Raw genomic sequence first — 115343 nt, 5'->3', positions numbered from 1 at the left:
CGAGCGCCGGGCGCACCGGCATCCACTCGAAGTAGGCCTGCTTGGCGGCTGCCTGACGGGCCGACCAGGCGCCCTCCGCACCCTCGGTGTGGTTCTCGGCACCGCCCGACCAGGCGTCGTTGGCGAACTCGTGGTCGTCCCAGATCGCGACGACCGGGGCGACCGCGTGCAGCGCCTGGAGGTCCGGGTCCGTCTTGTACTTGCCGTGCCGGATCCGGTAGTCGGCGAGGCTGAGGATCTCGTGGGCCGGCGCGTGCTGTCGTACGACGGTGTCGCGCGTGCCGTACTCGCCGGTGCCGTACTCGTAGATGTAGTCGCCCAGGTGCAGCCAGGCGTCCAGGTCGCCGCGGGCCGCGAGGTGGCGGTACGAGGAGAAGTAGCCCGCCTCCCAGTTGGCGCAGGAGACCACGCCGAAGCGGAGGTTCGCGACGGCCGCGTCCGGTGCCGGCGCGGTGCGGGTGCGCGCCGCCGGGGACTCGGTGCCGCCCGCCGAGAAGCGGAACCAGTAGTCGGTCGCGGGGGCGAGGCCGCGGACGTCCGCCTTGACGGTGTGGTCGGAGGCGGCCGTCGCGGTGACGGACCCCTTGGCGACGACGGTCGTGAAGGCCTTGTCCCTGGCGACGACCCAGCCGACCTCGGTGTCCGGACCGAGCCCGGAGCCGGGCACGGCCTCGGTGGTCGGGGTCACCCGGGTCCACAGCAGGATGCCGTCCGGGAGCGGGTCGCCGGAGGCGACGCCGTGCAGGAAGGCGGGGGTCTCGTCGGCGGCTCGAGCCGGCAGGGCGGCGGCGAGCGGGGCGGCGAGGACAGCGGTGGCCGCCGCGGCCTTGACGACCGTACGGCGGCGCGGGGACAGGGAGTTGCTCTCGGCTGATCTCTGTCTACTGGTCACGGCCGATCAGGTTACTGACCGGTATGAACGAGAGCGGGCGAACTCGTGAAAGTTCGCCCGCTCTTTGCCTGAAGAGTGCGGGGATCAGGCCTTCAGGGCCGCCTCGAGCGCCGTGTTGAAGTCGGCGACCGTCATCGGCGCGCTCTTGCCGTCGGAACCGGTCAGCGTCTTGCCGTCCATCTTCAGGGTCGGTGTGCCGGTCACGCCGTCCTTGTTGAACTTCTCGGACATGTCCAGGGCCCACTTGTCGTAGGTGCCGCTCTTCACGGCGTTCTGGAAGGTCTTGTTGTCCTTCAGCTCCGGGACGGTCTGCGCGATCTTGATGAGGTAGGCGTCATCTTTGAATTTGTCGGGGCCGTCCTCGGCGGGGTGCCACTTCGTGGAGTACATCGCGGTCTTGTACTTCAGGAACGCCTCGGGGCTGACGTTCAGCGCCGCGCCGAGGGCGCTGAGACCGTTCTTGGAGCCCTCGCCACCGAGGTTGCCGTCGAGGAAGCTGGCGCCGATGTACTGGATCTTGAACTTGCCGTCCTCGACGTCCTTGTCGACGGTCGAGCCGACGGTCTGCTCGAACTGGGCGCAGACGGGGCAGCGCGGGTCCTCGTACATGACCAGGGTCTTCTTGGCGGTGCTCTTGCCGATGACGACCGTCGTGCCGTTGGTGCCCGTGCTGTTGGCCGGCTTGACGAGCTTGTCGTTCTTGGCCTCTTCCCAGTAGCTGGGCTTGTTGTTCTGGACGACCGCGTAGCCGATGCCGCCGGCTATCGCCAGGACGCCGACGACGGAACAGGCGACGATGACCTGCCGCTTGACCTTGTCGCGCTTGGCCTGGCGCTCGCGCTCCTGCCGCAGCCGCTCACGGGCGGCGGTCTTCGAGGCCTGGCTGTTCCGCTTGCTCATGGTGGTGTTCTCCATCAAGGGGACGCGCACACGTCGTGTGCGGGGGGATACGTGGATCGGGACTCGTGGTGCTCAGGTGCTGTTCCGGTTCAGGCGACAGCGGCCGAGCACGGCGGTCCACGCCGTCCCAGGGAGTACACGAGGATCTTGTCGAGAACGACGGCCGTACGGCGGCCGGGGCGTACCGGGCGGGCCGGCTCCGGCTCCGGCCGCGCGGTCAGCGCGGCGGCCACGAGGTGGAGCGGCCGGAAGGTCGTGGCGGCCACGGCCCGCAGCAGCTGGGCCAGGGCCCGCTCGCCGCGGCGCAGCCAGGCGGCCGCGAGAAGGCCGACACAGAGGTGCGCGCCCAGCAGCAGCCAGGCGGTCTGCGGGTCGGCGTGCGCGAGCAGGCCGCCGAGGCGGTCCGGATCGGTGCCGGTCATACGGGCCAGTGGCGAGCCCACGCTGGTGCCGTCGCCGCAGAACACGTCCCAGCCGACCGAGCGCAGCGGGCCCGCCACCGGGCCGCCCGCGGCGCCGTAGCAGACGTGCTGGCCGGTGGTGAAGACGGTGTCGGCGGCCAGCTCCAGCGGGATCAGCATGGCGGCGATCCGCCCGAAGCCGCGCTCCCGGCCGGCCAGCGCGTAGGCGAGCGCGAACACGGCGACGGCGACCGCCGCCACCGTGTTGAGCGGCAGGGGAGCCCGGGACAGCAGCACGTGCGACGCGGTGCTGAGCGTCACGACGAGTGCCGTGAACAGCGCCGCGCGGAGCGCTCGTGGCTGGGTCCCGGATATGTCCATAGCGTGGAGAGTGTGTCACGCGGGCCTGTAAGGGACCCCTAAAGGATTCCTGTGAGCGGCCCTATCGTTATGGGCAGCGTCATGAGCCCTGTCACAGACCCGGAATCCGGCCGTTGCGGAAGAGGTCGACGAAGGTCTGGTGGTCGGCACGCGCGCGTGCGCCGTAGCTGTGCGCGAAGTCGACCAGGAGGCCCGCGAAGCCATCCTCGTCCGCCGCGATCGCCGCGTCGATGGCCCGCTCGGTGGAGAAGGGCACCAGGGACTCGCCGGAGGTGTCGTCCGCCGCCGCGTGCATGGTGGCCGTGGCCCGGCCGAGGTCGGCGACGACCGCCGCGATCTCCTCCGGGTCGTCGATGTCGCCCCAGTCCAGGTCCACGGCGTACGGCGAGATCTCGGCGACCAGCTGGCCCGCACCGCCCAGCTCGGTCCAGCCGAGCCACGGGTCGGCGTGCTGCTGGAGGGCGCGCTGGGAGATCACCGTGCGGTGGCCCTCGTGCTGGAAGTAGTCGCGGATCGCCGGGTCGGTGACGTGGCGCGAGACGGCCGGGGTCTGGGCCTGCTTGATGTAGATCACGACGTCGTTCTCCAGGGCGTCGGTGTGCCCCTCGAGCAGGATGTTGTACGACGGCAGACCGGCCGATCCGATGCCGATGCCGCGGCGGCCGACGACGTCCTTGACGCGGTAGGAGTCCGGGCGGGACAGGGAGGCCTCCGGGAGAGTCTCCAGATAGCCGTCGAAAGCAGCGAGCACCTTGTAGCGGGTGGCCGCGTCCAGCTCGATGGAGCCACCGCCCGGCGCGAAGCGGCGCTCGAAGTCGCGGATCTCCGTCATCGACTCCAGGAGGCCGAAGCGGGTCAGGGAGCGGGCGTCGCGCAGCGCGTCCAGAAGGGGGCCCTGGGCGGTGTCCAGGGTGAAGGGCGGCACCTCGTCGCTCTTGGCGCCGGTGGCCAGGGCGTGGATCCGCTCGCGGTACGCGCCCGCGTACACCTCCACCAGCTCGGTGATCTGCTCGTCGCCGAGGGCCTTGGCGTACCCGATCAGCGCGACCGAGGCGGCGAAGCGCTTGAGGTCCCAGGTGAAGGGGCCGACGTACGCCTCGTCGAAGTCGTTGACGTTGAAGATCAGCCTGCCGTTGGCGTCCAGGTAGGTGCCGAAGTTCTCCGCGTGCAGGTCGCCGTGGATCCACACGCGCGAGGTGCGCTCGTCGAGGTACGGGCCGCCCCTCTTCGAGCCGAACTGATTATTTGCCGTCAGGTCGTGGTAAAAGAGGCACGCCGTGCCCCGGTAGAACGCGAACGCGGAGGCCGCCATCTTCCGGAACTTCACGCGGAACGCTGCCGGGTCGGCGGCCAGGAGCTCGCCGAAGGCGGTGTCGAAGACAGCGAGGATCTCCTCGCCGCGGTGCTCGTCGTTGAGCTGCGGAACCGACATCGCGGGGTGCCTCCTGGTGCATGTGTACGACAGCGTTTCTGTCGTCAGTCCAACGGGCGGGCCCGGGTGAAAGTGCCCGCGGCCCTCGTTGTGAAGGTACGCGGGGCGACCCCCGGAGTGTCAGTGCCGAGGCATAGACTTCGACGCTGTCCCCCGAACTGTCCGTCCGCCTGTCGTCGAGTGTTTTCCATGGAGGCCACGCCGTGTCAAAGCCGCCGTTCACGCACCTGCACGTCCACACCCAGTACTCCCTGCTGGACGGTGCCGCGCGGCTGAAGGACATGTTCAACGCGTGCAACGAGATGGGCATGACCCATATCGCCATGTCCGACCACGGCAACCTGCACGGGGCGTACGACTTCTTCCACTCCGCGAAGAAGGCCGGAGTCACTCCGATCATCGGGATCGAGGCATATGTCGCCCCCGAGTCCCGGCGCAACAAGCGGAAGATCCAGTGGGGCCAGCCCCACCAGAAGCGTGACGACGTCTCGGGTTCGGGTGGTTACACCCACAAGACGATCTGGGCGGCGAACAAGACCGGCCTGCACAACCTCTTCAAGCTCTCCTCGGACGCGTACGCCGAGGGCTGGCTGCAGAAGTGGCCCCGCATGGACAAGGAGACCATCTCCCAGTGGTCCGAGGGGCTCATCGCCTCCACCGGCTGCCCCTCAGGCGAGCTCCAGACCCGGCTGCGACTCGGTCAGTTCGACGAGGCGCTGAAGTCCGCGGCCGAGTACCAGGACATCTTCGGCAAGGACCGCTACTTCCTGGAGCTGATGGACCACGGCATCGAGATCGAGCACCGGGTCCGCGACGGCCTTCTGGAGATCGGCAAGAAGCTCGGCATCCCCCCGCTGGTCACCAACGACTCGCACTACACGTACGCGCACGAGGCGACCGCTCACGACGCGCTGCTGTGCATCCAGACCGGCAAGAACCTCTCCGACCCGGACCGCTTCAAGTTCGACGGCACCGGCTACTACCTGAAGTCCACGGACGAGATGTACGCCATCGACTCCTCGGACGCCTGGCAGGAAGGCTGCCGCAACACCCTCCTGGTGGCCGAACAGGTCGACACCGAGGGCATGTTCGAGGCCAAGAACCTGATGCCGAAGTTCGACATCCCCGACGGCTACACCGAGGTCACCTGGTTCAAGGAGGAGGTCCGCCGCGGCATGGAGCGCCGCTTCCCGGGCGGCATCCCCGAGGACCGCCAGCGGCAGGCCGAGTACGAGATGGACGTCATCATCCAGATGGGGTTCCCGGGCTACTTCCTGGTGGTCGCCGACTTCATCATGTGGGCCAAGAACAACGGCATCGCGGTCGGTCCCGGCCGAGGTTCCGCGGCCGGCTCGATCGTCGCCTACGCCATGGGCATCACCGACCTCGACCCGATCCCGCACGGTCTGATCTTCGAGCGGTTCCTCAACCCCGAGCGCGTCTCCATGCCCGATGTCGACATCGACTTCGACGAGCGCAGGCGCGTCGAGGTGATCCGGTACGTGACCGAGAAGTACGGCGCCGACAAGGTCGCCATGATCGGCACGTACGGCAAGATCAAGGCGAAGAACGCCATCAAGGACTCCGCGCGCGTGCTGGGCTACCCGTACGCGATGGGCGACCGGCTCACCAAGGCGATGCCCGCCGACGTCCTCGGCAAGGGCATCGACCTGAACGGCATCACCGACCCCTCCCACCCGCGCTACAGCGAGGCCGGCGAGATCAGGTCGATGTACGAGAACGAACCGGACGTGAAGAAGGTCATCGACACCGCCAAGGGCGTCGAGGGCCTGGTCCGGCAGATGGGTGTGCACGCGGCCGGCGTGATCATGTCGAGCGAGCCCATCGTGGACCACGCCCCGATCTGGGTGCGCCACACCGACGGCGTGACCATCACGCAGTGGGACTACCCGCAGTGCGAGTCGCTCGGCCTGCTGAAGATGGACTTCCTGGGCCTGCGCAACCTCACGATCATGGACGACGCCATCAAGATGGTGAAGGCCAACAAGGGCATCGACCTGGAGATGCTCGCCCTGCCGCTGGACGACCCCAAGACCTTCGAACTGCTCTGCCGCGGTGACACCCTCGGTGTCTTCCAGTTCGACGGCGGCCCGATGCGCTCGCTGCTCCGCCAGATGCAGCCCGACAACTTCGAGGACATCTCCGCCGTCTCGGCCCTCTACCGGCCGGGTCCGATGGGTATGAACTCGCACATCAACTACGCCGAGCGCAAGAACGGCCGCCAGGAGATCACGCCGATCCACAAGGAGCTGGAGGAGCCGCTCGAAGAGGTCCTCGCGGTCACCTACGGCCTGATCGTCTACCAGGAGCAGGTGCAGAAGGCCGCCCAGATCATCGCCGGCTACTCGCTCGGCGAGGCCGACATCCTGCGCCGCGTCATGGGCAAGAAGAAGCCCGACGAACTGGCGAAGAACTTCACCATCTTCCAGGCCGGCGCCAAGAAGAACGGCTACAGCGACGAGGCGATCCAGGCCCTGTGGGACGTCCTGGTCCCCTTCGCCGGCTACGCGTTCAACAAGGCGCACTCCGCCGCGTACGGACTGGTCTCCTACTGGACCGCGTACCTCAAGGCCAACTACCCGGCCGAGTACATGGCCGCGCTGCTCACCTCGGTGAAGGACGACAAGGACAAGTCGGCGGTCTACCTCAACGAGTGCCGCCGCATGCGCATCAAGGTGCTCCCGCCGAACGTCAACGAGTCGGAGCACAACTTCGCCGCCCAGGGCGACGACGTCATCCTCTTCGGGCTCGAAGCCGTGCGCAACGTCGGTACCAACGTGGTCGAGTCGATCATCCGCAGCCGCAAGGCCAAGGGGAAGTACGCCTCCTTCCCCGACTACCTCGACAAGGTCGAGGCCGTCGCCTGCAACAAGCGCACCACGGAGTCGCTGATCAAGGCGGGCGCGTTCGACACGATGGGGCACACCCGCAAGGGCCTCACCGCGCACTTCGACTCGATGATCGACAACGTGGTCGCGGTCAAGCGCAAGGAGGCGGAGGGCCAGTTCGACCTCTTCGGCGGGATGGGGGAGGAGGACACCAGCGAGCCCGGCTTCGGCCTGGACGTGGAGTTCACCACCGAGGAGTGGGACAAGACCTATCTGCTCGCCCAGGAGCGGGAGATGCTCGGTCTGTACGTCTCCGACCACCCGCTCTTCGGGCTGGAGCACGTGCTGTCCGACAAGGCCGACGCGGGCATCGCCCAGCTCACCGGCGGTGAGCACGCCGACGGCGCGGTCGTCACCATCGGCGGCATCATCTCGGGCCTCCAGCGCAAGATGACCAAGCAGGGCAACGCCTGGGCGATCGCCACCGTCGAGGACCTCGCCGGTTCCATCGAGTGCATGTTCTTCCCGGCGACCTACCAACTGGTGTCGACGCAACTCGTCGAGGACGCCGTGGTGTTCGTCAAGGGCCGCCTCGACAAGCGTGAGGACGTGCCCCGGCTGGTCGCGATGGAGCTCCAGGTCCCCGACCTGTCCAACGCCGGCACCAACGCACCCGTGATCCTCACCATCCCGGCGCTGAAGGTGACCCCGCCGATGGTCAGCAGGCTCGGCGAGATCCTCAGTCACCACAAGGGGGAGAGCGAGGTCCGCATCCGGCTCCAGGGCCCCAGCAAGACCACGGTCCTGAGGCTGGACCGGCACCGCGTGAAGCCGGACCCGGCGCTCTTCGGGGACCTGAAGGTGCTGCTCGGACCGTCCTGCCTGGCGGGCTGACCCACCGGGGCTCGGACCATGCAGAGGGGCGCACTCCTGACGGGGTGCGCCCCTCTGTGTACCCGGGTCTCAACAACCCTTTATGCAGATGTCAGTTGTGACCGAAGCTCTTCTGCCGGCCCTTGCGGGCGACATCGCCGGGGGTCACCTGCGGGGCACGCTGTTCGGCCTGTGCCTCCATCGAGGAGTGCTGGGCCTCCTGCCGGCCACGCTCGGACTGCGGCTGCTTTCGGTTCTGCTTCTTGTTCTTGGCCATGGTGATCTGCCTCCTGAGGGGGATCTAGGGGCCAGGGCCGGGACCAGATTCACATAGGCTGGCAAGAGGCGCATTTCGGATAATTACCGTGTGTGACAGGGAATGTCGCCGCGCGACGCCTCGAAACGCCACGCCGAAGATCGAGTTCCGGCCGTTAACCCCCGCGCGGTCGGGCAGACTCGAAGGAAGCCCGAAGCAAACCTCCCGGAAAGAGGGTGGATCGCGTGGACCGCTGCATCGTCCTGGTGGACGCCGGGTATCTGCTGGGGGCCGCCGCCAGTCTCCTTGCCGGGGAGCCTTCCCGTTCCCGTATCACCGTCGACCACGCCGCCCTGGTCCAGGGGCTGCGCGACCGGGCCGAGTCCGACACGGAACGGCCCCTGCTGCGCATCTACTGGTTCGACGGCGCCCCCGACCGCGTCCCGCAGCCCGAGCACCGCAGACTGCGCGTGATGCCCCGGGTCACCGTCCGGCTCGGCGCCCTGACCCGCAGCGACGGACGCTGGGCCCAGAAGGGCGTGGACGCCGCCATGCACGCCGAGCTCACCGAGCTGGCCCGCAACCGCGCCTGCTCCGACATCGTGCTCGTCACCGGCGACGGGGACCTGCTGCCGGGCATGATGGCCGCCAAGGAGCACGGGGTCGCCGTACACCTGTGGGCCGTGCAGGCCGCCGACGGGGACTACAACCAGTCGGAGGACCTGGTCGCCGAGGCGGACGAGCGGCGGGTGCTGGACCGTGCGTGGATCACCAAGGCCGTACGCGCCAAGGAACTCGGCGGGATCTGCGCGCCGCCGCCCGTGCCGCGGCCCGAGATCGCCGCGATCCTCTCGGCGCCGCTGCCCGAGTCCGCGCCCGAGCGGACCGGGGAGGAGCGCGAGCACGCCACGGCCGCCGCCTCGGAGAACGGCACGCAGGAGCGGGTGCCGGCGTCGAAGGGGGTGCCGACGCCCAAGGACCTCGCCGCGCTGCGGGCGCCCGGTACCCAGGCCGCGCAGCACCCCGCGAGCGCGACCCTGCGGTGGTCCTCCGACAAGGGATGGGTCGACCGGCCCGGTGGTGCCGCCGAGCCGCCCGAGGTCGCCTCCATGCCGACCCTCGCGCAGCTGACCACGGCGGAGCAGCGGTGGGCCGACCGGGAGGAGGACATCACCACGGTCGGCGGGGACCCTTTCGAGGTGGGGCAGGTCTTCGCGCGGCGGTGGATGGAGCGGCTGGGGGACCAGGTGCATCTGCAGCGGTTGTCCGGGATGTATCCGCGGGTGCCGCACCGGATCGACGGGGAACTGCTCAGGTACGCGGCGCGGTTCGGGCTGCTCGCGCACAAGGACGACCAGATCGACGAGCACGACCGTTATGCGATCCGCGCCGGGTTCTGGCGGGAGATCGACGTGCGGACGGCGGCGGAGCACGCGCCCGCCGGGGAGTGAAACGGCACATACGCCGCCCCGAGGAGGAACACGGCGCCCCGACGCCGTAGTCTCGTCTTTTGTGAGTACGCGCGCGGCACAGGCACTTCGGCACGGTGGTGATGTCGTGTGTGCGGTGCGCGGGCTGACCAAGACCTATCCCGCGGTGCGCGGGCGGCGCGGGACCCCGGGGACACCCGAGGTGCGGGCCACCGACGACGTGGGGCTGGACATCCGGCGGGGTGAGATCTTCGGCCTGCTCGGGCCGAACGGCGCCGGGAAGACCACGCTCGTACGACAGTTGACCGGGCTGATGCGGCCCGACCGCGGCAGCGTCGAGATCCTGGGTCACGACATCGTGCGCCACCCGGACCGGGCCTCGCGGATCCTCGCCTACCTCGGCCAGGAGTCCACCGCCCTCGACGAACTCACCGTCTCGCTCGCCGCCGAGACCACCGGGCGGCTGCGCGGCCTGGAGGCGCGGCGGGCGCGGGCCGAGCGGGACGCCGTACTCGAGGAGCTGGGGCTCACGCCGATCGCCGGGCGGCCGCTGAGGAGGCTGTCCGGCGGGCAGCGGCGGCTCGCGTGCTTCGCGTCGGCGCTCGTGGGGGAGCGGCCACTGCTCGTGCTCGACGAGCCGACCACCGCGATGGACCCCGTGGCGCGCCGCGCGGTGTGGTCCGCCGTGGACCGGCGGCGGGCGGAGCGGGGCACGACCGTGCTGCTCGTCACCCACAACGTCATCGAGGCGGAGACGGTCCTGGACCGGGTCGCCGTCCTCGACCAGGGCCGGGTGATCGCCTGCGACACACCTACCGGCCTCAAGGAACAGGTCGCGGGCGAGGTCCGTGTCGACCTCGTGTGGCGCGAGGCGGCCCCGCTGCACGTGCCCGAGGTCGCCGCGCTCCAGGACCGTGCCGTGGCCTCCGGGCGCCGCTGGACGCTGCGGCTCGCCCCCGAGGAGGCCCGCGCGGCCGTGGCCACCGTGACCGGCGGGGCCGCGTTCGCCGCGCTGGACGACTTCACGCTCGCCACACCCAGCCTTGAGGACGTGTACCTCGCGCTGGGCGGGGCCGCGCGGCAGGGACTGGTGAAGGCTTGAGCACTTTGAGTACGCGGACGGCCGTATCCGTACGTCACTGGGCGACATCCGTACGTCACAGGGCGACCGCCGGAGCGAAGAGGAGCAGAGCCACGTGAGTGTCGTACCCGCCGAGGTTCTGCCGGGCGGCGCGTCGGCCGTCGGGGCGACGGGCCGGGACGCGGCCGCCGAGCTCGGGCCGCGCGCGCGGCTGTGGCCGTCGCTCGCGGCCGTCTACCGGGCGCAGCTGTCCCGCGCGCGGGTCGCGCGCATCCCGCTGCTGTTCGTGGCGACCTTCCAGTCGATCGGCATCATGATCCTGATGCGGGGGGTCGTGGACGGTGGGGGCGAGGCCCAGTCCGTGGTCGCCGGGGCGTCCGTGCTGGTCGTCGCCTTCGTCGCGCTCAATCTGCTCGCGCAGTACTTCGGTCAGCTGCGGGCGAGCGGCGGGCTCGATCACTACGCCACCCTGCCGGTGCCGCCGGCCGCCGTGGTGCTCGGCGCAGCGGGGGCGTACGCCTCCTTCACCGTGCCCGGGACCGTGGTGACCGCCGTGTTCGGGTGTGTGCTGTTCGGGCTTCCGCTGGCCCATCTGTGGGTGCTCGCGGCGGTGATTCCGCTGGCCGGTGCGGCCCTGGCGGGGCTGGGCGCCGCGCTCGGGCTGCTCGCGCCCCGGCCGGAACTGGCCACCCTGCTGGGACAGCTCGGGATGTCCGCCGCGCTACTGCTCGGGGTGCTGCCCGCCGAGCGGATGCCCGAGGCGGTGCGGTTCACGCGGGACCTGTTGCCCTCGACCTACGGCGTCGAGGCGTTCGCACGTACCTTCGGGCCGCATCCCGACTGGGCCTTCGTGCTCGGTGACCTCGCCGTGTGCGGGTGCGTGGGCGTGGTCTCGCTGGCCGTCGCCACCTGGGCCTATCGCCGGGCGGCCGTCCGGTGACGCGCCGCACAGGCGGGCCTGGCACGATGTCAGGGTGACCGCACCGTTGACTCCTCCTCCGCCGCCCCACGAACCCTCCTCGCACGATGCGTGGCAGGCCCCTGATGCCCGGTACCCGGCTCCCGCCGAAGTCCGGTACGGGCAGGACGGGCCCGGCATGAAGACCGAACTGCTGGAGGCCGTGGTGGTCACGGTCGCCGTGGCGGTCGTCGGGGCCCTGCTCGGGGTGCTGTGGTGGCGGCTGGCGCCGCATGTGCCGCTGGTCGGGGATGTGGACGGGCAGGGCAGCTGGGCCGTCTATCTCAAGGACACCGAGGGCGAGCAGGCGGTGGGAGTGGACGGGACGTTCACCCTGCTGGCGCTGGCCTTCGGCTTCGTGAGCGCGCTCGTGGTGTTTCTCTGGCGGCGGCGGGGCGGGGTGCCGTTGGTGGTGGGGCTGGCCGTCGGAGGGGTGCTGGGGTCCTTGCTCGCCTGGCGGGTGGGGACGTGGCTCGGTCCGTCGTCGGATGTGCTCGCCCATGCCAAGGCTGTGGGCAAGGGGGTCACGTTCTCCGCGCCGCTGAAGCTCGGGGCCAAGGGGGCGTTGCTGGCCTGGTCGCTGGCCGCGCTTGTGGTGCATCTGGGGCTGACGGCGTTGTTCGGGCCCCGGGATCCTGAGCCCATATACGGCGACGCGGTCCCCAAGGACGGGTACGGGGCGCCGGCGCAGTAGGGCGCCGGGATCGAGCCGTGATGTCCCGTCGCGGCCCTACGCCGGTCGCCTGCCGTGGTTCGAGCGGCCCTTCTTGGTGCGCCCTTTGCGTTTCCGTGTTTTCTTCGACATGCCCCTTCTGCTTGACCGAGGAAGAGGGGCCCGTCGAGGGGTCACGCGCGGGCGATGGGCGCCAGGACCGCTTGCGTGAGGTGGGCCAGGTCGGTCGGCGCCAGTTCCACCTCAAGGCCCCGACGGCCGGCCGAGACACAGATCGTGTCGTGGGTGGAGGCGGAGGCGTCGAGGACCGTGGGGAGCTTCTTGCGCTGGCCCAGGGGGGAGATGCCGCCGCGGACGTAGCCCGTGGTGCGTTCGGCGAGGGCCGGGTCCGCCATCGCCGCCCGTTTGCCGCCCGCCGCCGTCGCCAGAGCCTTCAGATCCAGTGAGCCCGCCACCGGTACCACCGCCACCGTGAGGGCACCGTCCACGTCCGCCACCAGCGTCTTGAAGACACGGTCGGGGGAGACACCCATCGCCTCGGCCGCCTCCTCGCCGTAGGAGGGGTGGGAGGGGTCGTGTTCGTAGGCGTGCACGGTGAAGGGCACGCCTGCCGCGGTCAGGGCCACCGTCGCGGGGGTGCCTCCCGACTGCTGTTGCTTCTTCGGCTTCTTCGGCATCTGGCGGTTCCGGCCTCAGTTCAGACTCGTCGGGCCGAGCGTCAGTTCCGACGCCGGCAACGACGGAAGATTACGGATGATCGCCGTCTCCGCGCGCAGGAGTTTCAGTTCGTCCCGGAGACGGGACGCGGTGTCGGGGGCCTGGAGCAGTCGCTGCTTCGTGGGGGTGTCCAGCATCATCGCCGCCGCCACCAGGTACGACACCACGGACGGTTCGTCCGGGAGGTCCGTGCCGGACGACAGGGTGCGTTCCCTGGCCCCCGCCAGGCGTTTCTGGTACTGGAGGAAGGCGCGCAGGACTCCTTCCGCCAGGGGACCGGACTCCTCGCCCGCCTCCTCCGGCAGCTCCTCCAGTTCGGCCGTCAGATACGGGCCCGACGCGTCGACGGACAGCAGGCGCACCCGGGTCGTGCCCGTCGCCAGGACCTCGAACGTGCCGTCCGCCCGCTCCCGTACCGTCGCCGCGTCCGCCACGCAGCCCACCGCGTGGAACGCCTTGACCGGGTCGTCGCCGAAGCCGGCCGCGGGGCCGCGCTGGGGGCACGGCCGTCTGGTCCGGCAGGCCGGGTGCGCTGGGCGCCACCTCGTGGCCGTCGCGGATCGCCACGACGGCGAACCGGCGCGGTTCCTCGTCGGGGGTCTTCAGCAGGTCGCGCATCATGGCGCGATAGCGCTCCTCGAAGACGTTGAGAGGAAGCACGAGCCCCGGGAACAGTACGGAGTTCAGGGGGAAGAGCGGGAGCCGCACGGTGGTCACGGCGCCAAAGCCTAATGGCCTCCGGAGCGGACACGTCCCCCGTGCCCACTCCGTGGATGGATCAGGGCGTGCCGCCGGACCTCCTCGCGGACCTCCAGGAAGCGGCCCAGCGGGTCCTCGGACTCCCGGCCCCACGGGAACGAGGTCGCGTACGGGCCGATCATGCGCAGCTGCTCCAGAGCGTCCGTCCAGCGGCCGAGGCGCACCAGGACGTACACCAGCTTGTTGCGGACCTCGGCCGGCCAGAGGTCGGCCGCCGCGAACGTGGCGGACAGTTCGATCGCCCGGTCCGCCGCCGCGTCCAGCCGCTCGCGCGGCACGGCGGTGCCGCCGCCCTCGGTCAGACAGGCGAGGGCCGCCCGCGCGGGCAGCGCCTGGATGAGAGAGCCGGGCGGGGCGTCCTGCGCGGCCCGGTCGGCGAAGTCGAAACACTCGCGGTACGAGCCGCGCCAGGACGTCGCCAGATAGCGCAGAGCGGCGACGTGGCAGCCGTAGTGGAGCGGGGCGCGCCTGAGGGCCGCCTCCCACAACTCACCGAAGTAGGTGTGCCCCGCCTGCGAGCCGCGCGCGTGGTCCAGAGCGATGCGCCACGGCACCGGGTCGCGGTCCTCGCCGCGCGCCGCGGCCGTGATCAGCGGGCTCACCTCGCGCAGCAGTTCCCTCCGGGCCGGTGAGTCCCAGACACGGTCCACCGCGAGCTGGGCGCCCAGCAGCAGCTGGTCCGGGTCGTACGGGGCCTCGGCGCGCCAGGCGTCGTACCACTCGGGGCGCGAGCGGGCGAAGGCGGAGAGCCGCCGGACGTACCGGTCGCGCAGCTCCCAGGCGGCGCTGTCGCGGGTTGCGGCGAGCAGCTCGGCCGCGCGCCCGTACGCGCCCTGCCCGGCCGCGACCAGCGCCGGCCCGAGCCGGTCGTCGGGCGCGTCGAGCAGTACCTCGTCGTCGGCGGACAGTCCGCCGGTGAGGTGGTGGGGGGGTATCCGTGACGCGCGGATGAAGGGGGGCAGCAGAGCCATGGTGTCGACCATTGAAAGTCCGCGGCTCAGCGTTGCGCCAGTGCGCACGTGCAACTCGTGGAAAGTTGTACGGTCGACGGTCAAGCCACGGTAAAGACGTGACCTTCGTTCACCTTCTGCACCATGGACCTCCCTAATTTCGCCGCAACAGCCTCGTGGCCCCCGCCGCCACGGTGGTCGCCAGGATCCAGCCCAGGAGGACCATGGCGGCCGCCAGCCATTGCCAGCCACCGCGCAGCTGCCAGAAACCGACCTGTCCCAGGTCGATCACCGGGAGCAGGAGGTCGAGGGCGAAGAGGGCGGGGTTCCAGACCGGATGGTCGCCGCCCTTGAGCGGTGGATGGCTCGCGTGTGCGAACGCCATGGAACCCGCCGCCCACAGCACCGCCATCCACACGGCGGCCCGGCCGGGCCGGTACCCGTAGGCGACCGTCCAGTCCTGCACGTATCCCCACAGCTTGGCGGCCAGCGGCAGGCTCTCGCGGCGCCGGCGCTGCTTGGCGAGCAGCACCTCGCGTGCGTCCTCGTCCTCACCACCGGCCCGCAGCACGGCCGCGAGCCTCTCGTACGGCTCCGGGTTGTACTCGGCGGTCGCGGCCGCCACCCACTCCAGCCGCTCGGCCAGCGGGAAGGGACCGTGCGGTACGAGGTTCTCGTAGACGAAGCCGCCCATGTGGAGGTTGCCCGGCCCCGGCCAGGCGCTCGCCCGGTCCACGAGGTTGCCGACCCGCGCTCCCGAGAGGACCACCTTGCCGCGCTGCGGCTTCTCACCCAGGAAGCGCAGCTCCGGGGCCTGGATCCGGCGCAGCGACAGCTCCTGCTCCTCCGTGAAGGTGAAGCGGGCCCGCTCCAGGTCGACCGCGTCCCCGAACCGCCCGTCGTCCAGCCGCACGCCGCCCACGCACTCGAAGCGCTGGATGCGTGTCCCGCGCGCGGGGGTCGCCCCGCTCAGCATGGAGGCGCCGACGCCCGCCGGGGTCAGGTACAGCGTGCGCTCCACGGTCAGCTGGGGGGCGTTCAGCGCGAGCCGGGTGTACGGGTTGTTCAGCCGGGCGCCACGCAGGCTCAGGGAGACGCCGACGGTGGCGCTGCGCAGGCTCAGCTCGCCGTGCGACTCCAGGAGCTCGGCCTGCAGGTCCTGGCCCACGGTCATGCCGTCGGCGGCGATCGAACGGCCGCTGCGGTCGCGGTAGACGATCGCCTGGTTCATCAGCAGATCCGTGCCGATGTGCGCGTCGGTCAGCCGTACGCCGTTGTGGAAGCGGCAGCGCGGCAGATGCAGATCGCCCTCCGTGTGCACCCTGGCGGCCTCCAGGCGGGGCACCGAGCAGTCCACGAACCGCGCGGTGGTGAAGCGGGCCTCCGGGAGCAGGATCTCCCGCTCGAAGCGGCAGCCCTTCATCTCCAGGTACGGCACGACCGTGCCGCCCGCGAGGTCCAGGGTGCCGCTGATCTGCACACCGGTGAGCTTCAGGGACGAGACCCGGCCGGCTAGCGCGGGCGGACCGTCCAGGAGCAGCCAGCACACGATACGCGCGCGTACCGTCCGCTCGGGACCCCAGGGGTGCCCGCCGTGCGGATCGTCGACGACGGTGTCGCCGCTGCTCAGGTCGTACACGGTGCCGTTGCGGAAGGCCTGCCACATACCGGCTTCCGCGGCGGTCAGATCGTCCGGCAGGTCTCCTTGGCGGATCCCGGCCCCCTCGGTCACGGTTCTTCCAGCCCCTCGGTCACTTGTGATTCGTACAGCTGTTCATGCCCGCTGAGTAACCCACTGAACGCTAGACGTGAGGGCGATCTTCCGGGTTGCGTATCAGCCATTGGAATGCGCGAACGGGCCCTGACGAGGGTCTGAGAGAATTGACGACGTGATCTCCCGAATCGATCTGCGCGGCGACGCCCTCCCCGAGGGCCCTGCCCTGCGCGACCTGCTGCCCCGAGCCGACTTCGACGTTCAGGCCGCCCTGGAGAAGGTGCGTCCGATCTGCGAGGCCGTGCATCATCGGGGTGACGCGGCGCTGATCGACTTCGCCGAGAAGTTCGACGGGGTGCGGCTGGAGTCGGTACGGGTGCCGGCCGCCGCTCTGGACAAGGCGCTCGAAGAGCTCGACCCCGCTGTGCGCGCCGCCCTGGAGGAGTCCATCCGCCGCGCCCGTCTCGTCCACCGCGAGCAGCGCCGTACGACCCACACGACCCAGGTCGTGCCCGGCGGTTCCGTCACCGAGAAGTGGGTGCCGGTCGACCGGGTCGGGCTGTACGCGCCCGGTGGCCGGTCGGTCTACCCGTCGTCCGTGATCATGAACGTGGTGCCCGCGCAGGAGGCGGGAGTGGAGTCCATCGCGCTCGCCTCGCCCGCTCAGGCCGAATTCGGTGGCCTCCCGCACCCGACGATCCTCGCCGCGTGCGCGCTGCTCGGCATCGACGAGGTCTACGCCGCCGGCGGCGCGACCGCCGTCGCCATGTTCGCGTACGGCACCGAGTCCTGCCCGCCCGCCCCCATGGTCACCGGCCCCGGCAACATCTGGGTCGCCGCGGCCAAGCGCTACTTCACGGGCAAGATCGGCATCGACGCCGAGGCCGGACCGACCGAGATCGCGGTCCTGGCGGACTCCTCCGCCGATCCGGTGCACGTGGCCTCCGACCTGATCAGCCAGGCCGAGCACGACCCGCTGGCCGCCGCCGTCCTGGTCACCGACTCCGTCGAGCTCGCGGACGCGGTCGAGGCGGAGCTGGAGCCGCAGGTCGCGGCCACCAAGCACATCGACGACCGGATCGTGCCCGCCCTGAAGGGCAGGCAGTCCGCGATCGTCCTCGTCGACGGCATCGACGAGGGCCTCAGGGTCGTCGACGCGTACGGCGCCGAGCACCTGGAGATCCAGACGGCCGACGCCGCGGCGGTCGCCGACCGGGTCCGCAACGCGGGCGCGATCTTCATCGGGCCCTGGGCCCCCGTGTCGCTCGGCGACTACGCCGCCGGGTCCAACCACGTGCTCCCGACCGGTGGGTGTGCCTGCCACTCCTCCGGACTGTCCGTGCAGTCCTTCCTGAGGGGCATCCACATCGTCGACTACACGAAGGACGCGCTCGCGGACGTGGCGCACCACGTGGTGACGCTGGCGGAGGCGGAGGACCTGCCCGCCCACGGGGCGGCGATCAAGGCCCGGTTCGGGTGGAAGGTGCCGACGAGCAAGTGAACTTCGGAATCGACGATCTTCCCGTACGGGACGAGCTGCGCGGCAAGTCCCCCTACGGCGCGCCCCAGTTGGACGTCCCCGTACGGCTGAACACCAACGAGAACCCCTACCCGCTGCCCGAGCCGCTGGTCGAGCGCATCGCCGAGCGCGTCCGCGAGGCCGCCCGCGATCTCAACCGCTACCCGGACCGCAACGCGGTCGAGCTGCGCACCCAGCTCGCCAAGTACCTCACCGACACCTCGGGGCACGAGGTCGGCCTCGCCAACGTCTGGGCGGCGAACGGCTCCAACGAGGTCATCCAGCAGCTGCTCCAGACCTTCGGCGGACCGGGCCGTACGGCGATCGGTTTCGAGCCGTCGTACTCGATGCATGCCCTCATCGCGCGCGGCACCGGCACGGGCTGGATCTCCGGTCCCCGGGGGGAGGACTTCACGATCGACCTCGCCGCCGCCGAGCAGGCCGTCGCCGAGAACAAGCCGGACGTCGTGTTCATCACGACCCCCAACAACCCCACGGGAAACGCGGTCCCGCCCGAGACGGTCCTCGCGCTCTACGAGGCCGCGCAGGCCGCGAAGCCCTCCATGGTCGTGGTCGACGAGGCGTACGTCGAGTTCAGCCACGGCGACTCGCTGCTGCCGCTGCTCGAAGGACGGCCGAATCTCGTCGTCTCACGGACGATGTCGAAGGCGTTCGGGGCCGCGGGCCTGCGCCTCGGCTACCTCGCGGCGCACCCGGCGGTCGTGGACGCCGTGCAGCTGGTACGGCTGCCCTACCACCTGTCGGCCGTCACACAGGCGACCGCGCTGGCCGCTCTGGAGCACACCGACACGCTGCTGAAGTACGTCGAGCAGCTGAAGGCCGAGCGGGACCGGCTGGTGAGCGAGCTGCGCGTGATCGGCTTCGAGGTCGTGGACTCGGACGCGAACTTCGTGCAGTTCGGGCGGTTCGATGGCCCAGGGGGCTCGCACGCGGCCTGGCAGAAGATCCTCGACCAGGGTGTCCTGGTCCGGGACAACGGCATCCCGGGGTGGCTGCGGGTCAGCGCCGGAACCCCGCAGGAGAACGACGCGTTCCTCGACGCGGTACGTGAGTTGCAGTGTCTTGTGGGGGACACCCCCACACCCCCGAAGGAGCAGAGCACATGAGCCGCGCAGGACGTGTGGAACGAGTGACCAAGGAGACCTCGGTCCTGGTCGAGATCGATCTCGACGGGTCCGGGAAGGTCGAGGTGTCGACGGGCGTCGGCTTCTACGACCACATGCTCGACCAGCTCGGCCGGCACGGTCTGTTCGACCTCACCGTGAAGACCGAGGGCGACCTGCACATCGACTCCCACCACACCATCGAGGACACCGCCCTCGCGCTCGGGGCCGCCTTCAAGCAGGCGCTCGGCGACAAGGTGGGCATCTACCGCTTCGGCAACTGCACGGTCCCCCTGGACGAGTCCCTCGCCCAGGTCACCGTCGACCTCTCCGGCCGCCCCTACCTCGTGCACACCGAGCCCGAGAACATGGCGCCGATGATCGGCGAGTACGACACCACGATGACCCGGCACATCCTGGAGTCCTTCGTCGCCCAGGCGCAGATCGCGCTGCACGTGCACGTGCCCTACGGGCGCAACGCGCACCACATCGTGGAGTGCCAGTTCAAGGCGCTGGCCCGGGCCCTCAGGTACGCCAGCGAGCGCGACCCGCGCGCGGCCGGCATCCTCCCCTCCACGAAGGGCGCGCTGTGAACGGCCTCTCGACCCTCCTGATCGTCGTCGGCCTCTTCCTGGCCGGCGGCATCTACTCCTTCGTCAAGCAGCAGATGCCGAGGAGCCTCATCGTGCTGCTCTCCATCGGCGCCGCGATGTGTCTGGTCTCCGGCGTCCTGAGGCTGGAGGTGTGGAATTGAGCGCTTCGTCGACAAGCACGAAGAAGGTCGTCGTCTTCGACTACGGCTTCGGCAACGTGAGGTCCGCCGAGCGCGCCCTCGCGCGTGCAGGAGCCGACGTCGAGATAACGCGTGACTACGACAGGGCCATGAACGCCGACGGTCTGCTGGTGCCGGGCGTCGGTGCCTTCGCCGCGTGCATGAAGGGCCTGCACGAGGCCCGCGGCGACTGGATCATCGACCGCCGGCTGTCCGGCGGGCGCCCGGTCATGGGCATCTGCGTCGGCATGCAGATCCTCTTCGCGCGCGGCATCGAGCACGGGGTGCAGACCGAGGGGCTCGACGAGTGGCCCGGCTCGGTCGAGCCGCTGAAGGCCGACATCGTGCCCCACATGGGCTGGAACACCGTCGACGCGGCGGCCGGCTCCCAGCTGTTCGCGGGCCTGGACGCCGACGCCCGCTTCTACTTCGTGCACTCCTACGCCGTTCACGACTGGTCGCTGGAGACGCACAACAAGGCGATGACGGCTCCCAAGGTCACCTGGTCGACGCACGGCAAGCCCTTCGTGGCCGCCGTGGAGAACGGCGCGCTGTGGGCCACGCAGTTCCACCCCGAGAAGTCCGGCGACGCCGGTGCCCAGCTCCTCACCAACTGGATCGGAACACTGTGAGCAAGCTCGAACTCCTTCCCGCCGTCGACGTCCGCGACGGCCAGGCCGTCCGCCTCGTGCACGGCGAGTCCGGGACCGAGACGTCGTACGGCTCCCCCCTGGAGGCCGCCCTGTCCTGGCAGCGGGCGGGCGCGGAGTGGCTGCACCTGGTCGACCTGGACGCGGCGTTCGGCACCGGCGACAACCGTGAGCTGGTCCGGCAGGTCACCGAGGCGATGGACATCAAGGTGGAGCTGTCCGGCGGCATCCGGGACGACGCCTCGCTGGCGGCCGCCCTCGCCACCGGCTGCACCAGGGTGAATCTCGGCACCGCCGCCCTGGAGAGCCCGGAGTGGGTCGCCAAGGTCATCGCCGAGCACGGCGACAGGATCGCGGTGGGCCTGGACGTCCGCGGTACGACCCTGAAGGGCCGCGGCTGGACCCGCGACGGCGGCGACCTCTACGAGACGCTGGAGCGGCTCGACTCCGAGGGCTGCGCCCGGTATGTCGTCACCGACATCGCCAAGGACGGCACGCTCCAGGGCCCGAACCTGGAGCTGCTGCGCAATGTGTGCGCGGCGACCGACCGCCCGGTGGTGGCCTCCGGCGGCGTGTCCTCGCTGGACGACCTGCGGGCCATCGCCGAGCTGGTGCCCCTCGGTGTCGAGGGCTCCATCGTCGGGAAGGCCCTGTACGCGAAGGCGTTCACCCTGGAAGAGGCCTTGGAGGCGGTGGCTCAGTGAGCGATCTGCGACGCGTCACGACCGGTGCGCCCTGGGAGGACACCTTCGGGTACTCCCGAGCGGTGGAGTTGCCCAACGGCCTGGTGCTGGTCTCCGGCTGCACGTCGATCGTGGACGGCGAGATCGCCGGAGGCGACCCGTACGAACAGACGGTCAACTCCTTCGGCGTCGCCTTCGCGGCGCTGGAGCAGCTGGGCCTGGGCCGGGACGACGTGGTGCGGACCCGCATGTACATCACCCACGCCCGGGACGTGGACGATGTCGGACGCGCCCACAAGGAGCTGTTCGACGCCGTCCGGCCCGCCGCGTCCATGATCATCGTCTCCGGCTTCGTGGACCCGAGTCTGGTCGTCGAGGTCGAGGTGGAGGCGTTCCGAGGAGTGTCCTCATGACACTGGCCGTACGAGTCATCCCCTGCCTGGACGTGGACAACGGCCGGGTCGTCAAGGGCGTCAACTTCCAGAACCTGCGCGACGCGGGCGACCCCGTCGAGATGGCCAAGGTGTACGACGCCGAGGGCGCCGACGAGCTGACGTTCCTGGACATCACCGCCTCGTCGGGCAACCGTGAGACGACGTACGACGTGGTGCGCCGCACCGCCGAGCAGGTGTTCATCCCGCTGACGGTCGGCGGCGGTGTCCGCACGGCCGAGGACGTGGACAAGCTGCTGCGGGCGGGGGCGGACAAGGTCGGGGTGAACACCGCGGCCATCGCGCGCCCCGAGCTGATCAAGGAGATCGCCGAGCGGTTCGGCCGGCAGGTGCTGGTGCTGTCGGTGGACGCGCGACGCACCGCTGCGGGGACCTTCGAGGTCACCACCCACGGCGGTCGTCGCGGTACCGGCATCGACGCCGTGGAGTGGGCGCACCGGGCGGCCGAGCTGGGCGCCGGCGAGATCCTGCTCAACTCGATGGACGCGGACGGCACCAAGGACGGCTACGACCTGGAGATGATCGAGGCCGTCCGCAAGCACGTGACGGTGCCGCTGATCGCCTCCGGCGGCGCGGGCAGACTCGACCACTTCCCGCCGGCGATCGGGGCGGGCGCGGACGCGGTGCTGGCGGCCTCGGTGTTCCACTTCGGTGATCTGCGGATCGGCGAGGTGAAGGAGACGCTGCGGGGGGCGGGGCACCCGGTGCGGTGATGCCTTTGTCCGGCTGAGCCCCGGTCGCCGAGACGGCCGGGGCTTTTCCATGGACAAACAGGAAAGAGAAGTTGCGCAAAATATATTGCGCAAATTTCCTTGCGTACCTACGGTGAGGGCATGTCACGCGAGCAGAACCGCCCGATCACCGACCTCGGCACGCTCAAGGCACTCGCGCACCCGCTGCGGATGCAGCTCTACCGGGGGCTGTGCGTGTCCCGGGTCGCCACCGCCTCCCACCTCGCCGACCAGGTCGACGAGGCCGTGTCGCTGGTCAGCTACCACCTGCGCAAGCTGGCCGAGCACGGGCTGATCGAGGAGGCCGAACCGCAGAGCGGGGACGGCCGGGAGCGCTGGTGGCAGCCCTCCTCCCAGGGCGTGAGCATCCGCGACCGGGACTTCCGGGACGCGCCGGAGCGGGCGGCCGCGCATCTGGCGGCCACGCGGCTCTTCCACGAGCAGCGCGCCGACATGTACCGCCGCTACCTCGACGAGCGGCCGACCTGGAGCGCCGAATGGAACGCTGCCGCCCCGGACAGCGAGTCCCTGCTGCGGCTGACCTCGGCCGAACTGGACGAACTGCGCGAGGAGTTGCTCGCGATTGCCAGGAAGTACGACGAGAAGGGCCGGGCCGCCGAAGCCGCAGGCGACACCGAGGGCCGCGAGAACGTCGCGCTGCACATGTACGGATTCCCGTTCCGCGTCTGAGAGGGCTCCCTTCAGTGACCGCCACGCTCGCCACCCCGGCCGACCCCGTCGACACCCCCGCCCACCGTGACGGCAACGTCCTGCGCTGGCTCGGCGGCTACACCGCGTCGATGATCGGCGACAGCGTCTACTACATCGCCTTGTCCTGGGCGGCTGTCCAGACCGGTACGCCCTCGCAGGCAGGCGTCGTGATGGCGGTCAGCGCAGTGCCGCGTGCCGTGCTCATGCTGGGCGGGGGAGTGATCGCCGACCGGTTCGGGCCGCGCAGGGTCGTCATCATCAGTGACACGGTCCGCTGTGCCGCCGTGCTCGCGGTGGCGGGGCTGCTCTTCCTCACCGGCCCGGGCCTGTGGCAGCTGGCCGTGCTCGCCCTCGTCTTCGGCACCGTCGACGCGGTGTTCCTGCCGGCCGTGGGGGCCCTCCCCGCGCGCGTGACGAGCCGCGGGCAACTCGCGCGCGTGCAGGGCATGCGGGGCCTCGGCATCCGCTTCGCGAGCGTGGTCGGCGCGCCGCTGGGCGGACTCGCGGTGGCGGTCGGAGGCGCGGCGGCGGCGTTCACCTTCGCGGGGGTGCTGATCGCGGTGTCGGTGCCGCTGCTGATATCGGTACGACTGCGGGAGCTGCCTGCCGGCGACGGGTCCGGGGAGGGAGCCGGGGCGGTCGACGGAACGGTCGACGGAGCTGAGGGCACGGGGGTCTTTGGCGCGGGGTACGGAGGCGCAGGAGAAGCGGTCGGTGCGGACGCGGGGAAGCCGGGCCACGGCGGCGAGCGGGTGGTTGGTGAGCGCGGTGGACGGTCGGTCCGCGAGCGGTTGACTGGTCGTGGTGGTGGGGCGGGTGCGGCGGGTGGGGACGGTGGGCGGTCGGTCCGCGAGCGGTTGACTGGTCGTGGTGGTGGGGCGGGTGCGGCGGGTGGCGGTCGGATGGTTGGTGGTGACGGTGGACAGTCGGTCCGCGAGCGGTTGGTCGGCCGTGGTGGTGGGCTGGGTGCGGCGGGCCGCGGCCGGGTGGCTGGTGAGGGCGGCAAGCGGGAGGGCCGTCGAGGCGGCCGTGTGGGCGCGGTGGTCGACAGCGGCGAGCGGGTGGTCGGGGAGGCCGGGGGAGGCGCCCTCGGTCCTGGTGGTGCCGCCTGGCAGGACCTGGTCGTCGGGCTGCGCTACATCCGCCGTCACCGTGTCCTCGCCCCGCTGATGCTGGCCATCGCCCTCGGTGACCTCGGGTTCGTCGGACCGCTCAACATCGGGCTGACCCTGCTCGCCGACGAGCGTGGCTGGGGCGCCTCCGGAATGGGCTCGGTGCTCGCCGGGTTCGGGGTCGGCGCCGGGGCCGCCTCCCTGCTGCTCGCCGTGCGCGGGCGCGTGCCGCACGCCGGACACGTGATGGTGTACGCCTGCCTCGGCGGGGCGGTCGCGATCGGTGCACTGGCCTTCGTCCCAGGGGTCCTCGCGGCAGTCGGGGTCGCCCTGCTGATCGGACTGCTCGCCGGACTCAGCGGTGCCCTGTGCGGCGCCCTGTTGCAGACCCAGGCCGATCCCGGCTACCTGGGCCGCGTCACCGCCGTCGCCTCACTGGTCAGTCTCGGTTTCGCACCGCTGAGCATGCCCCTGTCGGCCGCCGCCATCGGCGCCTGGGGCACCGGACCGGTCTTCGTGGTCAGCGCGGCGGTGTGCGGGCTCGGCGGGGTGGTCGCGCTGTGCGCACGGAACCTGCGCCGCGCCGAGCTCCCCACGTGACCTCAGATCCCGAGCTCCTTCGCCTCGTGCAGCTTGGCGATCGCCTCCTTGTCGCCGTCCAGCTCCACCTTGGCCGCGCTCTGCCGGCCGTACAGGAACAGCAGCAGCTCCGACGGCTCACCGGTCACCGTGACGACCGGTGTGCCGCGGTGGGCGACCGCCGTCTGGCCGTCCGGGCGACGCAGTACCAGGCCGGTGGGGACGCCGCGGCCCATCAGCCGGGCGGTGCGCTCCAGACGGGACCACAGGGCGTCCTGGAAGACGGAGTCCAGCTCGCGCGGCGCCCAGTCGGGGCGGGCCCGGCGGACGTCCTCGGTGTGGACGTAGAACTCGACCGTGTTCGACAGCTCCTCGACCTGCTTGAGCTGGAACGGCGAGAAACGCGGCGGGCCCGTACGAATGAGCTGGATCAGCTCTTCGTAGGGCTTCTCGGAGAACTCGGTCATCACCCGGTCCAGGCGGGACGCGAGCTGCTTGATCAGCAGGCCGCCGGCGGCGTCGGGACGGCGCTCGCGCACCACCACGTGCGCCGCGAGATCGCGGGTGAGCCAGCCCTCGCAGAGAGTGGGGGCGTCCGGACCCTCGGCCTCCAACAGGTCGGCGAGGAGAAGTCGTTCACGCTTGGCGAAAGTCGACATGCAGTCAGCCTACGGCCGCCTCCCCGGTCCGCACAGTGGACACCACGCCGGGCTTGTCGGTGGCGGGCGGCACAATGGCAACCATGACCAGCACGCCCCCACCCAGCAGCCTCGACCCGGAGATCGCCGCGCGCCTCAAGCGCAGCGCCGACGGGCTCGTCCCCGCCATCGCCCAGCAGTACGACACCGGTGAGGTGCTCATGCTCGGCTGGATGGACGACGAGGCGCTGCACCGCACGCTGACCACCGGCCGCTGCACCTACTGGTCGCGCAGCCGCCGGGAGTACTGGGTCAAGGGCGACACCTCCGGCCACTTCCAGTGGGTCAAGTCCGTCGCCCTGGACTGCGACGCCGACACCGTGCTGGTCAAGGTCGACCAGGTCGGTGCCGCCTGCCACACCGGCGCGCGCACCTGCTTCGACGCGGACGTGCTCCTCAAGGACGGCGCTGATTCCGGTGCCGCCGCCTCGGATCAGTAAGGTCAGCCGCCATGGACCTCGAGACCTTCCGCAAGCTGGCCACCGACCGCCGTGTCATCCCCGTCACGCGCAAGCTCCTGGCCGACGGCGACACCCCGGTCGCCCTCTACCGCAAGCTCGCCGCCGAGCGCCCCGGCACCTTCCTGCTGGAGTCCGCGGAGAACGGCCGCTCGTGGTCCCGTTACTCCTTCGTGGGCGTGCGTTCGGCCGCGACCCTGACGGCACGCGACGGCCAGGCCCACTGGCTCGGCACCCCGCCGGTCGGCGTCCCCGTCGACGGCGACCCGCTCGCCGCCCTGCGCGCCACGATCGAGGCCCTGCACACCCCGCACCAGGAGGGCCTGCCGCCCTTCACCGGCGGCATGGTCGGCTACCTCGGCTACGACATCGTCCGCCGCCTGGAGAAGATCGGCCCCGGCGAGCGCGACGACCTGAAGCTGCCCGAGCTGACCATGCTCCTGACCAGCGACCTCGCCGTCATGGACCACTGGGAGGGCTCGGTCCTGCTGATCGCCAACGCGATCAACCACAACGACCTCGACACCGGCGTGGACGAGGCCTACGCCGACGCGGTGGCCCGCCTGGACGCCATGGAGGCGGACCTGTCGCGCGCGGTGGCCCAGCCCCCGGCGGTCCTGCCGCCCTCCGAGCTGCCCGAGTACACCGCGCTCTGGGGCGGCCCCGACTTCCAGGAGGCCGTCGAGGACATCAAGGAGCGCATCCGGGCCGGGGAGGCCTTCCAGGTCGTCCCCTCCCAGCGCTTCGAGACGCCGTGCACGGCAAGCGCGTTGGACGTCTACCGCGTCCTGAGGGCCACGAACCCGTCCCCGTACATGTACCTGTTCCGCTTCGACGGTTTCGACGTCGTGGGCTCGTCCCCCGAGGCTCTGGTCAAGGTCGAGGGCGGGCACGCCATGGTCCACCCCATCGCCGGCACCCGGTGGCGCGGGGCGACCCCGCAGGAGGACCAGGCACTCGCCGACGAGCTGCTCGCCGACCCGAAGGAGCGTGCCGAGCACCTGATGCTGGTGGACCTCGGCCGCAACGACCTGGGGCGCGTCTGCGAGCCGGGCTCCGTGGAGGTCGTCGACTTCATGTCCGTCGAGCGGTACTCCCACGTGATGCACATCGTCTCCACGGTCACCGGCAAGGTCGCGCCCGGCCGCACCGCCTTCGACGTCCTGACCGCCTGCTTCCCCGCGGGCACCCTCTCCGGCGCTCCCAAGCCCCGCGCGATGCAGATCATCGACGAACTCGAGCCCTCCCGGCGCGGGTTGTACGGCGGCTGCGTCGGCTACCTCGACTTCGCGGGCGACTCCGACACCGCGATCGCGATCCGTACGGCCCTCCTCCGCGGCGGCACGGCCTACGTCCAGGCCGGTGCCGGCGTCGTCGCCGACTCCGACCCGGTCGCAGAGGACACGGAGTGCCGCAACAAGGCGGCGGCGGTGCTGCGGGCGGTCCACACGGCGAACCGGCTCGGCAGGTAGGGGGCCTTCACCGAGGAATGGGGCGCTTCTCACGGAGCCCCGGGTGCCCGTTCGCCCGGGGTTCGGGTGATAGTGGGGTACGTGACTGCTGTACCGCACCCCCGTTCCGAAGCCGCCGGACCCGCCAGGGCCGGACGTCTGAGCCTCGCCGTCGCTCTGCTGAGCGGCGCGCTCGGCGCCGCCGTGGCGCTGCTGGCCACCCGTCAGCGGTGGTCCGAGGGCACCGCGACCGTGGCAGGCGGCGCCTTTCCCCTGACCGCCAAGGGCAGTGACGTCACGGGCGTCCCGGCCGCCCTGGCCATAGTGGGCCTCGCCGCGCTCGTCGCCGTCTTCGCCGTCCGCAAGGCCGGGCGGCTCCTGGTCGCCGCGCTGCTCGCGCTCTCCGGCGCGGGGACCGTCGCCGCGGCGCTGTTCGGGGCGAGCGATTCGTCCGCGCTGGACGAGCAGGCGGCCCAGGCCTCCGGCGACACCTCGGCGACGGTCGCCGCTCTCTCCCACACCGCCTGGCCGTACGTCGCGGCGGTGGGGGGTGCGCTGATCCTGCTCGCCGGGCTGCTCGCTCTGCGCTACGGGCGGTCGTGGCCCGCGATGTCCGGGCGGTACGAGCGGGACGGGGCGCCCCGAGTGCGTCGTAAGGCGGCCGTTGTCGATCCCGACCGGCCCGAGGACATCTGGAAGGCCCTGGACCGGGGAGAGGATCCGACGGGGGCGTAGCCGTCGCCCGCAAAGCGCGACCCCGGATCACCTTGTGCCCCCGCGTACGGGACAATGACTTCGAGCGTCCGGCTCAGACACGTACTTCAGCACCTAGGAGCAAGCAATGGCGGGCAGCAGCCACGGTCACACCCCGGCCGCCTGGACCGGTGTCACTATCGCCTTCATCGGTTTCTGCGTCGCGGGCGCCTTCATGGTGATGGCCCAGCCGGCGGGCTTCTGGGCCGGTATGGCGATCGTGGCCATCGGTGGTGTCGTCGGCTGGATCATGAGCGCGATGGGGATGGGCATGCCCAAGGACGCCCACAAGGCGCTCGTCACCTCGCAGCAGCGTGAGACGGCCGAGGCCAAGAGCTGACACGCGGAGAACCTCGTGGAGGGGCGGCCGGGCGGGAGCGCCGGGGCCGCCCCTCACGCGTGCCGGGGCCCTACAGGGCACAATGCGAGGCGTGAACGCCGACACCCAGCGCGCACCCCGACTCAGCGGGCTCGCCGTCCCGGGCGGAATCATGGCGGCCGTCGCCGGGGCCTTCGCGTACGTGGGGACCGTGGACCCCAACCAGCCCGGCCACTATCCCGTCTGCCCGCTGTACCAGATCACCGGCCTCTACTGCCCCGGCTGCGGCGGTCTGCGCAGTGCGCACGCGTTCATCCACGGTGACTTCCTGGCCGCCTTCCAGGACAATGCGATGGCTGTTGTGGGCTATCTGGGCTTCGCCGTGCTGTGGACCGTCTGGGTGGTCCGTGCGGCGCGCGGCCGACCGCTCCGGCTCGGTCTCGGGCCGGTGCACCTGTGGACACTGGGGACATTGCTGCTGGTCTTCACGGTTGTCCGGAACCTGCCGTTCGGTGGCTGGCTTCATCCTTGATCAACTGATGAACGTCCAGGTAGTGGGACCGGCGTCAACCGGATGCGAGGCCTAAGCCCTCCTGCGGATACCATCGCAGTGACCACTTGTTTTCATCAGTCGCCGGAACTGCCGACCGTCTGGAAGGGGGCCGCTCGCGTGAGTGTGCTCGACGAGATCATCGACGGAGTCCGTGCCGACCTCGCGGAACGGCAGGCGCGCGTCAGCCTCGACGAGCTCAAGGAGCGCGCGGCGAAGGCTCCCGCGGCCAAGGACGGCGTGGCCGCCCTGCGCGGCGACGGCGTCAAGGTCATCTGCGAGGTCAAGCGCTCCAGCCCCTCCAAGGGCGCGCTGGCCGCGATCGCCGACCCTGCGGGCCTGGCCGCCGACTACGAGGCGGGCGGCGCGGCCGTCATCTCCGTCCTCACCGAACAACGCCGCTTCGGCGGCTCGCTGGCCGACCTGGAGGCCGTCCGCGCGCGCGTGGACATCCCGGTCCTGCGCAAGGACTTCATCGTCACGTCGTACCAGCTCTGGGAGGCCCGGGCCTACGGCGCCGACCTCGTGCTGCTCATCGTCGCGGCCCTGGAGCAGCCCGCCCTGGAGTCGCTCATCGAGCGCGCCGAGTCCATCGGGCTCACCCCGCTCGTCGAGGTCCACGACGAGGACGAGGTCGAGCGCGCGGTGGACGCCGGCGCGAAGATCATCGGCGTCAACGCGCGTAATCTCAAGACCCTCGAGGTCGACCGCGGCACCTTCGAGCGCGTCGCCCCCGAGATCCCCGCCCACCTCGTCAAGATCGCCGAGTCCGGCGTCCGCGGCCCGCACGACCTGATCGCCTACGCCAACGCCGGCGCCGACGCGGTCCTGGTGGGCGAGTCCCTGGTCACCGGCAAGGACCCGAAGACGGCCGTCTCCGACCTGGTGGCGGCGGGCGAACATCCGGCTCTCCGGCACGGGCGCGGCTGATCTTTCGCTAGGCTTGCCCCGATGACGCTCACGACGACAACCACGGACAGGTACGCCCGCCTCGCGCGCGGCTGCCGCCCCCGTGGTTGCCGCGCGCCCGCACGCAGGGTGCACGGTCGTCGGGTCCGGTATGTGATCGGTGACGAACCTGGACAGGTGAACGGCCGTCGATGGCAGCGCGCCCTATAGGGGCGCGGGGCAGTTCTGAACATGCGGCTCCGCCGCGTGCGCGCGACAAGCCACGGACGACCTTTCGTCGTCGGACAAACCCCGCCCCCACGGCGATTAGTGATCCACACACAAACTCACCGTGAGGTTACGCATGCCCAGCGAGTTCTTCATCCCCGACCCCGAGGGCCAGATCCCCAGCTCCGAAGGCTACTTCGGAGCGTTCGGCGGCAAGTTCATCCCGGAGGCCCTCGTCGCCGCCGTGGACGAGGTCGCCGTCGAGTACGACAAGGCCAAGCACGACCCCGAGTTCGCCCGTGAGCTCGACGACCTGCTGGTCAACTACACCGGCCGCCCGAGTTCGCTCACCGAGGTCCCCCGTTTCGCCGCGGAGGCGGGCGGTGCCCGGATCTTCCTGAAGCGGGAAGACCTCAACCACACCGGCTCCCACAAGATCAACAACGTCCTCGGTCAGGCCCTGCTCACCCGGCGCATGGGCAAGACCCGGGTGATCGCGGAGACGGGCGCCGGTCAGCACGGCGTCGCCACGGCCACCGCCTGCGCGCTGTTCGGTCTCGAATGCACCATCTACATGGGCGAGATCGACACCCAGCGCCAGGCCCTCAACGTGGCCCGGATGCGCATGCTCGGCGCCGAGGTCATCGCCGTGAAGTCCGGCAGCCGCACGCTCAAGGACGCGATCAACGAGGCCTTCCGCGACTGGGTCGCCAACGTCGACCACACGCACTACCTGTTCGGCACGGTCGCCGGACCGCACCCCTTCCCGGCCATGGTCCGCGACTTCCACCGCGTGATCGGCGTCGAGGCCCGCCGCCAGCTCCTGGAGCGCGCCGGCCGTCTCCCCGACGCGGCCATCGCCTGCGTCGGCGGCGGTTCGAACGCCATCGGTCTGTTCCACGCCTTCATCCCGGACACCGGCGTACGCCTCATCGGGTGCGAGCCCGCCGGGCACGGTGTGGAGACCGGCGAACACGCGGCGACCCTCACCGCGGGCGAGCCCGGCATCCTGCACGGCTCCCGCTCCTACGTCCTCCAGGACGAGGAGGGCCAGATCACCGAGCCGTACTCCATCTCGGCCGGTCTGGACTACCCGGGCATCGGCCCCGAGCACTCCTACCTCAAGGACAGCGGCCGCGGCGAGTACCGCGCGGTCACCGACGACGCGGCGATGCAGGCCCTGCGCCTGCTCTCGCGCACCGAGGGCATCATCCCGGCCATCGAGAGCGCCCACGCGCTGGCCGGTGCCCTGGAGGTCGGCAAGGAGCTCGGCAAGGACGGACTGATCGTCGTCAACCTGTCCGGCCGCGGCGACAAGGACATGGACACCGCCGCTCGCTACTTCGACCTGTACGACACCGACGCCCAGGTCGCCGCCGACCAGGACGCCGACACCGCCGAGATCGAGGGGGACGCCAAGTGAGCGGGAACATTCAGCTGCTGTCCGACACCCTCGCCGGTGCCAAGGCCGAGGGCCGCGCCGCGCTCATCGCCTACCTCCCGGCCGGGTTCCCCACCGTGGACGGCGGGATCGAGGCGATCAAGGCCGCGTTCGACGGCGGTGCCGACGTCGTCGAGGTGGGGCTGCCGCACAGCGACCCCGTCCTCGACGGCCCCGTCATCCAGACCGCCGACGACATCGCCCTGCGCGGCGGCGTCAAGATCGCGGACGTCATGCGGACGGTCAAGGAGACCTACGAGGCCACCGGGAAGCCGGTGCTCGTGATGACGTACTGGAACCCCATCGACCGCTACGGCGTCGAGCGCTTCACGGCCGAGCTCGCCGAGGCGGGCGGCGCGGGCTGCATCCTGCCCGACCTGCCGGTGCAGGAGTCGGCGCTGTGGAGGGAGCACGCCGAGAAGCACGCGCTCGCCACGGTCTTCGTGGTCGCGCCCAGCAGCAAGGACGCGCGGCTCGCCGAGATCACCGCGGCCGGCAGCGGATTCGTCTACGCCGCCTCCCTGATGGGCGTCACCGGTACCCGTGAGTCGGTCGGGGCGCAGGCCCAGGACCTGGTCGAACGAACCCGGGTCGCCGGTGCCGGTGCCGACCTGCCGGTCTGCGTCGGGCTCGGTGTCTCCAACGCCGCGCAGGCCGCCGAGGTGGCCGGCTTCGCCGACGGCGTGATCGTCGGCTCGGCCTTCGTGAAGCGGATGCTCGACGCACCGGACGACAAGGCCGGAGTGGAGGGCGTTCGCGCACTCGCGGGCGAGCTGGCGAAGGGTGTGCGCCGACAGGCGTGACCCAGCCGCGGACCGTCATCGCGTAATGAGATATTCGGTCACCCGAAGGGGTGGTCCTGGGACCGGGGAGGCGCGGTGCGCCTCCCCGGTTCGTTCTGCGGGTGTGAGCGAGAAGAACCGTGAGGGAAAGCGCACCGCCCGGGAGCGGCTGGCGGCGGGACGAGCGCGCGAAGCAGAAGACCGCGGAGAAGCGGCGCCGGGTGCTGATCGTGGGCGCGAGCGTGGTGTGCGTCCTGGGCCTCGCGGCGGTGATCGGCGTCATCGCGGCGAACTCCGGCAAGGACAAGGCCTCGGGCCCGGTCGTGGCGCCCTCGGGGGCCAACGGCCAGGACAGCCTCGCCGTCCCGGTCGGCAAGGAGGGCGCGACGTCGACGCTCGTCGTCTGGGAAGACTTCCGCTGCCCGGGCTGCAAGGCCTTCGAGGCGGCGTACCGCCCGACGATCCACGAGCTCACCGGGTCCGGCAAGCTCAAGGTCGAGTACCACCTGGCGACGATCATCGACGGCAACATGGGCGGCACCGGCTCCCGCAACGCGGCCAATGCCGCGGCCTGCGCCCAGGACGCCGGGAAGTTCCCGGCGTACCACGACGTGCTCTACGAGAACCAGCCCGAGGAGACCAGCGACGACTACGCCGAGAACGGGAAACTCCTCGAACTGGCGAAGAAGGTCGAGGGGCTCGACACCGCCGCCTTCCGCACCTGTGTCGAGAAGGGCACCCACAACACCTGGGTGGACAAGTCCGCGGCCGCCTTCCGCAACGGCGGATTCTCCGGCACTCCGACCGTGCTGCTCGACGGCAAGAACATCTACCAGGACCGGACGATGACGCCGGCGAAGCTGAAGCAGCAGGTGGAGGCCGCTGCCAAGGGGTGAAGGAAAGGCCGACAGGGAGTAAGTCGGCGGGCGGGTTCTCTCACCCGCCTGTTATGGACCCGTTGCCGGGCCGCCTGCCGTGGGCCCGGCCCGGCAGGGTAGCGTCGACCCTGCCATGGAACTTGCCTACATTCCCAGCCCGTCGCGCGGGGTGATTCACCTCGGTCCCATCCCGCTGCGTGGCTATGCGTTCTGCATCATCATCGGTGTCTTCGTTGCCGTCTGGCTCGGCAACAAGCGCTGGATCGCCCGCGGCGGGCGGGTCGGCACGGTGGCCGACATCGCGGTCTGGGCCGTGCCGTTCGGACTCCTCGGCGGCCGCCTCTACCACGTGATCACGGACTACGAGCTGTACTTCAGCGAGGGCCGTGACTGGGTGGACGCCTTCAAGATCTGGGAGGGCGGCCTCGGCATCTGGGGTGCGATCGCGCTCGGCGCGGTGGGCGCGTGGATCGGCTGCCGGCGCCGGGGAATCCCGCTGCCCGCCTGGGCCGACGCCCTCGCCCCCGGTATCGCCCTCGCGCAGGCGATCGGCCGCTGGGGCAACTGGTTCAACCAGGAGCTGTACGGCAAGCCGACCGACCTGCCGTGGGCCCTGAACATCACGTCCTCCACGGACGGCCGGGTGCCGGGCCACTACCACCCGACGTTCCTGTACGAGTCGCTGTGGTGCATCGGCGTCGCGCTCCTCGTCATCTGGGCCGACCGCCGGTTCACGCTGGGACACGGACGGGCCTTCGCGCTGTACGTCGCCGCGTACTGCACGGGGCGCGGCTGGATCGAGTACATGCGCATCGACGACGCCCACCACATCCTCGGGGTCCGGCTCAACGTCTGGACCGCGATCATCGTGTTCGTGCTCGCGGTGACGTACTTCGTGCTGTCGGCGAAGAAGCGGCCCGGCCGTGAGGAAGTGGTCGAGCCGGGTGCCGACGCCGCCGACGCTGAGGCCGAAGACGGTGAGAAGGCCGACGGTGCCGAGAAGGCCGAGGCCGACTCCCGTGAGGTGACCGACGAGGCCGAGTCGGCGAAGAAGACCTGAGAGCTGGTTGTACGTCGCCGAGGGCGCCCCGAGTTGTCGGGGCGCCCTCCGCGTTTGTCAGCGGCGGTGGGCGAGGGAGAGCGTGCGGTGGGCCTGGGTCACCACCGCCGCGTCGATGAAGGTGCCGTTCGGGAGGGCCTGGGCCCCCCGGTGGGCTTCCGCTGCCTTGAGGACCGTCTCCGCCTGCTCGATTTCCTCCGCCGTGGGGAGATAGACGCGCTCGATCACCGGGAGTTGACGGGGGTGGATGGCTGCTCGGCCCAGGAAGCCCAGGGCACGGCCGTGGGCGCAGGACGCTTCGAGGCCCTCCAGGTCCCGGGTGTCGGGGTGGACCGACTGGGGCGGGGGAGGGAGGGACGCCGCTCTTGCCGCCACGATCACTCGCGAGCGGGACCAGTCCAGGCCCTTGTCGTGTCGTACGCCGAGGTCGGCTCGCAGGTCTGCCTCACCGAGGGCGATGCCGCGCAGACCCGGGTGGGCGGTGGCGATGGCGTGGGCGCGCTCGATGCCCAGGGCAGACTCCAGGAGGGCGTACAGGGGTGGGGCGCCTCCTTCGGCCCAGGCTGTCGTCTGCGCGACGTGGGTGATCTGGTCGGGGGCGGTGACCTTGGGCAGGCGCAGGCCGGAGATGCCCGGGAGGGCGGCGATCGCTGCCAGGTCCGCTGCCGCCAGGGGGTTGTCCAGGGCGTTCACCCGGACGTGCACCGGGATGGGCTGCGGGTCGGTGAGACGTTCGGCCGTCGCCTCGCGGGCGTACCGCTTCCGCTCGGGGGCCACCGCGTCCTCCAGGTCGACGACCACGACGTCGGCGCCGGAGGCGAGGGCCTTGGTGACGGTCTCCGGGCGGTCGCCGGGGACGTAGAGCCAGGTGAGCGGGTGCGGTCTCACAGCGCGCCCTCCGCGCGCAGGGCCGTCAACTCGGCCTCGGTCAGGCCCAGTTCTGTCAGGATCTCGTCCGTGTCCGCGCCGTGCGGGCGGCCCGCCCAGCGGATCGTGCCAGGGGTCGAGGAGAGCCGGAAGAGGACGTTCTGCATGCGCAGGGGGCCGAGCTCGGGGTCGTCGACCGTGGTGACGGTGTCGAGGGCCTGGTACTGCGGGTCGGTCATCACGTCCCGGATGTCCTGGATCGGGGCGACCGCGGCCTCCGCCTTCTCGAAGGCCGCGAGGACCTCGGTGCGGGTGCGTTCGGCGATCCAGGAACCGACCGCCCGGTCGAGGACGTCGGCGTGGGCGGCCCGCTGGGCGCCGGTCGCGAACCAGGGCTCGTCGATCAACTCCGGGCGGCCCACCAGGTGCATCACGCGTTCCGCGATCGACTGGGCCGAGGTGGAGACGGCGACCCAGGTGCCGTCCGCCGTGCGGTAGGTGTTGCGCGGGGCGTTGTTGGCGGAGCGGTTGCCGGTGCGTTCCTGGACGAGGCCGAGTTGGTCGTACCAGGTCGGCTGCGGGCCGAGGACCGTCAGGATCGGTTCGATGATCGCCATGTCGACGACCTGGCCCTCGCCGGTGCGGTCGCGGGCCGCGAGCGCCGTCATCACCGCGTACGCCGTGGCCAGGCCCGCGATGGAGTCGGCCAGGCCGAAGGGTGGCAGGACCGGGGGCGCGTCCGGTTCGCCGGTGATCGCCGCGAAGCCGCTCATCGCCTCGGCGAGGGTGCCGAAGCCGGGGCGGTGGGCGTACGGGCCGAACTGGCCGAAGCCGGTGACCCGGGTGAGGACCAGGCGGGGGTTGACGGCGGAGAGTTCCGGCCAGCCGAGGTCCCACTTCTCCAGGGTGCCGGGGCGGAAGTTCTCGATGACCACGTCCGCCGTTTCGGCCAGGCGGAGGAAGGTGGCGCGACCGCCCCGCTTCGAGAGGTCGATCGTGATCGTGCGCTTGTTGCGGCCCAGGACTTTCCACCACAGGCCGATGCCGTCCTTCGAGGGGCCGTGGCCACGGGAGGGGTCCGGCTTCGTGGGGTGCTCGATCTTGACGACCTCCGCGCCGAAGTCGCCGAGCATCGTGGCCGCGATCGGGCCTGCGAACAGGGTGGCCAGGTCGAGAACGCGGAGGCCGGTGAGGGGTGCGTGTGTCATGACGTGTACCGGGCCTCGATCTCGGATCGGCAGGGCATCGACGCCGAGGTGCCTTCCCGCTGGACGGAGAGCGCGGCCGCGCAGGCCATCGACTCCCGGATCGGCCGTTCCTCGCCGAGGGCGACGGCGCCCACGTATGTGTCGCCGGCACCCGTGGAGTCCACCGCGGTGACCTGCGGGGCGGGGGCGGCGAGGGGTTCGGCGTCCCGGGTCAGATACACGCTGCCCGCCGCGCCCAGGGTGATCACCACGCGCGGGATCCGGTCGAGGAGGGCGGCGCCCGCGGCGAACGGGTCGCTGCGGCCGGTGAGGGTGTCTCTGCCGGTGACGGTCTCTCCTCGTTGGGGTGCCTTTTCGACGTAGGTGACCAGGTCCATGTCAGTGCTGCCGAGCACGGCGATGTGGGTCATGGGCGAGCAGCCTCCCGGTGGGTGAGGTGGGCCAGGGTGTCGAAGCCGGTGCCGTTGAAGTCGGCGACGGAGGTGGCCAGGCGGTTCTTGAGGGGGGTGGTCCAGCGGTCGGGGAGGTGGTCGGGGGCGCCGGCCAGAAGAGCGGCGATGCTGCCCGTGGTGGCGCCGTTGGAGTCGGTGTCCCAGCCGCCGCTGACCGCTCTGCAGACGGAGCCGGTGAAGTCGCCGTTCGCGTGGGTGAGGGCGGCGGTGATCAGCGCGGTGTTGGGGATGGAGTGGACCCAGTGGTGGGTTGCCGCGTGGGTGGCGTGGAGTTCGTCCACGACCTTGTCGAAGTCGTCGTGCCGCTGGGCCAGTTGGACGGCGTGGGTGATCGCCTTCGCCAGGCGGGAGTTCGGGGGGATCACGGTGAGGCCGGTGCGGAGGCAGGTGTGGATGTCGGGGGTCGTCGTCGCCCGGGCGATCACCGCTGCCGTGAACATCGCCGCGTAGACGCCGTTCGCCGTGTGGGTGAGGGTGGCGTCCCGGTGGGCCTGTTCGGCCGCGGCGGCCGGGTCGCCGGCGTTGGTCCAGCCGTGGACGTCCGCGCGGATGAGGGCGCCGATCCATTCGCGGAAGGGGTTGCGGTGGCGGGCCGTTCTGGGGGGCTCCAGACCCTGGAGGAGGTTGCGGTAGGCGATGCGTTCGGCGGTGAAGGTGCGGCCGGCGGGGAGCTCGGCCAGCCAGAGTTCGGCCACGTCCGTGGTGGTGAAGCGCTTGCCGTGGCGTTGCAGCAACAAGAGGTTCAGAAGGGGGTAGTTGAGGTCGTCGTCCTCGGGCATGCCGTCGATGTTCTCGGCGAGGGAGGTGGTTGCCGAGCGGCGGTTCCAGGGATGGGCGGCGAGGAGGTCCGCCGGGACGCCCTTGGCCGTGAAGTAGGTGTTGAGGGGCCAGTTGCCGGTTGCTTTGGCGAGTTGGCGGATGGCTTCCAGAGGAAGCTTCTCCACCGGTTTGCCCAGGAGGCAGCCCACCGCTCGGCCCAGCCAGGCCGCTTCCAGACCGGCCTGCGTGGGGGGTGCCGCGGGGGTGGGCGACGGCCACGCCCGGCAGCGGGCCTTGATCGTCGCGAGGTCGGTGGGCTCGTGGTCCGCCAACGTGCTGGGAAGGTCCGCCAGTTCGTCCAGCAGGTCTTCCGCCAGTTGCCGCAGGTACCTGGACGCGGGCTCCGCGGAGGCTCCCGCTCGTGTCGGCGCCGCGTTGCCTCCCGCCGCTCTCCACCTCGCCGCGATCACCGACGGCTCCCTGCCGTCCTGGGCCGCCTGGCGGAGTTCGTGGCCGATGAGGTCTTCCGGCTGGACCCAGGTCAGTCGGAGCATCTCGGGCCTCCGAGTTCCGCGAAGGCCGCCTCGTGGGTCCTGCGGTGGGTCACGTCCCTCTCGAAGATCTCCCGGGTCACGGCTGTCAGCGTTGCTGCCGGTGCCCACAGGTCCAGGCGGCTTGCCTCCGAGACCGTTTTGGACCAGTCGTCCGGAACCGGGGAGCCCAGGGCCCCGGCGAGGGCGCCGGCCATCGTGGCGATCGAGTCGCAGTCCCTGCCGTAGTTCACCGCGCCGAGGACCGCTCGGCGGTAGTCGCCCGCGGCCACGAGCAACATGGCCAGGGCGATGGGCAGTTCCTCGATCGTGTGGAGGCGGGAGGGGCGGCGGGCGCCGAGGGAGGGAGTGCGGTAGTCGGGGCCGACCGTGTCGTAGGGCGCGATCGCCTTCCGCAGCGGGAGCAGGGCCGACTCGAAGTCCGTGTGGTGGGTGGCCACTTCGCAGACCTGCTCGATCGCGGTACGGGTGCCGTCCTTCGCCAGGGAGAGGCAGGTCGTCACCACGGAGTCCGGTGTCGCGCCCGGGGCCGCCGCCGCTGCGACCGCCGCCGCGAGGACTCCCGCCGCCTCTCGGCCGTACGACGACTGGTGGGCGCCCGCGATGTCCAGGGCCTCGGTGTAGGCGGCCCGCGGGTTGGCCGCGTTGACCAGGCCGACGGGTGCCATGTACATCGCCGCGCCGCAGTTGACGATGTTGCCGACGCCTGCCTCCCGGGGGTCGACATGGCCGTAGTGGAGGCGGGTCACCAGCCATTTCTCGGCGAGGAAGATGCGCTGGAGGGGGAGCGCCGTTGCCTCCAGTTCCGGGATCCAGCGCGGGTTGGTCATCAGGTCGGGGACCAGGTGGTCGGCGATCGCGTAGGCGTCGAGGTGGTCGCGGACCCGGTCGTAGACCCTGATCAGGGCGTGGGTCATCAAGGTGTCGTCGGTGACGTGGCCGTCGCCCTTGTGGTACGGGGCGATGGGGCGGGCGGTGCGCCAGGCGTCGCCGTTCCAGGGGCCGACGATGCCGTGGACGCGGCCGGCGTGACGTTCGAGGATCTGCTCGGGGGAGTAGCCCTCGACGGGGCCGCCGAGGGCGTCGCCCACCGCCGCGCCCACGAGGGCTCCGGTGATCCGGTCCTCAAGGCTGATTTCTGAGTTTTTGGGCGTCATGCCCGGAATCATCCTCCTGGGAGGGGCGGTTGTGCGGCTACCAGGAGTTCGGCGAGTTCCACGAGGTCCGTGCCGGTGAGGCGGGGGAGGACACAGCCGGAGAGTTTCCGGCAGGTGTTCCGCCAGGTGGCGGGGATCGTGCCGGCGCCGCCCAGCGCCCCGGTCAGCGCACCCACCAGGGCGGGGGCCGAGTCGGCGACCCGGGAGAGACAGGCCGCGGCGGGGATCGCCTCGGCGATACGGCCCTGTGCGGCGCCGGCCAGAGCCAGGGCCACGGGGACGGTTTCGGCGGCCGCGACGCCGTAGCTGTAGACGTGGTCGACGATCTCGTGTTCCAGGGCCGGGATCAGAGCGAAGGCGGTGTCGGCGGACCGGGCGAGGTGCAGGGCGTGGCGGGCGTTGCGGCCGATCTCCGTCTCCTCGGGGAGTTCGGTGAGGGCGGCTGCCACACAGGCCTCGACGGGGGTGCCGATCAGGGCCAGGGAGACGGCCGCGGCCATCGCCCGTGCTCCGTGGACGCCGTCTCCGTCCTGGGTGTAGCGGGCGTCGAACTCGGCCAGGTCCGCGGCGAGTCGGGGGTCGCCGGGGTGGGCGACCGCGAGGACACAGGCTCTGATGCAGGCCGCGTCGTCGAAGTAGTGCGGGTTGTCGTGGCCCGTGGCGGGTGGACGCAGTCCGGTGGCGAGGTTGCCGAGCCCCGCTCTCACGGAGATGCGGGCGCGGAGGGGAAGGACGGCGGACTCGATCTCGGGCGCGCGATGCGCCGCGGCGGCCACTTCGGCGGCGAGGGCGTTCCAGGTGAGGTCGATGGCGGCTCTCGTACGGCGTTCTCTGGTCAGCTCGCCGAGGGTGGTGCCGTCGCCTGCCTTGAGGAGGGCTTCTGCGGTGAAGGCCGCCCATTCGGCGTCGTCGGAGGGGCCGAGGCGGAGGGGTTCGGGCGGTTGGTTGAGGGCGATGGGGACGGGGAGGGTGGTGGTGGCGTTCTGTTCGGCGAAGGTGTCGAGTTCGCGGGTGAGGCGGCGGGTCCAGTCGGGCATGCGGGCGGCTCTGTGGCGGGCGGCGGGCCAGCCGGCGGCGTCGCCTGCGGCCAGGCCCAGGAGGAGTCCCTGGATTCGTTGTCCGGCCTCGGCTTCGCCTTCTGCCTTCGTGTTCCCAGCCGCGCCGCCCGTGCAGCTTTCGTGGTCGGGTGCGGGTGGTCCCTGTGGGGCGAACTCGCCGTCGGGGGCCGCGGGTTGGAGCGGCTTCGCCGTGAGAGTGGGTTCGGCGGAGCCGGAGGTGGTGCTGGAGCCGTTCCGTGTGGACGCGGGGCCCGGGGCCTCCGCCCAGGGGCCCGGCGGCCTCATCGGTCCGATCCCGGGGTGCCGTCCGCCGCCAGAGTGAAGGCGTCCGGATCGGGAGGCGGCCATGGTCGCCGGGTGAGACCGGAGGTGGCCCACTTCTTGTCCTCGCCCGGCACCAGCAACTCCGCCACGTCCAGTACGTGATGGCCCGCCATGGAGGGGAGGCAGCTGCCGCTCGCCGGGCCGATCGCCGAGGCCCAGTCGGCCGGGATCGCCGACGCTCCCCTCGTCGCTCCCGCCAGGGCCCCCGCCACCGCCGCCGTCGTGTCCGCGTCTCTCCCCATGTTCACCGCCGTCAGGACCGCCTCGCGGAAGTCGCCGTCGGCCGCCGCGTACGCGCCGAAGGCCAGGGCCACCGCCTCCGGGGCCAGGTCGGTCCACGGGTAGCCGCCGATCACCACCGCGGAGCGGACCGCCCTTTCGCCCCGGTGCGCCACGGCCACGGCTCGGCGCAGGGACCGGGCCGTCCAGCTGTCGTCCGGGATCACCGCCAGCGCGGACGCGACGACCACGACAGTGGGGGCGCCCGCCATCGCCGCCGCCACTCCCGCCGCCACCGCCTGGCCGCCGTAGATGCCCTCGCCGTCGTGACTCACCGAGCCGTCGATCGCCACCAGTCGGGCCGCCTCCGCGGGGCGGCCCGCCGCGAAGACGCCGAAGGGGGCCGCCCGCATGGCCAGGCCGTCACTCCAGGCGTGGCGGTGCTGGGCCGAGATGGGGGCCGCCAGGCCGCGGCGCAGGTTCTCCAGCGTGCCGCGCTCGCTGAAGCCCGCACCCCGGAACGGACCCTCGTCGCGGTCCGCGATCCACTCGTGCCAGGCCGCCTCCACATGGGAGGGCGTGAGGGCCGAGCCGTGCCGGGCGAGGAGCAGGCCGGAGAAGATCGTGTACTCGGTGTCGTCCGTGCCGGCCGGCTCGTCCAGCACATAGCCCTCGATACGGCCCCAGCGGGCGCGGATCTCCGACGGCTTCATGTTCTCGGCCGGGGCCCCCAGGGCGTCCCCGACCGCCAGGCCCAGCAGGGCGCCGCGGGCCCGCTCGCGGAGTTCGGCGGCTTCCTCGGGCGCCGGGACCGGGGAAATGCAGGCGATCGATGCCATACGCGGCCTCTCCCAGAGGGGGTTCCGCATGGGGCGCGGAACCCTTTGCGCATGTGTCCCACCATCGGCGGTTGACCTGAGCCTCCGAAGCCTCAGCATCACCCGGTCGACATCTGAGCGGTGATCCGATCGTCTGCGCATTCGAAGGTAAAGCCGCAGGTTAGCCGAGCCTTTCCTTGCTGGCGGGCGGGAATGACCCGTCGTACTGTGTGCGTTGTTAAGAATTAGAACTTGTCCAAAGTTAGCTTTGGCTTAGCTTCCCTGGGGGATCGGAATGGCCATCATCGACATCGAGGCGCCACTGCACGAGGCGCACCGGGACAACCACACGCACCGGGACGTGAACGGCGGCTGGCTCAGGCCCGCCGTCTTCGGTGCCATGGACGGACTGGTGTCCAACCTCGCGCTGATGACCGGAGTCGCCGGTGGGGCCGTCGGCCAGAACACCATCGTGCTGACCGGACTCGCGGGGCTCGCCGCCGGTGCCTTCTCCATGGCCGCCGGTGAGTACACCTCCGTCGCCTCCCAGCGCGAGCTCGTCGAGGCCGAGCTGGACGTGGAGCGCCGGGAGCTGCGGAAGCACCCCCAGGACGAGGAGGCCGAACTCGCGGCCCTGTACGAGGGGCGGGGTGTCGAGCCCGAGCTGGCACGCGAGGTCGCGCGGCAGTTGTCGAAGGATCCCGAGCAGGCCCTGGAGATCCATGCCCGTGAGGAGCTCGGGATCGACCCGGGCGACCTGCCCTCGCCGCTCGTCGCCGCCGTGTCCAGCTTCGGGTCCTTCGCCCTGGGTGCCCTGCTGCCCGTACTGCCGTATCTGCTCGGGGCGACCGCCCTGTGGCCCGCCCTGCTGCTCGCCCTCATCGGGCTGTTCGCGTGCGGTGCGGTCGTGGCCAGGGTGACCGCGCGGACCTGGTGGTACAGCGGACTCCGGCAGCTCGCTCTGGGAGGCGCGGCGGCCGGTGTGACGTACGTCCTGGGCAGTTTGTTCGGAACGGCCGTAGGATAGATCGGCTCCTACTTATGCGATGGGCCGCATAAGTAGCCGTTACTCGCTGGTTTCGAATGCTTAACCACTGGGCATGAGCCGTAAGCGCTGCGGGCAATGACGCTTGCGGCGCACTCGCGGGGTCGGCGACGACGCCTTCACCGCCCCCTGGGCCGACGGACGACGATCTGACCGATCAGTCCGGCTCGGTCCCCACATACTTCAAGCCACGTGTGCGACACCCCCCTCGCATGCCGTGGCGTCCGCATGTTGGAACGGAGTATCCGGTTCCCGAGATCCGCTCCATCATGTAACCTGCACGAAATTTTGCACTTACGCAGAGGGCCAACGTCGTCCCTCGGCAAGCTGAATATGCCAATTGACGACGACGGGAGAGCCGATGCGTACGCCGCGCCAGCCGTCCCAGCACTCCACGAGTGGCCAGAAGAGGTCGTTCATGGATGCTCGCCCTGCTGCGCAGGGTATGTACGACCCCCGCAACGAGCACGACGCCTGTGGCGTCGGCTTCGTGGCCACCCTCACCGGCGAGGCGAGCCATGCGCTGGTCGAGCAGGCGCTCACGGTTCTGCGCAACCTGGAGCACCGCGGTGCCACCGGCTCCGAGCCCGACTCGGGTGACGGCGCGGGCATCCTGTCCCAGGTTCCGGACGCCTTCTTCCGTGAGGTCGCCGGCTTCGAGCTGCCGGCGGCCGGTGCGTACGCGGTCGGTATCGCCTTCCTGCCGGAGGACGGCGTCGAGGACGCCGTCTCGCGCATCGAGACGATCGCCGCCGAGGAGGGCCTCACCGTCCTCGGCTGGCGCGAGGTCCCGGTCGCCCCGGAGCTGCTCGGCGCCACCGCCCGCTCGACGATGCCGGCGTTCCGCCAGGTCTTCGTCGGCGACGGCTCGGCTGTGCCTGCTACGGACATCGACCTCGACCGCAAGGCCTTCGTGCTGCGCAAGCGCGCCGAGCGCGAGGTCGACGTCTACTTCCCCTCGCTGTCCGCGCGGACCATCGTCTACAAGGGCATGCTGACCACCGGCCAGCTGGAGCCCTTCTTCCCGGACCTGTCCGACCGCCGCTTCGCCTCCGCGATCGCGCTCGTGCACTCCCGGTTCTCCACGAACACCTTCCCGTCGTGGCCGCTCGCGCACCCGTACCGCTTCGTCGCGCACAACGGTGAGATCAACACCGTCAAGGGCAACCGCAACTGGATGGCGGCCCGCGAGTCCCAGCTGGTCTCGGACCTCTTCGGCAACGACGACAAGGCCCTCGAGCGCGTCTTCCCGATCTGTACGCCGGACGCCTCCGACTCGGCGTCCTTCGACGAGGTGCTCGAACTCCTGCACCTGGGCGGCCGTTCGCTGCCGCACTCCGTGCTGATGATGATCCCGGAGGCGTGGGAGAACCACGACTCCATGGAGTCGGTCCGCCGCGCCTTCTACCAGTTCCACTCCAACCTGATGGAGCCCTGGGACGGTCCGGCCTGTGTCACCTTCACCGACGGCAAGCAGGTCGGCGCGGTCCTCGACCGCAATGGCCTTCGCCCCGGCCGTTACTGGGTCACCGACGACGGCCTCGTCGTCCTCGGCTCCGAGGTCGGCGTCCTCGACATCGACCCCGCCAAGGTCGTCCGCAAGGGCCGTCTCCAGCCCGGCAGGATGTTCCTCGTCGACACCGTCGAGCACCGCATCATCGAGGACGACGAGATCAAGGCCGGCCTCGCCGCCGAGCAGCCGTACGCGGAGTGGCTGGAGGCCGGCGAGATCGAGCTCGGCGACCTGCCCGAGCGCGAGCACATCGTGCACACCCACGCCTCGGTCACCCGCCGCCAGCAGACCTTCGGTTACACCGAGGAAGAGCTGCGCGTCCTCCTCGCGCCGATGGCCAAGGCCGGTGCAGAGCCGATCGGTTCGATGGGTACGGACTCGCCGATCGCCGCGCTGAGCGAGCGACCGCGCCTGCTCTTCGACTACTTCACCCAGCTGTTCGCGCAGGTCACCAACCCGCCGCTGGACGCGATCCGCGAGGAGCTCGTCACCTCACTGCGCTCCTCGCTGGGCCCGCAGGGCAACCTGCTCGACCCGAGCGCCGCCTCCTGCCGTTCCGTCGTGCTGCCCTTCCCGGTGATCGACAACGACGAGCTGGCCAAGCTCATCCACATCAACGCCGACGGCGACATGCCCGGCTTCAAGGCCGCGACCCTCTCCGGCCTGTACCGGGTCTCCGGCGGCGGCGACTCCCTCGCCGCGCGCATCGAGGAGATCTGCGCCGAGGCCGACGCCGCCATCGACAACGGCGCCCGGCTGATCGTCCTCTCCGACCGCCACTCGGACGCCGAGCACGCTCCGATCCCGTCGCTGCTGCTCACCGCGGCCGTCCACCACCACCTCATCCGCACCAAGCAGCGCACCCAGGTGGGGCTGCTCGTCGAGGCCGGTGACGTCCGCGAGGTCCACCACGTCGCCCTGCTGATCGGCTTCGGCGCCGCGGCCGTGAACCCGTACCTCGCCATGGAGTCCGTCGAGGACCTCCTGCGCGCGGGCACCTTCCTGAACGGCCTGGAGCCCGAGCAGGCCATCCGCAACCTGATCTACGCCCTGGGCAAGGGCGTACTGAAGGTCATGTCGAAGATGGGCATCTCGACCGTCGCGTCCTATCGCGGCGCCCAGGTCTTCGAGGCCGTCGGTCTCGAAGAGGGCTTCGTCCAGAAGTACTTCAGCGGTACCGCCTCCAAGATCGGCGGCGTCGGCATCGACGTCATCGCCAAGGAGGTCGCCGCCCGGCACGCCAAGGCGTACCCCGCCTCCGGCATCGCGCCAGCGCACCGCGCCCTCGAGATAGGCGGCGAGTACCAGTGGCGCCGTGAGGGCGAGCCGCACCTGTTCGACCCGGAGACGGTCTTCCGCCTCCAGCACTCGACGCGCGCGAACCGCTACGACATCTTCAAGAAGTACACGGACCGCGTGAACGAGCAGTCCGAGCGCCTGATGACGCTGCGCGGCCTGTTCGGCTTCAAGTCGGACCGCCAGCCGATCTCCGTCGACGAGGTCGAGCCGGTCTCCGAGATCGTCAAGCGCTTCTCCACCGGCGCCATGTCGTACGGCTCCATCTCCAAGGAGGCGCACGAGACCCTCGCCATCGCCATGAACCAGCTGGGCGGCAAGTCCAACACCGGTGAGGGCGGCGAGGACGCGGACCGGCTGTACGACCCGGCGCGGCGTTCGTCGATCAAGCAGGTCGCCTCCGGCCGCTTCGGTGTGACCTCCGAGTACCTGGTCAACGCGGACGACATCCAGATCAAGATGGCCCAGGGCGCCAAGCCCGGCGAGGGCGGCCAGCTGCCCGGCCACAAGGTCTACCCGTGGGTCGCCAAGACCCGGCACAGCACCCCGGGTGTGGGCCTGATCTCCCCGCCGCCGCACCACGACATCTACTCCATCGAGGACCTGGCCCAGCTGATCCACGACCTGAAGAACGCGAACCCGCAGGCGCGGATTCACGTGAAGCTGGTCTCCGAGGTCGGCGTCGGCACGGTCGCGGCGGGTGTGTCCAAGGCGCACGCGGACGTCGTGCTCATCTCCGGCCACGACGGTGGTACGGGTGCCTCCCCGCTGACCTCCCTGAAGCACGCGGGCGGTCCCTGGGAGCTCGGTCTCGCCGAGACCCAGCAGACCCTGCTGCTCAACGGCCTGCGCGACCGGATCGTCGTCCAGACCGACGGTCAGCTCAAGACCGGCCGTGACGTCGTCATCGCGGCGTTGCTCGGCGCCGAGGAGTTCGGTTTCGCGACCGCGCCGCTCGTCGTCTCCGGCTGCGTCATGATGCGCGTCTGCCACCTGGACACCTGCCCGGTCGGCATCGCCACCCAGAACCCGGTGCTCCGCGACCGGTTCACCGGCAAGGCCGAGTACGTCGTGAACTTCTTCAAGTTCATCGCCGAAGAGGTCCGCGAGCTCCTCGCCGAGCTGGGCTTCCGTTCCATCGAGGAGGCCGTCGGCCACGCCGAGACCCTCGACGTCGAGCGGGCCGTCAACCACTGGAAGGCGCAGGGCCTGGACCTGTCCCCGCTCTTCTACGTGCCCGAGCTGCCCGAGGGTGCCGCGCTGCACCAGGTCATCGAGCAGGACCACGGCCTGGAGAAGGCGCTCGACAACGAGCTCATCAAGCTCGCCGCCGACGCCCTGGCCGCCGACTCGGCCACCGACGCCCAGCCGGTGCGTGCCCAGGTCGCGATCCGCAACATCAATCGCACGGTCGGCACCATGCTCGGCCACGAGGTGACGAAGAAGTTCGGTGGCGCGGGCCTGCCCGACGACACCATCGACATCACCTTCACGGGCTCCGCCGGCCAGTCCTTCGGCGCCTTCCTGCCGCGCGGTGTCACGCTGCGCCTGGAGGGCGACGCCAACGACTACGTCGGCAAGGGCCTCTCCGGTGGCCGGGTGATCGTGCGCCCGGACCGGGGTGCCGACCACCTCGCCGAGTTCTCGACGATCGCGGGCAACACCATCGCCTACGGCGCGACCGGTGGCGAGCTGTTCCTGCGCGGTCGTTCGGGCGAGCGGTTCTGCGTCCGCAACTCCGGTGCGCTGGTGGTCTCGGAGGGCGTGGGCGACCACGGCTGCGAGTACATGACCGGCGGTCACGCGGTGGTCCTCGGCGAGACCGGCCGCAACTTCGCGGCCGGCATGTCCGGCGGTATCGCCTACGTGATCGACCTCGACCCCGACAACGTCAACGTCGGCAACGCGGACGCCGTGGAAGCACTCGACGACGCCGACAAGCAGTGGCTGCACGACGTGGTGCGCCGCCACCAGGAGGAGACCGCCTCCACGGTCGCCGAGAAGCTGCTCGCCGAGTGGGACACCGCGGTCGAGCGCTTCAGCAAGATCATCCCCAGCACGTACAAGGCAGTGCTCGCCGCCAAGGACGCCGCCGAGCAGGCGGGACTCTCCGAGTCCGAGATCACCGAGAAGATGATGGAGGCGGCGATCAATGGCTGACCCGAAGGGCTTCCTGAACCACGGCCGTGAGGTCGCCAAGTCCCGCCCGGTCGACGTACGTCTGAAGGACTGGAACGAGGTCTACGTCCCCGGCTCCCTGCTGCCGATCATCAGCAAGCAGGCCAGCCGCTGCATGGACTGCGGCATCCCCTTCTGTCACAACGGCTGTCCGCTCGGGAACCTCATCCCCGAGTGGAACGACTTCGCCTACCGCGAGGACTGGTCCGCCGCCTCCGAGCGTCTGCACGCGACCAACAACTTCCCGGAGTTCACCGGTCGCCTGTGCCCCGCGCCCTGTGAGTCGGCGTGTGTGCTCGGCATCAACCAGCCGGCCGTGACCATCAAGAACGTCGAGGTCTCGATCATCGACAAGGCGTGGGACAGCGGTGACGTCGAGCCGCAGGCCCCGGAGCGCCTGTCCGGCAAGACCGTCGCGGTCATCGGGTCGGGCCCCGCCGGTCTCGCCGCCGCCCAGCAGCTCACGCGGGCCGGCCACACCGTCGCCGTCTACGAGCGCGCGGACCGCATCGGAGGCCTTCTCCGGTACGGCATCCCCGAGTTCAAGATGGAGAAGCGGCACATCAACCGGCGTATCGAGCAGATGCGCGCAGAGGGCACCCGCTTCCGCACCGGCATCGAGATCGGCCGCGACCTCAGGGCGACCGACCTGAAGAAGCGCTACGACGCGATCGTCATCGCCGCCGGTGCCACGACCGCGCGTGACCTGCCGGTCCCCGGCCGCGAGCTCAAGGGCATCCACCAGGCCATGGAGTACCTGCCGCTGGCCAACAAGGTGCAGGAGGGCGACTACGTGGCGCCCCCCATCACGGCCGAGGGCAAGCACGTCATCGTCATCGGCGGCGGCGACACCGGCGCCGACTGCGTGGGCACCGCCCACCGCCAGGGCGCGGCCTCGGTCACCCAGCTGGAGATCATGCCGAGGCCGGGCGAGGACCGTGCCCCGCACCAGCCGTGGCCGACCTTCCCGATGCTCTACAAGATCACGTCCGCGCACGAGGAGGGCGGCGAGCGGGTCTACTCCGTCTCGACGACCCACTTCGAGGGCGACGAGGACGGCAACGTCCAGTGGCTGCACCTCACCGAGGTCGAGTTCATCGACGGCAAGCTGACCCCGAAGCCGGGCACGGAGCGCAAGATCCCCGCCCAGCTGGTCACCCTCGCGATGGGCTTCACCGGCACCGACCGTGAGAACGGCCTGGTCGAGCAGTTCGGCCTGGAGCTCGACGAGCGCGGCAACATCGCCCGCGACGCCGACTTCCAGACCAACGTGCCGGGCGTCTTCGTCGCCGGTGACGCGGGCCGCGGCCAGTCGCTCATCGTGTGGGCGATCGCGGAGGGCCGCTCGGCCGCCCGCGGCTGCGACCGCTTCCTGACCGGTGCGAGTGAACTGCCCGCGCCGATCCGGCCGACGGACCGCTCGCTGATGGTGTGATCACACCCGAATAGACGTCCCGTACAAAGGCGTACGGAACACTGACGGCGCCTGCCTCCACGTCCCCGACCGGACCACAGGGCAGGCGCCGTCGCATGTTCTCCTACGGCACCCGGAACGTCTCCCCGTAGACCTGCCACTCCAGCGGTGTCCTCAGGTCCAGGTTCCCCTCGTTCAGGAAGCGCCGTTGCGCGGTGTCCACGCGGGTGGTGTCGATGTCCGCGTCGCGGGTGCGCATGGCGTCCTCGCGGAGGTCGAGGAAGGTGCCCAGGTAGGCCTTCTCCGAGCCGCCCTCGGTCGGGCTGTCGGACTTCTGGAGGGCGCGTTCGCGCAGGCCGTAGAAGCTGGTGGGGTCGGTGCCGGGGCCGTGGAAGACCATGGCGTCGTAGTACACGAACTGGCCGAGGGCGCCGAGGCCGTCGAGTTTGGCGAGACGCACCGCGGGGTCGAAGTAGACACGGTCACGTGCTGTGTCCTGGGCCTTCTGGAAGGCCGGGACCCGGGCTTCCGCCTTCCAGGCGGCCGTGAAGCCCGGGTCCAGGCCCTCGTGGGAGTCCGTGCCGTCGACCGCGCGCAGCGCGGGAAGGTACTTCGCGAGACCGTTGCCGGGGTGGGCCTTCGTGTAGCCCTCGACGAGGGTGAGCAGGTCGTTGGTGCCGGTGCAGAAGCCGATGATGCCGGCCGTGTAGCCCTGGCCGTCGCCGATGTCCTCGATGTAGGCGTAGGCGCTGCGCCAGTCGAGGGTGGAGTTCTCGGCGCTGGCCACGAGCTGCTGGGCGAGCTCCTTCTCGGCGGGGGCGGACAGGCCCGGCGGCAGGTCGGCGACGACCGCTTCGTCCGCCGCGCTCCTTGCCCTCCCGGACCGCTCGGCCCAGGCTTTGGCACCCTGGGCGCCCTCGGCGTCCTGGGCCGCCTGTGAACGGTAGGCCGAGGAGAGGTCGGGGCCCGCTCCTCCCGCGCCGGAGTCCTCGGGCGCAAAGAGGTAGACCGACGCCGTGGCGACCACGGGGACGGCCGCGAGGAGCAGCAGGCGGGCGCCTTTCACTGCGCTCCCGTCAGTTCGGCGACCTTGGCCCAGGCAGACACCAGGAGCACCACCAGCAGTACGGCACACGCTCCCGCCTGCACCAGGGCACGCCGGCCGTCCCGGGGAGCGTACGCGTAGGCGAGGGTGACGACGGCTCCGGCGATCAGGCCACCGAGGTGGCCCTGCCAGGACGTCAGCCACGCGGACATCACCAGCCACAGCAGCAGACCCGCCATGAAACGGTTGACCTGGGCCATGTCGGCGCCGAGCCGGCGGGCCATCACGTAGTACGCGGCGCCGAGACCGAAGATCGCGCCGGACGCGCCGAGCGTGGGCGCGGTGGGCGCGATCAGCAGGACGAGGACCGAGCCGCCGAGCGCGGACAGCAGATAGAGGACGACGTACCGGAGGCGGCCGAGCTGGGCCTCGACCACGCGGCCGATGTTCCACAGCGACACCATGTTCATCACGATGTGCAGGATCCCGAACGTGCCCTCGGTGGGCGGCAGATGGAGGAACGCACCGGTCAGCAGGCGGTACCACTCGCCGTCGACGACACCCTCGGCGTGGAAGTCGGAGGGGTAGGTGTCCTGCCACACGTAATGGCCGCCGTCCGGGCCCACGAGCCCGGCGCCCAGCATCTCGAAGCGGTCCACGATCGCCGGGCGCACCAGCTCGCCGACGTAGGCGAGCACGTTGAGGCCGATGAGGACGTACGTCACCAGGGGGACACCCGTGATCCGCCCGCCGAACGCGGTCCGGGCCTGCCGTACCGACCGGGCCCCCTCCCGCACACACTCCGGGCACTGGTGGCCCACGGCCGCCTCCCGCATGCAGTCCGGGCAGATGTACCGCTCGCAGCGGGTGCAGCGGACATGGGACTCCACCGCCGGATGGCGATAGCAGGTGGTGACGGCGGATTCGGGTTCCACGGCCGGCTCCTCGGAGTGACAGGGATGATGATCGAGCCGGTGGGGGCGTCGGCGAACAAAATAGCGAACGCCGGTGCGGGAGAAGTGCGGAGGGGCCGGATTCAGGAGGCTGCCCGCCCCGTTGGCATCACCCACGCGTCGTGCCACCCTGAAGTTGATCCGACGGGGAGGCGACGACTCATGGACGGCGCACGTTCGGTCAACCGAGGCACTCGTGGCGGAGAGGCCGGAAAGGGCGAGAAGCTCGCCGACTGGGCCGACGGACGGCTGGGCCTGTACGCGCTGGCCAAGGCCAACATGCGCAAGGTCTTTCCGGACCACTGGTCGTTCATGCTGGGCGAGGTCTGTCTCTACAGCTTCCTCATCCTGATCCTCACGGGCGTCTATCTCACGCTGTTCTTCGAGCCCAGCGGGGTCGAGGTCGTCTACCACGGCTCCTACGAGCCCCTCAACGGCGTGGTGATGACCAGGGCCTACGAGTCCACGCTCGACATCAGCTTCGACGTGCGCGGCGGACTGCTGATCCGGCAGATCCACCACTGGGCGGCGCTGGTCTTCGTCACCGGCATGCTCGTGCACATGATGCGGGTGTTCTTCACCGGCGCCTTCCGCAAGCCGCGCGAGCTCAACTGGGTGTTCGGCTGGACCCTGCTGTTCCTCGGCATCATCACCGGCCTGACCGGCTACTCCCTCCCTGACGACCTGCTCTCCGGCACCGGCATCCGGTTCGCCGACGGGGCGATCCTGTCCATCCCGATCGTCGGGACGTATCTGTCGTTCTTCCTGTTCGGCGGGGAGTTCCCTGGGCACGACATCATCCCCAGGCTCTTCCCGATCCATGTCCTCGTGCTGCCCGGGATCATGCTCGGCCTGGTGGTCGCCCATCTGATCCTGGTCTTCTACCACAAGCACACCCAGTACCCGGGGCCCGGCCGCGACAACAAGTCCGTGGTCGGCATGCCGTTCCTGCCGGTCTACATGGCCAAGGCGGGTGGCTTCTTCTTCCTGACCTTCGGCGTGCTGGCGCTCATGGGCGGCCTCGCCCAGATCAACCCGGTGTGGGCGTTCGGGCCGTACAGCCCGCAGCTGGTGACCACCGGCGCCCAGCCCGACTGGTACCTGGGCTTCTCCGAGGGGCTGATCCGGGTGATGCCGGGATGGGAGATCAGCTTCTGGGGCCACACCCTGGTGCCCGGTGTCTTCATCCCCTTCTCCCTCTTCCCGCTGATCCTGCTCGCGCTCGGGGTCTATCCCTTCGTCGAGGCGTGGATCACCGGCGACAAACGCGAGCACCACATCCTGGACCGGCCGCGCAACGTGCCCGTCCGCACGGGGCTGGGGGTCGCCTGGCTGAGCCTGTACGTGGTGCTGCTGATCGGCGGCGGCAACGACATCGTGGCCACGCATCTGCATCTGTCGATCAACGCGATCACCTGGTTCGTGCGGGTGTCCGTGTTCGTGGTGCCGGTGCTCGCCTTCGTCGTCACCAAGCGGGTCTGCCTCGGGCTGCAGCGCCGGGACCGGGACAAGGTGCTGCACGGCCGTGAGACCGGCACCATCCGGCGGCTCCCGCACGGTGAGTACGTCGAGGTCCACGAACGCCTCACACAGGAGCAGTTGCACACCCTCACGCAGCACGAGCAGGAACCGCCGTACGAGATCGGTCCGCTCGTCGACGCGAACGGGGTGCGGCGGCCGGTCAGGCGTTCCCAGCGGGTGCGGGCCGGGCTCGCGCGGGCCATGCTCGGGCCCGACACGCGGATCGAGAAGCCGACGGTGGAGGAGTACCGGGAGGTCACCAGCGGCGACCACCACTGAGGACGGTGTCGCGGCACTCGTCGGGGCTGCCCCAGGCGGTGCGCAGGGCGCGGGCCTTGGTGAGCCACAGGGACAGGTCGTACTCCGCCGTGTACCCGATCGCGCCGTGGAGCTGGAGCGCGGTGCGGGCCGTCCGGTACGCCGCCTCGCACGCCGTGACCTTGGCGGCGGCGACGTCTTCCGCGGTCATCGTCAGGGCGGCGCCCAGGAGGAGCGGGCGGGCGAACTCCAACGCGATCCTCGCGTCGGCGAGCTGGTGTCTGACGGTTTGGAACGAGCCGATGGGGACGCCGAACTGGGTGCGCCGCTTGACGTGGGTGACGGTTCTGTCGAGCAGCGCGAGGCCGACGCCCAGGGCCTGTGCGGCGGTGGTGAGGCGGGCCAGGAGGAGGGCGGGGGCCAGGGGCGGGCCGGTGGCGAGGAGTTCTCCGCCGGGGTCCAATGGGGTGAGGCGGCGGGCGGGATCGAGCGAGGGGCGCACGGGGCCGTGGCCGGGGGCCAGGCGCAGGCCCTCGGCCGTCAGGGAGAGATGGATGCCTGCCGCTTCACCGTCCAGGGCGTACCCGTGATCGCGGGCGACCGTGGCCATCGTCTCGCCTGCGGCCAGCGCCGGGAGCAGTCGCTTCGCCGGGCCGGGTTCGGTGAGCAGCGTCGCCGCCGTGACCGTCTCCACCAGCGGGCCCGGTACCGCATGTCGCCCCAACTCGACGAAAGCGAGGGCGAGTTCGACGGGGTGTTGACCCAGACCCTCGTACGCCTCCGGTACCGCCAGCGCGAACACCCCCGCCTCGGCGATACGGCGCCACAGCGCGCGCCCGCGCGCGTGGTCCCCTCGGCTCCAGTCCCGTACCACCGACGGGGTGTCCGCGGCCGTCAGCATCGCGTCCAGGGAGGCCGCGAACTCCCTTTGCTCGGCGTCGAGAAGGAAACGCATCAGCGGCGGCCCTTCGGCAGACCCAGCAGGCGCTCGGCGATGATGTCGCGCTGGATCTCGTTCGTGCCCGCGTAGATGGGGCCGGCGAGGGAGAAGACGTACCGCTCGGACCAGTCCGTGTCGGCCAACTCGCCCTCCTCGCCCAGAAGATCGAGGGCGGTCTCGGTGAGGGCGATGTCGTACTCGGACCAGAAGACCTTGTTCAGGCTGGACTCCGGGCCGAGCGTCTCGCCCTCCAGGAAGCGGGAGGCGGCCGCGTAGGTGAAGAGCTGATAGGCGCGGGCGCCGATCAGGGCGTCCGCGACACGGCTTCGGGTGGCCCCGGGGCTGCCCAGGGACTGCCAGAGGGTGTGCAGGCGATCGGCGGCGGCCAGGAAGCGGCCCGGTGAGCGCAGCATCAGACCCCGTTCGTTGCCCGCCGTCGACATCGCGATCCGCCAGCCCCGGCCGGGCTCGCCGATGACGTCCTCGTCCGGCACGAACACCTCGTCCAGGAAGAGCTCGGCGAAGGCCGGTTTCCCGTCGAGGCGGCGGATCGGGCGGACGGTGACGCCGGGGGCGCGCAGGTCGAACATCAGGTAGGTCAGGCCCTGGTGGGGTTTCGGGGTGTCGGGGTCGGTGCGGAAGAGCCCGAAGGCGCGGTCCGCGAAGGCGGCCCGGGAGGACCAGGTCTTCTGGCCGCTGAGCATCCAGCCGCCTTCCGTGCGCACCCCCTTCGCCCTCAGGGAGGCCAGATCCGAGCCCGCCTCCGGCTCCGACCAGGCCTGCGCCCACACCGTCCGCCCGGTGGCCATGGACGGCAGGACACGGTCCCGCTGCTCCTGCGTGCCGTGGTCGAAGAGGGTCGGGGCGAGGAGGCTGATGCCGTTCTGGTTGACGCGTCCGGGCGCCCCGGCCGCGTAGTACTCCTCCTCGAAGACCAGCCAGCGGACGATGCCCGCGTCCCGGCCGCCGTACGCCGTCGGCCAGTTGACCACCGACCAGCGGTCCGCGGCGAGTTCCGCCTCCCACGCGCGATGGGCCGCGAAGCCCTCCTCCGTCTCCAGAGAGGGGAGCGGGGAGGTGGGCACATGCGCGTGCAGCCATGAGCGGGCCTCGGCGCGGAAGGCCTCGTCTTCCTGCGTGAACGCCAGATCCATGGACACCCGTCCTTCCCTAACAAGTGTTTGGTAGGTTAGCGTGGCGCCATGACAGGCGTCGAGAGTCCGGTGTACGAGCCGGGGCACGGGCTGCTGAAGGGGCGCACCGCCGTCATCACCGCCGCGGCCGGCGCGGGCATCGGCGGGGCGACCGCGCGCCGCTTCCTGGAGGAAGGTGCGCGCGTCCTGATCAGCGACGCGCACGCACGACGGCTCAAGGAGTACGGCGCCGAGCTGGCCGGGGAGTTCGGGCCCGAGCGGGTCGCCGCGCTGCCCTGTGACGTGACGGACGACGCGCAGGTCCAGGCCCTGTTCGAAGCGGCCCTGCGGGAGCACGGCCGACTCGACGTCGTCGTCAACAACGCCGGCCTCGGTGGCACCTCAGCCCTCGTCGACATGACCGACGAGCAGTGGACCCGCGTCCTGGACGTCACCCTGAACGGCACCTTCCGGTGCACCAGGGCAGCCCTGAGGCTGATGCGCGACGCGAGGGACTCCGGCGGCGTGATCGTCAACAACGCCTCCGTCGTCGGCTGGCGCGCCCAGGCCGGGCAGGCGCACTACGCCGCCGCGAAGGCCGGCGTGATGGCGCTGACCCGCTGTGCGGCGCTGGAGGCCGCCGAGTACGGCGTACGCGTCAACGCCGTGGCACCGAGCCTCGCCATGCACCCGCACCTGGTGAAGGTGACCTCGGCCGAGCTGCTGGAGGAACTGACCGCGCGCGAGGCCTTCGGGCGGTACGCCGAGCCCTGGGAGGTGGCCAACGTGATCGTCTTCCTGGCGTCCGGCTACTCCTCGTACATGACCGGCGAGGTCGTCGCCGTCAGCAGCCAGCACGTATAGGACGACAATGACTCCGTGCCGACCAAGCCGACCAAGAAGAAGCCCCAGGTGAGCGCCGCAGCGCCCGCGCGCCGCCGCGAACTCCTCGACACCGCCGCCGAGGTCTTCGCCGAACAGGGCTACAACGCCACGACCGTACGCAAGATCGCTGACCACGCAGGCATGCTCGCGGGCAGCCTCTACTACCACTTCGACTCCAAGGAATCGATGCTGGAGGAGATCCTGCGGACCTTCCTCGACGAGCTCTGGGGCGGCTACGACGCCGTCCTGGGCGCCGAACTCGGCCCGCGCGAGACGCTGGAGGCCCTGGTCACCGAGTCGTTCCGGGAGATCGACCGGCACCGCGCGGCCGTCGCGATCTACCAGAAGGAGAGCAAGCAGCTGGTGGCGCAGGAGCGGTTCGCGTTCCTCGCCGAGTCGCAGCGCAGGTTCGAGAAGGCCTGGCTGTCCACGCTGGAGCGCGGGGTCGCGGCCGAGGTGTTCCGGGCCGACCTCGACGTACGGCTGACCTACCGGTTCGTGCGCGACACCGTGTGGGTCGCCGCGTCCTGGTACCGGCCCGGCGGACAGCACAGCCCGGAGGAGATCGCCCGCCAGTACCTGTCGATGGTGCTGGACGGGATCGCCGTACGCGAATAGCCCTTTCATCCGAGGGAGTTGACATGGCCGAGGCCTACATCGTCGAAGCGGTCCGTACGCCCGTCGGGCGGCGCGGGGGAGGACTGAGCGGGGTCCACCCGGCCGATCTGGGAGCGCGGGTGCTGGTCGCGCTGGTGGAGCGGGCGGGGGTCGATCCGGCCGCCGTGGAGGATGTCGTCTTCGGCTGCCTGGACGCGGTCGGGCCGCAGGCCGGGGACATCGCGCGGACCTCGTGGCTCGCTGCCGGGCTGCCCGAGGAGGTGCCCGGGGTGACCGTGGACCGGCAGTGCGGGTCCTCGCAGCAGGCCGTGCACTTCGCCGCGCAGGGCGTGCTGTCCGGGACCCAGGACCTGGTCGTCGCCGGCGGGGTGCAGAACATGTCGATGATCCCGATCGCCTTCGCGACCCGGCAGGCCGCCGAGCCGCTCGGGCTGACCCAGGGGCCCTTCGCGGGCAGCGAGGGGTGGCGGGCACGGTACGGGGACCGGGCGGTGAACCAGTTCGTCGGCGCCGAGATGATCGCCGGGAAGTGGGGGATCAGCCGCGAGGACCAGGAGGAGTTCGCGCTCCGGTCCCACCGGCGGGCCCTGCGGGCCATCGACGAGGGCCGCTTCGAGCGCGAGACGGTGGCCTACGGCGAGGTCGCGGTCGACGAGGGCCCGCGCCGGGACACCTCGTTGGAGAAGATGGCCGGCCTCAAGCCGGTGATCGAGGGCGGCACCATCACCGCGGCCTGCTCCTCGCAGGTCTCCGACGGGGCGGCGGCCATGCTGCTGGCCTCGGAGCGGGCGGTGCGCGAACACGGCCTGACCCCCCGCGCACGCGTGCACCACCTCTCCGTACGCGGCGAGGATCCCATCCGTATGCTCACCGCCCCGATACCGGCCACTGCCCACGCCCTGAAGAAGACCGGCCTCACCATCGACGACATCGACCTCGTCGAGATCAACGAGGCCTTCGCCCCGGTCGTCCTGGCCTGGCTGAAGGAGACGGGCGCGGACCCGCAGAAGGTCAATGTCAACGGCGGCGCGATCGCCCTCGGGCATCCGCTGGGGGCGACGGGAGTGAAGCTGATGACGACCCTGCTGCACGAACTGGAGCGCACGGGCGGACGGTTCGGCCTCCAGACGATGTGCGAGGGCGGAGGGCAGGCGAACGTGACGATCATCGAGAGGTTGTGACGGCGCCGGGACGCCCGTTTCGGCGGACGGAGTCCGGCGCAGGCTCCCGAAGCCCGTGAGGCCCCCGGGGCTGAGCGGTGCGAGGGGGCCGTCGGGGATGGTGCCGATGTGCGAGGGCGGGGGGCAGGCGAACGTGACGATCATCGAGAGGGTGTGAGGCCGGTCAGGACCTCCTCCGCCTCCTTCATGATCCGCTCCACCAGCTCCGCGCACGACGGCAGGTCGTCGATCACGCCGGCGACCTGCCCGGAGGCCATGACGCCGAGATCCGTACGGCCGTCCACCATCGCCGACTTCAGCAGCATGGGGGTGTTGGCGGCGAGCAGGACCTGGCTCCACGTGAGGTCCTTGCCGTGGCGCATCGCGAGGCCGTCGTGGAGCAGCTGCCGCCAGGTCAGGCCGGACAGTCTGCGGAAGGCGGCGGCGTGCCGGCCGGCGCGCAGCAGGGTGCGTGCACGGCTCGTGTTCTCCAGGGACTCCACCAGGTCCGTGCGCAGCATGCGGTGGGGGAGGCCGTCGACCGCCCGGGTCACCGTCACGTCCTTGACCGTCGCCGCCAGATAGCGCGCCTTCACCGCGTCCGGCACCGTCGAGTCCGAGGTGAGCAGGAAGCGGGTGCCCATGGCGACGCCCGCCGCCCCGTACGCCAGCGCCGCGACCAGGCCCCGCCCGTCGAAGAAGCCCCCCGCCGCCACGACGGGGATGTCCACCGCGTCCACCACCTGCGGCAGCAGGACCGTCGTCGCCACCTCCCCGGTGTGCCCGCCGCCCTCGCCGCCCTGCACGATCACCGCGTCCGCGCCCCAGGCCGCGACCTTCTCCGCATGCCGCCGGGCCCCGACGGACGGGACGACGACGACACCCGCCTCCTTGAGCGCGCCGATCAGCTCGGGGGAGGGCGCGAGGGCGAAGGACGCCACCCGCACCCCTTCGTCGACGATCACGCGCACCCGGTCACCGGCGTCCGCCGCGTCGGCCCGCAGATTGACCCCGAAGGGGGCGTCGGTACGGGACTTCACCTCCCGCACGGCATCCCGGAGCCGGTCGACCGTCATGGTCGCGGAGGCCAGGATGCCGAGCGCACCCGCGTTCGCCGTGGCGGAGACCAGGCGCGGACCCGCCACCCACCCCATTCCGGTCTGCACGATCGGACGGCGGACCCCCACCAGACGGGTGAGCGCGGTCTCCATCAGGCGCCGACCTCCCTGGACCGGGCGTTCTGCGGATCGATCACCTCACGGATCAACCGCAGCTCCCGCGCGGTCGGTTCGCGCGTGTACGGCACCTCGTCGGGCACCACCAGATCGAACCCGGTGGCCTCCCGCACCTGTGCCACGGTGACCCCCGGATGCACCGACGCCAGCCGCATCGAGTGGTCCGGCGTCGCGAAGTCGAAGACACCCAGGTCCGAGACGACCCGGGGGATACGGTGATAGGGGGCGCCGTCCGCATGGTCGTACCCCACCCCGCACACCATGTCGACCTTCTCCACGAAGACCCGCCGGGAGTGCCTCGGCACCCAGTAACTGGTCGGGTTGTTGAGGGTGTTGACCGGTGCCCCCCGTACCCCGAGCAACTGCCGCCTCGGCCGCGCCCAGTCGCCGATGCACGAGATGTTCTGGTTGCCGTACCGGTCGATCTGGCTCGCGCCCATCATCACGTGCCGGCGGCCGCCGGTGACCAGGGCGAGGTGCCTGCGGTAGGGCAGCCAGCCCTCGACGGTGCCGTCGACGCCCACGAGCAGGGCCTCGCCGTCGGTCATGAGCAGGTCGGGGGAGAAGGTCCGCCGGGCGAGCCGGGCGCCGACGGACGGGATCACACCCATCGGACTGGCCAGCACCTCGCCGTCACCCCGCCAGGCCTCGGCGCAGGCGATCACGCAGTACTCGGCACGGGTGACGGTCATGAGCCGGCCCCTTCGGGGGATGCGAGGTAGCGCTCGGCGAACTCCGGCCAGGGGGTGGTCGCGTACTCCCGTTGGGCGGCCTCGTCCCGGGCGTAGTCGGGCGCGCAGGACGTGAAGTGGGCGCCGTTCGGGGCTTCGACGACCCCTGTCACCGTGTGCCGTCCGATCAGCAGCGACTGCGGAGCCGCCTCCTTCGTCAACTCGGCGGTGTCGACGACCCGTTCGCACGAGAGGTAGGCCGCGTCCGCCGCCTCGCAGAAGAGGTCGTCGAAGTAGGGGTCGGGGCCCAGGTACTGCCCGTTGCCCTGCCGGTCGGCGCGGTTGACGTGGACCAGGGCCGCGTCCAGGCGCAGGGCGGGCACCGCGACGAACGTCTCCTGGTCGTCGTACGGCGACGTCACCGTCCGCAGGCCGGGGTTGACCCGCATGACGTCCGAGCCGAGCCCCGCCCGCACCGGCAGGAACGGCAGCCGGTTCGCGGCCGCGTGCAGGCCCCACATGAACATCGCCTCGTCGATCTCCATGAGCTCGAAGGCGCCGGCCTCACGAGCCGCGCGGTAGTGCGGTTCCAGGGGGATCGAGTCGAGCGTGACGAAGGCGGCGACCAGTTTCCGTATCCGCCCGGCGGCGGCGAGCATGCCGACGTCGGGGCCGCCGTACGCCACGATCGTCAGGTCGGTCACCTCGGAGCGCAGCAACGCGCGGACCAGGGCCATGGGTTTGCGGCGGGAACCCCAGCCGCCGATGCCGAGGGTCATGCCGCTGCGCAGGCGGGAGACGGCCTCGTCGGCGGTCATCGTCTTGTCGGTCATGCCTCTTCCTTCCCGAACCGGTCCCGGACCCGGTCCGCGACCCCGCTGACGCTCGCCTCGAAGGTGAAACCCTGCTCGAAGCGGTAGCTGCGGCGGACGTCGACGGGGTCGATGCCGTTGATGGCGGCCTTGGCCAGGCGCAGCAGCTCCCCGTCCTTGGCGGCGATCTCGCGGGCCAACTCCAGGGCGGTGTCGGAGAGTTCCTCGCCCGGCACCACCCGCCACACCGAGCCGTGCGCCTTCAGCTCGGCCGCCGTCACCGTGCGCGAGGTGTAGTACAGGGCGCGCATCAGATGCTGCGGGACCAGCCGGGACAGATGGGTGGCCGCGCCCAGCGCGCCGCGGTCCAGCTCGGGCAGTCCGAAGACGGCGTCCTCGCTGGCCACGACGACGTCCGCGTTGCCCACGAGCCCGATGCCGCCGCCCAGGCAGAATCCCCGCACGGCCGCGACGACGGGCACCTCGCACTCGTACACCGCCGAAAAGGCCTCGAAACAGCCGCGGTTGGCGCCGACCAGTGCTCCGGGACCCCGCGCCTGGAGCTCCTTGATGTCCACCCCGGCGTTGAACCCGCGTCCCTTCGCCGCCAGCACCACGCACCGCACCCGAGGATCCCGGCCGGCCGCGCGCACCGCGTCGGCCAGGGCGAACCAGCCGTCCACCGGCAGGGCGTTCACCGGTGGGAAGTCGACCGTGACGACGGCGATCCCGTCCCTTTCCGGCCCCTTTTCCGGGGGCGAGGTGGAGACACCCATGGAAGCATCAGCTACCTTTCCACCAAACGTTTGTTAGGTGAAGGGTAGCGGTGAATGGAGCTGAACGGGAGGGTCGTGGCCGTCACCGGCGGCACGCGTGGAGTCGGCGCCGGGATCGCCCGCTCCTTCGCGGAGGCGGGTGCCGAGGTCGTCGTCTGTGCGCGCAGACCGCCCGAAGTCCCGCTGCTGAAGACGCAGTTCGCGAGATTGGACGTCCGGGACGCAGACGCCGTGCGGCAGTTCTTCGCCGAACTGCCGCGCCTGGACGTACTCGTCAACAACGCGGGAGGGGCGCCCTATCGGCTGCTCGCCGACGCCGGCCCCGAACGGCACCTGCGTGTCCTGGAGCTGAATCTCCTCGCCCCGCTGACGGTGTCGCTGGCCGCGTACGAACACCTGAAGCAAACAGGCGGGTCGATCGTCATGATCGGGAGCGTCAGCGGCGGTCGGCCCTCGCCCGGCGCGGCCGCGTACGGGGCGGCCAAGGCAGGCCTGGAGAACCTCGCCCGCTCGATGGCCGTGGAGTGGGCGCCGGACGTGCGCGTCAACACCCTGGTCGTCGGCATGGTCCGCACCGAGCGGTCGCATCTGCACTACGGCGACGAGGACGGCATCGCCGCCGTCTCCCGCACGGTCCCGCTCGGGCGCCTCGCCGAGCCGTCGGACGTCGGGGCGGCGGCCGTGTTCCTCGCCTCGGACGCCGCCGCGTACATCAGCGGGGCCTCGCTGCTGGTGCACGGCGGCGGGGAGCGGCCGGCGTTCCTCGACGCCGCAACCGTCAACAAGGAGACGTCAACCGTCAACAGGGAGACGTGAACCATCAACAGGGAGACGTGCACCATCGACAAGGAGACGTGAGATGACCGGAATCTGCGACGGCCGGGTCGTCGTCGTCACCGGCGCGGGCCGCGGTCTCGGCCGCGCCCACGCCCTCGCCTTCGCCGCCGAGGGAGCACGGCTCGTCGTCAACGACCTCGGCGTCGGCCTCGACGGCACCCCGGGTCCCGACAGCCCCGCCTCACTCGTGGCCGAGGAGATCCGCGCGGCGGGCGGCGAGGCGGTCGCCCACGGCGGCGACATCGCCACGGCCGACGGCGCCGCGTCCCTCGTCCGGGCGGCCCTGGAGACGTACGGCCGCCTCGACACCCTCGTCAACAACGCCGGCTTCCTGCGCGACCGGATGCTGGTGAACCTCGACGAGGAGGACTGGGACGCGGTGACTCGGGTCCACCTGAAGGGCCACTTCCTGCCGCTGAAGCACGCGGCGGCACACTGGCGGACGGAGGCGAAGGCGGGACGCACCCCGACCGCCCGCATCATCAACACCAGCAGCGGAGCAGGCCTGTTGGGCTCGGTCGGACAGGGCAACTACAGCGCCGCGAAGGCCGGAATCGTCGGCCTCACCCTGGTCGCGGCGGCCGAGCTCGCCCGCTACGGCGTCCAGGTCAACGCGATCGCCCCCGCGGCCCGGACGAGGATGACGGAGCAGACGTTCGCCGACACGATGGCCGCCCCGACCGACGGCTTCGACGTGATGGCCCCGGAGAACGTGTCACCGCTGGTGGTCTGGCTGGGCTCCGAGGCGAGCGCGGGAGTGACGGGCAGGGTCTTCGAGGCGGAGGGCGGCCGCATCACCGTGATGGAGGGCTGGAGGCCCGGCCCGACCGCCGACAAGGGGGCGCGGTGGGCCCCCGCGGAGGCGGGTGAAGCGACCCTGAAGCTGCTCGGCGAGGCGGAGGCGCCGGGCCCGGTGTACGGGGCGTGACCGGGCCTGCCACCCCTACGTGTCACACTCCAGAACCGTCCGGCACAAGGCACACCGCGCCCGCACCCGCCCCCGGACCGGCACCCGGATCCGCTGATGGCAGGTGGGACAGGGAAACGACACCCGCAGGCGCCCGGGGCCGTCCGGGGTGAAGGTGTAGGGGACTCCCGGCTGAGGGCCGGGCGCGTGGCGGCGGTCTCGAGCGTAGCGGCGCCGGCCCGCCCAGCCCGCCGCTGTGAGGGGCGGTTGCTCGGAGTCCTGGCGGGCCTGCGCCATCCCCTTCACATACGCCGTGTACGCCTGCGCACTGGTGAACCACACCGAGGGATCCTCCCCGAACACCAGCGACCGCTTCGCCAGCACGTACCCGAACTCCTCCGGCGTGAGATACCCCAGTTTCTGCGACGACGCCGCGTCCTCCCGGTACGCGTCCAGCAGGAGCCACCCCGCCCCCAGATACGTCGCCGCCGTGTCCGTGAGGATCTCGTTCTCGCGCACCCCCGGGAAGGAGAGATCCAGCCGGTGCAGATACACGTGCATGACCTCGTGGGCCAGCGCCGCGCCGATGTCCCGCCGATGCGTGCGGAAACGGTCGTTCAGCTCGACGAAGTACTCGGGGCCCGCGGTGAGTTCGACGTTCGCCGCATGGGTCATCTCCCGGAAGCTGACCACGAGCCGGGCGTCCGGCAGCCGGTAGTGCCGCACCAGCTCCCGGGCCACCCGCTGCGCGCCGAGATAGAGATCGTCGGTGTCGCAGAACGCCACGTCCACCGGCGCCACACTCGTCGCGAACGTCTGGACGGTGTCGTAGGAGAGCCGTTTGTAGAGCGCGTTGATCGACGCCCGCACCGTCTCCAGGTGCGGGTAGCCGTGCTGGACCGGTCCGTCGTTCGTCACGCCCGTACCCCCAAGACGCCCTGAACCCGATTCCACTCTACGAGGTCGTGAGCGGATTCTCGTGGGTCGAACCGGGCGCACGGAGCCGGAGCACGGTCCCGTTCGCCGGTGCCTCCTCCAGCTCCAGCACCCACACGTCGTTGCCGCCCTCCCGCAGCACAGGGCCGGGCACGTACAGCGTCCGCTGCGGGCCCGCCGACCAGTACCGGCCGAGGTTGAAGCCGTTCACCCACACGAACCCCCGGGTCCAGCCCGGCAGCTCCAGCACCGCGTCCCCGGCGCCCCGCACGGACACCTCACCCCGGTACAGCCCTGGCGAGCCTCCCCCCGGGACCTTCCGGAAGCCGATCCCGGTCACGGAGTCCAGCGCGTCCAGCCGCAGTCCCCGCGCCCGTACCCCGTGCAGGAACTGCCGCTCGTGCAGGAGCCCCCCGGTGATCCCCTTGGCCTCCCCGCTCCGGGGCCCGTAGTTGACCCGCCCCAGCGACTCCACCCACAGCTCCACGCGCGCGTGCCCCGCGACCGGCTCCTTGAGCCGGCCGTCCTCCTCGGTGAGCACCCCGGCCCGCTCCCCGTCGACGTACACCACCGCGAGATCCCGCAGCCCCCGCGCGGTCAGCGGATACGGCTGCCGCGGCCCCGGCACGGTCACCTCGTACCGCACGAGCCCCCGGTCGACGTCCAGCTCCTCGAAGGTCGGCGGGACCGGGCCCTCGTGGAGCGGTCCGCCGCGCTCCTCCAGTACGGCGGACAGGGACGCCCACTTGGACAGGTTCACGTCAGCGCCCGCCTCCAGCACCGCGGGCGCGGGCGGCAGGTCGGCCACCGGACCGTACTGCGCCAGCACCTCACGGAAACGCCAGAACTTCTCCGTCGGCCTGCCGTACTCGTCGATCGGCGCGTCGTAGTCGTACGACGTCACGTCCGGCTCCAGCGGACCGTCGTGCAGCGCGCCCCCGCCCCGGTTGGCGCCCGCCCAGCCCGCGAAGTTCGTGCCCCCGTGCGCCATGTAGAGGTTCACCGAGGCGCCGCACTCCAGAATCTCCCGCAGCGCCGCGGCCGCGTCCCCGGCGTCCCGTACGACGTGCTCACCGCCCCAGTGCTCGAACCAGCCGCACCAGAACTCCATGCACATCAGCGGGCCGTCCGGGCGGTAGCGGCGCAGCGCCTCGAAAGCCGTCCGCGCGTCGGAGCCGAAGTTGACCGTGGCGAGGACACCGGGGACCGAGCCGCCGGTGAGCATGTGGTCCTCGGGGCCGTCCGAGGTGAACAGCGGGACCGTGACGCCCTGCGAGCGCAGCAGCTCGGTCAGCCGCAGCAGATACGCCGCATCCGAGCCGTAACTGCCGTACTCGTTCTCCGCCTGGACCATGATCACCGGGCCGCCGCGGTCGATCTGCCGCTCCACGACCTGGGGCAGCAGCCGCCGGAACCAGCGCTCCACCTGCCCCAGATACACCTCGTCGCTCGTGCGCGCGTGACCCTTCAGCCAGTGCGGCAGACCGCCGTTCTCCCACTCCGCGCAGATGTAGGGGCCCGGGCGGACGATCGCCCACAGCCCCGCCTCCCCGGCCGCGTCCAGGAACCGGCCCAGCGCCTCCACGTCCCGGAAGTCACCCGGGTGCGGCTCGTGCAGGTTCCACGGCACGTACGTCTCCACGCAGTTGAGGCCCATCGCCCGCAGCATCGCCAGCCGGTGCCCCCACTGTGCCTCGTGCACGCGGAAGTAGTGCAGCGCGCCGGACAGCAGCCACACCGGCCGTCCGTCCAGCAGGAAATCGGTTCCACCCACCGTGAACTCGCTCATAGGCTCCACCCTCACGACTGGCGGCGGCCAGGTCCATGGACAAAGATCGTCGCTGCTTGGACCGAAGCGCAGGCAAGGAGCGCGATGTACCACACCTGGATGCGGTTCTTCACGCCCAGCCCTGTCCATCACCGTCTGGGCCTGGTCTGCCTCGGGGTCGGACTCCAGTACGGCCCGCTGCCCACCGTCGGTCCCCGCACCCTCGACAGCCACGTCGCCGTCGTCATCAGCACCGGCACCGGGTGGTACGAGACTCCCGACGGCCGGCGCAGGACAGTCACCGCGCCCGCGCTGCTGTGGCTGACACCCGGTGTCCCGCACCACTACGCGCCGGACCCGGGGGCCGGCTGGGACGAGGGCTTCGTCGGCTTCACCGGCCCCGCCACCGCTACGTACACCGAACTCGGCTACATCGAACCGGACCGCCCCGTCGTGCCCCTGTCCGACGCCACCGGCCCCCGTGCGGTGATCGCCCGTATCGCACGGGCCGCCCGCCGCGACAACCCCCTCCTGGAGGTGGAGACCGGCGCCGCCGTCCACGAACTCCTCGTCGCCCTGCGCCGCGCCCGCGCCGACCTCGCCCCCGACGGCGACCCGGTCCTCAAGGCCCTCGCCCGCGACGCCTTCAAACCGATGTCGGTCGCCGACCACGCCACCCGGCACGGCATGACCCTCGCCGAACTGCGCACCGCCGTCCGCCGGGGCGCCGGCTGCAGCCCCAAGGACTACCTCCTCGGCATCCGCCTGGGCCGCGCCAAGGAACTCCTCGCCGCCACCGAACTCCCCGTCGCCTCGATCGCCCGCCGCGTCGGCTACGACGACCCCGCCTACTTCTCCCGCCTGTTCACCCGCCGCGTCGGCATGCCCCCGATCCGCTTCCGCGCCCAGGAGAGCCGGACCGTCCCCGGCGGCTGGAGCAACCAGGTCCCGGATCCGGACGATCCGCCGCGGATCTGATCGTTCAGGTCGCTGAGCGGGTCGGTCGGCTGAGGAGTGGGTGCCGAGGTTCCTGGTCGGGCTGATCTGCTGGGGTCTGATCGTCTGTGGTGCTGGTCGGGTCGGTTCCCGCCGTGGGCCTGGCCGCCCGTGTTGCCGGTCGGGCCGGTCCGCTGAGGATCTGGTCGCCCGCGTTGCTGGTCGGGCTGGTCTGCTGGGGGTCTGAGCATATGTGGTGCTGGGCGGGTCGGTCTGCTGGGGGTCTGAGCATATGTGGTGCTGGGCGGGTCGGTCTGCTGGGGTCTGATCGTCCGTGTTGCTGGTCGGCCGGTCCGCTGAAAAACCTGGTCGCCCGTGCTGCTGGCCGGTCCGGCGAGGACCTGACCACCCGTACTGCCGGTCGGGAGGTCTGCCTTGGCCCTGACCACCCCGTGCTGCCGGTCGGCCGGTCCGGTGAGGACCTGACCACCCGTGCTGCCGGTCGGGAGGTCTGCCTTGGCCCTGACCACCCCGTGCTGCCGGTCGGCCGGTCCGGTGAGGACCTGACCACCCGTACTGCCGGTCGGGAGGTCTGCCTTGGCCCTGACCACCCCGTGCTGCCGGTCGGCCGGTCCGGTGAGGACCTGACCACCCGTACTGCCGGTCGGGAGGTCTGCCTTGGCCCTGACCACCCCGTACTGCCGGTCGGCCGGTCCAGCGAGGACCCGGCCATCCGCGCTGCCGGTCGGGCAGTCCGCCTACGATTTGCTGACCCCGCGCCCGTAGGGTTGTCGCCCATGACCACCAGCAACACCGGATCCGGTGACGTCGACCCCGCCGTCCGCGAGGAGCTCGCCCGGCTGCGGGACAGCATCGACAACATCGACGCGGCCGTCGTCCATATGCTCGCCGAGCGCTTCAAGGCCACCCAGCAGGTCGGCCACCTCAAGGCCCGCCACCAGCTGCCGCCCGCCGACCCGGCCCGCGAGGCCCGCCAGATCGAACGGCTGCGCACCCTCGCCGAGAACGCCAAACTCGACCCGGCCTTCGCTGAGAAGTTCCTGAATTTCATCATCGCCGAGGTGATCAGACACCACGAGCGCATCGCCGAGGACACCGTGAACGGCTCCACCCCACTGGCCAATTGACCTCGACCGACGCCCCGGGGAGGTGACACGGCGGCCCGCACGCGGCATGCTGCGCTGTGCACTCCTTGTCAGCCCGCGAGCACTCCGCGTCAGGACGCGGGCGTAGGCTGGCTGTCCGCGAGGGAGGGACGTCGGGCCATGCCTTCGGATGCCAAGATCCTCATCGTCGACGACCACGAGGACACCCTCTACGCCCTGGAGAGTGCCCTGGCACCGCTGGGCTATCGGCTCGGCCGCGCCACCAGCGGGGACGAGGCCCTCAAGCAGGTGCTCCGGGGCCAGGTCGGCCTCCTGCTCCTCGACGTGCGGATGCCCGGCGTCAGCGGCCTCGACGTGGTCCGGTACATGCGGCGCCTGGAGCAGACCCAGCACATCCCCGTCGTCCTGCTCACCGGTTTCGGCGCCGACCACGAACTGACCTCCACCGCCTTCGCCCTCGGCGTCGCCGACCTCGTGATGAAACCCATCGACCCATGGGCCCTGCGCACCAAGGTCCGCTACCTCTTCGACGCCCACCGGCGCCACCTCGCCCTCGAACACGAGGTGCGGGAGCTACGCGCTCTCGTCAAGGACCACGGCGCGAACGACGAGGAGAACGCCGCCCGCAGGCTCCTGCCCCACCCGGACGCCCGGGTGCCGGTGCAGCGCGGACAAGGGGCGCGCACCGGGGAGCTCGAACAGGACCGGACATAAGGCGTGTACCGATCCGCCTCTGTGAGTTGCCCGTGCCATCAGGCAGCATGTCCTGCATGTCCGTACTGACGCGCGACGAAGCGCAGACCCGTGCCAAGCTCCTCGACGTTGACCGTTACACCATCGCGCTCGACCTCACCACCGGCGACGAGACCTTCGAGTCCCGGACCGTCGTCCGGTTCACGGCGCGCGCCGAAGCGGACACCTTTGTCGAGCTCAAGCCGGCCGAACTGCGCGAAGCCACCCTCGACGGCCGCCCCCTCGACCCGGAGACCCTCGAGGACAACCGGCTGCCCCTCAAGGGCCTGACCGCCGGTGAGCACGAACTGCGCATCGACGCCGTCATGCGGTACTCCCGCACCGGCGAGGGCATGCACCGCTTCACCGACCCCACCGACGGCGAGACCTACGTCTACACCCAACTGTTCATGGACGACGTGCAGCGCGTCTTCGCCGCCTTCGACCAACCCGACCTCAAGGCCGTCTTCGACCTGTCCGTGAAGGCCCCCGAGGACTGGACCGTCCTCGCCAACGGCATCACCTCCGACCTCGGCGAGGGCCTCTGGCAGGCCGCCCCCACCCCCCTGATCTCCACCTACCTCGTCGCCGTCGCCGCCGGCCCCTGGCACTCCGTGCGCACCGAACACCGCGGCCTGCCCTTCGGCATCCACTGCCGCCGTTCCCTCGCGCCCTACCTCGACCCGGACGCCGACGAACTCTTCGAGATCACCCGGCAGTGCTACGACCGCTACCACGAGAAGTTCGAGGAGCCCTACCCCTTCGACTCCTACGACCAGGCGTTCGTCCCAGAGTTCAACGCCGGCGCCATGGAGAACCCCGGCCTCGTCACCTTCCGCGACGAGTTCGTCTACCGCTCCGCCGTCACCGACACCGAACGCCAGACCCGCGCCATGGTCATCGCCCACGAAATGGCCCACATGTGGTTCGGCGACCTCGTCACCCTGCGCTGGTGGGACGACATCTGGCTGAACGAGTCCTTCGCCGAGTACATGGGCTACCAGACCCTCACCGAAGCCACCCGCTTCACCGACACCTGGGTCGACTTCGGCGTCATGCGCAAGGGCTGGGGCTACGACGCCGACCAGCGCCCCTCCACCCACCCCGTCGCCCCCGAGGAAGTCAACGACACCGCCTCGGCCCTCCTCAACTTCGACGGCATCTCCTACGCCAAGGGCGCCTCCGCACTCCGGCAGCTGGTGACCTGGCTCGGCGAGAAGGACTTCCTCGCCGGCATCAACACCCACTTCACCCGCCACAAGTTCGCCAACGCCACCCTCACCGACTTCATCGACTCCCTCGCCTCCGCCACCGAACGCGACGTCCACGCCTGGGCCGACGCCTGGCTGCGCACCACCGGCGTCGACACCCTCAGGCCGACCGTCACCCGCGGCGAGGAAGGCACGTACACCCTCCAGGTCGAGCACAAGGGCAGCCGCCCGCACCGCATCGCCGTCGGCCTCTACGACCAGGACGTCGCCGACGAGGGCCGCCACCTCGTCCTGCGCGAGCGCCTCGACCTCGACGTCCCCCAGACCGACTCCCAGAGCCCGCTGCCCATCGGCAAGCGCCCCACCCTCCTGCTGCTCAACGACGGCGACCTCACCTACGCCAAGGTCCGCTTCGACAACGAGTCCTTCAAAGCGGTCACCGAGAGCCTCTCCGGCCTGCCCTCGCCGCTGACCCGCGCGGTCGTCTGGAACGCCCTCAGGGACGCCGTCCGCGACGGCGAACTCCCGCCCACCGCCTATCTGGAGGCGGCCCGCGCCCACCTCCCGCACGAGACCGACCTCGCCCTCGTCCAGGGCGTCCTCGCCTTCGCCTCCACCTACGTCGCCGACCGCTACGTCACCCCCGAACAGCGCCCCGCCGCCCTCGCCACCCTCGCCTCCCTCTGCCGCGACCTCATCCGCCGCACCGAGGACGGCGACAACCCCGGCCTGCGCCTGATCGCCGTCCGCCACTGCATCAACGTCACCTCCCAGCCCGACACCATCGCCGCCTGGCTCGCCGACGGCACCGTCCCCGGCGGCCCCGAACTCGACCCCGAACTGCGCTGGCGCGTCCTCGCCCGCCTCGCCGTCCTCGGCGCCACCGACGAGACCGCGATCGCAGCCGAACTGGAACGCGACCCCTCGGCCACCGGCCAGGAAGGCGCCGCCCGCTGCCGCGCCGCCCTCCCCACCGAGGAGGCCAAGGCACAGGCCTGGGAGGCGATGTTCACCCACGACCACCTCTCCAACTACCTGTTCACCGCCACCGCCCAGGGCTTCTGGCAGCCCGAACAGACCGAACTCGTACGGCAGTACGTGCCCCGCTACTACGAGGACGCCGTCGCGCTCGCCGCCCGCCGGGGCCCCGCGATCGCCGACGCCGCCGGCCGCTGGGCGTTCCCCGACCACGCCATCGACGAGGACAACCAGGCTCTCGGCCAGGCCTGCCTGCGCGACGCCGACCCCATCCCCGCCCTGCGCCGCAAGCTGGTCGACCAACTCGACGACCTGGGACGCGCATTGCGCGTGAGGCAGATGTAGAGCGGATTTTCCCCGTACGGGAGTACCTCCTTTCGGGTCAGGATCGTTGAACTCTCCGGGCGCGTCCAAGCAACCGCGTCCAAGCTGGAAGCCCCCAGCGCCCCCGGAGGTCGACGATGAACACGCCGCCCCTGGCCTCGGGCCCCGAAGGCCCGTCCTCGCTGCGCCCGCTGCTCCACACGGTCCTGGAGGCGCTGGGGGAGGGGGCTCGGTCGCGTGGGGGACCGCTTCCCGCGGGTGGCCCGTCCGAGGTGGCAGCGCGAGTGCGGGCGGCGCTAGGGGACGTACTCCCGGACGAGGGCGATCCGGAGGCTCTACGGCACCTGGTACGGGCCTTGGCGGAAGGCTCCGCGGACCCGGCGGACCCCTTCTGCGCGGCCCACCTCCACTGCCCACCCCTGGCTGTCGCCACGGCCGCAGACCTGGCCGCCTCAGCTCTGAATCCATCTCTCGACTCCTGGGACCAAGCCCCGGCGGCCTCAGAGCTGGAGGCCCAGGTGACACGAGCACTGGCGAACGAGGTCTACCTGGAGGTACTCAGGGGCGCGGGGCTGCATCGACATGCGGCTCCGCCGCGGGGCGCGACCAGCCCCCACCGGCCGGCAGCCGACCACGATGCCCTGGTCACCACAGGCGGCACGGAGTCCAACCAACTGGCCCTCCTCTTGACCCGCGAGATCCATGGCCCCGGCGTCCAGCTGATCTGCGGCGCCAACGCCCACCACTCGCTCCCCAGAGCAGCCTGGCTACTCGGCATGCCCGAACCCGTCATCCTCCCCACCCCCACCGGCACCCTCGACCCCACCACCCTGCACACCGCCCTCCACCGCGGCCCGGCACTCGTCGCCGCCACCGCAGGCACCACGGACGCCGGCCTCATCGACCCGCTCCCCGAGATCGCCCGCGTCTGCGCGACCCACCACGCCCGACTCCACATCGACGCGGCCTACGGCGGGGGGCTGCTGTTCAGTGACCATCACCGGCCGAAGCTCACTGGCATCGAAGCCGCCGACACCGTCACCCTCGACCTGCACAAACTCGGCTGGCAGCCCGTAGCCGCAGGACTCCTCGCCGTACGCGACAAGAACGACCTCACCGCCCTCCACCAGCGCGCCGACTACCTCAACGCCGACGACGACACCGAGGCCGGCCTCCCCGACCTCCTCGGCCGCTCCCTGCGCACCACCCGCCGCCCCGACGTGCTCAAGATCGCCGTCACCCTGAAAACCCTGGGACGAACGGGACTCGGCGCTCTGGTCGACCAAGTCTGCGAGCGAGCACGGGAGTTCGCGCAGCTCGTGCACGACCACCCCGGCTTCGAACTCCACGCACCCCCCACCATCAGCACGGTCCTGTTCCGACCTGCGAGCGCCACCGACGAAGCCGTAGCCGCCGTACGCCGAAAACTCCTCACCGACGGCCGCGCCGTCCTCGGCCGAGCCCGCGCAGCACACCGGCTCTGGCTCAAGGTCACCCTCCTCAACCCCACCACCCGTCCGGCCGACCTCGCCGGACTCCTGAAACTCGTGGAAGGAACCACCCCCCGATGAACCCCCACCCCCCACACCACGAACCCGACGCACCCCGCGACCTCGTCGGCATCGGCATCGGCCCCTTCAACCTCTCCCTCGCCGCCCTCGCCCAGCCCCTCACCGCCCTCGACGCCGTCTTCTACGAACAGCGCCCCGCCTTCGGCTGGCACCCCGGGCTGCTCATCGACGGCGCCACCATCCAGGTACCGTTCCTCGCCGACCTGGTGACCCTCGCCGACCCCGCCAGCCACTGGACCTTCCTCAACTACCTCAAGACCCGCGAGCGCCTCTTCCCCTTCTACTTCGCCGAGCGCTTCCACATCCAGCGCGCCGAATACGACGCCTACTGCCGCTGGGTCGCCGAGAACCTCCCCGGCCTCCACTTCCACCACCAGGTCGACGCCGTCCGCTTCAACCCCGAACGCGACGTCTTCGAAGTCGACTTCACCCAGCTCGACACCGACGGCGAAGCTGAAGCACTGGGCCGGACGTACACCAAGAACATCGTCCTCGGCATCGGCACCGAACCCCACGTACCCGAGCCCCTCAAAGCCCTCGTCGAGGCCCCCGGCGTGCCCGTCATCCACGCCACCGACTACCTCGCCCACCGCCAGACCCTCCTCGCCGCCGACCACATCACCGTCGTCGGCTCGGGACAGTCCGGCGCCGAGGTCTTCCTCGACCTGCTCCGCAACCGCCCCACCGGTCACGAAGGCCTCCACTGGCTGGGCCGCACCGAAGCCTTCGCGCCGATGGAGTACTCCAAACTCGGCCTCGAACACTTCACCCCCGACTACACCCGCTACTTCCACGCCCTCCCGGAAAGCGTCCGCGACCGCCTCGGCACCACCCAGTGGCAGCTCCACCGCGGCATCGACGCCGAAACCATCGCCGCCATCCACGACGAGCTCTACCGCCGCACCCTGCACGGCGGCTGGCCCGACACCGTCCTCACCCCCGGCGTCCGTGTCCGCACCGCGGGCAGAATCGCCACGACGAAGATCGAACTCCACCTGGAACACCTCCAGCAGGGCACCCGTTCCCGCCTCACCACCGACGCCGTCGTCCTCGCCACCGGCCACCGCGAACGCCCCCTCGACCGCATCCTCGCCGGACTCGACCCCTACCTGCGCCGCGACAGCCGCGAACGCCCCCGCGTCGACGAACACTTCCGCCTCGACCTCGCCCCGACCATCAGCGGCGCCGACTGCCACGTCTACGTCCAGAACGCCGAACGCCACACCCACGGCGTCGGAACCCCCGACCTCGGACTCGCCGCCTGGCGCAGCGCCACCATCCTCAACACCATCACCGGCAAGGACACTTACCACCTCCCCGCCCGCACGGCCTTCACCACCTTCGGCCTCGAACACCGGCCCCAGATCCCACCCGCCCGGCAGCCCCCCACCCTCACCCCCCTGCTCGAGGGACGGTAAAAAACCGGCGGCGGCGGAAGAACCCGGACACCGGCCCGGTTGGCTCCCACATGACGACCACCTGGACCGCCGCCCACCGCGCCGCCGCCATCAACCCCCACGAAAACCTCGCCCTCTTCGACTCCCGCGGCTTCACCGACCAGACCGTCCGCCAGTCCCTGCGCCTGGCCGGCGGCGGCGAGGCCGTCCGCATCCACCTGACCAACCGCTACGGCACCACACCCCTGGAGATCGGCGGCGCCCACCTCGCCCTGCGCACCAAAGGCAGCGGCATCGACCCCGGCAGCGACACCCCGCTCCGCTTCTCCGGCACCCCCACCGTCACCATCCCCGCCGGCGAGGAGACGATCAGCGACCCCGTCGAACTCCCCGTGAGCACGGGCGAGGAACTCACCCTCAGCCTCTACCTGCCGGGCGACACCGGACCGACCACCTTCACCGCCATGCCCTACGACACCGGACACGCCGTCCCCGGCAACCAACTGTCCGCCGCCGTACTGGACGACCCCGAGGAGTTCGCCACCGGCCACCTCCTCGCCGGCGCAGACGTCCTCGCCCCGGCAGGCACCCGCATCGCCGTCGCCTTCGGAGACTCCTGGATCGAAGGCGCCGCCACCGCCCCCGGCACCGACAACAGCTTCCCCGGACAGCTCAGCCGCCGCCTGGAACGCGGCTGGATCGTCAACGCGGGCATCTCCGGCAACCGGCTGCTCACCGACGAGATCGGCGAACACCTCCTGGCCCGCATCGACCACGACGTCCTCGCCGTCCCCGGCGTCAGCCACGTCATCGTCCACATAGGGCTCAACGACCTCGGCCTACCCGGTCACTTCGCCCACCCGGAACCCGCCGAAGGCCCCACCGCGGCCGAGTTCAAGGACAGCCTCACCACCCTCGCCGACCGCCTCCACACCGCCGGACTCACCGTCATCGGCTCCACGATCGGCCCCTACAAGGGCACCGTCCACGAGGGCTACGACGCCCCGCGCGGCCAGGCCGTACGCGCCGAGGTCAACGCCTGGCTGCTCGGCGACGACCACCCCTTCGACGGGATCGTGGACGTGGCCGCCGCCGTCGCGGACCCGGACCAACCCGACCGGATCCGCCCCGAGTTCAACGCCGGCGACGGCCTCCACGTCAACGACGCCGGCGCGAAAGCCATCGCCGACGCCGTGGACCTCACCCTGCTGGACCTCTAGAACACAGGGGTTCCGTCCCGCGTCAGCCTCCAGTCCACCGACGCGAAGTCCTTCGGGTCCAGTACGCCCTTCGCGGTCACCCACTCCGCGATCCGCGTGCGGATCTCCGTCGACTCCGACCACAGCTCGGTGGCGGAGGCCACGTGCGGGAACGCGCCGCCACCGTTGGCCCGGTAGTTGTTCACCGCGAACACGAACTTCTGGGCGTCGTCCAACGCGGCACCGTTGTACGTCAGGTTCTTGATCCGCGAACCGGCCGCCTGCGCGATGTCGATGTCGTACGACAGCCCCGACACGTAGTCGTAGTTGTAGTCCGGACGGCTGTTCGCGTTCGTCAGCTTCTCCACGTCGACCGCCGCCCCCGCCGCCGTCTGCACGAAGTACTCCGCCGAGTACTCCAGGTACGCCCTGAGCTGCGCACCCGTCAGCAACTTCGCCACCAGCGTGTTGTCATACACGTACAGGCTGGACAGATCCCGGATCGTCACCTTGCCCGCCGGGATCTCCGAGGTCCGCGAGAACGGCGACGCCTGCGCGATCACGGGCAGCGAGGCGTACTCCGTACCCGCCAGCGCCGCCCTGACCACATCCTCCTGGACCTTCGTGATCAGGTCGATGATCGGAGCGTCCTTGTAACGCGCCTCGACCGTCGTCAGCGTCTGCGTCGCCGTACCGACGACCTGGTTGACGTACTTCACGACCACGTCATGGTCGGCCTTCAACAGCTTGGTGATCTTCGGGTCGTCCGCGACCGAGTTCGAGTTGAGCACCTTCGACGAGACCGACTCGACCGACCAACGGCCCTTCGTGAAAACCAGCTCGATGTCGAACAGCGACAGCCGCTCCGCATACGCCAACGGCTCCGACAACACGACCGTCTTCCCGGTCTTCGTGTTGGTGACCTTCAGCTCCGGGATCTCCACATGCGCATGCCCGACCAGAATCGCGTCGATCCCCGGCACCTGCTGCGCCACCAGCGCCGCCGAGTTCTCGACGTACGGCAACTGGTCACCGTACGACGACGTCCCCGACGAACCCGAGTGCGCCGACACCACCACCACGTCCGCACCCATCGACCGCAGCTTCGGCACCCACTTCGCCGCCTGCTCCTCAAGCCCCGGGAACGTCAACTTGCCCTGCACATAAGCCTTGTCCCAGATCGCGATACCGGGATTGGTCAGACCCAGCACCGCGACCCTCACCGGCGGCGCGCCCTTCACACGGAACTTCTTGATGAAGTACGGCGGAAAAGCGGGCCGCAGCGTCTTCGCGTCCAGCGCGTTCGCACCCAGCAGCGGGAAGTCGCACTGCTCCTCGAACTTCCGCAGCGTCTCGATGCCGTAGTTGAACTCGTGATTGCCCAGCGCCACGGCGTCGTACCCGATGGCGTTCATGGCCGCGGCCATCGGGTGGATGGGACCACCCTCGGCCGTGATCGGGTCGACCTTCGCGTAGTAGTACGTCAGCGGCGTCCCCTGGATCGTGTCACCCGCGTCGAGCAGCAGCGTGTTGCAGCGGCCCTTCTCCGCACGCACCTGGTTCACCAGCGTCGAGATCCGGGACAGACCCTGCGCGTTGCCCGCCGAGTCCTTGTACTCCGCGTCCTTGAAGTAGTCCCAGTTGAAGACATGACCGTGCAGATCGGTCGTGCCCATCACCGTCAGGGAGTACCGCGTCTCGTGACCCGTCTTCGCCTCCGCGGCCTGAGCCGCCGGAGCGCCCACGCCACCCGCCAGCGCGACACCCGCACCGGTCACGGCGGACTTCTCCAGGAACTTCCTGCGGTTCAAGGGCATGTCTTGATCTCCTCGGGGAACGGTCAACAACGCGCGTAGATTCTGACCCGATCGTGCCCAACGGCAACAGGCCTCGCAGGTTTCGATCTGATGACCCAACCTGTGAAAACTGACAGAGTGGGTCGTTATGACCGTTCCCTACGGCACCCCCGACGCCCCCCGCATCGCCGTCCGCGGCGAGGCCCACCTCGAAGTCGACCCCGAGATCGCCCGCATCGGCATCACCGTCGCCGCCCGCGGCAAGGACCGCCGCACCGCCCTCGACGACCTCACCCGCCGCAACGCGAGCGTCCTGGACCTGCTGAAGTCCTACGGCGACGCAGTCGAACGCCTGGAAACCGGCTCCTTCTCGGTCACCCCGGAACTCAAGGAACACGGCCGCAGCGAACGCGTCCACGCTTACCACGGCCGCGTCCACATCACGGCGGAACTGACGGACTTCACCGCACTGGGTGAGCTCACCACCAGACTGGCCGACCTGGAGTTGACGAGCGTCGACGGCCCGTGGTGGGCCCTGCGCCGGGACTCACCCGCCTACCGCGAAGCCCGGCAACAGGCCGTACGGGAAGCGGTCCAGCGGGCGAGGGAGTACGCGGAAGCACTGGGCACGTCGCTCGCCTCCTTGGTCGAACTCGCCGACATCGGCGCCGAGGACCCCGAACCCCGCTTCGTCGGCAAGGCGAGCCGCGCACGCTCCATGGCCTACGAGGCCGCAGCGGACACCGCAGCCGCCCCCCTCGACCTCGAACCCCAACGCCAACACGTCCACGCCCAGGTCAACGCACGCTTCACCATGGCACCACCGAGACTGTGAGCGGCCGCTGCAATTTGCATCCGGAATGCTCATCAGAGCGGACTGGCGCACACTTCAACCCTTGTCAACAGCCCTTCACCCAAAGGATGTTGAGTCGTCATACCCGTCCAAATTCCCTACCCATCGGTAAGGTCTAGGGTCGAATCATGCGCCGAGCAAAGATCGTCTGCACCCTGGGCCCCGCCACCGACTCATACGACCAGATCAAAGCCCTGGTCGACGCCGGAATGGACGTAGCCCGCTTCAACCTCAGCCACGGCAGCTACGCCGAACACGAGGAGCGGTACCACCACGTCCGCAAGGCCTCCGACGAGACCGGCCGCAGCGTAGGCCTCCTCGCCGACCTTCAAGGCCCGAAGATCCGCCTCGGCCACTTCACCGAAGGACCCGTACTCCTTGAACGCGGCGACACCTTCACCGTCACGGTGGAGGAGGGCGCGGAGGGCGACCAGCGGGGATGCGGGACGACGTACGGCGGACTCGCTGAGGACGTCGCCGTGGGTGAGCGCATCCTCGTCGACGACGGCAAGGTCTGTCTGGAGGTCACGTCGGTGGAGGGCCCTCGGGTCCACACCAGGGTGGTCGAAGGCGGCATGGTGTCGGACCACAAGGGCTTGAACCTCCCGGGTGTGGCGGTGTCGGTCCCGGCGCTCTCGGAGAAGGACGAGGAGGACCTGCGCTGGGCCCTGCGCATGGGCTTCGACGTGATCGCCCTGTCCTTCGTCCGCAGCGGCCGCGACATCGAGGGCGTCCACCGGATCATGGACGAGTCGGGACGCCGGCTGCCGGTGATCGCCAAGGTGGAGAAGCCGCAGGCCGTCGAGGCGATCGACGACATCGTGGCCGCCTTCGACGGCATCATGGTCGCCCGGGGTGACCTCGGCGTGGAGATGCCACTGGAGCAGGTGCCGCTCGTCCAGAAGCGGGCGATCAAACTGGCGAAGCGGAACGCCAAGCCGGTGATCGTGGCGACCCAGATGCTGGACTCGATGATCGAGAACTCCCGCCCGACCCGCGCGGAGGCCTCTGACGTGGCCAACGCGGTCATCGACGGCACGGACGCCGTGATGCTGTCGGGCGAGACGAGTGTCGGCAAGTACGCCGTCGAGACGGTCCGGACGATGGCGAAGATCGTGGAGGCGGCGGAGGAGGACATCCTCGCGAAGGGCCTCCCGCCGCTGACGGAACGAAACAAGCCCCGTACACAGGGCGGGGCGGTCGCCCGGGCGGCGGCGGAGATGGGCGACTTCCTGGGCGCGAAGTTCCTGGTCGCGTTCACACAGAGCGGCGACACAGTGCGGCGGCTGTCCCGCTATCGCTCCCCGATCCCCCTGCTGGCCTTCACCCCGGAGCCCGCAACGCGCTCGCAGCTGAGTCTGACGTGGGGAGTGGAGACGTTCCTCGGCCCGCAGGTCGACTCCACGGACGCGATGGTGCACCAGGTGGACGAGCTGCTGCTCAGGTACGGCCGCTGCGAGAAGGGCGACGTGGTCGTGATCACGGCCGGCTCACCGCCCGGGGTGTCCGGGTCGACGAACCTGGTCCGGGTGCACCACATCGGCGAGGACGACAGTCCCAAGTAGGGGTGGCTAGTGCTTGGGGCCTACATGGGTGTCCAGCAGGGCTACTGAGGCTCTGCGGGCGATGGAGATGTTGAACGGGTCGCAGCCGCGAGCGAGGGTGGTCCATTCGACGCCGACGAGGTCGAGTGTGTCGGTGAAGAGCTTCCGGATGTCGTCGGACTTGTTGCTGAAGAAGTACCTGGGGTATTCGTAGCGCTTGCGTTCACCGGCTACGAGGCGGGTGGTCCAGTTTGTGATGCGGCATCCGTCGGAGTGGATGAGGCCACGGATGAACTCCCAGGGGTTCGTGTCGACGATCTCCTGTTGCCAGGGTTCGAGGGTGATAGCACGTTCGTGCTTCTTGCCGGGACCGTGCTGGGGGAAGAGGCTGGGCCAGTGTCGGGAGTAGCTGGTCACCATCTTGTAGCCCTCTTTTTGGAGGGCGTAGACGCCGATACCCGGACGCACTGTGGTGATGGCTTCGCGGCACTCCTGGATCAGGCCCGGCCAGGCGTCGGCGCAAGCGATGCGGAGGTAGTAGCCGCCGCCACGCGGGTGCGCACTGATGCAGCCGTCGCCCAAGTAGAGACCCAGTAGGTAGGCGTAGGCCTGGTTGTCGGCAGGTGGCCCGGGATCGGGGGATGCCATGCGCGGTAACGGCTCAAGGCGTTGCTGCCAGGAACGGATCGCGGCTCGCGAGATTCCCGTTTGTCGGCTGACCGAGTTGATGCTGCGCCCTTGGGCAACCAGCGCGAGGGCTCGCTTGCGTGTGCTGACGTCGTACATGCGGCCACTCTGTGCGAGTGATCGCGAAGACACGCAGCGAAAAGCGGATGTTCACGTTCTCGTGAACATCCGCTTCTAATGGTGACCTTCGAATCAAAGGAAAAGTGCCCCGGGTCGGACTCGAACCGACACTGTATGGGTTTTGAATCCATTGCCTGCTGCCAATTGGGCTACCGGGGCCCAGTGAATCGAAGGTTTACCCCGACCCGCTGCCCGTCCACCATACCGCAGCTAGGTACGCTCTTGGGAGCAGTACCCCGCCCCTGAACGAGGAGCCCCCGTGACCGCCCCCGAGTCGCCCCAGCCCGTAGACGCGCCCGACGACGACAAGTCGCACGTGCCTCCGCTGACGACCCGTGTCGTCATTGCCGAGGACGAGGCCCTGATCCGGCTCGACCTCAAAGAGATGCTGGAGGAAGAGGGCTACAGCGTCGTAGGCGAGGCCGGTGACGGTGAGCAGGCCGTCGAGCTCGCCCGTGAGCACAAGCCGGACCTCGTCATCCTCGATGTGAAGATGCCCAAGCTGGACGGGATCTCCGCGGCCGAGAAGATCGCCGAGGAGCGGATCGCCCCGGTGCTGATGCTCACCGCCTTCTCGCAGCGCGACCTCGTCGAGCGGGCCCGTGACGCCGGTGCCATGGCGTACCTCGTCAAGCCCTTCAGCAAGAGTGATGTCGTGCCGGCGATCGAGATGGCCGTGTCTCGGTTCACGGAGCTCAGGGAGCTGGAGAACGAGGTCGCGGATCTGACCCTGCGCCTGGAGACCCGCAAGCTCGTCGACCGGGCGAAGTCGATTCTTCAGACGTCGTACGGGCTGACCGAGCCCGCCGCGTTCCGGTGGATCCAGAAGACGTCGATGGACCGGCGCATGTCGATGCAGCAGGTCGCCGAGGCCGTGATCCAGGACGCGGACGAGAAGAAGGCCAACAAGGGCTGAACCCCGGCATCAGCAAAGACGGAGGCCCGCGTCCCCAGCAAGGGGCGCGGGCCTTCGTCGTACAGCCGAGGAATCAGTCTTCGCCGAGGTACGCCTTGCGGACCGACTCGTCGTGCAGGAGGTCTTGTCCGGTGCCGGACAGGACGATGCTGCCGACTTCCATGACGTGTCCCTGGTCGGCGAGGGAGAGCGCCGCCTGGGCGTTCTGCTCGACGAGGAGGATCGTCATGCCCTGGGACTTCAGTTCGACGATGGTCGACATGATCTTCTGCATCATGATCGGCGAGAGGCCCATGGAGGGTTCGTCGAGCATGAGGAGCTTCGGCTGGGACATGAGTGCGCGGCCCATGGCCAGCATCTGCTGCTCGCCGCCGGACAGGGTGCCTGCCGCCTGGTTGCGGCGTTCTCCCAGGATCGGGAAGAGTTCGTAGGCGCGCTGTACGTCCTTCTCGATGCCCTCCTTGTCCTTCCTGAGGAAGGCTCCGAGCTGGAGGTTCTCGAAGATCGTCAGGCGGGGGAAGATGTGCCGGCCTTCGGGGGAGTGGGCGAGTCCGAAGGAGACGATCTTGTGGGCGGGGACGCTGCTGAGGGGCTTGCCGTCGAAGAGGATCTTGCCGGCCGTGGGCTTCAGCAGGCCCGAGAGCGTGCGCAGTGTCGTGGTCTTGCCGGCGCCGTTGGTGCCGATGAGGGTGACGACCTGGCCGGCTTCGACGCTGAAGGAGATGCCTTTGACGGCTTCGATCTTGCCGTAGGAGACCCGGAGGTCCTCGACTTCGAGGAGTGCGGTCACTGGGCTTCTCCCTTGGTGCCGGTGGTGCTCTGCGCTTCGGCCGCGTCGACCTGGGCGGCTTCCGTCGCGCCGGGGTCGCCGTCGAAGGGTTCGCCGAGGTAGGCGGCGATGACGCGTTCGTCGGCCTGGACGACTTCGGAGGTGCCTTCGACGAGTTTTTCGCCCTGGACGAGGACGGCGACGCGGTCGGAGAGGTTGAAGACGAAGCGCATGTCGTGCTCGATGAGGAGGACGGCGATGCCCTTGTCGCGGATGGCGAAGACCAGTTCTTCGGTGGCGCGCGTCTCTTGGGGGTTCATGCCGGCGGTGGGCTCGTCCAGGAGGAGCAGGCCGGGATCGGACGCGAGTGCGCGGGCGATCTCCAGCTTGCGCTGTTCGCCGTAGGGGAGATTGCGGGCGAGGTGGTCGCGCTTGGCTTCCAGGCCGATGAACTCGAGGAGTTCCATGGCGCGTTCCTCGCTGGCCTTCTCCGCCTTCTTGAACCCGGGGCCGCGCAGCAGTGCCGACCAGAGGCCTTCCTTCGTTCGCGTGTGGCGGCCTACGAGGACGTTCTCGAGGACGGTCATGTTGGCGAAGAGGCGGATGTTCTGGAAGGTGCGGGCGATGCCGGCCTTGGTCACCAGGTGGGGCTTGGGCGGGAGGACGGTGCCCTTGTAGGAGACCGTGCCTTCCGTGGGGACGTACAGGCCGGTGAGGCAGTTGAAGAAGGTGGTCTTGCCGGCGCCGTTGGGGCCGATGAGGCCGACGATCTCGCCGGAGTTGACGGTGAAGTCGACCGAGCGGACGGCGGTGAGGCCGCCGAAGCGCATGGTGACGTTGCGGGCTTCGAGTACAGGTGTCGGCTGTGTCGTCATGGTGCTCACGCCCCCGCCTTGGTGACGGCGGCCGGTTCGCCGGACAGCGTCGTTGTTTCTGGTACGTCGAGTTGGCCGGTCTCGTGGAATTCGAGTTGGTTGCGGCGGTTGGCGATGATGCCTTCGGGGCGGAAGCGCATCAGCAGGATGAGGGCGATGCCGAAGGCCAGCAGCGACTTGTCCTGGAGGAAGACGAGCTTCTCCGGGAGCAGGTAGAGCAGGGCGGCGCCGAGGATGGGGCCGGCGACCGTGCCCATGCCGCCGAGGACGACCGCGGCGAGCAGGAAGGCGGAGTTCGGGGGCGTGGAGCCGGCGAACTGGTACGGCGTCGGGACGACGCTGTAGGTGACGTGGGCGCTGACGGTGCCGGCGAGGCCGGCGAGGGTGGCGCCGAGGGCGAAGGCGATGAGTTTGACGCGGAAGCCGTTGATGCCCATGGCGGTGGCGGCGGTTTCGTCCTCGCGGATGGCGATCCAGGAGCGGCCGATGCGGGAGTCGGCGGCGCGGGTGTAGACCAGGACCACGATGGCCATGATCAGCACCATGAGGAGGTAGTAGTTGGCGAAGCGGCCGAGGGTGAAGCCGCCGATGTCGTGGGCTTGGCCGAGGTTGAACCCGAGGAGTTTGAGGTCGGGGATGGCCGGGATGCCGTTGGGTCCGTTGGTGAGGTCGGGGCCGGAGTCGCCGTCCATGTTGTTGACGGCGATGCGGAAGATCTCTCCGAAGCCGAGGGTGACGATGGCGAGGTAGTCGCCGCGCAGTCGCAGGGTGGGGGCGCCGATGAGGACGCCGAAGACGAGGGAGGCGGCGGCGCCGGTGAGGGCGGCGGCCCAGAAGGGGAAGTGGACACCGGAGAAGCGGGAGAACTCGGAGCCGGAGACGAGGGCGGCGGTGTAGGCGCCGACGCCGAGGAAGGCGACGTATCCGAGGTCGAGGAGGCCCGCGAGGCCGACGACGATGTTGAGGCCCAGGGCGACGGTCCCGAAGATCAGGATGTTGACGCCGATGTTGGCGTAGTGGTCGTTGGTCTGGGTGAAGGGGAACGCGATCGCGGCGGCGAAGCCCATGGCGAGCGTGAAGCTGCGGTTGCGGGCGACGATCCGGGAGAAGCGGTCGTTGAGGCCTGCGGTGTGCAGGGCCCAGACGGCGAAGACGACGACGATGAGGTAGCCGACGAAGAGTTCGCCGTACTCGGTGTCGATGCCGTAGGTGAAGACGGCGAGTCCGACGATCGTGACGATCGTGATGATCGCGCGCTCGAGCCAGGGGCTGAGGGGCTGGGCGGGGGGGATGCCGTCGGGCTTGGCGAGGTACGCCTTGACGTTCTCCTTGGCGCTCGCGGTGCGAGGCTCGGGGAGGGCGAAGGCGCCGATGACGGGCAGGAGGGAGGCGATGGCCGCGACCCAGCCGCCCGGCTCGAGGTTGGCGAGTCCGCCGAGTTCGGCGGCGATCGAGATGATCGTGTACCAGGTGACGCCGAAGCCGCCGAGGGCGGTGAGCACCAGGGGTGCGTTGTTGCGGGCGGGGATGAGGCCGCCGAGGCCGGGTATGCCGTAGGAGGCGAGGGCGAACAGGGTGGTGAGGATGCCGGCGATGAAGGTCAGCCATTGGAGGCCGCCGGGGTAGCCGGTGATGGTGAGGTCGCCGGGGAACTCGCTGGTCCAGGTCCAGGCGAGGAAGGCGGAGGCGGCGGTGGCGATGCCTCCGGCGAGGAGGAGCGCGCGGGCCGCGGCGAGGGGGAGCGGGACCAGGCCGCGAGTGGTGGTGTCGGTCATCGTGATCACGCCCTGTCCGCTACGCGTTCGCCGAGCAGGCCTTGTGGCCTGACGAGGAGGACGAGGATGAGCAGGCAGAAGGCCCAGACGTCCTTCCAGGAGCCGCCGCCGAAGAGGTGCATGCCGGGGATGTCGTCGATGTAGGCGGAGGCGAGGGTCTCGGCGACGCCGAGGACGAGGCCGCCGAGCATGGCGCCGTAGATGTTGCCGATGCCGCCGAGGACGGCTGCGGTGAAGGCCTTGAGGCCCATCAGGAAGCCCATGCGGTAGTCGATGCTGCCGTACTTGAGGCCGTAGGCGACGGCGGCGACGGCGGCGAAGAACCCGCCGATGGCGAAGGCGATCACGATGATGCGGTTGGTGTCGATGCCCATGAGCTGTGCGGTGTCCGGGTCCTGGGCGGTGGCCTGCATGGCGCGGCCGGTGCGGGACTTGCGGACGAAGAAGGCGAGGGCGGACATGCAGACGATGGCGGCGACCACGAGGAAGATGTCGGCATCCTTGATGGTGACGGAGCCTATGTCGTGGGTGCCGTCGAGGCCGGGGAAGGCGACGGCGCGGTCGGCGCGGGGGTAGAAGTTGCGGACGACTTCCTGGAGGGCCAGGGAGAGACCGATCGCGGTGATGAGCGGTGCGAGCCGTGGGGCTCCGCGCAGGGGCCGGTAGGCGAACCGTTCCGCTCCGACGGCGATGAGGATGGCGACGATACCGCCGCCTATCAGCATCAGGGGGACGGCGAGGGCCATAGAGGTGCCGTCGGGCAAGAGGTAGAAGTAGACCGTGAAGGCGCCGAAGGCCCCGGTCATGAAGATCTCGCCGTGCGCGAAGTTGATGAGCTGGACGATGCCGTACACCATCGTGTAGCCGATGGCGATCAGCCCGTACATCGAGCCCAGAAGCAGCCCGTTGGCCAGCTGCTGCGGCAGGGTGTTCACCGCGTGGCCTCCATTGTCGCTGGTGGTCGTGTGCACATATCGCGTGCTGGGGTGGGGTGTGGCAAGGGCCGCGCGGTCGGGGTCCCCTCCCGCGCGGCCCGTCGTGGTGTTGCTGTGCGCTGCTGGGCCTGGACTAGCCGAGGTCGGCGGTGCCGGTCTTCACAGCCTTCCACGCACCCTTGGTGACCTGGTAGACGGTGAGCTGCTTGTTGGTGGTGTCGCCGTACTGGTCGAAGGCGACCTTGCCGGAGATGCCTTCGAAGTCGGACTTCTGGACGGCGTCCACGACGGAGGAGCGCAGGGCGTTGATGTCGCTGGGGACCTTGCCGCTGTTGGCGTCGACGGCGGCCTTCACGGCCTTGATGATGGCGGTGGTGGCGTCGTAGGAGTACGCGCCGTAGGCGCCGTAGTCACCCTTGTAGCCCTTGGACTTGTACGTCTCGATGAACGTCTTGGCGGCGGGCAGGGTGTCGGCGGGGACGCCGACGGCGGTGGCGAGGTCGCCCTCGGAGGAGGTGCCCGCGGTCTCGATGTAGGTGGAGGCGAACATGCCGTCGCCGCCGAAGAGCGGGATCTTGACTCCGCCGCCCTTGAGCTGCTTGGTGATCAGGGAGGACTCGTCGTACTGGCCGCCGTAGTAGAGCAGGTCGGCGCCGGAGTTCTTGACCTTGGTGACGAGGGAACCGAAGTCCTTGTCGCCGGTGTTGACGTGGTCGGTGCCGACGACGGTGCCGCCGAGCTTCTTGAACTGCTCGTTGAAGATCTTCGCGAGGCCGGCGCCGTAGGTCTGCTTGTCGTCGACGACGAAGACCTTCTTCTTCTTGAGGCCGTTGTACGCGTAGTCGGCGGCGAAGCTGCCCTGGAGCTCGTCCGTGGTGGCGGTGCGGAAGTACGTCTTGTACGGCCGCTTCTTGGCCGTCTGCCAGTTCTTGCCCTGGGTCAGCTCGGGGTTGGTGTTCGAGGGGGAGATCTGGACCATGTTGGCCGAGGCGAACACCTGCTGCATCGTCTGGGCGACGCCGGAGTTCAGCGGGCCGACGGCGCCGACGGCGGTCTTGTCGCCCGTGATGGTGGTGGCGTTGGACTGGCCGGTGGCGGGCTGCGCCTTGTCGTCGTAGGCCTTCAGTTTGAAGGTGACGCCGGGGACGAGCTTGTTCTTGTTGGCGTCGTCGACGGCGATCTGGGCGCCGTACTGGATGCCGAGACCCGTGGTGGAGTTCTCGCCGGAGAGCGGAGCGTCCACGCCGATCGTCAGGGTGGTGCCACCTCCGCCTTCGCTGTCGCCGCCACTGTCGTCTCGGGAGCCGCAGGCGGTGAGCGTCAGAGCTCCGGTCGCGAAGACGGAGGTCAGTATCACCATGGAACGTCGCACAATCAGTCCTTTCCGCAGGCACACGCGCCCTCGTGGGTGCGGCCTTGTGCCGCGCTGGTACCGAACTCCCGATGGAGCGGTGACTGGCCGTGACTCTAAGCCCGGTTTGCAGGCAGGGGCATCGCTGTGCGCTGGCTTGTGACTTTCTTGTTATGACGGGGTGGATGGCGCGCTTCCACGGAGGGGGGTCTCAGCCGGTTTGGCGGAATTTCCCCTCAGTCCGCATTTTGAGAACCTGCACTTCCGCTTGGCCGTCCGGCCTGCGACGCCGTTGTCGGGGCGCAGGCGCCTCGAAGGAGCTCGAAAAGGTCGTGGGAGTAGGCCCGGCCGAAGATGAAACTGTGGTGTTGTATTGCGCGCGTGTTACGGAGCGTTACGTCAAGAAAAGGTAGGTCGGCATTCAGCGGCAGACCCGAACAGTCGGAAACCGATATCTCCACGGTGACCCGGCGGGTCGTGCCGGCGTGCACGGTGAAGGCCTCGGGCAGGGCGTGGGCGGTGAGGCCGGTGAAGGCGGCGCCGGTGACCTGGAGGGTGACGGGGGGCCCGCTGCGGATGTCGACGGCGAAGCGGAAGCGGCCGCTGGTGGGGTGGGAGCCGGAGGTCTCGGGGAGTCCGGCGGGTCCGAGGTACCGCCAGGCGGTGACGTTGGCGGGCCAGGGGACGGGGGTGTCCGGGACTTCGGTGCGGTGCTCGTCGGCCAGGATGCGGGGGAGGAGGATGCCGGCCGCGAGCAGGGTGAACGCGGCCGTTCCCACAGCTGTTCTGCGGGTTTTGGGCGACAACTTCTCCCACCGCGATACCCAACGGTCCGTCAGACGTGCCTCGTCGGCGCCGATGACGTCGTGATTCTCCCCCGTCTCCGGTGAGTTGACGGGCTCGACGGGGCCGATACCGGTCATGGGAGAACGGTAGGGGTGCCGGGGGCTCGTGCCCAGTCGGTGTGCGCCTCAGCGGCCGGGGGCGTCCCGCAGCAGACAGGTGAGCCGGGCGGTGCAGACGCGTCGACCCTCCTCGTCGCTGATCACGATCTCGTACGTCGCGGTGGAGCGCCCCCGGTGCACCGGTGTGGCCACTCCGGTGACCAGTCCGGAGCGGGCTCCCCGGTGGTGTGTGCAGTTCAGGTCCACTCCCACCGCGATCTTCGAGCTCCCGGCGTGCAGCATGGAGCCGACGGACCCCAGGGTCTCGGCGAGTACGGCCGAGGCGCCTCCGTGCAGCAGCCCGTACGGCTGGGTGTTGCCCTCGACCGGCATGGTGCCGACGACCCGTTCCGCCGAGGCCTCGACGATCTGTACGCCCATGCGGGTGCCCAGGTGGCCGGCCGAGAACATGGCGACGAGGTCGACGCCGAGCGCCGCGTACTCGTCGATGACCTCTTGAGGAAACGTGGCGTGCTGCTGCTCACCCATGGGGCGGGCTCCGTTCGTCCTGGTCGCTACGACTGCCTGCGCTGAGCAAACGCTCAGTCGGTCGCCGATTGTTCCAGACGTACGACGACGGACTTGCTGGCCGGGGTGTTGCTGGTGTCGGCGGTGGCGTCCAGCGGCACCAGGACGTTGGTCTCGGGGTAGTAGGCGGCCGCGCAGCCCCGGGCGGTCGGGTAGTGCACGACCCGGAACCCGGGTGCCCGCCGCTCCACGCCGTCCTTCCACTCGCTGACGAGGTCGACGTACGAGCCGTCGGCGAGCCGGAGCCTGTCGGCGTCCTCGGGGTTGACCAGGACGACCCGGCGGCCGTTCTTGATGCCCCGGTAGCGGTCGTCGAGGCCGTAGATCGTGGTGTTGTACTGGTCGTGCGAGCGCAGCGTCTGCAGCAGCAGCCGTCCCTCGGGCAGTTCGGGGTACTCGACGGGCGCGGCGGTGAAGTTGGCCTTGCCGGTGGCGGTGGGGAAGCGGCGCTCGTCGCGCGGGGCGTGCGGGAGGGTGAAGCCGCCGGGCCGGGCCACGCGCGTGTTGAAGTCCTCGAAGCCGGGGATCACGCGGGCGATGCGGTCGCGGATGGTGGCGTAGTCCTTCTCGAACTCCTCCCACGGCACCCGGCTCTTCTCACCGAGCACCCGGCGTGCCAGCCGGCACACGATGGCGGGCTCGGACAGCAGCTGTCGGCTCGCGGGTTCCAGGCGGCCGCGGGAGGCGTGCACCATGCCCATGGAGTCCTCGACGGTCACGAACTGCTCGCCGCTGCCCTGGAGGTCGCGCTCGGTGCGGCCGAGCGTGGGCAGGATCAGGGCACGCGCGCCCGTGACCGCGTGCGAGCGGTTGAGCTTGATCGACACGTGCACGGTCAGCCGGGCGCGCCGCATGGCGGCCTCGGTGACGTCGGTGTCGGGGGAGGCGGAGACGAAGTTGCCGCCCATGGCGAAGAAGACCTTGGCCTCGCCGTCGCGCAGGGCGCGGATGGCGCGGACGACGTCGAAGCCGTGCTCGCGCGGCGGGGCGAAGCCGAACTCCTTCTCCAGGGCGTCCAGGAAGGCGGGCGCGGGGCGCTCGAAGATGCCCATGGTGCGGTCGCCCTGGACGTTGGAGTGGCCGCGGACCGGGCAGACGCCGGCGCCCGGGCGGCCGATGTTGCCGCGCAGGAGGAGGAAGTTGACGACCTCTCGGATGGTCGGCACGGAGTGCTTGTGCTGGGTGAGGCCCATGGCCCAGCAGACGATGGTCCGCTCGGAGGCGAGGACCATGCGCAGGGCTTCCTCGATCTCCGCGCGCGTGAGGCCGGTCGCGGCGAGCGTCTCGTCCCAGTCGGCGGCGCGGGCGGCCTCGGCGAACTCCTCGTAGCCGTGGGTGTGTTCGCGGACGAAGGCCTCGTCGACGGCCCCCTGGGTCTCCAGGATCAGTTTGTTGAGGAGGCGGAAGAGCGCCTGGTCGCCGCCGATGCGGATCTGCAGGAACAGGTCGGTGAGCGCGGCGCCCTTGAGCATGCCCTGGGGCGTCTGCGGGTTCTTGAAGCGCTCCAGGCCGGCCTCGGGCAGCGGGTTGACGCTGATGATCCTCGCGCCGTTCGCCTTGGCCTTCTCCAGGGCGGAGAGCATGCGGGGGTGGTTGGTGCCCGGGTTCTGGCCGGCGACGATGATCAGGTCGGCCTTGTAGAGGTCGTCGAGCAGGACGCTGCCCTTGCCGATGCCGATGGTCTCGCTGAGCGCCGAACCGGACGACTCGTGGCACATGTTGGAGCAGTCCGGCAGGTTGTTCGTGCCGAGCTCGCGGGCGAAGAGCTGATAGAGGAACGCGGCCTCGTTGCTGGTGCGGCCCGAGGTGTAGAAGACGGACTCGTCGGGGGAGTCGAGAGCGGCGATCTCCTCGGCGATGATGTCGAAGGCGCGCTCCCAGGTCACCGGTTCGTAGTGGGTGCCGCCCTCGGGGACGTACATGGGGTGGGTGAGCCGCCCCTGCTGGCCCAGCCAGTAGCCGCTCCTGGTCGCGAGGTCGGCGACCGGGTGCGCGGCGAAGAACTCCGGGGTGATCCGGCGCAGGGTGGCTTCCTCGGCGACCGCCTTCGCGCCGTTCTCGCAGAACTCCGCCGCGTGCCGGTGGTCGGGCTCCGGCCAGGCGCAGCCCGGGCAGTCGAAGCCGTCCTTCTGGTTGACCCGCAGCAGGGTCAGGGCGGTGCGCTTCACGCCCATCTGCTGCTGGGCGATCCGCAGGGTGTGGCCGATGGCCGGGAGGCCGGCCGCCGCGTGCTTCGGTTCGGTGACCTGCGGAGCGTCCTGAACCGGATCACCCTTGGGCGGCTTCGTGGCCATCGGACTCTCTCCTTCGCACACACATGTGAGGTACGTCTCCGATCCTCGCACGCGCCGGTGACAACGGCGTTTGCCGGGGCTGCGGGAGGCGGCGGCAGAGCTTGCCCCTTCTGTGCCGTCGGCGGCGGGCGGGTCTGACTGTCAGTGGGGCGTGGCAGGATCGGGGGCGTGGCAGAGACAGCAGCGAAGAAGACCGACAACAGCCCCGGCGGCAGCCGCCCGCGTCTGATGCTCATGGACGGGCACTCGCTGGCCTATCGCGCGTTCTTCGCGCTGCCCGCGGAGAACTTCACCACCGCGACCGGCCAGCCGACGAACGCGATCTACGGCTTCGCGTCGATGCTGGCCAACACCCTGCGCGACGAGGCCCCCACCCACTTCGCGGTGGCCTTCGACGTGTCCCGCAAGACCTGGCGCTCCGAGGAGTTCACGGAGTACAAGGCCAACCGCTCCAAGACCCCCGACGAGTTCAAGGGTCAGGTCGAGCTGATCGGCGAGCTCCTCGACGCGATGCACGTCTCGCGCTTCGCGATCGACGGCTTCGAGGCCGACGACGTCATCGCCACGCTCGCCACGCAGGCGGAGGCCGAGGGCTTCGACGTGCTGATCGTCACCGGTGACCGCGACTCCTTCCAGCTGGTCTCCGACCACACCACCGTGCTCTACCCGACAAAGGGCGTCTCGGAACTGACCCGGTTCACTCCGGAGAAGGTCTTCGAGAAGTACGGCTTGACGCCCGCCCAGTACCCCGATTTCGCGGCCCTGCGCGGCGACCCGTCCGACAACCTCCCCGGCATCCCCGGCGTCGGCGAGAAGACCGCGGCGAAGTGGATCAACCAGTTCGGTTCGTTCGCGGAGCTGGTCGAGCGCGTCGAGGAGGTCAAGGGCAAGGCCGGACAGAACCTCCGCGACCATCTGGAGGCCGTCAAGCTCAACCGTCGCCTCACCGAGATGGTGCGCACGGTTGAGCTCCCGAAGACGGTCATCGACCTGGAGCGCGCCCCGTACGACCGCAAGTCGCTCGCGATGATCCTCGACACCCTGGAGATCAGGAACCCCTCCCTGCGGGAACGGCTGCTGGCCGTCGACCCGGGCGCCGAGGAGGCCGAGGGCGCCCCGGTCGCCGCGCCCGGCGTGGCGGTGGACGGCACGGTGCTCGGCACCGGCGAGCTGGCCGGATGGCTCGCCGAGCACGGCGCACAGCAGCCCCTCGGCCTGGCCACCGTCGACACCTGGGCCCTCGGCACCGGCTCGGTCGCCGAGGTCGCGCTCGCCGCGTCCGGCGGTGCGGCCGCCTGGTTCGACCCGTCCCAGCTGGACGAGGCCGACGAGAGGGCCTGGGTCGCCTGGCTCGCCGACGCCGACCGGCCCAAGGTCCTGCACAACGCCAAGGGCGCCATGCGGGTCTTCGCCGAGCACGACTGGAGTGTCGCCGGTGTCGGCATGGACACCGCCCTCGCCGCGTACCTGGTCAAGCCGGGGCGCCGGTCCTTCGACCTGGACGCGCTGTCGCTGGAGTACCTGGGCCGGGAGCTGGCTCCCGCGGCGACGGCCGACGGACAGCTCGCCTTCGGCGCGGACGACGGTGCCGAGGCCGAGGCGCTGATGATCCAGGCCCGGGCCGTCCTCGATCTGGGCTCGGCCTTCGAAAGCCGCCTGGAGGAGGTCGGCGCCGCGGATCTGCTGCGGGACATGGAGCTGCCCACCTCCGCCTTGCTGGCTCGCATGGAGCGGCACGGCATCGCGGCCGACCGGGCCCACCTCGAGGCCATGGAGCAGATGTTCGCGGGCGCGGTCCAGCAGGCCGTGAAGGAGGCGCACGCGGCGGCCGGGCACGAGTTCAACCTCGGCTCGCCCAAGCAGCTCCAGGAAGTCCTCTTCGGGGAGCTGGGCCTGCCGAAGACGAAGAAGACGAAGACCGGCTACACGACGGACGCCGACGCGCTCGCATGGCTGGCGACCCAGACGGACAACGAACTGCCGGTGATCATGCTCCGGCACCGTGAGCAGGCCAAGCTCCGGGTGACCGTCGAGGGGCTGATCAAGACGATCGCCGCGGACGGGCGTATCCATACGACGTTCAACCAGACGGTCGCGGCCACGGGCCGTCTGTCGTCGACGGATCCGAACCTCCAGAACATTCCGGTCCGCACGGACGAGGGGCGGGCCATCCGGCGGGGGTTCGTGGTGGGGGACGGCTTCGAGTCCCTCATGACCGCGGACTACAGCCAGATCGAGCTGCGGGTGATGGCTCACCTCTCCGAGGACGAGGGGCTCATCGAGGCGTTCACCTCGGGGGAGGACCTGCACACGACCGCCGCCTCACAGGTGTTCGCCGTGGAGCCCGGTGGGGTCGACGCGGAGATGCGGCGCAAGATCAAGGCGATGTCGTACGGGCTGGCGTACGGGTTGTCCGCGTTCGGGCTCTCGCAGCAGCTGAACATCGAGGCGGGGGAGGCGCGGGCCCTCATGGACGCGTACTTCGAGCGGTTCGGCGGGGTGCGGGACTATCTGCGGCGGGCGGTCGACGAGGCCCGGGCGACGGGGTACACGGCGACGCTCTTCGGGCGCCGGCGGTACCTGCCCGACCTCAACAGCGACAACCGTCAGCGCCGTGAGGCGGCCGAGCGGATGGCTCTCAACGCGCCGATCCAGGGGACCGCGGCGGACATCGTCAAGATCGCGATGCTCAAGGTGGACGGTGCGCTGCGGGAGGCCGACCTCGCGTCCCGCATGCTGCTCCAGGTCCACGACGAAATCGTGCTGGAGATCGCGCCGGGGGAGCGGGAGGCCGCGGAGGAGATCGTCCGCCGGGAAATGTCCGACGCCGTGCATCTGAACGTGCCGCTGGGCGTCTCGGTGGGGGACGGGCCGGACTGGGAGTCCGCCGCGCACTAGCCTCCGGCGGTTGAGCGGGGGTGCCTGCGGCGCCTGTGCGGGTTCGGTGGGGGTAGGGGTATCAGTCCCCGGCCCGGCGGCTCGGCCCCTTGAGTGGTGTTCGGCAACGGACGCCGGCCGCTGCGGGCGGACATCCCACCCCTCCCCTTCCCGCCGTGCGCGGCCAACGGCCCGTCGTGGCGCGCGGTGCGGCTACCGGCCCGCGGGGGCGAGCGGTCCGGCGTGGTCCGCGAGGTGGGGATCGGTCCGTCGTGGCGCGGGTGGGCGCAACCCCCCCAGGGGCGCGGGGAGCTGCGCGACCAGCCTCCACGGAGCCGCGCCCGCCCGAGGACCGGCGTGGCACCCCGTAGGCGCCCCCCACGTCGTCACTCGCGTGGACCCCTCAACAACGCCCCCGACCCCACCCCCGGCCAGGATGCGCTCATGGGTATACGCATGCTCCACCGCCGGACGGCACCCGCACAGGCGTACGCCGACCAGGCACCGTTCTCCGCGCAGCGTCCCGTTCCGGCCCACGCGGCCGCGGCAAGCACCGCCCGCATCCCCTTCGACCTGGCGACGCTCCTGCGCCGAGCGCGAGCCAGGGCGGCAAGTCCTCGCATCCCGGCCCGCTTCACCACCACTCTGCGCCATGCCGCCGCAGAGCTACAGCACCGCGTCACCTGCCGCGACCGGTACGCCGTGGACCACGTGGAAGAAGAGCCGTCCGGCCCTCGGCTGTGGGCCGAGCTGGCGCTCAGTTATCTGGCCCTTGCCCTCACCCTGCTGCCCCGGTCCCGTCCGATGCCCACCATGACGGTGTTCATGGCGATCCGGGATCCCGTCAGCGAGCGAGCGGGAGGCCGGCCTCTTCCTCGGCACCGGACACCAGGGCCGGGCGCCACAGCCTGACCCCCAAGGCGTACAGGAGTATCCCGAGCACCAGGCCGGCGCCCGCGCCGAAGCAGAGGGTCGGGATCAGTTCCCAGGGCTTCGCGGTGGAGCCCCAGTACGCCCACCACCGCGAGGCCCGCTGCAACGCGCCCACCGTCATGCACCCGCCGATCACGGCCACGGCCCACCACCTGTCCCGCACCGACAGAACAGGAACGCCCCTCGGCTCGGCCGACACGGGTGCCCGGCGCAGCGCGTACCCGCAGAACACGGCGATCACCACCGCGGCCAGCGCCGAACCGCCGTACTGCAGGTACCAGTACAGCGGCGACCCGGCCACCTCGCGGTCCAGGACGGGGAACAGCCGCATCCCCCACCGGTCGAGATGCGTGAACGCGTCCCACACGACATGGGTCAGCGCCCCGAGGACGGCGGAGACATACCACCGTGCGACCAAACCCGCACTCACGCGCGCGCGTGGCGCCCCGCAGCGCAGCAGCGTCGCCACCCCGCCCTGTCGCCCTCGTGGCAGCAGCGCCACCAGTGGTTCTCGCAGCAGCAGCCACAGACCCACCAGCGCCCAGGCGACGAGCACGTCGATCGTGAAGACGCCCGGGAAGGAGTGCGTGACGGTGCCGAACTCCATCGCCCCAGAGACGACACTTGCCGCGTAATAGGTCATGTCGGGAGAGAAGGATCCGGCCACGAGCACGGCCGGAACCAGTCGGCGCCGCCCGGTTCCGTCGGTGCGTACCGCGGGCAGTACCGCCGCCGCATGGCTCAGGGTGAACGGCAACGGGGCTCCTCGCGGCGGGGGTTGACCGGGCGGCGGCCCGGGTGATCGGTTCCGTCCAGTATGAGCGACGCGAGCCCGCACCGATCGAACATGGCCAACCGGTGAATACCGGGCACGAACCGGTGTCCGCGAAAAGGAAGTTGTCGTAGGGTCACACGGGTCACCGCGCTGGGGAGCTCGGTCGAACGTGCGCATCAGGAATTGCCGCGCGTCACAGGGGCAACCTCCAGGGTGGCACGACCGTCACAACTGGACGAGAGCGACAGACGGACAAGGGCGCTCGGGCGTCCACAGGAGGGAGGGGTTCACTTTATGGCGGCGCAATTCGGCAGGAGGCTGCGCAAGGGAGCGGTGACCACCGCCGTGGCCGCGGCCGCGGTCGCGGCACTGTCCGCCTCCCAGGCTCCGGGGGTGACGGCCGACGACAACGGCAGATCCACCGCCGCCGACGCCCAGCCCTCTCCCGACGCGACCGCCGATGACAGCGGCGCCACCGGCAAATCGCCGTACTACACGGACCTGCCGCCGCTGAACACCCCGAGCCCCGCGCCGACCGACGGCACCTCCACCTCCACTCCGGTCGAGTCCGAGGCAGGCATACCCGCGACCGTCCTCGACGCCTACAAGAAGGCCGCGGCCCAACTCCAGGAGTCCAAGCCCGGCTGCAACCTGCCCTGGCAGCTCCTCGCCGCCATCGGCCAGGTCGAGTCGGGCCAGGCCCGCGGCGGCCGTGTCGACGCCGACGGCACCACGACCTCCAGGATCATCGGCCCGCAGCTCGACGGCAACGGCTTCGAGCTGATCCGAGACACCGACAACGGTGCCTACGACGGCGACAGCGCCTACGACTCGGCCGTCGGGCCCATGCAGTTCATCCCGTCCACCTGGGCGTGGGCGGGCCGCGACGGCAACGGCGACGGGGTGAAGGACCCGAACAACATCTACGACGCCTCCCTCGCCGCCGGTCACTACCTGTGCCGCAACGGCCGGGACCTGTCGACCCAGGGCGACCTGGAAAGAGCGATCCTCAGCTACAACCCCTCGCGGGCCTACCTCAACACGGTCCTGTCGTGGCTGGAGTACTTCCGCAAGGGCACCTACGAGATCCCCGACGGCACCGGCACGATCCCGGACAACCGCAGCGACGGCGGCAGCGGCAGCGGGGGTTCGTACTCCTCGCCGTCGTCGCCCTCGACCTCGAACCCGTCGCACCCGTCGAAGCCGAGCACGCCCGGCTCGCCGACCCCGACCCCGCCGTCGACCACCCCGCCCCCCTCGGGGACTCCCACCACGCCGCCCCCGACGACTCCCGTCACCCCCACCCAGTCCGTGGACCACCTGGAGGACTCGGGCACCGCGAAGCTCACCGCCATGGCGGGCGACGCGTTCACCGAGCAGATCAGCACCAAGGCCGAGAACGCCGCCGGCAAGGGCGTCGCCAAGGTCCGGATCCGCTACACGATCGTCGGCGACACCGACGCCGCCTTCACCGGCGGCGAGAAGGTCGCCACCGCGCTGACCAACAGCTCCGGCGTGGCCACCGCGCCCGCGCTCCAGGCGGGCGAGACCACCGGCACCTTCGCGGTCCGCGCCACCCTCATCGGCCGTACCGTCACCGGCCCGATCTACTCGGCCACCGTCACCCAGCGGGTCGCCGACACCCTCGTCCGCACCAGCGACACCGCGCTGACCTGCACCCCGGGCGGCGAGTTTGCCGACGCGGTCCAGGTCAAGGCCACCTACAAGGACGCCGTCGCCGACAAGGTCGCCGCCACCGCCACCCTGATCAAGTCGGCCGACGACGCGACCGAGAACGACAAGGGCCCCTACTTCAAGGACGCCGACGGCAAGACCGTCCGCACCCTGACGGGGCTCACCACGGACGCCGACGGCCTGCTGAAGCTGCCGCAGCTCTACTCCGACGACGCCACCGGCACCTTCGTGCTCCGCATCACCACCGCGGGCGGCGCGACGCTCGACGTGACGCTGACCGTGGCGGCCGCTCAGACCTCCGCGAGCCCGTCGCCCAGCCCCAGCGCGAGTTCGTAGCCACCGGAGCCACCTCGAAGGGCGTCCTTTCCGCCACGGCGGAGCGGGCGCCCTTCGTCCGTGCGCGAGCTGTTCTCATCTCGCCCGCCCGTTGCTACCGTGCCGGACCTGACGATGTATCAGTTCCTGTGCGCCGGGAGGTGGATATGCGCGCCCTGATCGCCGCCGCGACCGGTCTGGCCCTCGCGTTCGCGCTGGTCCTCACCATCACCGCACTCGGCACGCCGACCGGCGGGACGTCCCCGAAACCGCTGCTGACCACAGTGCCCGCACACCCGTGACCCCGGGAGGCCGAGATGCGCCGCAAGACCAGCCTGGTCCTGCTCGCCCTCGCCGTGTTCTTCGCGGCGCTGTCCCCGCTGCTGCGCTGGTACGCCTTCCCGCGCCTCGCCAAGATCCCCGCGAACCAGTACCAGGACATGGTCCTGGAGGCCAAGGACGCGACCCTCATCGACTACAACGACGGAATGAAGGAGAAGAAGGTCCCCAAGGTCACCATCGTGCAGACCCTCAAGGGCAACGTGGAGGCCTCGGAGAAGATCGAGCAGACGGCCGGTAAGGATGTCGTCGTCTGGGACGGCCTGTCCTACGTGGTCGGCCCCGACGGCAAGATGGTCTCCAAGATCCCCGAGCGCTACATCTTCGACGCCCACACCCAGGAACCCGTCCACGCGACCGGCGAGATGGTCGACGGCGACCCGGTCAAGCGCGCGGGCATCGAGTTCAAGTTCCCGTTCCTGACGGAGAAACGGGACTACGAGTACTTCGATGCCCAGGCCCGCACCTCGGCCCCCATCCACTACAAGGGCACCCAGACCTTCCGCGGCGTCGACGTCTACTACTTCGAGCAGACCATCCCCTGGACCAAGGTGCCCTTCCCGAAGACCATGCCGGTCCAGGGCATCAGCCCCGAGTCCATCGCCAAGACCGGCACCACCCGCTGGTACACCACGGTCCGCAAGTTCTGGGTCGAACCCCTCACCGGCGCGCCCGTCTACGGCGAGGAGCTCCACACCGAGGAACTGCGCGGCGGCACCCTCCTCGGCGGCCGCGACAAGGTGACCGTCTTCGCCGGCGACGTGAAGATGCGCGAGGACTACATCAGGCACACGGTCGACCTGGTCAAGTCGAACCGCACCCTCGTCCTCCTCATGACCTCGTACCTGCCGTGGGGCTTCCTGATCCTGGGCCTCCTGCTGCTGGCGCTGTCGCTGTGGCTGGAAGCCCGCAGCCGCCGCCCGGCCGCCATGAAGGCCGAGGAACCCGAACCGGTCACGGCCTGAGCCGTGCCTTGGTGTGCCGCGTCGGCTCGGCGCCCGCCGGGTCCTCGGGCCACGGATGCTTCGGATACCGGCCGCGCAACTCCGCCCGGACGCCCTTGTACCCGTCCTTCCAGAAGGACGCGAGATCGGCGGTGACGGCCGCGGGGCGCCCGGCGGGGGAGAGGAGATGGACGAGGAGGGGCACGCCGGCGATCCGGGGCGACTCCTGCAGCCCGAACATCTCCTGCAACTTCACCGCGAGGACGGGCTGTTCGGGGCTGCCGTAGTCGATGCGGATCCTGGACCCACTCGGTACGGCGATCCGTTCGGGCGCCAGCTCCTCCAGTCGCGTGGCCTCACCGGAGGCCCAGGGGAGGAGCCTTTGCAGCGCCTGTCCGGCGTCGATGCGCGCCAGGTCGGCCCGTCGCCGGGCGCGGCTCAGCTCGGGCTCCAGCCACTCGTCCACGCGCGCGTGGAGCGCGTCCTCGGACACCTCGGGCCACGGGTCGCCGAGGTGGTGGTGCAGGAACGCGAGCCGTTGCCGCAGTACGTCGGCGTCGGGTGTCCACCGCAGCAGCCGTAGCCCTTCCTGGCGGAGCCCTTCGAGAAGTGCCTCGCGTACGAGGACGGCGTCGGCGTCTCTCAGCGGCCGTGCCGTGAGCTCGATCGCCCCGAGCCGCTCCACCCGCCGTGCCACGACGTCCCCGTCGGCCCAGTGCACCTCCTGGCGCTCGGAGTACAGGGACGCGGCCGCCGACCGGGCCGTGTCCTCGTCGATCACGGCGGCGAGCTGCACACGCGCGTGCCCCCTTCCGACGGGCCGGTCCGCCACGGCGACGGCGATCCAGGGCGAGCCCCGCAGCGGGGAGCCGTCGGAGAGTTCGGCGCGGGTGCCGGAGGCCATGAGATAGGAGCCCGAGTCGGCTCTGGCGACCCGTTCGGGGAAGGCGAGCGCGGCGACGAGACCGTCGTTTCCGGCAGCCGGCTCGGTGAACTCCGCCGAGGCGGACCGCAGCCGCCGCAGCTCCGTCCGCCACCGTCCCGCATAGGCGTCACCGCCCCGCCGCGCGGTCCGGACGGCGGCCGCCAGGTCGTCGCCGTACTCCCGGGGCGGCTCCTCCGACAGCAGCGCGACCGTCTCGGCGCCGGCACCCGAGGTGTCCAGCAGCGCCCGCCCCAGCCGGGGATGCAGGCCCAGACGGGCCAGGCGCACGCCCCGCGCGGTCGCCCGTCCGTCGGCGTCCACCGCCCCCACGGCCGTCAGAACGCCCCGCGCGGCCGCCATCGCCCCGCCCGGCGGTGGGTCCAGAAGAGCCAGCCCGGACGCGTCCGGATCGCCCCAGCAGGCCACCTGCAACGCGAACGCCGTCAGGTCGGCCACCTTGATCTCCGGCGACGGGAAGCGCGGCAGACGGGCGTCCTCGGCCTCCGCCCAGCACCGGTACACCGCACCCGGCGCCTCACGTCCGGCGCGGCCCGCCCGCTGGCGACCGGCCGCCTGCGAGGCCCGTACGGTCGCCAGTGCGCTCAGCCCGCGCGCGTGGTCGACGCGCGGCTCCCGAGCGAGCCCCGAGTCGACGACCACCCGTACTCCGGGCACGGTCAGGGACGACTCGGCCACGGAGGTCGCCAGAACCACCCGCCGCCGCTCCCCGCCCGCCAGCACCGCGTCCTGCACGGCCGCCGGAGCCCGGCCGTGCACCTGGAGCACCTCCACGTCACCGGGACCGCCCAACTGGCCGGCCACGCGCGCGATCTCTCCCACACCCGGCAGGAAGCACAGCACGTCCCCCTGCCGCTCGGACAGCGCCCGCCGTACGACCGACGCCACGTGCGTGAGCAGTGCGGGATCGACGCGCATGCCGTGCGGCGGCCGTACCGGACGGGCCGGCGGCGCCCACACGACCTCCACCGGATGCGGGACACCCTCCGCCTCGACCACGGGCGCGTCGCCCAGCAACCGGGCCCACCCCTGCGCGTCGGTCGTCGCGGACGCGGCCACCAGCCGCAGCTCCGGCCGCAGGGCCTGCCGTACGTCCCACAAAAAGGCCGCGGTCGTGTCCGCGTCCAGGTGCCGTTCGTGGCACTCGTCGAGCACCACCACGTCGACGCCGGCCAGCTCCTGGTCGCGCTGGAGCCGCTGGAGCAGCACGCCTGTCGTGACGACCTCCACGCGCGCGTGCCGTCCGACCACCCGCTCACCGCGCACGCTGTAGCCGACGCTCGCGCCGACCTTCTCGCCCAGCAGCCACGCCATCCGCCGGGCCGCCGCGCGGGCGGCGATCCGGCGGGGCTCGGCGACGACGACCTTCCGCGCGGGTGCGTCCGGGTCCAGCAGGCCGGCGAGGGCCAGCGGCACGAGGGTCGTCTTGCCCGTGCCCGGCGGGGCGACGAGGACGGCCGTTCCGTGGCCTTCCAGGGCGTCGCGCAGCGCGGGCAGGGCACCGCGTACGGGAAGGGAGTCCAGGGCGTCGTAACGGATCACGTCCCCAGTGTCGTACGACGGCCGGAGCGCCTCAGTCGCGCTCGCACACGAAGATCGCACTCCCGGGGATCAGATTCCCGCGCAGGGGAGACCAGCCGCCCCACTCCGAGGTGTTCCAGACCGGCCACTCCGGCTCGACCAGGTCGACCAGGCGGAAGCCGCCGGCGACCACGTCACGCACCCGGTCGCCGATCGTGCGGTGGTGCTCGACGTACACCGCGCGGCCCTGCTCGTCCTGTTCGACGTAGGGCGTGCGGTCGAAGTAGGAGGCGGAGACGGAGAGGCCCTCGGGGCCGGGCTCGTCCGGGAAGGCCCAGCGGATGGGGTGGGTGACCGAGAAGACGAAGCGGCCGCCCGGGCGCAGGACGCGCCGCACCTCCTTGAGGACCAGTACCGGGTCGGCGACGAAGGGCAGCGCGCCGTACGCCGAGCACGCCAGGTCGAACGAGGCGTCCGCGAAGGGCAGCGCGCCCGCGTCGGCGCACACCAGGGGGAAGGACGTACCGATGCGCAGGGCGTGCTGGAGCTGGCGGTGGGAGATGTCGAGGGCGACCGGGCGGGCGCCCTGCGCCGCCAGCCAGCGCGCGCACTGGGCGGCGCCGGCGCCGATCTCCAGGACGTCCCGGCCCTTGAGGTCCTCGGACGGGCCCAGCAGCTCGGCCTCCACCTCGTCGAGACCCTCGGGGCCCCACACGAAGCGGTCGTCGCCGAGGAACGTGCCGTGCTCGACCTGGTACTCGTCGGCGTTGCGGTCCCACCAGCCCCGGTTGGCCCGGGAGCTCTCGGTGACGTCCGCGTCACGCCGGGTGGCCTGCGACTCCGCGTCCGGACCCGTCTCCTGCTGGTGCGATGCGGGCTCTTGGATGATCGGCTCCCTCGTATTAGTCTGCGGGCTCTTCCGTCCCGACCGTCGTGACGACGTCACGAATGGGACGTCGGCGGGTCCGCGTGGCCTCGTGAGACTGGTTTTCTGCCGGGTATGCGGCGATCCGCCCCGGGTGTGCGCCTTCGCGCATTGACCCTGTCCGGCTGCCCCCGTATGCTACAAGTTGCGCTGCGGGCCTGCGCTCCTCAGACGTAGCAGGCTGCGCTCGCATCTGTTGTATGTCCCCTCGGTTGTCGAGGCGCCACCAGCGATTGTGTGGCGCTTCCTTGGCTGTCCGGCTTCTGCAGAGCGAAACAGGCTCCCGGCGTAAGCAGTACCTACGACTCACTGTCCGTACCGGAGCCCTTTCCCACATGACGAGCAGCACCGAGACCACCTCTACCACTCCGCAGGTAGCGGTCAACGACATCGGTAACGAGGAAGCCTTCCTCGCCGCGATCGACGAGACGATCAAGTACTTCAACGACGGCGACATCGTCGACGGCGTCATCGTGAAGGTCGACCGGGACGAGGTCCTGCTCGACATCGGTTACAAGACCGAAGGCGTTATCCCGAGCCGCGAGCTCTCCATCAAGCACGACGTCGACCCCAACGAGGTCGTCGCCGTGGGCGATGAGATCGAGGCCCTTGTTCTCCAGAAGGAGGACAAGGAAGGCCGCCTGATCCTCTCGAAGAAGCGCGCCCAGTACGAGCGTGCCTGGGGCACCATCGAGAAGATCAAGGAAGAAGACGGCATCGTCACCGGTACCGTCATCGAGGTCGTCAAGGGTGGTCTCATCCTCGACATCGGCCTCCGTGGCTTCCTGCCGGCCTCCCTCGTCGAGATGCGCCGCGTTCGCGACCTTCAGCCTTACGTGGGCAAGGAGCTCGAGGCCAAGATCATCGAGCTGGACAAGAACCGCAACAACGTGGTCCTGTCCCGCCGTGCCTGGCTCGAGCAGACCCAGTCCGAGGTTCGCCAGACGTTCCTCACGACCCTCCAGAAGGGTCAGGTCCGTTCCGGTGTGGTCTCCTCGATCGTCAACTTCGGTGCCTTCGTGGACCTGGGTGGCGTCGACGGACTGGTCCACGTCTCCGAGCTCTCCTGGAAGCACATCGACCACCCGTCCGAGGTTGTCGAGGTCGGCCAGGAAGTCACCGTCGAGGTTCTCGACGTCGACATGGACCGCGAGCGTGTCTCCCTGTCGCTGAAGGCGACCCAGGAAGACCCGTGGCAGCAGTTCGCCCGGACCCACCAGATCGGCCAGGTCGTGCCCGGCAAGGTCACGAAGCTGGTTCCGTTCGGTGCGTTCGTCCGCGTGGACGAGGGCATCGAGGGTCTGGTCCACATCTCCGAGCTGGCCGAGCGCCACGTGGAGATCCCGGAGCAGGTCGTCCAGGTCAACGACGAGATCTTCGTCAAGGTCATCGACATCGACCTCGAGCGCCGTCGCATCAGCCTCTCGCTGAAGCAGGCCAACGAGGCGTTCGGTTCGGACCCGGCCTCGGTCGAGTTCGACCCGACCCTGTACGGCATGGCCGCGTCGTACGACGACCAGGGCAACTACATCTACCCCGAGGGCTTCGACCCCGAGACCAACGACTGGCTCGAGGGCTACGAGACCCAGCGCGAGGCGTGGGAGCACCAGTACGCCGAGGCGCAGACCCGCTTCGAGCAGCACCAGCAGCAGGTCATCAAGTCCCGCGAGGCCGACGCGGCTGCTGCCGCCGAGGGCGGGGACGCCGCGGGTGCGGCTCCGGCCGCCGGTGGTGGCGGCGGCGGTGGCGGTTCGTACTCCTCCGAGGGTGCGGACACCTCCGGCGCGCTGGCTTCGGACGAGGCGCTTGCCGCGCTGCGCGAGAAGCTGGCCGGTGGGCAGAGCTGACGCCCACTGAGCAGTAGCTCTTGACTGAGGGGCCGTACCTTTCGGGGTGCGGTCCTTCAGCGTTTGTCCGACGGCCGGTGGGGGCTCGTCGCGGCCACGCGGCGGAGCCGCATATCGACACAGCCCCGCGCCCCTGACGGGGCGCGTTGTTTCTCCCTCTGTCATGAAAAGGGCGTAAGAGATGGCCTGATCAAGGGCCCGGGTGGGAATGCCGCTGTTCCAGGGCGCGTTGACGCGTATGAACACGAGGAGGAGCGGTCACAGTGCTTGATCCGCAGGGTTTGTACGCATGGGAGCCCAAGGGCCTCGCCGTTGTAGACATGGCGCTCGCCCAGGAGTCGGCCGGCTTGGTCATGCTCTACCACTTCGACGGATACATGGATGCGGGCGAGACCGGCGACCAGATCGTCGACCGGCTGCTCGACTCGCTGCCGAACCAGGTCGTGGCCCGTTTCGACCACGACCGGCTCGTCGACTACCGCGCCCGCCGTCCGCTGCTCACCTTCAAGCGCGACCGCTGGACGGAGTACGAGGAGCCCACGATCGACGTGCGGCTCGTCCAGGACGCCACCGGAGCGCCCTTCCTGCTGCTGTCGGGCCCGGAGCCGGACGTGGAGTGGGAACGCTTCGCCGCGGCCGTCCAGCAGATCGTGGAGCGGCTCGGCGTCCGGCTGTCCGTGAACTTCCACGGCATCCCGATGGGCGTCCCGCACACCCGCCCCGTCGGTCTCACCCCGCACGGCAACCGCCATGACCTCGTCCCCGGCCACCGCAGCCCCTTCGACGAGGCGCAGGTGCCCGGCAGTGCCGAGGCCCTGGTCGAGTACCGGCTCATGGAGGCCGGTCACGACGTCCTGGGCGTCGCGGCGCACGTTCCGCACTACATCGCGCGCTCGACCTACCCGGACGCGGCCCTGACCGTCCTGGAGGCCATCACGGCCGCCACCGGCATGGTCCTGCCCGGCATCGCCCACGCCCTGCGCACCGACGCCCACCGCACCCAGACCGAGATCGAGCGCCAGATCCAGGAGGGCGACGAGGATCTCGTGGCCCTCGTCCAGGGTCTCGAGCACCAGTACGACGCGGCGGCGGGCGCGGAGACCAGGGGCAACATGCTGGCCGAGCCGGTGGACATCCCGTCGGCGGACGAGATCGGCCTGGAGTTCGAGCGCTTCCTGGCCGAACGGGAAGGCGACAGCTGAGGCACGCGCCCCAGGTCTCCTCCCGTACCACCCCGCATCGCCCCCAGGCCGAGCGTCTAGGCTTCCGGTCATGCTGAAGGTGGGCCTGACCGGCGGTATCGGCGCCGGCAAGAGTGAGGTGTCGAGGCTCCTCGTGGAGCACGGCGCCGTCCTGATCGACGCGGACCGCATCGCGCGCGAGGTCGTCGCGCCGGGCACGCCCGGCCTCGCCGCGGTCGTGGAGGCCTTCGGCGAGGACGTACTCGCCGAGAACGGCGGCCTCGACCGCCCCAAGCTGGGCTCCATCGTCTTCGCCGACCCGGACCGGCTGGCCGTACTGAACTCGATCGTGCATCCGCTGGTGGGCGCCCGCTCCCGCGAGCTCGAATCCGCCGCAGCCGAGGACGCCGTCGTCGTCCACGACGTGCCGCTCCTCGCGGAGAACGCCCTCGCGCCGCTCTACGACCTCGTGGTCGTCGTCGACGCGAGCCCCGAGACCCAGCTCGACCGGCTCGTCAGGCTGCGTGGCATGACCGAGCAGGACGCACGCGCGCGTATGGCAGCCCAGGCGACACGCGAGAAGCGCCTGGAGATCGCGGACGTCGTGATCGACAACGACGTACCCCTGGAAGTGCTGCGGCGACGCGTACAGGAGGTATGGGGCGATCTCGTACGCCGGGCACGCGCGTCCCGGACGTCTCAGGAATAGCACCCCCCTGTCCGGGCGTTGAACCCTTCCAGTGAGGGAAGGACTTTGCCGTGCCCGAGACCAGCGGATCGACCGGACGTACTCCGGAGACGCATGTCATCGACTTCCGCGCAGCCGAGCAGTTGCTCTCCGCGCGGGACCCGCGGGGCGCGGTGAAGCTGCTCGACTCCGTCATCGCCGCCCACCCGGAGAACACCGCTGCCCGGCTGCTGCGCGCGCGTGCCTTCTTCGCCGCCGCGCAACTGCGGCCCGCCGAGCTGGAGTTCACCATCGTTCTGGAGCGCGAGCCGGACAATGCCTTCGCCCACTTCGCACTCGCCCGTACCTATGAGCGGCAGGGCCGGACCGACCAGGCCAGGCGTCACTTCCGGCTGGCGGCCGCGCTGGACCCGAAGCCGGAGTTCCTGAAGGCGGCGCGGTTCGACACCTGAGCGTGTCGGCCCGCTACCTGGGTCGGTTTTCCGGCGGGCGGTACGGCGGGATGTCGGGACCCGGCTGGTAGTGCGGGCCCTGACGGATGTGCCGGAGGATCATCGCCATGTCGGCGGTGATCACCAGCCACAGCACTCCGCAGGCGATCGCCCACCCGGTCCGGCCCGCCAGCGCGAACGCGACCGTACCGAAGACCGCCCAGACCAGCCCCCACACACTCAGCCAGAACCGCATCCGCAGCGCACTGCGCGCGGTCGCCGGCTCACTGCCCGTACGCATCGGGATCACCACTCCTCCCTTGCAACGTACTCTTCGGAACGGACGTTGACCAAAGGGCCGAAGAGGGGGTCACCGCGTGCTTCCGGACGCCGACGAACTGGCCGAGGTGCTGGTGGAACTCGCTGTACCGCACGAGGACGTGGGCGAACTCGTACGGATGGGCCGACGGGTCATGGACGACCCGGAGCTGCGGCGGTTCCTGGAACACTCCGTCGACGAACTCGTCCGGGACATGGGCAGGGCCGACGACCCGGTCGTCCTGCCCGAGCTCGACTGGCCGGCCGGCGCCCTCCAACGCTGCTTCCCCGCCTACGTGTTCGTGGCGGCGCTGCCCCACACGCGCGCGTACCACCGCTCGCGCGGCATCCCGGCCGAGGTGTCCCGGCGCACCCTCGCCGACCTCGGGCGGAACATGGCCGTGCACCGCAGGCGGTACGGCAGGACGGGCGTGCAGTCACCCCGCTGGCTGACCCGGCACTCCCGGGGCGAGCTGTACCAGCTGGGACGACTCCAGTTCGAGCGGACGCGATACGGGCCGTGGAACCGTCGGACGCTCGCGGCTGCCGGGCTGGACATCGCCCCCGGCACGCCCTGTCTGAGCCTGCACATCCCCGACTTCCTCGGGCCGCTGTCACCGGAGGCGTGCGCTCGCTCGCTCACCCTGGCCGCCGAGTTCTTCGCCCGGCACTTCGCGGAGGAGCCGTATGGTGCCGCGCTGTGCCATTCCTGGCTGCTCGACCCGCAGTTGAAGGGGTATCTGCCCGCGGACTCCAACATCGTCCGGTTCCAGGAGCGCTTCCGGCTGGCCCCCGAGGACCCGGAGCCGGAGGACGCCGAGCCGGTGCAGTTCGTGTTCGGGGATCCGGAGCTGTCGGTGGAGAGCCTGCCACGCCGGACAGCGCTGGAGCGGGCTGTCGGTGATCACCTGCGGGCCGGCGGGCACTGGTACCTCGGGCACGGCTGGTTCCCCTGGTAGCTCGGACGGGTGAACCTGTGTGACTCGGGAACGGCCGTGCGGACACGGGCCGTTGGACGGGTGCGGGCGGTGGTGACGACCGGCTGAGGAAACCGGTCAGGGGATGGCGATGAGTCCGGGTGCGGGCGCAGGTCTACCTCTTCGACAGCAACACGGACCGCTTCCCCCAGGAGACCCCGATGTCCGAGACCACCGTCCCCGTCACCCGTACCGCTGCTTCCTCCGCCGTCTCCCCTGTCATCGCCGAGTCCTCGACCGTACGCGGCCGCCGGGCCCGGATCGCCCTGCGCACCCTTCAGGTCGTGCTCGCCCTCTTCTACGTCGTCGCGAGCGCGCTCCCCAAGCTGATCGCGCACCCCTCGGCCGCCGAGGGCTTCGACAAGATGGGCTGGGGCAGTGCGGGGATGTACATCATCGGCGTGCTCGAACTGGCTGGTGGGATCGCCCTGTTGGTCCCGGTGCTGCAGTCGGTGGCGGCCGTGGCGCTGAGCGGGCTGATGGTCGGCGCGTTCGTCGTCCAGCTCACCTACTTCGACGGGGAGAACGCGGCGACTCCGCTCATCCTGATCGTCCCGCTCGCCCTGATCGCCTGGGCCCGGCGCCGGCACAACGCGGACCTGCTGCGCCTGGTGCGACGACGGGCGTGAGGAGAGCCGCGCCACGGCCACCGCGGTGAGGCCGGTGCCCTGCCTTTCGGGAGGGGACCGGCCTCACGGTGGTGGCCGACGGTCGCTTGTCCGCCGACGCCGGAGCAGCGTGCGGTTTCGCCTCAGCGTCCGGTTCTGCCCGAGTGGCCGCCCCGGTTCGAGCGCCTGTCCCTGCCGGAGCGGCGTGCCCCGCCCGAACTGTCGGGGCCGCCCGAGCCGTCGGGTGCACCGGAGTCGGCGATCGCGTCCGAGTCGCCGAATCCCTCCGAGCCGCTGGGTCCGCCCGGGCCGGCGAAGCGGGTGCGGCGGTTGCCCTCCGTGAGGCCGCGCAGGCGTTCCAGCTCGCGGCGGTCGCGCTTGGTCGGGCGGCCGGTGCCGCGATCGCGGATGCCGGCGGGGGCGACGGCCGTGCGGGGCGGGGGCGGGGGAGAGTTGTCGACGTAGCACTGGACGGCCACCGGGGCGCCGACCCGCTTGCGGATCAGACGCTTGACGATGACGATCCGCTCCCAGCCCTCCTGGCGGACGCGCACCTCGTCGCCGACGCGCAGGGAGTGGGCGGGCTTCACGCGCTCCCCGTTCACATGCACATGCCCGCCCCGACAGGCGGTGGCTCCCGCGGAACGGGTCTTGGCCAGCCGTACGGACCAGATCCAGCTGTCGATCCGCACGGTCTCGCCGTTCTGCGGCCCGGCGGCCTCCGCGGCGGCGATCGCGGCGGCGATCTTCGGGTCCGGTGCCTCGGGAGCCGAGAGGCCGGGACCGGCGACCTCCGCGTCGGGACCGTCGGCCGTCGTTCCGGCCCGGTCCGTCCCACCGGTCTCGTTGTCGTCCGTAGGTTCCACAGCCATGGCTCCGACCTTAGTACCCGGGGCCGTGTACGCCAGGTGGGTTTTCCGGGCGGTGCCCGGAGTGCCGGCCCACCCCACCCTCACGGCTCGGATGTGCCCGTACCGTGGAACGGTGAACGCCCTCGCCGATCTCGACCGCCGGATCGCGGGCTGTCGCGCCTGTCCACGGCTGGTCGACTGGCGGGAGGAGGTGGCCCGGACCAAGCGGGCCGCGTTCGCCGACTGGACGTACTGGGGGCGGCCGGTGCCCGGCTTCGGGCCGGCGGACGCGCGGATGCTGATCGTCGGGCTCGCGCCGGCCGCGCACGGCGGGAACCGTACCGGGCGGATGTTCACCGGTGACCGTTCCGGGGACGTGCTGTACCAGGCGCTGTACGACATCGGGCTCGCCTCGCAGCCGACCGCCGTGACCGCGGACGACGGCCTGGAGCTGTACGGCGTGCGGATCACCTCGCCCGTGCACTGCGCCCCGCCCGCCAACAAGCCCACTCCTGGGGAGCGCGACACCTGCCGGCCCTGGCTGGTCCAGGAGCTGAACCTGCTGCGGCCCACGCTGCGGAGCGTGGTCGTGCTGGGTGCCTTCGGCTGGCAGGCCGCGCTGCCCGCGTTCGCGGAGGCGGGCTGGAGCGTGCCCCGGCCGCGGCCCGTCTTCGGACACGGCGCGCGCGTCCCGCTCGACGGCCTCGAACTCTTCGGCTGTTTCCACGTCAGCCAGCGCAACACCTTCACCGGCAAGCTCACGCCCGCGATGCTGCGGGACGTGCTGAGCACGGCTGCCGAGAGGGCAGGACTGCGTGGCCGTACCGCCGAAAACCTGACGACGGGACCGCCGTACGACGGTTAGGGTCGCCGGATGCCCCTCTACCCCGAGATCGAACCGTACGACCACGGCATGCTCGACGTCGGCGACGGCAACCACGTGTACTGGGAGACCTGCGGGAATCCGGACGGCAAGCCGGCGGTGGTGCTGCACGGTGGGCCGGGGTCCGGCTGCACGCCGTGGGTGCGTCGGCTGTTCGACCCCGCCGCGTACCGGATCGTGCTCCTCGACCAACGTGGCGCCGGGCGGTCGACGCCGCACGCGAGCGCGTACGACACGGACATGAGCGTCAACACGACCCCGCATCTCATCGCGGACCTGGAGCTGCTGCGGCGGCATCTGGGGATCGAGCGGTGGCTGGTGTGGGGCATCTCCTTCGGGTCGATGCTCGGGCTGCGATACGCGCAGACCCATCCGGAGGCCGTGACGGAGCTGGTGCTGACCGGGATCGCGACCGGCGCGAATCCCGAAGTCACCCTGCTGACCAGGGGACTTGGGAAGATCTTCCCGGCGGCGTTCGCACAGTTCGTCGGCGAGCTGCCGGTCGAGGAGCGGGCCGGGAACATCCCCGCCGCCTACAACCGGTTGCTGGAGTCGCCCGATCCTGAGGTGCGCGAGCGGGCGGCGCGGGCCTGGACCGACTGGGAGACGGCGATCGAGTCCGCGCCGCCGCGGTCCGTGCCGCGCTACGAGGACCCGGTGTTCCGGCAGGGCTTCGCCCGTACCGTCACCCACTACTGGGGCAACGACCACTTCCTGGGCGAGGGCAACGACGAGGGCGTCGTCCTGCGCGACGCGCCCCTCCTCAAGGACATCCCCGGCACCCTCGTCCAGGGCAGCCTCGACCTCGGCAACCTCCTCGGCACCGTCTGGCGGCTCCATCACGCCTGGCCCGGCAGCGAGTTGACGGTGATCGACGACGGCGCACACTTCGCGGGGGAGCGGGGTGTGGACGTGATGGTTGCGGCGACGGACAAGTACGCGCGCGGCTGGACCCGTTAGATCCTCTCGCCCGTGTCCCCGAACAGCTGCCGTACCGTCGACTCGTAGTTGGTCCGCACGTGCGCGAGGGCGTGCGCGCGGGCCCGGTCCGGGTCGCCGGACGCGATCGCCTCGTACAAGTCCCGGTGTTCGACGAGGAGCTGGGGCCACTCCTCGTTCCGCCGGGTCATCCAGCGCAGCCGCCCCGCAACCGGTTCCAGGGCGTCGACCAGCAGGCTGTTGCGGGCCATGGCCACGATGCTGTCGTGCAGACGGCTGTTGACGTCCGTGATCGTCTCCGCGTCGCCCGCCTCGGTCGCGGTCGCCGCGAGGGCGAGGAGCCGCTCGACCTCGGCGAGGTCCTGAGGGGTCGCGCGCGTGGCGGCGAGGCCGGCGGCGTACACCTCCAACGCCTCGCGCAGCTCGAAGAGTTCCTTGACGTCGTTCGGGGTCAGTCGCCGTACGACCGTCCGGCGGGGCGTCTCGAAGTGGACGAAGCCCTCGGCGACCAGCGCGCGGATCGCCTCGCGGACCGGCACCCGGGAGACCCCGAAGCGCTCGGCGAGCTCCCGCTCGACCAGCCGGTCGCCCGGGCGCAGCCCGCCCGCGATGATCTCCTGCCGCAGGGTGGCCAGGACGCGTTCGCGGACGGCGCCGAGAGGCTCGATGTTCGTCGTGGAGCTCATGGAGCCATCTTCTCCGACTCCGGAGCTGTTTTACGAAGCGTTAACGGACGCGACATCGGTCGGAACTCTTGACGGCGGGACCATGTCCGCAGTTTGGTATACCAAAACTGGATGCCAGGCGGCCGCCCCCCTCCTGTCCCCGTCCCTGGAGGTCCCGTGTCCCTCGCCGACCGTGCCGAAGTCACCGGCGCACCAGCGTTCGTCCCCGATCCCCGGCTCACCAACGAAGACCTGGCGCCCGCCGGCAAGCGCAACTGGAAGGTCTTCGACCTCTTCGCCATGTGGATGTCCGACGTCCACAACCTGGGCAACTACACCTTCGCGGCCGGACTGCTGGTTCTCGGCATGAACGTGTGGCAGGTCTTCACGTCCCTGCTCGTCGGCTTCGTGCTGATCTACGTCGGCATGAACTGGATGGGGAAGATCGGCCAGCGCCACGGCGTGCCGTTCCCCGTCGTCAGCCGTATCAGCTTCGGTGTGTGGGGCGCCAACATCCCGGCCCTCATCCGGGCCGTGATCGCCATCATGTGGTACGGCATCCAGACCTATCTGGCCTCCGTCGCCGTCAACGTGATGCTGCTGGCCGCCTGGCCGGGCCTGGAGTCCTGGACGCACAGCTCCTTCCTCGGCCTCGACGCGCTCGGCTGGGTCTCCTTCCTCTCCCTGTGGCTGATCCAGGCGCTGATCATCAGCCAGGGCATGGAGTCGGTGCGGAAGTTCCAGGACTTCTGCGGTCCCGCGATCTGGCTGGTCATGATCGCGCTGGCGATCTGGGTGCTGGCCAAGGCCGGCTGGAGCATCTCGCTCACCACCACCCCGCACCCGGTCTCCGTCGGTGAGCAGTGGCGGCAGTGGTTCGGCGCGATCGGCCTGATCCTCGCCACGTACGGCACGCTGATGCTCAACTTCTGCGACTTCTCGCGCTTCGCACCGGACTACAAGACCGTCCGCCGCGGCAACTTCTGGGGCCTGCCCATCAACTCCACGGCCTTCGTGGTCGTCTCCGTGATCGTCACCGCGGGCTCGCTGGAGGTCTGGGGCCAGGCCATCACCGACCCGGCGGAGCTCGTCGCCAAGGTCGGCAACACCTGGGTGATGGTCCTGGGCGCGCTCACCTTCGCCGTCGCCACCATGGGCGTCAACATCGTCGCCAACTTCGTCTCACCGGCGTACGACCTCGCCAACGTCTGGCCGCAGAAGATCACCTTCAGGATCGGCGGCATGATCAGCACGGTCGCGGCGCTGCTCGTGACCCCGTGGAACCTCTTCTCCAACCCCACGGTCGTCAACTACTTCCTCGGCGGACTCGGCGCCTTCCTCGGCCCGCTGTTCGGCGTGATCATGCTCGACTACTACTGGGTCAAGAAGGGCCGCGTGGACGTGGACGAGCTGTTCAAGGCCGAGCCCGGCTCCCGCTACTACTACCGCAAGGGGGTCAACCCCAAGGCCCTGTGGGCGTTCCTGCCGGCGGCCGCGGTCGCGGGCGTCCTCGCCCTGTTGAAGACGTTCAGCGACGTGGCCCCGTACTCCTGGTTCATCGGTACGGCGCTCGCGGCCGGCCTGTACGCGCTGCTGTGCCGGAGCGAGCGGACCTCCGACTCCGCCGGTGTGACCGAGAAGCCTCTGGAGGTCTGAGGAACGTGCGGATCGTCGTCACCAACTGCAACACCACGCAGGAGATGACCGAGGAGATCGTACGAGGTGCCCGGGCCGCCGCAGGCCCGGGCACCGCCGTGCTCGGGCTCACCCCGCGGTGGGGACCCGAGTCCGCGGAGGGCTGGCTCGACAGCTATCTGTCCGCGGCGGCGGTCATCGACCTGCTGCGCACGTACGAGGGTCCTCCCTACGACGCCGTCGTCATGGCCGGCTTCGGCGAGCACGGCCGGGAGGGGCGTCCGGGAGCTGGTGGACGTACCGGTCGTCGACATCACCGAGGCCGCCGCCCATCTGGCCTGTCTGCTCGGCCGGCGCTACGGCGTGGTGACCACGCTGGAGCGGTCGTGCGGGCAGATCGAGGACAGCCTGGAGCTGGCGGGGGTGGGGCGCAACTGCGCCGCCGTCGTCGGGACCGGACTGGGGGTTCTCGACCTGGGCGACGCCGACCGCACGGAGGCCGCGTTCCTGGCGGCCGCCGAGCGGGTGCGGGACGCGGGCGCCGAGGTCCTGGTGCTGGGGTGCGCGGGGATGACCGGGCTGCAGCGGACGGTGGGGGAGAAGCTGGGGCTTCCCGTCGTCGACGGGGTGGGGGCGGCGGTGAAGCTCGCGGAGTCGCTGGTGGGGCTGGGGCTGAACACCAGTCGGGCGGGAGGGTATGCCAAGCCGGTGCCGAAGCGGCGGGTGTGGGGAGCGCGGTCGGACTGACGGGGTTCGGGGCGGCACGCTTCAGGGCCGCCACACATACCGCACGTCCGGCTCCCGCTCCTCGTTGCCGCTGCCGTCGGTGCGTTCGGCCTCGACGAAGCCGTGACGTTCGTAGAAGCGGTGGGCCGGCCTGTTGACCTGGAAGGTCCACAGGCTCAGCCCCCGCGGACTGCGTTCCTTGGCGAGCGCGACGAACCGGTCGCCGATGCCGTGCCCCCGCCAGTCGGGGTCGAGATACAGCTGGGACAGCAGGTCGCCGGCGATCACCATGAGGCCCACGACCTGTTCCTCCGCCACCGCCACCCACGTCTCCCGCGACGGCACCACGACGTCCCGGATGTAGGCACGCACCTCGTCGTCGGACCGTGGCCGTACGACCGTCGGCAACGCGGCGGTGAAGGAACGCAGATAGACGTCGGCCGTGGCGGAGGCGTCGGAGGCGGTGGCCCGGCGGATGACGACCGCGCTCACCGCGAGGCCCTCTCCGGTACGGCGGCCGTGGCCGTGATCTCCACCAACTGGCCCGTGTAGCCGAGGCAGGCGACCCCGATCAGTGTCGACGAGTGCGGGCCGGTGCTCAGCCCGGACGCCTCCACGACCTCCCACACGGCGGACAGCACCGCCGGCTCGCTGCTCACGACGTGCACGTCGGTGGCCAGCACGTGTTCCAAGTCACTTCCCACCGCGTGCAGTTGCTCCCGAAGGTTCGCGATCACCTGCTCGGCCTGCCGCGCCGGGTCCCCCTCACCGACGAGGTTCCCCTTCGCGTCCAGCGGAACGGACCCGGCCAGAAACGCGAGTTTCGTGCCGGCCTCGACGACGGAGGCGTGGGAGTAGGCCGGCGGTGGGAACAGGGCCGGGACAGTGACGCGCTGGATCACGTGGACTCCTGGGGTGAACGGCAGACAACTTTCCGATCATCGGGGGCGGGGGACGGGACCGCACCTGAATTTCCGGGCCCGGGGAAGCGGGTTTGCAACGCTGGCCGCGTAAACCCGTGGAGGGACGCCCCCGGGCTTCGTACGCTGCGCCCATGTCCCCCACACTCTCCGACGCCGCCTTCCTCGACACCACCGCCGACCGGCTCGCCGCCCTTCCCGCCGTCCGGGCCGTTGCCCTCGGCGGCTCCCGCGCCCAGGGGACCGCACGGCCGGACAGCGACTGGGACCTGGCGGTCTACTACCGGGGCGCCTTCGACCCGGCCGATCTCCGTGCCGTCGGCTGGGAGGGCGAGGTGTCCGAGATCGGCGGCTGGGGTGGCGGGGTGTTCAACGGGGGTGCCTGGCTGACGATCGACGAGCGGCGGGTCGACGTCCACTACCGCGATCTCGACGTGGTGGAACGGGAGCTGGCGGAGGCGGAGGAGGGGCGGTTCAGGGTGGAGCCGTTGCTGTTCCATCTCGCGGGAATCCCCACCTACCTGATCGTGGCCGAGCTCGCGATCAACCAAATCCTGAGGGGTGACCTCCCGCGCCCCGCGGCCTACCCGCCGAAACTCCGTGCCGCGGCCGCCGCCCGCTGGCGCGACACCGCCCACGCCACCCTCGCCTACGCCGAGGCCCACCATGCCCCGGCCGCCCGCCTCACCGAGACGGCCGGAACCCTCGCCACGTCCGCCGTGCAGATGGGGCACTCGGTGCTGGCAGGGCGGGGGGAGTGGGTGACGAATGAGAAACGGCTGCTGGAACGGGCCGGACTGCGGGACGTCGACCGGATCGTCGAGTCCTTGACGGCATCACCCGGGTCGGCCGTCCGCGCGGTCGCGGAGGTGCGGGAGTTGTTCGACAGAACGAACTGAGCGGGCTGAGCGTCCGCCGACTCGCCCTCCCGGGTTGCGTTCATAAAGAACGTGGCCCCTGCAGACATCGTCACACCCCAGTAACACAAGCGTCCCGGACCCTCCAGGAACGCGCTCTACCGTGGACACCACAGCCCAACGCCCGGCCACCGTCGCCCGAAGGCACACCCCCGCCTCCCCCAGACGACAGGAGCCCCGTGTCATTCGCCCTACCGCCCTGGCTCGCT

The 115343-nt window shown here is 70.5% G+C and carries 102 protein-coding genes, 1 tRNA gene and 4 pseudogenes (1 of these 107 only partly in view); 61 read left to right on the top strand and 46 right to left on the bottom strand.

What is annotated here, in order from left to right; translation table 11 throughout:
- From QF027_RS13260 to QF027_RS13245, 4 genes are all read right to left on the bottom strand, one after another.
- On the bottom strand, positions 1-892 hold the 5' portion of the coding sequence (locus tag QF027_RS13260; RefSeq protein WP_307074666.1) for an alkaline phosphatase D family protein. The gene continues 767 nt to the left of window position 1, outside the view; the window shows 892 of its 1659 coding nt (coding positions 1-892); it begins with the start codon at positions 890-892; its stop codon lies beyond the left edge, outside the window.
- Between the two features lie 84 nt (positions 893-976).
- Positions 977-1792: a thioredoxin domain-containing protein gene (locus QF027_RS13255; protein ID WP_306982821.1), complete on the bottom strand. Its 816-nt coding sequence runs from the start codon at positions 1790-1792 to the stop codon at positions 977-979.
- Between the two features lie 89 nt (positions 1793-1881).
- On the bottom strand, positions 1882-2574 hold the full coding sequence (locus QF027_RS13250; protein WP_307074664.1) for a hypothetical protein: 693 nt from the start codon (positions 2572-2574) through the stop codon (positions 1882-1884).
- Positions 2575-2665: 91 nt separating this feature from the next.
- Entirely contained in the window at positions 2666-4006 is a 1341-nt protein-coding gene (locus QF027_RS13245; protein WP_306982825.1) for a DUF2252 domain-containing protein, read from the bottom strand.
- A 203-nt stretch (positions 4007-4209) separates the two neighbouring features.
- On the opposite strand from QF027_RS13245, the gene dnaE reads away from it, so the two are divergent.
- Entirely contained in the window at positions 4210-7749 is a 3540-nt protein-coding gene (gene dnaE / locus QF027_RS13240) for a DNA polymerase III subunit alpha (RefSeq protein WP_306982827.1), read from the top strand.
- A 91-nt stretch (positions 7750-7840) separates the two neighbouring features.
- Here the strand turns inward: dnaE and QF027_RS13235 are convergent, their stop codons facing one another.
- The gene (locus tag QF027_RS13235; RefSeq protein ID WP_306982829.1) at positions 7841-8005 is read right to left on the bottom strand and encodes a hypothetical protein; all 165 of its coding nucleotides are present in this window, start codon (positions 8003-8005) and stop codon (positions 7841-7843) included.
- 224 nt (positions 8006-8229) lie between these two features.
- Here QF027_RS13235 and QF027_RS13230 point away from each other — a divergent pair, with 224 nt between their 5' ends.
- The 4 genes from QF027_RS13230 (at position 8230) to QF027_RS13215 (ending at position 12147) form a co-directional block, all read left to right on the top strand.
- A complete protein-coding gene (locus QF027_RS13230) occupies positions 8230-9435 on the top strand; it encodes an NYN domain-containing protein (protein ID WP_306982832.1) in 1206 nt (401 codons plus the stop codon).
- Between the two features lie 106 nt (positions 9436-9541).
- Positions 9542-10516, top strand: coding sequence for an ABC transporter ATP-binding protein (locus tag QF027_RS13225; protein WP_306986734.1), 975 nt, complete (start codon positions 9542-9544; stop codon positions 10514-10516).
- A 94-nt stretch (positions 10517-10610) separates the two neighbouring features.
- A complete protein-coding gene (locus tag QF027_RS13220; RefSeq protein WP_307074662.1) occupies positions 10611-11435 on the top strand; it encodes an ABC transporter permease in 825 nt (274 codons plus the stop codon).
- Between the two features lie 34 nt (positions 11436-11469).
- Complete coding sequence (locus QF027_RS13215) at positions 11470-12147, top strand: AAA family ATPase (RefSeq protein ID WP_306982835.1); 678 nt, start codon at positions 11470-11472, stop codon at positions 12145-12147.
- A 152-nt stretch (positions 12148-12299) separates the two neighbouring features.
- On the opposite strand, the gene ybaK is transcribed toward QF027_RS13215, so the two are convergent.
- From ybaK to QF027_RS13195, 4 genes and pseudogenes are all read right to left on the bottom strand, one after another.
- Positions 12300-12803: a Cys-tRNA(Pro) deacylase gene (ybaK, locus tag QF027_RS13210; protein ID WP_307074659.1), complete on the bottom strand. Its 504-nt coding sequence runs from the start codon at positions 12801-12803 to the stop codon at positions 12300-12302.
- Between the two features lie 15 nt (positions 12804-12818).
- Positions 12819-13560, bottom strand: a pseudogene (locus QF027_RS13205) (LON peptidase substrate-binding domain-containing protein).
- Positions 13561-13571: 11 nt separating this feature from the next.
- A complete protein-coding gene (locus QF027_RS13200) occupies positions 13572-14585 on the bottom strand; it encodes a hypothetical protein (protein WP_307074656.1) in 1014 nt (337 codons plus the stop codon).
- 121 nt (positions 14586-14706) lie between these two features.
- A complete protein-coding gene (locus QF027_RS13195; protein WP_306982845.1) occupies positions 14707-16284 on the bottom strand; it encodes an oxidoreductase in 1578 nt (525 codons plus the stop codon).
- A gap of 157 nt (positions 16285-16441) precedes the next feature.
- Here QF027_RS13195 and hisD point away from each other — a divergent pair, with 157 nt between their 5' ends.
- The 10 genes from hisD (at position 16442) to QF027_RS13145 (ending at position 24620) form a co-directional block, all read left to right on the top strand.
- Positions 16442-17767, top strand: a complete 1326-nt coding sequence (gene hisD / locus QF027_RS13190; RefSeq protein WP_306982847.1) for a histidinol dehydrogenase — start codon at positions 16442-16444, stop codon at positions 17765-17767.
- The gene (locus QF027_RS13185) at positions 17764-18912 is read left to right on the top strand and encodes a histidinol-phosphate transaminase (RefSeq protein ID WP_307074654.1); all 1149 of its coding nucleotides are present in this window, start codon (positions 17764-17766) and stop codon (positions 18910-18912) included. Before hisD ends, QF027_RS13185 begins: the two co-directional genes overlap by 4 nt.
- Entirely contained in the window at positions 18909-19502 is a 594-nt protein-coding gene (hisB, locus tag QF027_RS13180; RefSeq protein WP_307074652.1) for an imidazoleglycerol-phosphate dehydratase HisB, read from the top strand. Before QF027_RS13185 ends, hisB begins: the two co-directional genes overlap by 4 nt.
- On the top strand, positions 19499-19663 hold the full coding sequence (locus QF027_RS13175) for a hypothetical protein (RefSeq protein ID WP_306982852.1): 165 nt from the start codon (positions 19499-19501) through the stop codon (positions 19661-19663). Before hisB ends, QF027_RS13175 begins: the two co-directional genes overlap by 4 nt.
- Entirely contained in the window at positions 19654-20313 is a 660-nt protein-coding gene (hisH, locus tag QF027_RS13170; RefSeq protein ID WP_306982855.1) for an imidazole glycerol phosphate synthase subunit HisH, read from the top strand. The genes QF027_RS13175 and hisH overlap by 10 nt, the downstream gene beginning before the upstream one ends.
- Positions 20310-21035 (top strand): bifunctional 1-(5-phosphoribosyl)-5-((5-phosphoribosylamino)methylideneamino)imidazole-4-carboxamide isomerase/phosphoribosylanthranilate isomerase PriA, encoded by a 726-nt coding sequence (gene priA, locus QF027_RS13165; RefSeq protein ID WP_307074650.1) that lies wholly within the window; start codon positions 20310-20312, stop codon positions 21033-21035. The genes hisH and priA overlap by 4 nt, the downstream gene beginning before the upstream one ends.
- Positions 21032-21427: a RidA family protein gene (locus QF027_RS13160; RefSeq protein ID WP_307074648.1), complete on the top strand. Its 396-nt coding sequence runs from the start codon at positions 21032-21034 to the stop codon at positions 21425-21427. The genes priA and QF027_RS13160 overlap by 4 nt, the downstream gene beginning before the upstream one ends.
- On the top strand, positions 21424-22179 hold the full coding sequence (gene hisF / locus QF027_RS13155; RefSeq protein ID WP_306982862.1) for an imidazole glycerol phosphate synthase subunit HisF: 756 nt from the start codon (positions 21424-21426) through the stop codon (positions 22177-22179). The genes QF027_RS13160 and hisF overlap by 4 nt, the downstream gene beginning before the upstream one ends.
- 120 nt (positions 22180-22299) lie before the next feature.
- A complete protein-coding gene (locus tag QF027_RS13150; protein WP_307074646.1) occupies positions 22300-22887 on the top strand; it encodes an ArsR/SmtB family transcription factor in 588 nt (195 codons plus the stop codon).
- Between the two features lie 110 nt (positions 22888-22997).
- Entirely contained in the window at positions 22998-24620 is a 1623-nt protein-coding gene (locus QF027_RS13145; protein WP_373432495.1) for an MFS transporter, read from the top strand.
- A 2-nt stretch (positions 24621-24622) separates the two neighbouring features.
- On the opposite strand, the gene QF027_RS13140 is transcribed toward QF027_RS13145, so the two are convergent.
- Entirely contained in the window at positions 24623-25258 is a 636-nt protein-coding gene (locus QF027_RS13140) for a TIGR03085 family metal-binding protein (RefSeq protein WP_306982870.1), read from the bottom strand.
- Positions 25259-25341: 83 nt separating this feature from the next.
- Between QF027_RS13140 and hisI the strand changes: the two genes are divergently transcribed.
- The 11 genes and pseudogenes from hisI to lgt all read left to right on the top strand — a co-directional run bounded on the left by hisI (position 25342) and on the right by lgt (position 34105).
- Positions 25342-25737: a phosphoribosyl-AMP cyclohydrolase gene (hisI, locus tag QF027_RS13135; protein ID WP_306982872.1), complete on the top strand. Its 396-nt coding sequence runs from the start codon at positions 25342-25344 to the stop codon at positions 25735-25737.
- An 11-nt stretch (positions 25738-25748) separates the two neighbouring features.
- Entirely contained in the window at positions 25749-27227 is a 1479-nt protein-coding gene (locus QF027_RS13130; RefSeq protein ID WP_306982874.1) for an anthranilate synthase component I, read from the top strand.
- 72 nt (positions 27228-27299) lie between these two features.
- Positions 27300-27941 (top strand): TIGR02234 family membrane protein, encoded by a 642-nt coding sequence (locus QF027_RS13125; protein ID WP_306982876.1) that lies wholly within the window; start codon positions 27300-27302, stop codon positions 27939-27941.
- A gap of 106 nt (positions 27942-28047) precedes the next feature.
- A complete protein-coding gene (locus tag QF027_RS13120) occupies positions 28048-28299 on the top strand; it encodes an HGxxPAAW family protein (RefSeq protein ID WP_306982880.1) in 252 nt (83 codons plus the stop codon).
- An 82-nt stretch (positions 28300-28381) separates the two neighbouring features.
- Complete coding sequence (locus QF027_RS13115; protein WP_307074642.1) at positions 28382-28810, top strand: DUF2752 domain-containing protein; 429 nt, start codon at positions 28382-28384, stop codon at positions 28808-28810.
- Between the two features lie 138 nt (positions 28811-28948).
- Complete coding sequence (gene trpC / locus QF027_RS13110) at positions 28949-29758, top strand: indole-3-glycerol phosphate synthase TrpC (RefSeq protein WP_057618470.1); 810 nt, start codon at positions 28949-28951, stop codon at positions 29756-29758.
- Between the two features lie 21 nt (positions 29759-29779).
- A complete protein-coding gene (gene trpM / locus QF027_RS49595; RefSeq protein WP_164932276.1) occupies positions 29780-29947 on the top strand; it encodes a tryptophan biosynthesis modulator TrpM in 168 nt (55 codons plus the stop codon).
- A 133-nt stretch (positions 29948-30080) separates the two neighbouring features.
- A complete protein-coding gene (trpB, locus tag QF027_RS13105; RefSeq protein ID WP_307074640.1) occupies positions 30081-31367 on the top strand; it encodes a tryptophan synthase subunit beta in 1287 nt (428 codons plus the stop codon).
- Positions 31364-32188 (top strand): tryptophan synthase subunit alpha, encoded by an 825-nt coding sequence (trpA, locus tag QF027_RS13100; protein ID WP_306982890.1) that lies wholly within the window; start codon positions 31364-31366, stop codon positions 32186-32188. The genes trpB and trpA overlap by 4 nt, the downstream gene beginning before the upstream one ends.
- A gap of 103 nt (positions 32189-32291) precedes the next feature.
- Positions 32292-33063: pseudogene (locus tag QF027_RS13095) on the top strand (DsbA family protein).
- A 115-nt stretch (positions 33064-33178) separates the two neighbouring features.
- Positions 33179-34105: a prolipoprotein diacylglyceryl transferase gene (gene lgt, locus QF027_RS13090; protein ID WP_307074638.1), complete on the top strand. Its 927-nt coding sequence runs from the start codon at positions 33179-33181 to the stop codon at positions 34103-34105.
- A 57-nt stretch (positions 34106-34162) separates the two neighbouring features.
- On the opposite strand, the gene QF027_RS13085 is transcribed toward lgt, so the two are convergent.
- The 7 genes and pseudogenes from QF027_RS13085 to QF027_RS13055 form a co-directional block, all read right to left on the bottom strand.
- Entirely contained in the window at positions 34163-34993 is an 831-nt protein-coding gene (locus QF027_RS13085) for an HpcH/HpaI aldolase/citrate lyase family protein (protein WP_307074636.1), read from the bottom strand.
- Positions 34990-36180 carry a CaiB/BaiF CoA transferase family protein gene (locus tag QF027_RS13080; RefSeq protein ID WP_306982899.1) on the bottom strand — a complete coding sequence of 397 codons (1191 nt, stop codon included), beginning with the start codon at positions 36178-36180 and terminating at the stop codon, positions 34990-34992. Before QF027_RS13080 ends, QF027_RS13085 begins: the two co-directional genes overlap by 4 nt.
- Positions 36177-36494 (bottom strand): annotated as a pseudogene (locus tag QF027_RS13075) (PfkB family carbohydrate kinase); the annotation flags it as partial. The gene QF027_RS13080 and the pseudogene QF027_RS13075, both read right to left, overlap by 4 nt.
- Positions 36495-36586: 92 nt before the next feature.
- The gene (locus QF027_RS13070; RefSeq protein ID WP_307074634.1) at positions 36587-37945 is read right to left on the bottom strand and encodes an ADP-ribosylglycohydrolase family protein; all 1359 of its coding nucleotides are present in this window, start codon (positions 37943-37945) and stop codon (positions 36587-36589) included.
- Positions 37933-39099, bottom strand: a complete 1167-nt coding sequence (locus QF027_RS13065) for an ADP-ribosylglycohydrolase family protein (protein ID WP_307074633.1) — start codon at positions 39097-39099, stop codon at positions 37933-37935. The genes QF027_RS13070 and QF027_RS13065 overlap by 13 nt, the downstream gene beginning before the upstream one ends.
- Before the next feature lie 8 nt (positions 39100-39107).
- Positions 39108-40442 (bottom strand): ADP-ribosylglycohydrolase family protein, encoded by a 1335-nt coding sequence (locus QF027_RS13060; RefSeq protein WP_307074631.1) that lies wholly within the window; start codon positions 40440-40442, stop codon positions 39108-39110.
- The gene (locus QF027_RS13055; protein ID WP_306982910.1) at positions 40439-41539 is read right to left on the bottom strand and encodes an ADP-ribosylglycohydrolase family protein; all 1101 of its coding nucleotides are present in this window, start codon (positions 41537-41539) and stop codon (positions 40439-40441) included. Before QF027_RS13055 ends, QF027_RS13060 begins: the two co-directional genes overlap by 4 nt.
- 274 nt (positions 41540-41813) lie before the next feature.
- Here QF027_RS13055 and QF027_RS13050 point away from each other — a divergent pair, with 274 nt between their 5' ends.
- From QF027_RS13050 to QF027_RS13040, 3 genes are all read left to right on the top strand, one after another.
- Positions 41814-42545: a VIT1/CCC1 transporter family protein gene (locus QF027_RS13050; protein ID WP_306982912.1), complete on the top strand. Its 732-nt coding sequence runs from the start codon at positions 41814-41816 to the stop codon at positions 42543-42545.
- Positions 42546-42924: 379 nt separating this feature from the next.
- Positions 42925-47532, top strand: a complete 4608-nt coding sequence (gltB, locus tag QF027_RS13045) for a glutamate synthase large subunit (RefSeq protein ID WP_307074629.1) — start codon at positions 42925-42927, stop codon at positions 47530-47532.
- Positions 47525-48985 (top strand): glutamate synthase subunit beta, encoded by a 1461-nt coding sequence (locus QF027_RS13040; RefSeq protein ID WP_307074627.1) that lies wholly within the window; start codon positions 47525-47527, stop codon positions 48983-48985. The genes gltB and QF027_RS13040 overlap by 8 nt, the downstream gene beginning before the upstream one ends.
- 103 nt (positions 48986-49088) lie before the next feature.
- On the opposite strand, the gene QF027_RS13035 is transcribed toward QF027_RS13040, so the two are convergent.
- Both QF027_RS13035 and QF027_RS13030 read right to left on the bottom strand, forming a co-directional pair.
- The gene (locus QF027_RS13035) at positions 49089-50030 is read right to left on the bottom strand and encodes a chitosanase (protein WP_307074625.1); all 942 of its coding nucleotides are present in this window, start codon (positions 50028-50030) and stop codon (positions 49089-49091) included.
- A complete protein-coding gene (locus QF027_RS13030; protein WP_307074623.1) occupies positions 50027-50944 on the bottom strand; it encodes a rhomboid family intramembrane serine protease in 918 nt (305 codons plus the stop codon). Before QF027_RS13030 ends, QF027_RS13035 begins: the two co-directional genes overlap by 4 nt.
- Before the next feature lie 180 nt (positions 50945-51124).
- On the opposite strand from QF027_RS13030, the gene qcrB reads away from it, so the two are divergent.
- Positions 51125-52762 (top strand): cytochrome bc1 complex cytochrome b subunit, encoded by a 1638-nt coding sequence (gene qcrB / locus QF027_RS13025; protein WP_307074621.1) that lies wholly within the window; start codon positions 51125-51127, stop codon positions 52760-52762.
- Here the strand turns inward: qcrB and QF027_RS13020 are convergent.
- Both QF027_RS13020 and QF027_RS13015 read right to left on the bottom strand, forming a co-directional pair.
- Complete coding sequence (locus QF027_RS13020; RefSeq protein WP_307074619.1) at positions 52740-53696, bottom strand: acyl-CoA dehydrogenase family protein; 957 nt, start codon at positions 53694-53696, stop codon at positions 52740-52742. The two genes, qcrB and QF027_RS13020, sit on opposite strands and share 23 nt — an antisense overlap.
- Entirely contained in the window at positions 53696-54835 is a 1140-nt protein-coding gene (locus tag QF027_RS13015) for an acyl-CoA dehydrogenase family protein (protein ID WP_307074617.1), read from the bottom strand. The genes QF027_RS13020 and QF027_RS13015 overlap by 1 nt, the downstream gene beginning before the upstream one ends.
- Before the next feature lie 48 nt (positions 54836-54883).
- Between QF027_RS13015 and QF027_RS13010 the strand changes: the two genes are divergently transcribed.
- From QF027_RS13010 to QF027_RS13000, 3 genes are read left to right on the top strand one after another with little or no spacing between them, the layout of a single operon-like run.
- The gene (locus tag QF027_RS13010) at positions 54884-55678 is read left to right on the top strand and encodes an SDR family oxidoreductase (RefSeq protein ID WP_307074615.1); all 795 of its coding nucleotides are present in this window, start codon (positions 54884-54886) and stop codon (positions 55676-55678) included.
- Between the two features lie 15 nt (positions 55679-55693).
- Entirely contained in the window at positions 55694-56317 is a 624-nt protein-coding gene (locus QF027_RS13005) for a TetR/AcrR family transcriptional regulator (RefSeq protein ID WP_266525458.1), read from the top strand.
- Between the two features lie 23 nt (positions 56318-56340).
- Positions 56341-57498, top strand: a complete 1158-nt coding sequence (locus QF027_RS13000; protein ID WP_306982932.1) for an acetyl-CoA C-acetyltransferase — start codon at positions 56341-56343, stop codon at positions 57496-57498.
- Between the two features lie 140 nt (positions 57499-57638).
- On the opposite strand, the gene QF027_RS12995 is transcribed toward QF027_RS13000, so the two are convergent.
- Genes QF027_RS12995 through QF027_RS12980 form a run of 4 tightly spaced genes read right to left on the bottom strand, consistent with a single transcriptional unit; the run spans position 57639 to position 60971 of the window.
- Complete coding sequence (locus QF027_RS12995; RefSeq protein WP_307074613.1) at positions 57639-58688, bottom strand: NAD(P)H-dependent flavin oxidoreductase; 1050 nt, start codon at positions 58686-58688, stop codon at positions 57639-57641.
- A complete protein-coding gene (locus tag QF027_RS12990; RefSeq protein ID WP_307074611.1) occupies positions 58688-59404 on the bottom strand; it encodes a CoA-transferase subunit beta in 717 nt (238 codons plus the stop codon). Before QF027_RS12990 ends, QF027_RS12995 begins: the two co-directional genes overlap by 1 nt.
- The gene (locus QF027_RS12985; protein WP_307074609.1) at positions 59401-60216 is read right to left on the bottom strand and encodes a CoA transferase subunit A; all 816 of its coding nucleotides are present in this window, start codon (positions 60214-60216) and stop codon (positions 59401-59403) included. The genes QF027_RS12990 and QF027_RS12985 overlap by 4 nt, the downstream gene beginning before the upstream one ends.
- Positions 60213-60971 carry an enoyl-CoA hydratase family protein gene (locus QF027_RS12980; protein ID WP_306982940.1) on the bottom strand — a complete coding sequence of 253 codons (759 nt, stop codon included), beginning with the start codon at positions 60969-60971 and terminating at the stop codon, positions 60213-60215. Before QF027_RS12980 ends, QF027_RS12985 begins: the two co-directional genes overlap by 4 nt.
- Positions 60972-61025: 54 nt before the next feature.
- On the opposite strand from QF027_RS12980, the gene QF027_RS12975 reads away from it, so the two are divergent.
- The gene (locus QF027_RS12975) at positions 61026-61787 is read left to right on the top strand and encodes an SDR family oxidoreductase (RefSeq protein ID WP_307074607.1); all 762 of its coding nucleotides are present in this window, start codon (positions 61026-61028) and stop codon (positions 61785-61787) included.
- Positions 61788-61830: 43 nt separating this feature from the next.
- A complete protein-coding gene (locus tag QF027_RS12970; RefSeq protein WP_307074605.1) occupies positions 61831-62736 on the top strand; it encodes an SDR family oxidoreductase in 906 nt (301 codons plus the stop codon).
- Between the two features lie 15 nt (positions 62737-62751).
- Here QF027_RS12970 and QF027_RS12965 read toward each other — a convergent pair whose 3' ends face one another.
- Positions 62752-63633 carry a hypothetical protein gene (locus tag QF027_RS12965; protein WP_307074603.1) on the bottom strand — a complete coding sequence of 294 codons (882 nt, stop codon included), beginning with the start codon at positions 63631-63633 and terminating at the stop codon, positions 62752-62754.
- Positions 63634-63670: 37 nt separating this feature from the next.
- Positions 63671-65440 (bottom strand): glycoside hydrolase family 35 protein, encoded by a 1770-nt coding sequence (locus QF027_RS12960; protein ID WP_307074601.1) that lies wholly within the window; start codon positions 65438-65440, stop codon positions 63671-63673.
- A gap of 84 nt (positions 65441-65524) precedes the next feature.
- On the opposite strand from QF027_RS12960, the gene QF027_RS12955 reads away from it, so the two are divergent.
- The 7 genes from QF027_RS12955 to QF027_RS12925 all read left to right on the top strand — a co-directional run bounded on the left by QF027_RS12955 (position 65525) and on the right by QF027_RS12925 (position 74915).
- Positions 65525-66397: a helix-turn-helix domain-containing protein gene (locus tag QF027_RS12955; protein ID WP_307074599.1), complete on the top strand. Its 873-nt coding sequence runs from the start codon at positions 65525-65527 to the stop codon at positions 66395-66397.
- Positions 66398-67152: 755 nt separating this feature from the next.
- Positions 67153-67503, top strand: a complete 351-nt coding sequence (locus QF027_RS12950; RefSeq protein ID WP_059206094.1) for a chorismate mutase — start codon at positions 67153-67155, stop codon at positions 67501-67503.
- A 138-nt stretch (positions 67504-67641) separates the two neighbouring features.
- Positions 67642-68196 carry a response regulator gene (locus QF027_RS12945; protein WP_306982950.1) on the top strand — a complete coding sequence of 185 codons (555 nt, stop codon included), beginning with the start codon at positions 67642-67644 and terminating at the stop codon, positions 68194-68196.
- A 56-nt stretch (positions 68197-68252) separates the two neighbouring features.
- Positions 68253-70748: an aminopeptidase N gene (pepN, locus tag QF027_RS12940; RefSeq protein ID WP_307074597.1), complete on the top strand. Its 2496-nt coding sequence runs from the start codon at positions 68253-68255 to the stop codon at positions 70746-70748.
- A gap of 116 nt (positions 70749-70864) precedes the next feature.
- Positions 70865-72298 (top strand): pyridoxal phosphate-dependent decarboxylase family protein, encoded by a 1434-nt coding sequence (locus QF027_RS12935; RefSeq protein WP_307074595.1) that lies wholly within the window; start codon positions 70865-70867, stop codon positions 72296-72298.
- Positions 72295-73716, top strand: coding sequence for a lysine N(6)-hydroxylase/L-ornithine N(5)-oxygenase family protein (locus QF027_RS12930; RefSeq protein WP_306982958.1), 1422 nt, complete (start codon positions 72295-72297; stop codon positions 73714-73716). The genes QF027_RS12935 and QF027_RS12930 overlap by 4 nt, the downstream gene beginning before the upstream one ends.
- 50 nt (positions 73717-73766) lie before the next feature.
- A complete protein-coding gene (locus tag QF027_RS12925) occupies positions 73767-74915 on the top strand; it encodes a GDSL-type esterase/lipase family protein (protein ID WP_307074594.1) in 1149 nt (382 codons plus the stop codon).
- Here the strand turns inward: QF027_RS12925 and QF027_RS12920 are convergent.
- Entirely contained in the window at positions 74912-76711 is a 1800-nt protein-coding gene (locus QF027_RS12920) for a bifunctional metallophosphatase/5'-nucleotidase (RefSeq protein WP_307074592.1), read from the bottom strand. The two genes, QF027_RS12925 and QF027_RS12920, sit on opposite strands and share 4 nt — an antisense overlap.
- Positions 76712-76838: 127 nt before the next feature.
- On the opposite strand from QF027_RS12920, the gene QF027_RS12915 reads away from it, so the two are divergent.
- Both QF027_RS12915 and pyk read left to right on the top strand, forming a co-directional pair.
- The gene (locus QF027_RS12915) at positions 76839-77525 is read left to right on the top strand and encodes an SIMPL domain-containing protein (protein WP_307074590.1); all 687 of its coding nucleotides are present in this window, start codon (positions 76839-76841) and stop codon (positions 77523-77525) included.
- 146 nt (positions 77526-77671) lie between these two features.
- The gene (gene pyk / locus QF027_RS12910; protein ID WP_307074589.1) at positions 77672-79108 is read left to right on the top strand and encodes a pyruvate kinase; all 1437 of its coding nucleotides are present in this window, start codon (positions 77672-77674) and stop codon (positions 79106-79108) included.
- Positions 79109-79114: 6 nt separating this feature from the next.
- Here pyk and QF027_RS12905 read toward each other — a convergent pair whose 3' ends face one another.
- On the bottom strand, positions 79115-79873 hold the full coding sequence (locus QF027_RS12905; protein WP_307074587.1) for a helix-turn-helix domain-containing protein: 759 nt from the start codon (positions 79871-79873) through the stop codon (positions 79115-79117).
- A gap of 105 nt (positions 79874-79978) precedes the next feature.
- A tRNA-Leu gene (locus QF027_RS12900) sits at positions 79979-80053 on the bottom strand.
- Positions 80054-80153: 100 nt separating this feature from the next.
- Here QF027_RS12900 and QF027_RS12895 point away from each other — a divergent pair.
- A complete protein-coding gene (locus QF027_RS12895; RefSeq protein ID WP_031041938.1) occupies positions 80154-80810 on the top strand; it encodes an ANTAR domain-containing response regulator in 657 nt (218 codons plus the stop codon).
- Positions 80811-80883: 73 nt separating this feature from the next.
- Here the strand turns inward: QF027_RS12895 and QF027_RS12890 are convergent, their stop codons facing one another.
- The 8 genes from QF027_RS12890 to QF027_RS12855 all read right to left on the bottom strand — a co-directional run bounded on the left by QF027_RS12890 (position 80884) and on the right by QF027_RS12855 (position 90281).
- Complete coding sequence (locus tag QF027_RS12890; RefSeq protein ID WP_062038154.1) at positions 80884-81600, bottom strand: ABC transporter ATP-binding protein; 717 nt, start codon at positions 81598-81600, stop codon at positions 80884-80886.
- Positions 81597-82454 carry an ABC transporter ATP-binding protein gene (locus QF027_RS12885; RefSeq protein ID WP_307082353.1) on the bottom strand — a complete coding sequence of 286 codons (858 nt, stop codon included), beginning with the start codon at positions 82452-82454 and terminating at the stop codon, positions 81597-81599. Before QF027_RS12885 ends, QF027_RS12890 begins: the two co-directional genes overlap by 4 nt.
- Before the next feature lie 5 nt (positions 82455-82459).
- Positions 82460-84229 (bottom strand): branched-chain amino acid ABC transporter permease, encoded by a 1770-nt coding sequence (locus QF027_RS12880; RefSeq protein WP_306982972.1) that lies wholly within the window; start codon positions 84227-84229, stop codon positions 82460-82462.
- A 5-nt stretch (positions 84230-84234) separates the two neighbouring features.
- Positions 84235-85164, bottom strand: a complete 930-nt coding sequence (locus QF027_RS12875) for a branched-chain amino acid ABC transporter permease (protein ID WP_280856938.1) — start codon at positions 85162-85164, stop codon at positions 84235-84237.
- A gap of 133 nt (positions 85165-85297) precedes the next feature.
- Positions 85298-86524: a branched-chain amino acid ABC transporter substrate-binding protein gene (locus QF027_RS12870; protein WP_306982974.1), complete on the bottom strand. Its 1227-nt coding sequence runs from the start codon at positions 86522-86524 to the stop codon at positions 85298-85300.
- Between the two features lie 227 nt (positions 86525-86751).
- Positions 86752-87438 carry a hypothetical protein gene (locus QF027_RS12865; RefSeq protein ID WP_306982976.1) on the bottom strand — a complete coding sequence of 229 codons (687 nt, stop codon included), beginning with the start codon at positions 87436-87438 and terminating at the stop codon, positions 86752-86754.
- 48 nt (positions 87439-87486) lie between these two features.
- A complete protein-coding gene (locus QF027_RS12860; protein ID WP_069763116.1) occupies positions 87487-87948 on the bottom strand; it encodes a PaaI family thioesterase in 462 nt (153 codons plus the stop codon).
- Positions 87949-88001: 53 nt separating this feature from the next.
- The gene (locus QF027_RS12855) at positions 88002-90281 is read right to left on the bottom strand and encodes an FdhF/YdeP family oxidoreductase (RefSeq protein WP_307074584.1); all 2280 of its coding nucleotides are present in this window, start codon (positions 90279-90281) and stop codon (positions 88002-88004) included.
- Positions 90282-90449: 168 nt separating this feature from the next.
- Here QF027_RS12855 and polA point away from each other — a divergent pair, with 168 nt between their 5' ends.
- On the top strand, positions 90450-93179 hold the full coding sequence (polA, locus tag QF027_RS12850) for a DNA polymerase I (RefSeq protein WP_307074582.1): 2730 nt from the start codon (positions 90450-90452) through the stop codon (positions 93177-93179).
- Between the two features lie 423 nt (positions 93180-93602).
- On the top strand, positions 93603-94070 hold the full coding sequence (locus QF027_RS12845; protein WP_307074580.1) for a hypothetical protein: 468 nt from the start codon (positions 93603-93605) through the stop codon (positions 94068-94070).
- Here the strand turns inward: QF027_RS12845 and QF027_RS12840 are convergent.
- Complete coding sequence (locus tag QF027_RS12840) at positions 94003-94848, bottom strand: DUF4184 family protein (protein WP_307074576.1); 846 nt, start codon at positions 94846-94848, stop codon at positions 94003-94005. The two genes, QF027_RS12845 and QF027_RS12840, sit on opposite strands and share 68 nt — an antisense overlap.
- A 312-nt stretch (positions 94849-95160) precedes the next feature.
- On the opposite strand from QF027_RS12840, the gene QF027_RS12835 reads away from it, so the two are divergent.
- From QF027_RS12835 to QF027_RS12825, 3 genes are all read left to right on the top strand, one after another.
- A complete protein-coding gene (locus tag QF027_RS12835; protein WP_307074574.1) occupies positions 95161-96897 on the top strand; it encodes a lytic transglycosylase domain-containing protein in 1737 nt (578 codons plus the stop codon).
- A gap of 146 nt (positions 96898-97043) precedes the next feature.
- Positions 97044-97178: an SPW_0924 family protein gene (locus QF027_RS12830; protein WP_106409822.1), complete on the top strand. Its 135-nt coding sequence runs from the start codon at positions 97044-97046 to the stop codon at positions 97176-97178.
- Between the two features lie 15 nt (positions 97179-97193).
- Positions 97194-98180 (top strand): DUF3068 domain-containing protein, encoded by a 987-nt coding sequence (locus tag QF027_RS12825; RefSeq protein WP_307074572.1) that lies wholly within the window; start codon positions 97194-97196, stop codon positions 98178-98180.
- Here QF027_RS12825 and hrpB read toward each other — a convergent pair.
- On the bottom strand, positions 98170-100644 hold the full coding sequence (gene hrpB, locus QF027_RS12820) for an ATP-dependent helicase HrpB (protein WP_307074570.1): 2475 nt from the start codon (positions 100642-100644) through the stop codon (positions 98170-98172). The genes QF027_RS12825 and hrpB overlap by 11 nt on opposite strands.
- Before the next feature lie 31 nt (positions 100645-100675).
- Complete coding sequence (locus QF027_RS12815; protein WP_306982994.1) at positions 100676-101569, bottom strand: class I SAM-dependent methyltransferase; 894 nt, start codon at positions 101567-101569, stop codon at positions 100676-100678.
- Positions 101570-101883: 314 nt separating this feature from the next.
- On the opposite strand from QF027_RS12815, the gene rpsA reads away from it, so the two are divergent.
- From rpsA to QF027_RS12795, 4 genes are all read left to right on the top strand, one after another.
- Complete coding sequence (rpsA, locus tag QF027_RS12810) at positions 101884-103395, top strand: 30S ribosomal protein S1 (protein WP_057618420.1); 1512 nt, start codon at positions 101884-101886, stop codon at positions 103393-103395.
- Positions 103396-103658: 263 nt separating this feature from the next.
- On the top strand, positions 103659-104597 hold the full coding sequence (locus tag QF027_RS12805; RefSeq protein WP_306982997.1) for a PAC2 family protein: 939 nt from the start codon (positions 103659-103661) through the stop codon (positions 104595-104597).
- Between the two features lie 70 nt (positions 104598-104667).
- Positions 104668-105285, top strand: a complete 618-nt coding sequence (coaE, locus tag QF027_RS12800) for a dephospho-CoA kinase (RefSeq protein WP_306982999.1) — start codon at positions 104668-104670, stop codon at positions 105283-105285.
- A gap of 50 nt (positions 105286-105335) precedes the next feature.
- Positions 105336-105716 (top strand): tetratricopeptide repeat protein, encoded by a 381-nt coding sequence (locus QF027_RS12795; RefSeq protein ID WP_306983001.1) that lies wholly within the window; start codon positions 105336-105338, stop codon positions 105714-105716.
- Positions 105717-105729: 13 nt separating this feature from the next.
- Here QF027_RS12795 and QF027_RS12790 read toward each other — a convergent pair whose 3' ends face one another.
- Entirely contained in the window at positions 105730-105996 is a 267-nt protein-coding gene (locus QF027_RS12790; protein WP_306983002.1) for a DUF6343 family protein, read from the bottom strand.
- Between the two features lie 76 nt (positions 105997-106072).
- Here QF027_RS12790 and QF027_RS12785 point away from each other — a divergent pair, with 76 nt between their 5' ends.
- Together QF027_RS12785 and QF027_RS12780 are read left to right on the top strand one after the other, a co-directional pair.
- Positions 106073-106972: an acyltransferase domain-containing protein gene (locus tag QF027_RS12785; RefSeq protein ID WP_307074567.1), complete on the top strand. Its 900-nt coding sequence runs from the start codon at positions 106073-106075 to the stop codon at positions 106970-106972.
- A gap of 179 nt (positions 106973-107151) precedes the next feature.
- Positions 107152-107619 (top strand): DoxX family protein, encoded by a 468-nt coding sequence (locus tag QF027_RS12780; protein WP_307082351.1) that lies wholly within the window; start codon positions 107152-107154, stop codon positions 107617-107619.
- A 122-nt stretch (positions 107620-107741) separates the two neighbouring features.
- On the opposite strand, the gene QF027_RS12775 is transcribed toward QF027_RS12780, so the two are convergent.
- The gene (locus QF027_RS12775) at positions 107742-108470 is read right to left on the bottom strand and encodes an RNA-binding S4 domain-containing protein (protein WP_306983008.1); all 729 of its coding nucleotides are present in this window, start codon (positions 108468-108470) and stop codon (positions 107742-107744) included.
- Positions 108471-108561: 91 nt separating this feature from the next.
- Between QF027_RS12775 and QF027_RS12770 the strand changes: the two genes are divergently transcribed.
- Together QF027_RS12770 and pip are read left to right on the top strand one after the other, a co-directional pair.
- Positions 108562-109314 carry a uracil-DNA glycosylase gene (locus QF027_RS12770; protein ID WP_306983010.1) on the top strand — a complete coding sequence of 251 codons (753 nt, stop codon included), beginning with the start codon at positions 108562-108564 and terminating at the stop codon, positions 109312-109314.
- Between the two features lie 9 nt (positions 109315-109323).
- Complete coding sequence (gene pip, locus QF027_RS12765; protein WP_307074563.1) at positions 109324-110292, top strand: prolyl aminopeptidase; 969 nt, start codon at positions 109324-109326, stop codon at positions 110290-110292.
- Here the strand turns inward: pip and QF027_RS12760 are convergent.
- Positions 110289-110957, bottom strand: coding sequence for a GntR family transcriptional regulator (locus QF027_RS12760; protein WP_307074560.1), 669 nt, complete (start codon positions 110955-110957; stop codon positions 110289-110291). The genes pip and QF027_RS12760 overlap by 4 nt on opposite strands.
- Positions 110958-111113: 156 nt before the next feature.
- Here QF027_RS12760 and QF027_RS12755 point away from each other — a divergent pair, with 156 nt between their 5' ends.
- Positions 111114-112592, top strand: coding sequence for an NCS1 family nucleobase:cation symporter-1 (locus tag QF027_RS12755; RefSeq protein WP_307074558.1), 1479 nt, complete (start codon positions 111114-111116; stop codon positions 112590-112592).
- 5 nt (positions 112593-112597) lie between these two features.
- Positions 112598-113318: pseudogene (locus tag QF027_RS12750) on the top strand (aspartate/glutamate racemase family protein).
- Positions 113319-113339: 21 nt separating this feature from the next.
- Here QF027_RS12750 and QF027_RS12745 read toward each other — a convergent pair.
- Complete coding sequence (locus tag QF027_RS12745) at positions 113340-113789, bottom strand: GNAT family N-acetyltransferase (RefSeq protein ID WP_307074556.1); 450 nt, start codon at positions 113787-113789, stop codon at positions 113340-113342.
- Positions 113786-114199, bottom strand: a complete 414-nt coding sequence (locus QF027_RS12740) for a RidA family protein (protein ID WP_307074554.1) — start codon at positions 114197-114199, stop codon at positions 113786-113788. Before QF027_RS12740 ends, QF027_RS12745 begins: the two co-directional genes overlap by 4 nt.
- A gap of 152 nt (positions 114200-114351) precedes the next feature.
- On the opposite strand from QF027_RS12740, the gene QF027_RS12735 reads away from it, so the two are divergent.
- The gene (locus tag QF027_RS12735) at positions 114352-115116 is read left to right on the top strand and encodes a nucleotidyltransferase domain-containing protein (RefSeq protein WP_306983025.1); all 765 of its coding nucleotides are present in this window, start codon (positions 114352-114354) and stop codon (positions 115114-115116) included.
- Positions 115117-115343: the final 227 nt, after the last annotated feature.

The sequence above is a fragment of the Streptomyces canus genome (assembly GCF_030816965.1).
Lineage (GTDB): Bacteria > Actinomycetota > Actinomycetes > Streptomycetales > Streptomycetaceae > Streptomyces > Streptomyces canus_E.
The sequence above is the reverse complement of the archived record's forward strand: the minus strand, read 5'-3'. Positions and strand labels throughout refer to the sequence as shown.

Coding starts and splice junctions, on each gene's coding strand:
- QF027_RS13235 (WP_306982829.1), bottom strand. CDS start 8,005: ATGGCCAAGAACAAGAAGCAGAACCGAAAGCAGCCGCAGTCCGAGCGT.
- hisF (WP_306982862.1), top strand. CDS start 21,424: ATGACACTGGCCGTACGAGTCATCCCCTGCCTGGACGTGGACAACGGC.
- QF027_RS12855 (WP_307074584.1), bottom strand. CDS start 90,281: ATGGCCACGAAGCCGCCCAAGGGTGATCCGGTTCAGGACGCTCCGCAG.
- QF027_RS13130 (WP_306982874.1), top strand. CDS start 25,749: ATGGACCTCGAGACCTTCCGCAAGCTGGCCACCGACCGCCGTGTCATC.
- QF027_RS13055 (WP_306982910.1), bottom strand. CDS start 41,539: ATGGCATCGATCGCCTGCATTTCCCCGGTCCCGGCGCCCGAGGAAGCC.
- QF027_RS12955 (WP_307074599.1), top strand. CDS start 65,525: ATGTACCACACCTGGATGCGGTTCTTCACGCCCAGCCCTGTCCATCAC.
- pip (WP_307074563.1), top strand. CDS start 109,324: ATGCCCCTCTACCCCGAGATCGAACCGTACGACCACGGCATGCTCGAC.
- trpM (WP_164932276.1), top strand. CDS start 29,780: ATGACGCTCACGACGACAACCACGGACAGGTACGCCCGCCTCGCGCGC.
- QF027_RS12825 (WP_307074572.1), top strand. CDS start 97,194: ATGCGCCGCAAGACCAGCCTGGTCCTGCTCGCCCTCGCCGTGTTCTTC.
- pyk (WP_307074589.1), top strand. CDS start 77,672: ATGCGCCGAGCAAAGATCGTCTGCACCCTGGGCCCCGCCACCGACTCA.
- QF027_RS12980 (WP_306982940.1), bottom strand. CDS start 60,971: ATGGGTGTCTCCACCTCGCCCCCGGAAAAGGGGCCGGAAAGGGACGGG.
- QF027_RS13115 (WP_307074642.1), top strand. CDS start 28,382: ATGCGAGGCGTGAACGCCGACACCCAGCGCGCACCCCGACTCAGCGGG.
- QF027_RS12990 (WP_307074611.1), bottom strand. CDS start 59,404: ATGACCGTCACCCGTGCCGAGTACTGCGTGATCGCCTGCGCCGAGGCC.
- QF027_RS12845 (WP_307074580.1), top strand. CDS start 93,603: ATGGGTATACGCATGCTCCACCGCCGGACGGCACCCGCACAGGCGTAC.
- QF027_RS12835 (WP_307074574.1), top strand. CDS start 95,161: ATGGCGGCGCAATTCGGCAGGAGGCTGCGCAAGGGAGCGGTGACCACC.
- QF027_RS12885 (WP_307082353.1), bottom strand. CDS start 82,454: ATGACGACACAGCCGACACCTGTACTCGAAGCCCGCAACGTCACCATG.
- qcrB (WP_307074621.1), top strand. CDS start 51,125: ATGGACGGCGCACGTTCGGTCAACCGAGGCACTCGTGGCGGAGAGGCC.
- QF027_RS12950 (WP_059206094.1), top strand. CDS start 67,153: ATGACCACCAGCAACACCGGATCCGGTGACGTCGACCCCGCCGTCCGC.
- QF027_RS12915 (WP_307074590.1), top strand. CDS start 76,839: ATGACCGTTCCCTACGGCACCCCCGACGCCCCCCGCATCGCCGTCCGC.
- ybaK (WP_307074659.1), bottom strand. CDS start 12,803: ATGCCGAAGAAGCCGAAGAAGCAACAGCAGTCGGGAGGCACCCCCGCG.
- QF027_RS13015 (WP_307074617.1), bottom strand. CDS start 54,835: ATGGATCTGGCGTTCACGCAGGAAGACGAGGCCTTCCGCGCCGAGGCC.
- QF027_RS12735 (WP_306983025.1), top strand. CDS start 114,352: ATGTCCCCCACACTCTCCGACGCCGCCTTCCTCGACACCACCGCCGAC.
- QF027_RS13140 (WP_306982870.1), bottom strand. CDS start 25,258: ATGTCGACTTTCGCCAAGCGTGAACGACTTCTCCTCGCCGACCTGTTG.
- QF027_RS13070 (WP_307074634.1), bottom strand. CDS start 37,945: ATGCTCCGACTGACCTGGGTCCAGCCGGAAGACCTCATCGGCCACGAA.
- QF027_RS13150 (WP_307074646.1), top strand. CDS start 22,300: ATGTCACGCGAGCAGAACCGCCCGATCACCGACCTCGGCACGCTCAAG.
- QF027_RS13040 (WP_307074627.1), top strand. CDS start 47,525: ATGGCTGACCCGAAGGGCTTCCTGAACCACGGCCGTGAGGTCGCCAAG.
- QF027_RS13250 (WP_307074664.1), bottom strand. CDS start 2,574: ATGGACATATCCGGGACCCAGCCACGAGCGCTCCGCGCGGCGCTGTTC.
- QF027_RS12770 (WP_306983010.1), top strand. CDS start 108,562: ATGTGCCCGTACCGTGGAACGGTGAACGCCCTCGCCGATCTCGACCGC.
- lgt (WP_307074638.1), top strand. CDS start 33,179: ATGGAACTTGCCTACATTCCCAGCCCGTCGCGCGGGGTGATTCACCTC.
- QF027_RS12880 (WP_306982972.1), bottom strand. CDS start 84,229: ATGACCGACACCACCACTCGCGGCCTGGTCCCGCTCCCCCTCGCCGCG.
- QF027_RS12865 (WP_306982976.1), bottom strand. CDS start 87,438: ATGACCGGTATCGGCCCCGTCGAGCCCGTCAACTCACCGGAGACGGGG.
- QF027_RS13200 (WP_307074656.1), bottom strand. CDS start 14,585: ATGGTCGACACCATGGCTCTGCTGCCCCCCTTCATCCGCGCGTCACGG.
- QF027_RS12920 (WP_307074592.1), bottom strand. CDS start 76,711: ATGCCCTTGAACCGCAGGAAGTTCCTGGAGAAGTCCGCCGTGACCGGT.
- QF027_RS13065 (WP_307074633.1), bottom strand. CDS start 39,099: ATGACGCCCAAAAACTCAGAAATCAGCCTTGAGGACCGGATCACCGGA.
- QF027_RS13245 (WP_306982825.1), bottom strand. CDS start 4,006: ATGTCGGTTCCGCAGCTCAACGACGAGCACCGCGGCGAGGAGATCCTC.
- QF027_RS13145 (WP_373432495.1), top strand. CDS start 22,998: ATGATCGGCGACAGCGTCTACTACATCGCCTTGTCCTGGGCGGCTGTC.
- pepN (WP_307074597.1), top strand. CDS start 68,253: ATGTCCGTACTGACGCGCGACGAAGCGCAGACCCGTGCCAAGCTCCTC.
- QF027_RS13255 (WP_306982821.1), bottom strand. CDS start 1,792: ATGAGCAAGCGGAACAGCCAGGCCTCGAAGACCGCCGCCCGTGAGCGG.
- gltB (WP_307074629.1), top strand. CDS start 42,925: ATGCGTACGCCGCGCCAGCCGTCCCAGCACTCCACGAGTGGCCAGAAG.
- QF027_RS12930 (WP_306982958.1), top strand. CDS start 72,295: ATGAACCCCCACCCCCCACACCACGAACCCGACGCACCCCGCGACCTC.
- QF027_RS13060 (WP_307074631.1), bottom strand. CDS start 40,442: ATGAGGCCGCCGGGCCCCTGGGCGGAGGCCCCGGGCCCCGCGTCCACA.
- QF027_RS13120 (WP_306982880.1), top strand. CDS start 28,048: ATGGCGGGCAGCAGCCACGGTCACACCCCGGCCGCCTGGACCGGTGTC.
- QF027_RS12960 (WP_307074601.1), bottom strand. CDS start 65,440: ATGAGCGAGTTCACGGTGGGTGGAACCGATTTCCTGCTGGACGGACGG.
- QF027_RS12995 (WP_307074613.1), bottom strand. CDS start 58,688: ATGGAGACCGCGCTCACCCGTCTGGTGGGGGTCCGCCGTCCGATCGTG.
- QF027_RS13080 (WP_306982899.1), bottom strand. CDS start 36,180: ATGACACACGCACCCCTCACCGGCCTCCGCGTTCTCGACCTGGCCACC.
- QF027_RS12790 (WP_306983002.1), bottom strand. CDS start 105,996: ATGCGTACGGGCAGTGAGCCGGCGACCGCGCGCAGTGCGCTGCGGATG.
- hisI (WP_306982872.1), top strand. CDS start 25,342: ATGACCAGCACGCCCCCACCCAGCAGCCTCGACCCGGAGATCGCCGCG.
- QF027_RS12925 (WP_307074594.1), top strand. CDS start 73,767: ATGACGACCACCTGGACCGCCGCCCACCGCGCCGCCGCCATCAACCCC.
- QF027_RS12780 (WP_307082351.1), top strand. CDS start 107,152: ATGTCCGAGACCACCGTCCCCGTCACCCGTACCGCTGCTTCCTCCGCC.
- QF027_RS12935 (WP_307074595.1), top strand. CDS start 70,865: ATGAACACGCCGCCCCTGGCCTCGGGCCCCGAAGGCCCGTCCTCGCTG.
- QF027_RS13050 (WP_306982912.1), top strand. CDS start 41,814: ATGGCCATCATCGACATCGAGGCGCCACTGCACGAGGCGCACCGGGAC.
- QF027_RS12775 (WP_306983008.1), bottom strand. CDS start 108,470: ATGGCTGTGGAACCTACGGACGACAACGAGACCGGTGGGACGGACCGG.
- QF027_RS12975 (WP_307074607.1), top strand. CDS start 61,026: ATGGAGCTGAACGGGAGGGTCGTGGCCGTCACCGGCGGCACGCGTGGA.
- trpB (WP_307074640.1), top strand. CDS start 30,081: ATGCCCAGCGAGTTCTTCATCCCCGACCCCGAGGGCCAGATCCCCAGC.
- QF027_RS12970 (WP_307074605.1), top strand. CDS start 61,831: ATGACCGGAATCTGCGACGGCCGGGTCGTCGTCGTCACCGGCGCGGGC.
- QF027_RS13020 (WP_307074619.1), bottom strand. CDS start 53,696: ATGCGTTTCCTTCTCGACGCCGAGCAAAGGGAGTTCGCGGCCTCCCTG.
- QF027_RS13000 (WP_306982932.1), top strand. CDS start 56,341: ATGGCCGAGGCCTACATCGTCGAAGCGGTCCGTACGCCCGTCGGGCGG.
- QF027_RS12760 (WP_307074560.1), bottom strand. CDS start 110,957: ATGAGCTCCACGACGAACATCGAGCCTCTCGGCGCCGTCCGCGAACGC.
- QF027_RS13010 (WP_307074615.1), top strand. CDS start 54,884: ATGACAGGCGTCGAGAGTCCGGTGTACGAGCCGGGGCACGGGCTGCTG.
- QF027_RS12860 (WP_069763116.1), bottom strand. CDS start 87,948: ATGGGTGAGCAGCAGCACGCCACGTTTCCTCAAGAGGTCATCGACGAG.
- hisB (WP_307074652.1), top strand. CDS start 18,909: ATGAGCCGCGCAGGACGTGTGGAACGAGTGACCAAGGAGACCTCGGTC.
- rpsA (WP_057618420.1), top strand. CDS start 101,884: ATGACGAGCAGCACCGAGACCACCTCTACCACTCCGCAGGTAGCGGTC.
- QF027_RS12945 (WP_306982950.1), top strand. CDS start 67,642: ATGCCTTCGGATGCCAAGATCCTCATCGTCGACGACCACGAGGACACC.
- QF027_RS12985 (WP_307074609.1), bottom strand. CDS start 60,216: ATGACCGACAAGACGATGACCGCCGACGAGGCCGTCTCCCGCCTGCGC.
- QF027_RS12830 (WP_106409822.1), top strand. CDS start 97,044: ATGCGCGCCCTGATCGCCGCCGCGACCGGTCTGGCCCTCGCGTTCGCG.
- QF027_RS12870 (WP_306982974.1), bottom strand. CDS start 86,524: ATGGTGATACTGACCTCCGTCTTCGCGACCGGAGCTCTGACGCTCACC.
- coaE (WP_306982999.1), top strand. CDS start 104,668: ATGCTGAAGGTGGGCCTGACCGGCGGTATCGGCGCCGGCAAGAGTGAG.
- QF027_RS12905 (WP_307074587.1), bottom strand. CDS start 79,873: ATGTACGACGTCAGCACACGCAAGCGAGCCCTCGCGCTGGTTGCCCAA.